At 73.8% G+C, this 113239-nt stretch carries 104 protein-coding genes, 2 tRNA genes and 1 riboswitch (2 of these 107 running past the window's edge); of the genes, 44 read left to right on the top strand and 62 right to left on the bottom strand.

What is annotated here, in order from left to right:
- The 12 genes from ABT026_RS07180 to ABT026_RS07125 form a co-directional block, all read right to left on the bottom strand.
- Positions 1-554: the 5' portion of a TetR/AcrR family transcriptional regulator gene (locus ABT026_RS07180; protein ID WP_351113062.1), read on the bottom strand. Its footprint begins 76 nt before the window's first position; 554 of the gene's 630 nt are visible here — the first part of the coding sequence; the start codon lies at positions 552-554; its stop codon lies off the left edge, out of view.
- The gene (locus ABT026_RS07175) at positions 542-1294 is read right to left on the bottom strand and encodes an enoyl-CoA hydratase family protein (RefSeq protein ID WP_351113061.1); all 753 of its coding nucleotides are present in this window, start codon (positions 1292-1294) and stop codon (positions 542-544) included. Before ABT026_RS07175 ends, ABT026_RS07180 begins: the two co-directional genes overlap by 13 nt.
- A 16-nt stretch (positions 1295-1310) precedes the next feature.
- Positions 1311-2876 (bottom strand): 4-coumarate--CoA ligase family protein, encoded by a 1566-nt coding sequence (locus ABT026_RS07170; protein WP_351113060.1) that lies wholly within the window; start codon positions 2874-2876, stop codon positions 1311-1313.
- Positions 2877-2943: 67 nt separating this feature from the next.
- Positions 2944-4104, bottom strand: coding sequence for an acyl-CoA dehydrogenase family protein (locus ABT026_RS07165; RefSeq protein WP_351113059.1), 1161 nt, complete (start codon positions 4102-4104; stop codon positions 2944-2946).
- Positions 4101-6017: an acetyl/propionyl/methylcrotonyl-CoA carboxylase subunit alpha gene (locus tag ABT026_RS07160; protein WP_351113058.1), complete on the bottom strand. Its 1917-nt coding sequence runs from the start codon at positions 6015-6017 to the stop codon at positions 4101-4103. Before ABT026_RS07160 ends, ABT026_RS07165 begins: the two co-directional genes overlap by 4 nt.
- 19 nt (positions 6018-6036) lie before the next feature.
- The gene (locus ABT026_RS07155; protein ID WP_351113057.1) at positions 6037-7641 is read right to left on the bottom strand and encodes an acyl-CoA carboxylase subunit beta; all 1605 of its coding nucleotides are present in this window, start codon (positions 7639-7641) and stop codon (positions 6037-6039) included.
- Positions 7638-9329 (bottom strand): acyclic terpene utilization AtuA family protein, encoded by a 1692-nt coding sequence (locus ABT026_RS07150; RefSeq protein ID WP_351113132.1) that lies wholly within the window; start codon positions 9327-9329, stop codon positions 7638-7640. The genes ABT026_RS07155 and ABT026_RS07150 overlap by 4 nt, the downstream gene beginning before the upstream one ends.
- Positions 9330-9346: 17 nt before the next feature.
- Positions 9347-10144 carry a TIGR03084 family metal-binding protein gene (locus tag ABT026_RS07145; protein WP_351113055.1) on the bottom strand — a complete coding sequence of 266 codons (798 nt, stop codon included), beginning with the start codon at positions 10142-10144 and terminating at the stop codon, positions 9347-9349.
- Positions 10145-10256: 112 nt separating this feature from the next.
- On the bottom strand, positions 10257-10754 hold the full coding sequence (locus tag ABT026_RS07140; protein WP_351113054.1) for a GNAT family N-acetyltransferase: 498 nt from the start codon (positions 10752-10754) through the stop codon (positions 10257-10259).
- A 107-nt stretch (positions 10755-10861) separates the two neighbouring features.
- Positions 10862-11854, bottom strand: coding sequence for a FliH/SctL family protein (locus ABT026_RS07135; protein ID WP_351113053.1), 993 nt, complete (start codon positions 11852-11854; stop codon positions 10862-10864).
- Between the two features lie 172 nt (positions 11855-12026).
- Complete coding sequence (locus ABT026_RS07130; protein ID WP_502967910.1) at positions 12027-13025, bottom strand: EamA family transporter; 999 nt, start codon at positions 13023-13025, stop codon at positions 12027-12029.
- A gap of 104 nt (positions 13026-13129) precedes the next feature.
- Positions 13130-16171 (bottom strand): FAD-binding and (Fe-S)-binding domain-containing protein, encoded by a 3042-nt coding sequence (locus ABT026_RS07125; RefSeq protein ID WP_351113052.1) that lies wholly within the window; start codon positions 16169-16171, stop codon positions 13130-13132.
- Positions 16172-16267: 96 nt separating this feature from the next.
- On the opposite strand from ABT026_RS07125, the gene serC reads away from it, so the two are divergent.
- Positions 16268-17386, top strand: coding sequence for a phosphoserine transaminase (gene serC, locus ABT026_RS07120; protein ID WP_351113051.1), 1119 nt, complete (start codon positions 16268-16270; stop codon positions 17384-17386).
- Positions 17387-17584: 198 nt separating this feature from the next.
- On the opposite strand, the gene ABT026_RS07115 is transcribed toward serC, so the two are convergent.
- A complete protein-coding gene (locus tag ABT026_RS07115) occupies positions 17585-17848 on the bottom strand; it encodes a DUF2530 domain-containing protein (protein WP_351113050.1) in 264 nt (87 codons plus the stop codon).
- Between the two features lie 205 nt (positions 17849-18053).
- Between ABT026_RS07115 and ABT026_RS07110 the strand changes: the two genes are divergently transcribed.
- On the top strand, positions 18054-19505 hold the full coding sequence (locus tag ABT026_RS07110) for an NCS2 family permease (RefSeq protein WP_351113049.1): 1452 nt from the start codon (positions 18054-18056) through the stop codon (positions 19503-19505).
- Positions 19506-19534: 29 nt separating this feature from the next.
- On the opposite strand, the gene ABT026_RS07105 is transcribed toward ABT026_RS07110, so the two are convergent.
- Positions 19535-19762, bottom strand: coding sequence for a hypothetical protein (locus ABT026_RS07105; protein WP_502967909.1), 228 nt, complete (start codon positions 19760-19762; stop codon positions 19535-19537).
- A 142-nt stretch (positions 19763-19904) separates the two neighbouring features.
- Here ABT026_RS07105 and ABT026_RS07100 point away from each other — a divergent pair, with 142 nt between their 5' ends.
- Positions 19905-20345 carry a MarR family winged helix-turn-helix transcriptional regulator gene (locus ABT026_RS07100; protein WP_351113048.1) on the top strand — a complete coding sequence of 147 codons (441 nt, stop codon included), beginning with the start codon at positions 19905-19907 and terminating at the stop codon, positions 20343-20345.
- A gap of 28 nt (positions 20346-20373) precedes the next feature.
- A complete protein-coding gene (locus tag ABT026_RS07095; protein WP_351113047.1) occupies positions 20374-21741 on the top strand; it encodes an MFS transporter in 1368 nt (455 codons plus the stop codon).
- Positions 21742-21850: 109 nt separating this feature from the next.
- On the opposite strand, the gene ABT026_RS07090 is transcribed toward ABT026_RS07095, so the two are convergent.
- The gene (locus tag ABT026_RS07090; protein WP_351113129.1) at positions 21851-22894 is read right to left on the bottom strand and encodes a WD40 repeat domain-containing protein; all 1044 of its coding nucleotides are present in this window, start codon (positions 22892-22894) and stop codon (positions 21851-21853) included.
- Positions 22895-22955: 61 nt separating this feature from the next.
- On the opposite strand from ABT026_RS07090, the gene ABT026_RS07085 reads away from it, so the two are divergent.
- Positions 22956-23648 carry a GDSL-type esterase/lipase family protein gene (locus ABT026_RS07085; protein WP_351113046.1) on the top strand — a complete coding sequence of 231 codons (693 nt, stop codon included), beginning with the start codon at positions 22956-22958 and terminating at the stop codon, positions 23646-23648.
- Between the two features lie 73 nt (positions 23649-23721).
- On the top strand, positions 23722-24720 hold the full coding sequence (locus ABT026_RS07080; RefSeq protein ID WP_351113045.1) for an aldo/keto reductase: 999 nt from the start codon (positions 23722-23724) through the stop codon (positions 24718-24720).
- Positions 24721-24925: 205 nt separating this feature from the next.
- On the opposite strand, the gene thpR is transcribed toward ABT026_RS07080, so the two are convergent.
- Together thpR and ABT026_RS07070 are read right to left on the bottom strand one after the other, a co-directional pair.
- Positions 24926-25507: an RNA 2',3'-cyclic phosphodiesterase gene (gene thpR / locus ABT026_RS07075; RefSeq protein ID WP_351113044.1), complete on the bottom strand. Its 582-nt coding sequence runs from the start codon at positions 25505-25507 to the stop codon at positions 24926-24928.
- Positions 25508-25621: 114 nt separating this feature from the next.
- A complete protein-coding gene (locus ABT026_RS07070; protein WP_502967908.1) occupies positions 25622-28858 on the bottom strand; it encodes a sacsin N-terminal ATP-binding-like domain-containing protein in 3237 nt (1078 codons plus the stop codon).
- A gap of 6 nt (positions 28859-28864) precedes the next feature.
- Here ABT026_RS07070 and ABT026_RS07065 point away from each other — a divergent pair, with 6 nt between their 5' ends.
- Complete coding sequence (locus ABT026_RS07065; RefSeq protein WP_351113042.1) at positions 28865-29566, top strand: HAD family hydrolase; 702 nt, start codon at positions 28865-28867, stop codon at positions 29564-29566.
- On the opposite strand, the gene ABT026_RS07060 is transcribed toward ABT026_RS07065, so the two are convergent.
- Positions 29527-29826, bottom strand: coding sequence for a hypothetical protein (locus ABT026_RS07060; RefSeq protein ID WP_351113041.1), 300 nt, complete (start codon positions 29824-29826; stop codon positions 29527-29529). The two genes, ABT026_RS07065 and ABT026_RS07060, sit on opposite strands and share 40 nt — an antisense overlap.
- A 136-nt stretch (positions 29827-29962) precedes the next feature.
- Here ABT026_RS07060 and ABT026_RS07055 point away from each other — a divergent pair, with 136 nt between their 5' ends.
- Positions 29963-30346: a cold-shock protein gene (locus ABT026_RS07055; RefSeq protein ID WP_351113040.1), complete on the top strand. Its 384-nt coding sequence runs from the start codon at positions 29963-29965 to the stop codon at positions 30344-30346.
- 49 nt (positions 30347-30395) lie between these two features.
- Here the strand turns inward: ABT026_RS07055 and ABT026_RS07050 are convergent, their stop codons facing one another.
- From ABT026_RS07050 to ABT026_RS07035, 4 genes are all read right to left on the bottom strand, one after another.
- Positions 30396-31346: a 1,4-dihydroxy-6-naphtoate synthase gene (locus ABT026_RS07050; protein ID WP_351113039.1), complete on the bottom strand. Its 951-nt coding sequence runs from the start codon at positions 31344-31346 to the stop codon at positions 30396-30398.
- Entirely contained in the window at positions 31343-32062 is a 720-nt protein-coding gene (locus ABT026_RS07045) for a futalosine hydrolase (RefSeq protein WP_351113038.1), read from the bottom strand. The genes ABT026_RS07050 and ABT026_RS07045 overlap by 4 nt, the downstream gene beginning before the upstream one ends.
- Before the next feature lie 16 nt (positions 32063-32078).
- Entirely contained in the window at positions 32079-32570 is a 492-nt protein-coding gene (locus ABT026_RS07040; protein WP_351113037.1) for a DUF2771 domain-containing protein, read from the bottom strand.
- Between the two features lie 190 nt (positions 32571-32760).
- Complete coding sequence (locus ABT026_RS07035) at positions 32761-33693, bottom strand: DUF3027 domain-containing protein (protein ID WP_351113035.1); 933 nt, start codon at positions 33691-33693, stop codon at positions 32761-32763.
- A 344-nt stretch (positions 33694-34037) separates the two neighbouring features.
- On the opposite strand from ABT026_RS07035, the gene ABT026_RS07030 reads away from it, so the two are divergent.
- Positions 34038-35444, top strand: coding sequence for an MFS transporter (locus ABT026_RS07030; RefSeq protein WP_502967907.1), 1407 nt, complete (start codon positions 34038-34040; stop codon positions 35442-35444).
- A 54-nt stretch (positions 35445-35498) separates the two neighbouring features.
- Here ABT026_RS07030 and ABT026_RS07025 read toward each other — a convergent pair whose 3' ends face one another.
- Entirely contained in the window at positions 35499-36536 is a 1038-nt protein-coding gene (locus ABT026_RS07025; RefSeq protein WP_351113034.1) for a hypothetical protein, read from the bottom strand.
- A 192-nt stretch (positions 36537-36728) separates the two neighbouring features.
- Here ABT026_RS07025 and ABT026_RS07020 point away from each other — a divergent pair, with 192 nt between their 5' ends.
- On the top strand, positions 36729-39419 hold the full coding sequence (locus ABT026_RS07020; RefSeq protein WP_351113033.1) for a helicase-associated domain-containing protein: 2691 nt from the start codon (positions 36729-36731) through the stop codon (positions 39417-39419).
- 133 nt (positions 39420-39552) lie between these two features.
- On the opposite strand, the gene ABT026_RS07015 is transcribed toward ABT026_RS07020, so the two are convergent.
- Positions 39553-41196, bottom strand: coding sequence for a DNA repair helicase XPB (locus ABT026_RS07015; protein WP_351113127.1), 1644 nt, complete (start codon positions 41194-41196; stop codon positions 39553-39555).
- A gap of 302 nt (positions 41197-41498) precedes the next feature.
- Here ABT026_RS07015 and ABT026_RS07010 point away from each other — a divergent pair, with 302 nt between their 5' ends.
- Entirely contained in the window at positions 41499-43589 is a 2091-nt protein-coding gene (locus ABT026_RS07010) for a HelD family protein (RefSeq protein WP_351113031.1), read from the top strand.
- Between the two features lie 56 nt (positions 43590-43645).
- Here the strand turns inward: ABT026_RS07010 and ABT026_RS07005 are convergent, their stop codons facing one another.
- Both ABT026_RS07005 and ABT026_RS07000 read right to left on the bottom strand, forming a co-directional pair.
- A complete protein-coding gene (locus ABT026_RS07005) occupies positions 43646-44365 on the bottom strand; it encodes a copper homeostasis protein CutC (RefSeq protein WP_351113029.1) in 720 nt (239 codons plus the stop codon).
- Positions 44366-44428: 63 nt separating this feature from the next.
- Positions 44429-45106, bottom strand: coding sequence for a maleylpyruvate isomerase family mycothiol-dependent enzyme (locus ABT026_RS07000; protein ID WP_351113028.1), 678 nt, complete (start codon positions 45104-45106; stop codon positions 44429-44431).
- Positions 45107-45220: 114 nt separating this feature from the next.
- On the opposite strand from ABT026_RS07000, the gene ABT026_RS06995 reads away from it, so the two are divergent.
- Both ABT026_RS06995 and ABT026_RS06990 read left to right on the top strand, forming a co-directional pair.
- On the top strand, positions 45221-45709 hold the full coding sequence (locus ABT026_RS06995) for a GNAT family N-acetyltransferase (protein WP_351113027.1): 489 nt from the start codon (positions 45221-45223) through the stop codon (positions 45707-45709).
- Positions 45710-45711: 2 nt separating this feature from the next.
- A complete protein-coding gene (locus tag ABT026_RS06990) occupies positions 45712-46275 on the top strand; it encodes a GNAT family N-acetyltransferase (protein WP_351113026.1) in 564 nt (187 codons plus the stop codon).
- Positions 46276-46284: 9 nt separating this feature from the next.
- Here ABT026_RS06990 and murQ read toward each other — a convergent pair whose 3' ends face one another.
- Positions 46285-47208, bottom strand: coding sequence for an N-acetylmuramic acid 6-phosphate etherase (gene murQ, locus ABT026_RS06985; protein WP_351113025.1), 924 nt, complete (start codon positions 47206-47208; stop codon positions 46285-46287).
- Between the two features lie 92 nt (positions 47209-47300).
- Entirely contained in the window at positions 47301-48260 is a 960-nt protein-coding gene (locus ABT026_RS06980) for a MurR/RpiR family transcriptional regulator (RefSeq protein WP_351113024.1), read from the bottom strand.
- 67 nt (positions 48261-48327) lie between these two features.
- Here ABT026_RS06980 and ABT026_RS06975 point away from each other — a divergent pair, with 67 nt between their 5' ends.
- A complete protein-coding gene (locus ABT026_RS06975; RefSeq protein ID WP_351113023.1) occupies positions 48328-48705 on the top strand; it encodes a DUF8819 family protein in 378 nt (125 codons plus the stop codon).
- Between the two features lie 4 nt (positions 48706-48709).
- Positions 48710-48988, top strand: a complete 279-nt coding sequence (locus tag ABT026_RS06970; RefSeq protein ID WP_351113022.1) for a DUF4031 domain-containing protein — start codon at positions 48710-48712, stop codon at positions 48986-48988.
- A 149-nt stretch (positions 48989-49137) separates the two neighbouring features.
- Here the strand turns inward: ABT026_RS06970 and ABT026_RS06965 are convergent, their stop codons facing one another.
- Complete coding sequence (locus tag ABT026_RS06965) at positions 49138-50250, bottom strand: GNAT family N-acetyltransferase (RefSeq protein ID WP_351113021.1); 1113 nt, start codon at positions 50248-50250, stop codon at positions 49138-49140.
- 20 nt (positions 50251-50270) lie between these two features.
- Entirely contained in the window at positions 50271-50936 is a 666-nt protein-coding gene (locus ABT026_RS06960; RefSeq protein ID WP_351113020.1) for an HD domain-containing protein, read from the bottom strand.
- 203 nt (positions 50937-51139) lie between these two features.
- Here ABT026_RS06960 and ABT026_RS06955 point away from each other — a divergent pair, with 203 nt between their 5' ends.
- Entirely contained in the window at positions 51140-51703 is a 564-nt protein-coding gene (locus tag ABT026_RS06955; RefSeq protein WP_351113019.1) for a hypothetical protein, read from the top strand.
- Between the two features lie 145 nt (positions 51704-51848).
- Here ABT026_RS06955 and ABT026_RS06950 read toward each other — a convergent pair whose 3' ends face one another.
- The 5 genes from ABT026_RS06950 to thrC form a co-directional block, all read right to left on the bottom strand.
- Positions 51849-52985 carry an NADH:flavin oxidoreductase gene (locus tag ABT026_RS06950; protein ID WP_351113018.1) on the bottom strand — a complete coding sequence of 379 codons (1137 nt, stop codon included), beginning with the start codon at positions 52983-52985 and terminating at the stop codon, positions 51849-51851.
- Positions 52986-53294: 309 nt separating this feature from the next.
- Positions 53295-54917, bottom strand: coding sequence for a chaperonin GroEL (gene groL, locus ABT026_RS06945; protein WP_351113017.1), 1623 nt, complete (start codon positions 54915-54917; stop codon positions 53295-53297).
- Positions 54918-55308: 391 nt separating this feature from the next.
- Entirely contained in the window at positions 55309-55515 is a 207-nt protein-coding gene (locus tag ABT026_RS06940) for a cold-shock protein (protein WP_005486335.1), read from the bottom strand.
- Positions 55516-56060: 545 nt separating this feature from the next.
- On the bottom strand, positions 56061-56339 hold the full coding sequence (locus ABT026_RS06935) for a MoaD/ThiS family protein (RefSeq protein ID WP_351113016.1): 279 nt from the start codon (positions 56337-56339) through the stop codon (positions 56061-56063).
- Positions 56340-56416: 77 nt separating this feature from the next.
- Positions 56417-57718 carry a threonine synthase gene (gene thrC, locus ABT026_RS06930; RefSeq protein WP_351113015.1) on the bottom strand — a complete coding sequence of 434 codons (1302 nt, stop codon included), beginning with the start codon at positions 57716-57718 and terminating at the stop codon, positions 56417-56419.
- 18 nt (positions 57719-57736) lie between these two features.
- Positions 57737-57874: riboswitch (SAM riboswitch) on the bottom strand.
- A 221-nt stretch (positions 57875-58095) separates the two neighbouring features.
- On the opposite strand from thrC, the gene ABT026_RS06925 reads away from it, so the two are divergent.
- Both ABT026_RS06925 and ABT026_RS06920 read left to right on the top strand, forming a co-directional pair.
- Positions 58096-59040, top strand: coding sequence for a glucosyl-3-phosphoglycerate synthase (locus ABT026_RS06925; protein WP_351113012.1), 945 nt, complete (start codon positions 58096-58098; stop codon positions 59038-59040).
- A gap of 105 nt (positions 59041-59145) precedes the next feature.
- Complete coding sequence (locus tag ABT026_RS06920) at positions 59146-60558, top strand: alpha,alpha-trehalose-phosphate synthase (UDP-forming) (protein WP_351113010.1); 1413 nt, start codon at positions 59146-59148, stop codon at positions 60556-60558.
- 149 nt (positions 60559-60707) lie between these two features.
- Here ABT026_RS06920 and ABT026_RS06915 read toward each other — a convergent pair whose 3' ends face one another.
- The 4 genes from ABT026_RS06915 to ABT026_RS06900 form a co-directional block, all read right to left on the bottom strand.
- Entirely contained in the window at positions 60708-61205 is a 498-nt protein-coding gene (locus ABT026_RS06915) for a class F sortase (protein WP_351113008.1), read from the bottom strand.
- A 170-nt stretch (positions 61206-61375) separates the two neighbouring features.
- Positions 61376-62062 carry a DUF4142 domain-containing protein gene (locus ABT026_RS06910; protein ID WP_351113006.1) on the bottom strand — a complete coding sequence of 229 codons (687 nt, stop codon included), beginning with the start codon at positions 62060-62062 and terminating at the stop codon, positions 61376-61378.
- A 166-nt stretch (positions 62063-62228) separates the two neighbouring features.
- Positions 62229-63161, bottom strand: a complete 933-nt coding sequence (otsB, locus tag ABT026_RS06905) for a trehalose-phosphatase (RefSeq protein ID WP_351113004.1) — start codon at positions 63159-63161, stop codon at positions 62229-62231.
- Positions 63162-63201: 40 nt separating this feature from the next.
- Positions 63202-63429 (bottom strand): DUF3263 domain-containing protein, encoded by a 228-nt coding sequence (locus ABT026_RS06900; RefSeq protein WP_351113002.1) that lies wholly within the window; start codon positions 63427-63429, stop codon positions 63202-63204.
- Between the two features lie 160 nt (positions 63430-63589).
- On the opposite strand from ABT026_RS06900, the gene ABT026_RS06895 reads away from it, so the two are divergent.
- From ABT026_RS06895 to ABT026_RS06885, 3 genes are all read left to right on the top strand, one after another.
- The gene (locus ABT026_RS06895; protein ID WP_351113000.1) at positions 63590-64570 is read left to right on the top strand and encodes an ROK family protein; all 981 of its coding nucleotides are present in this window, start codon (positions 63590-63592) and stop codon (positions 64568-64570) included.
- Complete coding sequence (nagA, locus tag ABT026_RS06890; RefSeq protein WP_351112998.1) at positions 64567-65826, top strand: N-acetylglucosamine-6-phosphate deacetylase; 1260 nt, start codon at positions 64567-64569, stop codon at positions 65824-65826. Before ABT026_RS06895 ends, nagA begins: the two co-directional genes overlap by 4 nt.
- A 169-nt stretch (positions 65827-65995) precedes the next feature.
- Positions 65996-66928: a 1-phosphofructokinase family hexose kinase gene (locus ABT026_RS06885; RefSeq protein ID WP_351112996.1), complete on the top strand. Its 933-nt coding sequence runs from the start codon at positions 65996-65998 to the stop codon at positions 66926-66928.
- Positions 66929-66944: 16 nt separating this feature from the next.
- Here the strand turns inward: ABT026_RS06885 and ABT026_RS06880 are convergent, their stop codons facing one another.
- Together ABT026_RS06880 and cdgB are read right to left on the bottom strand one after the other, a co-directional pair.
- Positions 66945-67919, bottom strand: a complete 975-nt coding sequence (locus ABT026_RS06880) for a carbohydrate-binding protein (protein ID WP_351112994.1) — start codon at positions 67917-67919, stop codon at positions 66945-66947.
- A 128-nt stretch (positions 67920-68047) separates the two neighbouring features.
- Positions 68048-69868 carry a diguanylate cyclase CdgB gene (cdgB, locus tag ABT026_RS06875; protein WP_351112992.1) on the bottom strand — a complete coding sequence of 607 codons (1821 nt, stop codon included), beginning with the start codon at positions 69866-69868 and terminating at the stop codon, positions 68048-68050.
- Positions 69869-70336: 468 nt separating this feature from the next.
- On the opposite strand from cdgB, the gene ABT026_RS06870 reads away from it, so the two are divergent.
- Positions 70337-70819, top strand: coding sequence for a flavin reductase family protein (locus tag ABT026_RS06870; protein WP_502967918.1), 483 nt, complete (start codon positions 70337-70339; stop codon positions 70817-70819).
- Positions 70820-70948: 129 nt separating this feature from the next.
- Here the strand turns inward: ABT026_RS06870 and arfB are convergent, their stop codons facing one another.
- A complete protein-coding gene (gene arfB / locus ABT026_RS06865) occupies positions 70949-71383 on the bottom strand; it encodes an alternative ribosome rescue aminoacyl-tRNA hydrolase ArfB (RefSeq protein WP_351112990.1) in 435 nt (144 codons plus the stop codon).
- Between the two features lie 187 nt (positions 71384-71570).
- Between arfB and ABT026_RS06860 the strand changes: the two genes are divergently transcribed.
- From ABT026_RS06860 to ABT026_RS06845, 4 genes are all read left to right on the top strand, one after another.
- Positions 71571-72146, top strand: coding sequence for a TerD family protein (locus ABT026_RS06860; protein WP_351112988.1), 576 nt, complete (start codon positions 71571-71573; stop codon positions 72144-72146).
- Between the two features lie 192 nt (positions 72147-72338).
- A complete protein-coding gene (locus ABT026_RS06855; RefSeq protein ID WP_351112986.1) occupies positions 72339-73328 on the top strand; it encodes a bifunctional GNAT family N-acetyltransferase/NUDIX hydrolase in 990 nt (329 codons plus the stop codon).
- A gap of 341 nt (positions 73329-73669) precedes the next feature.
- The gene (locus tag ABT026_RS06850; protein WP_351112983.1) at positions 73670-74170 is read left to right on the top strand and encodes a hypothetical protein; all 501 of its coding nucleotides are present in this window, start codon (positions 73670-73672) and stop codon (positions 74168-74170) included.
- 242 nt (positions 74171-74412) lie between these two features.
- The gene (locus ABT026_RS06845; RefSeq protein ID WP_351112981.1) at positions 74413-75627 is read left to right on the top strand and encodes an FAD-dependent oxidoreductase; all 1215 of its coding nucleotides are present in this window, start codon (positions 74413-74415) and stop codon (positions 75625-75627) included.
- Here ABT026_RS06845 and ABT026_RS06840 read toward each other — a convergent pair.
- The gene (locus ABT026_RS06840; protein ID WP_351112979.1) at positions 75608-76081 is read right to left on the bottom strand and encodes a GNAT family N-acetyltransferase; all 474 of its coding nucleotides are present in this window, start codon (positions 76079-76081) and stop codon (positions 75608-75610) included. The genes ABT026_RS06845 and ABT026_RS06840 overlap by 20 nt on opposite strands.
- A gap of 44 nt (positions 76082-76125) precedes the next feature.
- Complete coding sequence (locus ABT026_RS06835; RefSeq protein ID WP_351112977.1) at positions 76126-76584, bottom strand: GNAT family N-acetyltransferase; 459 nt, start codon at positions 76582-76584, stop codon at positions 76126-76128.
- Between the two features lie 979 nt (positions 76585-77563).
- Between ABT026_RS06835 and ABT026_RS06830 the strand changes: the two genes are divergently transcribed.
- Together ABT026_RS06830 and ABT026_RS06825 are read left to right on the top strand one after the other, a co-directional pair.
- A complete protein-coding gene (locus ABT026_RS06830; RefSeq protein WP_351112975.1) occupies positions 77564-78901 on the top strand; it encodes an alpha/beta hydrolase in 1338 nt (445 codons plus the stop codon).
- An 843-nt stretch (positions 78902-79744) separates the two neighbouring features.
- Positions 79745-80194, top strand: a complete 450-nt coding sequence (locus tag ABT026_RS06825) for a hypothetical protein (protein WP_351112972.1) — start codon at positions 79745-79747, stop codon at positions 80192-80194.
- Positions 80195-80303: 109 nt separating this feature from the next.
- On the opposite strand, the gene ABT026_RS06820 is transcribed toward ABT026_RS06825, so the two are convergent.
- Both ABT026_RS06820 and ABT026_RS06815 read right to left on the bottom strand, forming a co-directional pair.
- Positions 80304-81074 carry a hypothetical protein gene (locus ABT026_RS06820; RefSeq protein WP_351112970.1) on the bottom strand — a complete coding sequence of 257 codons (771 nt, stop codon included), beginning with the start codon at positions 81072-81074 and terminating at the stop codon, positions 80304-80306.
- Positions 81075-81250: 176 nt separating this feature from the next.
- Positions 81251-82090, bottom strand: coding sequence for an aminoglycoside phosphotransferase (locus ABT026_RS06815; RefSeq protein WP_351112967.1), 840 nt, complete (start codon positions 82088-82090; stop codon positions 81251-81253).
- Positions 82091-82231: 141 nt separating this feature from the next.
- Here ABT026_RS06815 and ABT026_RS06810 point away from each other — a divergent pair, with 141 nt between their 5' ends.
- A complete protein-coding gene (locus tag ABT026_RS06810) occupies positions 82232-82564 on the top strand; it encodes a DUF952 domain-containing protein (protein WP_351112965.1) in 333 nt (110 codons plus the stop codon).
- A 367-nt stretch (positions 82565-82931) separates the two neighbouring features.
- Here ABT026_RS06810 and ABT026_RS06805 read toward each other — a convergent pair whose 3' ends face one another.
- From ABT026_RS06805 to ABT026_RS06795, 3 genes are all read right to left on the bottom strand, one after another.
- Positions 82932-84569, bottom strand: a complete 1638-nt coding sequence (locus ABT026_RS06805) for a hypothetical protein (RefSeq protein WP_351112963.1) — start codon at positions 84567-84569, stop codon at positions 82932-82934.
- Between the two features lie 153 nt (positions 84570-84722).
- Positions 84723-84797 (bottom strand) — tRNA-Trp (locus tag ABT026_RS06800).
- 120 nt (positions 84798-84917) lie between these two features.
- A tRNA-Thr gene (locus tag ABT026_RS06795) sits at positions 84918-84991 on the bottom strand.
- 190 nt (positions 84992-85181) lie between these two features.
- Here ABT026_RS06795 and ABT026_RS06790 point away from each other — a divergent pair.
- From ABT026_RS06790 to ABT026_RS06780, 3 genes are all read left to right on the top strand, one after another.
- Positions 85182-86294 (top strand): ABC transporter ATP-binding protein, encoded by a 1113-nt coding sequence (locus ABT026_RS06790; RefSeq protein WP_351112961.1) that lies wholly within the window; start codon positions 85182-85184, stop codon positions 86292-86294.
- A gap of 196 nt (positions 86295-86490) precedes the next feature.
- A complete protein-coding gene (locus ABT026_RS06785) occupies positions 86491-86946 on the top strand; it encodes a hypothetical protein (RefSeq protein WP_351112959.1) in 456 nt (151 codons plus the stop codon).
- 148 nt (positions 86947-87094) lie between these two features.
- On the top strand, positions 87095-87826 hold the full coding sequence (locus ABT026_RS06780; RefSeq protein WP_351112957.1) for a nucleotidyltransferase family protein: 732 nt from the start codon (positions 87095-87097) through the stop codon (positions 87824-87826).
- A gap of 604 nt (positions 87827-88430) precedes the next feature.
- On the opposite strand, the gene ABT026_RS06775 is transcribed toward ABT026_RS06780, so the two are convergent.
- From ABT026_RS06775 to ABT026_RS06750, 6 genes are all read right to left on the bottom strand, one after another.
- Complete coding sequence (locus ABT026_RS06775) at positions 88431-90509, bottom strand: DoxX family membrane protein (RefSeq protein WP_351112955.1); 2079 nt, start codon at positions 90507-90509, stop codon at positions 88431-88433.
- Positions 90510-90677: 168 nt separating this feature from the next.
- On the bottom strand, positions 90678-91619 hold the full coding sequence (gene rlmB, locus ABT026_RS06770; protein ID WP_351112953.1) for a 23S rRNA (guanosine(2251)-2'-O)-methyltransferase RlmB: 942 nt from the start codon (positions 91617-91619) through the stop codon (positions 90678-90680).
- Between the two features lie 102 nt (positions 91620-91721).
- Positions 91722-93122, bottom strand: coding sequence for a cysteine--tRNA ligase (gene cysS / locus ABT026_RS06765; RefSeq protein ID WP_351112951.1), 1401 nt, complete (start codon positions 93120-93122; stop codon positions 91722-91724).
- A gap of 72 nt (positions 93123-93194) precedes the next feature.
- Entirely contained in the window at positions 93195-93728 is a 534-nt protein-coding gene (gene ispF, locus ABT026_RS06760; protein WP_351112949.1) for a 2-C-methyl-D-erythritol 2,4-cyclodiphosphate synthase, read from the bottom strand.
- Entirely contained in the window at positions 93718-94485 is a 768-nt protein-coding gene (ispD, locus tag ABT026_RS06755) for a 2-C-methyl-D-erythritol 4-phosphate cytidylyltransferase (RefSeq protein WP_351112947.1), read from the bottom strand. Before ispD ends, ispF begins: the two co-directional genes overlap by 11 nt.
- 228 nt (positions 94486-94713) lie before the next feature.
- Positions 94714-95196, bottom strand: a complete 483-nt coding sequence (locus tag ABT026_RS06750; protein ID WP_003953493.1) for a CarD family transcriptional regulator — start codon at positions 95194-95196, stop codon at positions 94714-94716.
- 689 nt (positions 95197-95885) lie between these two features.
- On the opposite strand from ABT026_RS06750, the gene ABT026_RS06745 reads away from it, so the two are divergent.
- Positions 95886-96533, top strand: coding sequence for a copper chaperone PCu(A)C domain-containing protein (locus tag ABT026_RS06745; protein ID WP_351112945.1), 648 nt, complete (start codon positions 95886-95888; stop codon positions 96531-96533).
- A gap of 73 nt (positions 96534-96606) precedes the next feature.
- Here ABT026_RS06745 and phoP read toward each other — a convergent pair whose 3' ends face one another.
- Entirely contained in the window at positions 96607-97278 is a 672-nt protein-coding gene (gene phoP / locus ABT026_RS06740) for a two-component system response regulator PhoP (protein ID WP_471997393.1), read from the bottom strand.
- Positions 97279-97283: 5 nt separating this feature from the next.
- Positions 97284-98666, bottom strand: coding sequence for a sensor histidine kinase (locus ABT026_RS06735; protein ID WP_351112943.1), 1383 nt, complete (start codon positions 98664-98666; stop codon positions 97284-97286).
- Between the two features lie 258 nt (positions 98667-98924).
- Here ABT026_RS06735 and phoU point away from each other — a divergent pair, with 258 nt between their 5' ends.
- The 3 genes from phoU to ABT026_RS06720 all read left to right on the top strand — a co-directional run bounded on the left by phoU (position 98925) and on the right by ABT026_RS06720 (position 100385).
- Positions 98925-99593 carry a phosphate signaling complex protein PhoU gene (gene phoU / locus ABT026_RS06730; RefSeq protein ID WP_351112941.1) on the top strand — a complete coding sequence of 223 codons (669 nt, stop codon included), beginning with the start codon at positions 98925-98927 and terminating at the stop codon, positions 99591-99593.
- Between the two features lie 151 nt (positions 99594-99744).
- A complete protein-coding gene (locus ABT026_RS06725; protein ID WP_351112939.1) occupies positions 99745-99900 on the top strand; it encodes a hypothetical protein in 156 nt (51 codons plus the stop codon).
- 236 nt (positions 99901-100136) lie between these two features.
- A complete protein-coding gene (locus ABT026_RS06720; protein WP_351112937.1) occupies positions 100137-100385 on the top strand; it encodes an SCO4226 family nickel-binding protein in 249 nt (82 codons plus the stop codon).
- A gap of 56 nt (positions 100386-100441) precedes the next feature.
- On the opposite strand, the gene ABT026_RS06715 is transcribed toward ABT026_RS06720, so the two are convergent.
- Positions 100442-101260 carry a class I SAM-dependent methyltransferase gene (locus tag ABT026_RS06715; RefSeq protein ID WP_351112935.1) on the bottom strand — a complete coding sequence of 273 codons (819 nt, stop codon included), beginning with the start codon at positions 101258-101260 and terminating at the stop codon, positions 100442-100444.
- A 193-nt stretch (positions 101261-101453) separates the two neighbouring features.
- Between ABT026_RS06715 and mshA the strand changes: the two genes are divergently transcribed.
- Both mshA and ABT026_RS06705 read left to right on the top strand, forming a co-directional pair.
- Positions 101454-102800, top strand: a complete 1347-nt coding sequence (gene mshA, locus ABT026_RS06710; protein WP_351112933.1) for a D-inositol-3-phosphate glycosyltransferase — start codon at positions 101454-101456, stop codon at positions 102798-102800.
- A complete protein-coding gene (locus tag ABT026_RS06705; protein WP_351112931.1) occupies positions 102793-103278 on the top strand; it encodes a type III secretion system chaperone family protein in 486 nt (161 codons plus the stop codon). The genes mshA and ABT026_RS06705 overlap by 8 nt, the downstream gene beginning before the upstream one ends.
- A gap of 114 nt (positions 103279-103392) precedes the next feature.
- Here the strand turns inward: ABT026_RS06705 and ABT026_RS06700 are convergent, their stop codons facing one another.
- A complete protein-coding gene (locus ABT026_RS06700) occupies positions 103393-103935 on the bottom strand; it encodes a GNAT family N-acetyltransferase (protein ID WP_351112928.1) in 543 nt (180 codons plus the stop codon).
- Between the two features lie 212 nt (positions 103936-104147).
- On the opposite strand from ABT026_RS06700, the gene ABT026_RS06695 reads away from it, so the two are divergent.
- On the top strand, positions 104148-104609 hold the full coding sequence (locus ABT026_RS06695) for a DUF2199 domain-containing protein (RefSeq protein ID WP_351113125.1): 462 nt from the start codon (positions 104148-104150) through the stop codon (positions 104607-104609).
- 65 nt (positions 104610-104674) lie between these two features.
- On the opposite strand, the gene ABT026_RS06690 is transcribed toward ABT026_RS06695, so the two are convergent.
- Positions 104675-105949, bottom strand: coding sequence for an MDR family MFS transporter (locus tag ABT026_RS06690; protein WP_351112926.1), 1275 nt, complete (start codon positions 105947-105949; stop codon positions 104675-104677).
- Positions 105950-106078: 129 nt separating this feature from the next.
- Here ABT026_RS06690 and ABT026_RS06685 point away from each other — a divergent pair, with 129 nt between their 5' ends.
- Positions 106079-106840 carry a phosphoglyceromutase gene (locus ABT026_RS06685; protein WP_351112924.1) on the top strand — a complete coding sequence of 254 codons (762 nt, stop codon included), beginning with the start codon at positions 106079-106081 and terminating at the stop codon, positions 106838-106840.
- Positions 106841-106930: 90 nt separating this feature from the next.
- On the opposite strand, the gene ABT026_RS06680 is transcribed toward ABT026_RS06685, so the two are convergent.
- Positions 106931-107227, bottom strand: a complete 297-nt coding sequence (locus ABT026_RS06680) for a ribosomal protein L7/L12 (RefSeq protein WP_351112921.1) — start codon at positions 107225-107227, stop codon at positions 106931-106933.
- 272 nt (positions 107228-107499) lie between these two features.
- On the opposite strand from ABT026_RS06680, the gene ABT026_RS06675 reads away from it, so the two are divergent.
- Complete coding sequence (locus tag ABT026_RS06675; protein WP_351112918.1) at positions 107500-108996, top strand: FG-GAP-like repeat-containing protein; 1497 nt, start codon at positions 107500-107502, stop codon at positions 108994-108996.
- A 190-nt stretch (positions 108997-109186) separates the two neighbouring features.
- On the opposite strand, the gene ABT026_RS06670 is transcribed toward ABT026_RS06675, so the two are convergent.
- Positions 109187-109663 (bottom strand): MarR family winged helix-turn-helix transcriptional regulator, encoded by a 477-nt coding sequence (locus tag ABT026_RS06670; protein ID WP_351112916.1) that lies wholly within the window; start codon positions 109661-109663, stop codon positions 109187-109189.
- Between the two features lie 108 nt (positions 109664-109771).
- Here ABT026_RS06670 and ABT026_RS06665 point away from each other — a divergent pair, with 108 nt between their 5' ends.
- From ABT026_RS06665 to ABT026_RS06655, 3 genes are all read left to right on the top strand, one after another.
- On the top strand, positions 109772-110146 hold the full coding sequence (locus ABT026_RS06665; RefSeq protein ID WP_351112913.1) for a cupin domain-containing protein: 375 nt from the start codon (positions 109772-109774) through the stop codon (positions 110144-110146).
- Positions 110147-110507: 361 nt separating this feature from the next.
- Positions 110508-111707: a C40 family peptidase gene (locus tag ABT026_RS06660; protein WP_351112911.1), complete on the top strand. Its 1200-nt coding sequence runs from the start codon at positions 110508-110510 to the stop codon at positions 111705-111707.
- Between the two features lie 281 nt (positions 111708-111988).
- A protein-coding gene (locus tag ABT026_RS06655) for a PP2C family protein-serine/threonine phosphatase (protein ID WP_351112909.1) crosses the window boundary here: on the top strand, positions 111989-113239 show its 5' portion. 198 nt of this gene lie beyond the right edge of the window; only the first 1251 of its 1449 coding nucleotides appear in the window; the start codon lies at positions 111989-111991; its stop codon lies beyond the right edge, outside the window.

The raw sequence follows: 113239 nt of genomic DNA, 5'->3' as shown, positions 1-113239 counted from the left end.
GTGTCGTCGCTGAGCAGGTTGGCCAGCCCGAGGCCGCGCGCCATGTCGAGGAGACCCTGCACGGTCTCCCGCACGCCCGGCCGGGACTCGTCGGCGGCCAGCAGCTCCACCGCCGTGCGGTGGGTCTCCCGGCCGACCCGGGCCTCCAGCTCGGTGACGCGGCCGCGCAGCTGCTCCTCGTTGGAGGCGGCCACCCACAGGGCGAGGGCGGCCCGGAAGACCGGCCCGGTGAAGAGGGCGACGATCTCCGCGACCACCGCCCCGCGGTCCCCCGCCGCGCCCTGCGGGAACAACTCCCGCAGGGCGGTGGAGCGTTCCTCGGCCACGTGCTCGACGGCCGCGGTGAACAGGTCCTCGCGGGTGGGGAAGTGGTGCTGGGCGGCGCCCCGGGAGACGCCGGCCCGTTCGGCGACCACGGCGACCGTGGAGCCCGCCCAGCCGTGTTCGGCCAGGCAGGCGACGGCGGCCTCCAGCAGCCGCTGCCGGGTGGCCCGGCTGCGGTCCTGCTTGGGGGCGCGCGCCGCGGTGGACGTCGCCTGGTTCACTTCACCCACGCCGGATCCCGTCGTTCGAGGAAGGCGGTCATCCCCTCCCGCGCCTCGTCGGAGGAGAACAACCGGGCCGAGAGCGCGGAGAGGGTCTCCGCGTCCCGGTCGAAGTTCTCCAGCACCTTAGCCGTGACCAGCGGTTTGGTCGCCGCGAGGGCCTGCGGTGAGGCCCGCCGCAGGCCGTCGAGGACCGGCTCGAGCACGGCGTCGACGTCCTCCCCCGCCGCGGTGACCAGCCCGATCCGCGCGGCCTCGGCGGCGTCGAACCGCTCCCCGGTGAGGTAGTACCGGGACAGCGCGCGCGGCTCCACGCGGGGCAGCAGGGTCAGCGAGATGACTGCCGGGGCGACCCCGATCCGTACCTCGGTGAGGGCGAACGTGGACCGCCCCGTGGAGGCGGCGACGACGTCGCACGCCCCCAGCAGCCCGAACCCGCCCGCCCGCACGTGCCCGTCGACGCGCCCGACCACCGGCTTGGGCTGCTCCAGCATCCGCCGGAGCAGCCCGGTCAGCGCCTCCGGCGGCGGAGGGTCGCGCAGGTCCGCGCCGGCGCAGAAGGTGGAGCCGGTGTGGGTGAGCACCACCGCCCGTACCTCGTCGTCCTTCGCGCAGTCCTCGAGCAGCCCGGCCAGCCGCCCGACCAGGGCGGCGGACAGGGCGTTGCGGTTGGCCGGCGAGTCGAGGACGAGCGTGGCGACGCCCCGTTCGTCCGACCGCCGCACCAGGTCCGGGGGTGTGTCCGTCATGTGCGTCCTTTCGTGCTCATGCTCGTTCCCTCAGTTCGCGCCGGAGGATCTTGCCGCTGACCGCGCGCGGCACGGCGTCGACGAAGGTGACCCGCCGCACCCGCTTGTACGGGGCGACGCGTTCGGCCACGTGGGCCGTCACCTCCGCCTCGGTCAGCGCCTCGGCCCCGGCCTGGCGGACCACGAAGGCGGCCGGGACCTCGTTGGTGTCGTCGTCGTACACGCCGATCACCGCCGCGTCGGCGATGCCGGGGTGGGTGAGCAGCAGGGCCTCCAGCTCGGCCGGGGCGACCTGGTAGCCCTTGTACTTGATCAGTTCCTTGACCCGGTCGACGACGAAGAGCCAGCCGGCCTCGTCGACCCGGCCGACGTCGCCGGTGTGCAGCCAGCCGTCGGCGTCGATCATCGCGGCGGTGGCGTCGGGCCGGCCGAGGTAGCCCTTCATCACCTGGGGGCCGCGGATGAGGATCTCGCCCGTCTCCCCGGCGGCGAGGTCCTTGCCGGGGTCGTCCAGCGAGACGATCCGCATCTCGGTGCCCGCGATGAGCTTGCCGACGGTTCCGGGCGGGGCGTCCTGGGAGAAGGGCGGCACCACGTGGGTGCCGGGCGACAGTTCCGTCATGCCGTACGCCTGGCCGACCGACGACACTCCGAGCCGGGCCCGGCAGGCCTCCGCCAGCTCCGCGTCCAGCGGGGCGGCGGCGCTGATGACGTAGCGCACCGAGGACAGGTCGTAGCCGTCCACCGCCGGGTGCTTGGCGAGGGCCAGCACGATCGGCGGGGCGACGTACAGCGCGGTGATGCGGTGCTTCTCGATCGCCGAGAGGAAGCCGTCCAGCTCGAAGCGGGGCAGCACCACCACGGTGCCGCCCTGCTTGAGCGGGGCGTTCATCAGGGCGGTCAGACCGTAGATGTGAAAAAAGGGCAGAACTGCCAGGATCCGCTCGCCCTCCCCGGTGGGCACCGCCGGCTCCAGCTGCGCCAGGTTGGTGGCGATCGACCGGTGGGTGAGCATCACGCCCTTGGGCGTCCCGGTGGTGCCCGAGGAGTAGGGCAGGGCGGCGACGTCCCGCACCGGGTCGATCTCCACCCGCGGTTCGGGGGCGGTGGTGCCGAGGAAGTCCATCAGCGAGCGGTGCCCGGGGGCGGTGTCGCAGACGAAGATCTCCGCGATGCCGCCCGCGAGTTCGGCGGCCGCCCGCGCGGTCTCCAGCAGCGGGGAGACGGTGACGATCCAGCGGGCCGCGGAGTCGGTGAGCTGCTTGGCGAACTCCTCGGCGGTGGCCAGCGGGTGCACGGTGGTGACGGCGGCGCCGGCCCGGGTGGCCGCGTAGAAGGCGATCGGGAAGGCGACCGTGTTGGGGCTGTGCAGGGCGAGCACGTCGCCCTTGACGACGCCCGCCTCCGCCAGGCCGGCCGCCACCTTGCGGTGGAAGGCGCCGACTTGGGCGTAGGTGAGGGTCATGCCGTTCACCCCGTCGATCAGGGCGGGGGTGTCGCCGCGTTCGGCGGCCCGGCCGAGCACCGCGTCGTGGATGGGCTCCTCGACGGCGGGGACATCTGCGTACTCGCTGCGGAACATGAAGGCTCCTTGTCGCACGACGCTGTGCTCGCCTCCCCTTGAGGCGTGGCCGCCAAATATGGTCATGTCAGTACGACTTGGGAAGACCCAGCGTCTGGTGCGAGACGAAGTTGAGGATCATCTCCCGGCTGACCGGGGCGATCCGGGCCACCCGCGAGGCGTTGACCAGCGAGGCGAGGCCGAACTCCTTGGTGAGGCCGTTGCCGCCGAGGGTGTGGACGGCGGTGTCCACCGCCTTCACGCAGGCCTCTCCCGCCGCGTACTTGGCCATGTTCGCCGCCTCGCCCGCGGCGAGGTCGTCGCCGGCGTCGCAGAGGTGGGCGGCCTTCTGCATCATCAGCTTCGCCGTCTCCACCTCGATGTGGGCGACCGCCAGCGGGTGCTGGATGGCCTGGTGGGCGCCGATGGGCGTCTTCCAGACCTGCCGCTCCTTGGCGTAGCCGATCGCCGCGGTGAGCGCGTAGCGGGCCATGCCGACGGCGAAGGCGGCGGTCATCACCCGCTCCGGGTTCAGTCCGGCGAACAGCTGGAGCAGGCCGGCGTCCTCGTCGCCGACCAGCGCGTCGGCGGGCAGCCGCACGTCGTCCAGGACCAGCTCGAACTGCTTCTCGGCGGCGGCCAGATCCATGTCGAGCATGGTGCGGTGGAAGCCGGGGGTGTCGCGCGGGACGATGAACAGGGCGGGCTTGAGCTTGCCGGTGCGGGCGTCCTCGGTGCGGCCCACGATCAGCGTGGCGTCGGAGATGTCCACGCCGGAGATGAAGACCTTCCGCCCGTTGAGCACCCACTCCTCGCCGTCGCGCCGCGCGGTGGTCGTGATGCGGTGGCTGTTGGAGCCGGCGTCGGGCTCGGTGATGCCGAAGGACATGATCCTGCTGCCGTCGGCGAGGCCGGGCAGCCACTCGCGCTTCTGCTCCTCGGTGCCGAAGCGGGCGATGATGGTGCCGCAGATCGCCGGGGAGACCACCAGCAGGAGCAGCGGGCAGCCCGCCGCGCCGAGCTCCTCGAGCACCAGGGACAGCTCGTAGATGCCGCCGCCCCCGCCGCCGTACTCCTCGGGCAGGCTGACGCCGAGGTAGCCGAGCTTGCCCGCCTCGTTCCACAGCTCCTCGGGGCCCTTGCCCTCCTCCAGGGCCTTGGTGACGTACGCGCGGCCGTAGCGGCGGCCCAGCGCGGCGACGGCCTCCCGCAGCGCCTTGTGCTCCTCGGTCTCGATGACGACGCTCACTGGCTCTCCTCGTGGTCGGCGGAACCTTCGGCTTCTGGTGGCGCTTGCTGGACGACGGCGAGCAGGGCGCCGACCTCGACCTGGCGGCCGGGTGCGGCGTGCAGCGCCGTGAGGGTGCCGGAGACGGGGGCGGTGACGCGGTGCTCCATCTTCATCGCCTCCAGCCACAGCAGCGGCTGCCCCTCGGTGACGGCGGAGCCGACGGCCAGGCCGTCGGCGACGCGGACGACGGTGCCGGGCATCGGGGCGAGCAGCGAGCCCGGTTCCCGGCGGGACTCGGGCTCGGGGAAGCGGGGCAGCTCGGTGAGGGCCGTGCCGTTCACGAAGACCCGTCCGTCCGCGTACCGGGCCACCTCGTACCTGCGCCGCACCCCGTCCACCTCGAGGACGACCAGGGAGGCGTCGGCGTGCACCACGACCGCCCCGTCGGCCTCCGGGCCCCGGCGGGTCCAGCGGTAGGCGGCCTCGTGCTCCTTCTCCCCCACCCGGTAGCGGCGGACCTGCGGCTGCGAGGGAACGTTCCGCCAGCCCCCGCCGAAGCGGGCGCCCGCGCCGGACACGGCCGCGGCCGAGGACAGGGCGGCGGCCAGCGGCGCGTGCGGGTCGGTGCTCTCCCGGGTGAGCTCGGCCAGGTGCCGGTCGTAGAAACCGGTGTCCATCCGTCCGGCGGCGAACTCCTCGTGCCGCAGCGAACGCACCAGCAGGTCCCGGTTGGTGACCGGCCCGTGCACGGCGGCCCGCTCCAGCGCCCCGGCCAGCTTGCGGACCGCCTCGGCACGGGTGGGCGCGTGGGCGACCACCTTGGCGAGCATCGGGTCGTAGTGGACGCCGACCGTGTCACCGTCGGCGAAGCCGGTGTCCACCCGCACGCCGGCCGCCCGGGCGGCCTCGTCCAGCCCGATCCGGTGCAGCACCCCGGTCTGCGGGGCCCAGCCGCGCGCCGGGTCCTCGGCGTACAGGCGGGCCTCCACGGCGTGCCCGCGCGGGGCGGGCGGCTCGGCCTCCAGCGCGCCGCCCTCGGCGATCCGCAGCTGGAGGGCGACCAGGTCGATGCCGAACACCTCCTCGGTGACGGGGTGTTCGACCTGGAGCCGGGTGTTCATCTCCAGGAAGTGCGCCCGGCCGTCGGCGACCAGGAACTCCACCGTGCCCGCGCCCACGTAGTCGACGGCCCGCGCCGCCCGGACGGCCAGCTCGTGGAGCTCGTCGACCAGCCCGGGCGGGAGCCCGGGGGCCGGGGCCTCCTCGACCACCTTCTGGTGGCGGCGCTGCAGCGAGCAGTCCCGGGTGCCCAGCGCCCACACCGTGCCGTGGGTGTCGGCCAGCACCTGCACCTCGACATGGCGGCCGCCCTCCACGTAGGGCTCGACGAACACCTCGTCGTCGCCGAACGCGCTCAGCGCCTCGGCCCGGGCGGCGGTCAGCTCGGCCTCCAGGTCGGCCAGCCGGCGCACGATCCGCATGCCGCGGCCGCCGCCGCCGGCCGCCGCCTTCACCAGCACCGGCAGGTCCGCCTCGCCGACCTCGGCGAGCGGCGCCAGCCCCATCAGCTCCTTGGCCCGCGTCTTGGACGCCATCGCCTCGACGGCCTCCGGCGACGGACCGATCCACACCAGCCCGGCGTCCAGCACCTGGCGGGCGAAGTCCGGGTTCTCGGACAGGAAGCCGTACCCCGGGTGCACCGCGTCCGCCCCGGCCGCCAGGGCGGCCTTCACGATCAGGTCGCCGCGCAGGTAGGTGTCCGCGGGCGACGACCCGGGCAGCCGGACCGCCTCGTCGGCGGTGCGGGTGTGCAGCGCCCCGGCGTCGGCGTCGGAGTGCACGGCGACGGTGCGCACGCCCAGCCGGGCGCAGGTGCGGAAGACCCGGCAGGCTATCTCGCCCCGGTTGGCGACCAGTACCTTGGAGATCACGGAGATCACAGGAGTTCCCTCACATCCGGAAGACGCCGAAGCCGCCGCGCACGCCCTCGAAGGGGGCCGTGTGGATCGCGGACAGGCAGATGCCCAGCACGGTCCGGGTGTCGCGCGGGTCGATCACCCCGTCGTCGTAGAGCCGCCCGGACAGGAACATCGGCAGCGACTCGGCCTCGATCTGCTGCACGACCATGGCGCGCAGCGCCTTGTCGCCCTCCTCGTCGTAGGGCTGCCCCTTCGCCGCCGCGGACTGCCGCATGACGATGGAGAGCACGCCGGCCAGCTGCTGCGGGCCCATCACCGCGGACTTGGCGCTCGGCCAGGCGAACAGGAACCGCGGGTCGTACGCCCGGCCGCACATGCCGTAGTGGCCGGCCCCGTAGGAGGCGCCCATCAGCACCGACAGGTGCGGCACCGTCGAGTTCGACACCGCGTTGATCATCATCGCGCCGTGCTTGATGATGCCGCCCTGCTCGTACTCCTTGCCGACCATGTAGCCGGTGGTGTTGTGCAGGAACAGCAGGGGGATGTCGCGCTGGTTGGCGAGCTGGATGAACTGGGCGGCCTTCTGCGACTCGGCGCTGAACAGCACGCCCTGCGCGTTGGCCAGGATGCCGACCGGGTAGCCGTGCAGGGTGGCCCAGCCGGTGGTCAGGCTGGTGCCGTACAGCGGCTTGAACTCGTCGAAGTCGGAGCCGTCGACGATCCGGGCGATCACCTCGCGCGGGTCGAACGGCGTGCGCAGGTCCTCCGGGACGATGCCCAGCAGTTCCTCGGCGTCGTACTTGGGCGGCTCGACGAACGCCGGGTCGGGGTCCGGGTGCGCCTTGCGGTGGTTGAGGCGGGCCACCACCCGCCGGGCCTGCCGGATCGCGTCCAGCTCGTCCACGGCGAAGTAGTCGGCGAGGCCGGATGAGCGGGCGTGCATCTCGGCGCCGCCCAGCGACTCGTCGTCGCTCTCCTCGCCGGTGGCCATCTTCACCAGCGGCGGACCGCCGAGGAAGACCTTCGACTGCTCCTTCACCATGATCACGTGGTCGGACATCCCGGGGATGTACGCGCCGCCCGCGGTCGAGTTGCCGAGGACCACGGCGACGGTGGGGATTCCGGCCGCGGAGAGCCGGGTCAGGTCGCGGAAGACCTGGCCGCCGGGGATGAAGATCTCCTTCTGCGAGGGCAGGTCGGCCCCGCCGGACTCCACCATCGTCACCACCGGCAGCCGGTTGGCCAGCGCGATGTCGTTGGCCCGCAGCGCCTTCCTCAGCCCCCACGGGTTGGTCGCGCCGCCGCGCACCGTCGGGTCGTTGGCGGTGATCAGGCACTCCACGCCCTCGACCACGCCGATCCCGGTGACCATCGAGGCGCCCACCGGGTAGTCACTGCCCCAGGCGGCCAGCGGCGACAGTTCGAGGAACGGGGTGTCCGGGTCGACGAGGAGCTCGATGCGCTCCCGGGCCAGCAGCTTGCCGCGCCTGCGGTGCCGGGCGACGTACTTCTCGCCGCCGCCCGCGAGCGCCTTGGCGTGCTCGGTGTCCAGCGCCGCGAGCTTCTCCAGCAGCGCGGCGCGGTGGGCCGCGTACTCGGGGCTGTCGGTGTCCAGGGCCGTGGGCAGCACGGTCACAGCAGGGCCTCCGGTATGTCCAGGTGGCGGGCGCGCAGCCATTCCCCGAGCGCCTTGGCCTGCGGGTCGAATCGGTGCTGCGCGGCCACGCCCTCGCCGAGGATCCCCTCGACGGTGAAGTTGAGCGCGCGCAGGTTGGGCAGCGGGTGCCGGGTGACGGTGAGCGCCGCGGTCTCGGGCAGCAGTTCCTTGAACCGCTCGACGGTGAGGGTGTGCGCGAGCCACCGCCACGCCTCGTCGCCCCGAACCCACACGCCGACGTTGGCGTCGCCGCCCTTGTCGCCGCTGCGGGCCCCGGCGACCAGGCCCAGCGGGGCCCGGCGCACCGGACCGGGGTCGGGCGGCGCGGGCAGCGGCGGCTCGTCCACCGCGGCGAGCTCCCGCGTCTCGGGGGCCGGCGGCACCTTCTCGCGGGTGCCGTCCGGCAGCACGGCGACGTGCTCGACCTCGCCCTGCGGGACGTACGCGGCCGAGAAGGCGCCGTAGGGGGCGCCCTTGCCCGGCGGGGCGGTGACGTGGAAGCCGGGGTAGCTGGCCAGGGCGAGCTCGACGCCCGCGCTGCTCAGGGTCCGGCCGACGGCCTGCTGGTCGGGGTCGCGGACCACCAGGCGCAGCACGGCGCTCGCGGTCTCCTCGGTGGCCGCGTCGGGCCGGTCGGTGCGCGCCAGCTCCCAGGAGACGTGCGCGGGGCGGGACGCGGCCCGCTCCAGCGCGTCCTCCATCTGCGCCCGCACCAGCGCGGCCTTGCGTTCCACGTCCAGGCCGGTGAGCACGAACTCGAGCTGGTTGCGGAACCCGCCGAAGCGGTTGACGCCCACCTTGAGCGTGGGCGGCGGGACCTCACCGCGCACGCCGCTGATCCGGACCCGGTCGGGACCGTCCTGGGCGAGGGTGACGGTGTCCAGCCGTGCGGTGACGTCCGGCCCGGCGTACCGGGGGCCGCCCGTCTCGTAGAGCAGCTGCGCGGTGACCGTGCCGACGTCGACGACGCCGCCGGTGCCGGGGTGCTTGGTGATCACGGAGCTGCCGTCGGCGTGGATCTCCGCCAGCGGGAAGCCGGGGCGGACCAGGCGGTGAGGGTCGAGGTCGCCGAAGAAGGCGTAGTTGCCGCCGGTGGCCTGCGCGCCGCACTCCAGCACGTGTCCGGCGACGACGGCGCCGGCGAGGGCGTCGTGGTAGGCGGGGGTCCAGCCGAAGTGGGCGGCGGCCGGGCCGGTGACCAGGGCGGCGTCGGTGACCCGGCCGGTGACCACCACGTCGGCGCCGCCCAGCAGGCAGGCCGCGATGCCGAAGCCGCCGAGGTAGGCGTGGGCGGCCAGCGCGCCGGGGTGCGACGCGGTGAGGTCGTCGCCCTCGACGTGGGCGACGCGGACGGCGAGCCCGAGGCGCCCGGCCAGCTCCCGCACGCGGGCCGCCAGCCCGGCGGGGTTGAGCCCGCCCGCGTTGACGACGATCCGCACGCCGCGCTCGTGGGCGAGGCCCAGGCACTCCTCCAGCTGGCGCAGGAAGGTGCGGGCGTAGCCGGCCTCGGGGTCCTTGAGCCGGTCGCGGCCCAGGATCAGCATGGTGAGTTCGGCGAGGTAGTCGCCGGTGAGGACGTCGAGTTCGCCGCCGGTGAGCATCTCGCGCATCGCGTCGAAGCGGTCGCCGTAGAAGCCGGAGGCGTTGCCGATGCGCAGGGGCCGGATGTGCGGGGGTGCGGGGGTCACGCGCGCCCCTCCTTCGGCCCGCGCCCGCCGCCGGGGGGCCCGGCGAAGCACTGGGCGACGTCCAGCCAGCGGTCGGCGTCCGGGCCGTCGGCGCGCAGGTCCAGGTCGGCGCGATGCGCGCGCTGCGTCACCAGGCGGCAGAAGTCCGGCCCCGACCCGGTGACCCGCTGCGCTGCGTCCTCCGGCCCGGAGGTCCACACCTCGCCGTCGGGGAACTCCAGCTCCAGCCGGAACTCCTCCCGGGGCACCGGCAGTCCGTTCATCAGGAACGCGAAGTCGCGGGTGCGCGCGCCCAGCCGGGCGATGTGCCGCATCCGGCGGGTGGGGCGCCGCTCGACGCCGAGGGCGTCGGCGACGTCCTGGCCGTGCGCCCAGGTCTCCATCAGCCGGGCGGTGGCCATGGAGGCGGCGGACATGGGCGGCCCGAACCAGGGGATCTTCGTCCCGCGCGGCACCGCACGCAGCGCCGTCTCCAGCGCGGCACGGCTCTCCCGCCAGGCCGCCAGCACCTGCGCGGGCGGCCTGCTCGCACCCAGCGCGGCCTGCGCGTCCATGTAACCGTCGGTGTCCGCGAGGGCCTGCTGGACCTCGGCGTCGAACGCCTCCTTGTCACCGATCGCGGCCAGCGCGGCCCGATCGGTCCACGCCAGGTGGGCGATCTGGTGCGCGACGCTCCAGCCCGGCGCCGGCGTGGGCGCCGCCCACCGGTCGTCGTCCAACCCGGCCACCAGGGCGTCGAGTTCGGCCGACTCCTCACGCATGTCGTCGATCACCGACGTCGTCGGATCGTCCATCGCGGGGTCCTGCTCCCTCCGGGCACGGCGGTGTGCGGGGTGGTGCGCCTCGGAGCATGGCAGCGGGACGGGAATCAATCAAGCGTGCTTGCTTGATTTTTTCCCCCGGCGGTCACTCGGCCTCGTCGAGGTCCAGCACACCGACGATCTGTCCCCCGGAGATCTCCCCCGTCCTGCGGAAGCCCAGCCGCAGGTAGAACTCCTCCGGCCCGTCCTCCCCCGGCTCCCAGGTCGCGTAGAGCCGCGACCCGCCCCTGCGCCGGATCTCCTCCGCGACCGCCCGCACCGCGAAGGCGCCGTAGCCACGCCGCTGCTCGTCCGCCGCGATGTTCAGCCGCCACAGCCCTGACCGGACGTCGCTGCGGCTGCCGTCGTCGAGCCAGTCGATGTCCAGGAACGCCATCAGGAACCCGACGGCCCGGTCCCCGTCGCGAATCAGCCGCGGCCAGGCGGCCTCCGGGTACACGTACGCCTGCGCCAGCGACTTCACCACCGGCGCGACCAACCTGCGCTGCCCAGGGGCCACTTCGATGCCGATCGCGGTGTCGAAGTTCCCCGGCGTGATCGGCTCCAGCCTCAGCTGCTGCTCACTCGTGCGCTGCTCACTCATGCGCGCACCCTAGCCAGGCGTCCGCCGTCGGCCCCAGGCCTTTCGCCGCTGCCGCGGACGGCGAGTGCCCCGTCGACGGGGACGGGGCACTCGCAGGACCCGGACGGCTACCGGCTGCCGCTCTCCACCCGGGACTGGCCCGGCACGCCTTCCCGAGGAGTCCCCTCGAAGACGGCGTCGACCGTCGGGGCGGTCACGGCCCGCACAAGCCACATACGCAGGACGTCCGGGTCCCCACACTCCTCGACGCGCCTGCGCGTCTCCTCCGACACCTCCAGGTTGCGCTGCTCAAGGACGACCAGGAGGTCTTCGGCCTTCGACCTCACCGACTCTTCGGCCACGCCCTGAGCCACGCCCTGGGCCATGCCCTCGGCCACGCCCTGAGCCATCCCCTGTGCGCGGGCCTCGTCCCGAAGCTCCTCGAAGAGCCACGAGCGGTAGAAACTAGTGTCGACCATAAGAAGCTCCTTCCAGAGCTGCTTCGCCCGGGCGTTCCTGAGGCCTTGGGCTGTGTACTCGACGACCTGGCTGCCTTCGTCCTCCGGAACGTCACGGAGGGCACGGGACAGAGCCTTCAGTATGTCATCAATGTCCGGTTCCGCCGCGTGCGTGATGGCCGAGAGCGTCGCCATGTAGATGTCTTCTCTCGCCTGCCGCGGGTCGGCGATGACAGGTGTGTTGTGCGGCCCGACGACCAGGGGACGCACGGTGAGCGTGGGCATGAACGGGAGCCCGCTGGTCACCGGCTGCTGCGCCCAGGCCGCTGTCCGGCGGTCCTGGCAGACCACCATCAGGTGCGTGGGAATCCGGTACTTGCTCCAGAGGTAGCTGACGTAATAGGCCCAGCTCGACGGCTTGTCCGGGTCAGGCTTGCCCTGCGCTTCGACCGCCAGCAGGAAGGGCCCCTGACTCTCCGTCTCGAAGCGGATGAGCGTGTCGATCCTTCGCTCGATCGCGGCCGTCTCGGTCACGTCGGGGCATTCGACGGTCGCCTTCGTCGGGGGCGGGAGATCGAAGCCCAGCCGGGCCGACAGGCGGTAGAAGAGATCCGGGTGGTCCCGGAAGATGCGGTGCAGCGCCTCGTGCGCCGAACTGACCATGGCATCCCTTGCGGTCGGCCCGCGCCGAAGATTCGGACGGGCTAAGGGTCATGGCCCGGAGCGTAGGACGCCGAAAATAGCTGTGACCTGCACCGTCACCCGGAACGGTGAGCTACCGGCGGTACTGAGGGGACAAGCCGTGCGCCCGGTGTAGCCACGCTTCGAACCCCCGTCAGCCCAGCTCGGATTCCTTCGTGACGCGCACCGCGCCCACCTGGGTGCGGACCGCGCCCATGCTCGCGGCGACGACGAGGCCGATGGCCGCGGCCTGGGCGGCGCCGAGGGTCTGGTGGAGGATCAGGAAGCCGGCCAGGGCGGCCACCGCGGGTTCCAGGCTCATCAGGATGGAGAACGCGGCGGCCGGGAGCGAGCGCAGGGCGATCAGTTCGAGGGTGTACGGGAGGACGGAGGACAGCACCGCGACGCCCGCGCCCAGGCCGACCGTCACCGGGTCGAGGAGTTCGGCGCCCGCCGAGCCGACGCCCAGCGGGAGGATCAGCAGCGCGGCGAGGCCCATCGCGATGGCCAGGCCGTCGGCCTGCGGGAAGCGGCGGCCGGTGCGGGCGCTGAAGACGATGTAACCCGCCCACATCGCGCCCGCGCCTAGGGCGTACGCCACGCCCGCCGGGTCGAGGCCGGAGAAGTCGCCGCCGCCGAGCAGGAAGACGCCGGCCAGGGCCAGGCCCGCCCACAGCAGGCTCACCACGCGCCGCGAGGCGATCACCGACAGGGCCAGCGGGCCCAGCACCTCCAGGGTGACCGCCGGGCCCAGCGGGATCCGGTCGGCGGCCTGGTAGAAGAGGCCGTTCATGCCGGCCAGCGTCCCCGCGAAGGCGATCACCGTGCCCCAGTCGGCGCGGGAGTGGCCCCGCAGCCGGGGACGGCAGAAGACCAGGAGCAGCGCCGCCGCGACCACCAGGCGGATCGCGACCACGCCCAGCGCGCTGGTGCGGTCCATCAGGTTCACGGCCAGCGCGCTGCCGAACTGCACGGAGACGACCCCGCCCATCACCAGGCCGACGGGGCCGAGCGCCCTCCGCGACCCGGCGCCGGAACCTGCGGTGGACCCGACGGCGGAACCGGCGGCGGAACCGGCGGCGGGCACGGGGGCCTCGCCGGCGCCGGAGGCCGTGGCGCCCGCGAGGGGCCGGTCGGTGCGGGGTGCGTTCACGATGCCGTCCTGGTGCGAAAGGTGCGAGGGGTATGAGGGGCGCGAAAGGGTCCTCAGGGACCAGCACGAGGTTACGGGCGGGCCGTCATCCGCGTAAAGCGGGTTCAGTCCTTACCGGGCCGGTCCTCGTCCAGCGCCTCCGCGAGCACCTCCGCCAGGTGACGGGCGCGCCGGCCCGCGAGGTGGTCGAGCTGGGTGCGGCAGGACCAGCCGTCGGCGAGCAGCTCCGCCTCCTCCCCCGCGGCGTGGACGGCGGGCAGCAGCTGCTCCTCCGCGCAGGCGACGGACACCTCGTGGTGGCCGCGCGTGAAGCCGAAGTCGCCGGCCAGGCCGCAGCAGCCGCCGGAGAGGTCGCCGGTGAGACCGGCCGCCTCGCGCAGCCGGCGTTCGGCGGCGTCGCCGAGGACGGCGTGCTGGTGGCAGTGGGTCTGACCGGCCACCGGGCGGTCGAGGCGGGGCGGCGTCCAGTCGGGCGCGTGCCGCTCCAAGGCCTCCGCGAAGGTGACCACCGCGTCCGCAAGCCGAGCGGCGCGCGGGTCGTCGCCCAGCAGCTCGGGCAGGTCGCCGCGCAGCGCCGCCGCGCAGCTCGGCTCCAGGACGACGACCGGCAGGCCCGCGTCGAGCACCGGTTCCACCAGATCCAGCGTGCGGCGCAGCACCGCCCTGGCCCGGTCGAGCTGGCCGGTGGAGACATAGGTGAGGCCGCAGCAGACCCGGCCGCGGCGGCGGACGGCGGAGGCCAGGACGGACAACGCGCCGCGCGCTCCGCCGGTGCGGCCGTCGGCGATCCGCGGACCGCCCGGCCGGAGCACCGGGGGCGGCGTCACCGTCAGCCCGGCGGCCTCCAGCACCCGGACGGCGGACCGGCCGACGGACGGCGACAGGTACTCCGTGAAGGTGTCCGGCCAGAGCACCACCGTCCGCGACTCCAGCGGTTCGACGCCCGCAGGCCCCACCGTCCGCGACTCCCGCGGGTCGACGCCCGCAGGCCCCGCCGCGTGCGACCCCCGCGGGTGAACGCCGGTGCGCGGGCGCCGTTCCCACCACCGGGTGAACGTCTCGCGGGCGAGGCGCGGCAGGGGCCGCTGCGGGGCGACCCCCGCCAGCCGCTTGGCCACCGCGGCGAGCGGCCGCACCGAGGCCAGCGCGTTGACGATGCCGGGCACCCGGGTGCGGGCGAGTGCCCGCAGCCACACCGGCAGCCACCCCATCGCGTAGTGCGCGGCCGGCCGGCGCCGCCCCGCGTAGTGGTGGTGCAGGAACTCCGCCTTGTAGGTGGCCATGTCGACGCCCACCGGACAGTCCGTGCGGCAGCCCTTGCAGGACAGGCAGAGGTCCAGCGCGTCGCGCACCTCCTCCGAGCGCCACCCGTCGGTGATCACCTCGCCGGCCAGCATCTCGTGCAGCAGCCGCGCCCGGCCCCGGGTGGAGTGCGCCTCCTCGCCGGTCGCCCGGAACGACGGGCACATCACCTCTCCCCCGGCCACCGTCGTCGTGCGGCACTTGGCGACGCCCACGCAGCGCCGGACCGCGGCCCGGAAGTCGCCGTTGTCGGCCGGGTAGCCGAACTCCACGTCGACCGGCTCCCGGGGCAGCGCCGCGAACCGCAGGTGGGCGTCGAGCGGTGCGGGCCGGACCAGGACGCCGGGGTTGAGCAGGCCGTCGGGGTCCCAGAGGTCCTTGACCCGCTCGAAGAGGCGCACCGCCTCCGCCCCGTACATCCGCTCCAGCAGCTCCGCCCGCGCCATCCCGTCGCCGTGCTCCCCCGAAAGCGAGCCGCCGTGCGCCACCACCAGGTCGGCCAGCTCCTGCGAGAAGCGGCGGAACCGCGCGATGCCCGGCGCGGTCAGCAGGTCGAAGTCGATGCGGACGTGGACGCACCCGTCGCCGAAGTGCCCGTAGGGGACGCCGCGCAGGCCGTGCTCGGCGGTCAGCCGCCGGAAGTCGCGCAGGTAGGCGCCCAGCCGGGCAGGCGGCACCGCGCAGTCCTCCCAGCCGGGCCAGGCCTCGGTGCCGTCCGGCATCCGGGTCGCCGTGCCACTGGCGTCCTCGCGGACGCGCCACAGCACCCGCTGGGCGGCCGGGTCGGTGACCACCAGCGCGTCCAGCGCGTCGGCCGCCCGCACGATCCGCTCGGCGCGCGCCCGGGCCTCGACGCCGTTGGCCCCGCCGGTCTCCACGAACAGCCAGGCCCCGCCGCGCGGCAGCCCTTCGGCGGACGGCACCAGATCGGTCGCCATGCCTTCCACGGTCAGCGGACGGTGCGGCAGCAGTCCTGGCGCGGCCTGCGCGGCGGCGGACTCGTCGGCGTACCCGAGCACCGCGAGGGCGCGGGCGGGCGGCGACTCCACCAGTCGCACCGTCGCCTCGGTGAGCACCCCGAGGGTGCCCTCGGAGCCGCAGAACGACCGCGCCACGTCCACCCCGCGCTCGGGCAGCAGCGCGTCCAGCGCGTAGCCGGAGATCCGGCGCGGCAGGTCCCGCGCGAACCCGGTCCGCAGCAGCTTCAGTTCGCCGCCGACCAGGTCGCGCAGCCCGTCCGGCGCGCCCCGCCCGCCGCGGCCGAGCACGAGACGCGTGCCGCGCGCGGTCAGCACCTCCAGCGACTCCACGTTGTCCGCGGTGGTCCCCCAGGCCACCGAGTGGGAGCCGCAGGAGTTGTTGCCGATCATCCCGCCGAGCGTGCACCGGCCGTGGGTCGACGGGTCGGGCCCGAACCGCAGGCCGTGCGGCGCGGCCGCCTCCTGGAGCCGGTCCAGCACCAGGCCCGGCTGGACGACGGCGGTACGGGCCTCGGCGTCCAGGGACACCAGGCGGTTCATGGAGCGGGTGAAATCGAGCACGACGCCGGTGCCGGTGGCCTGCCCCGCGATCGAGGTGCCGCCGCCGCGCGGGACCACCGGCACGCCGTGCTCGCGGCAGACCTCCAGCGCCGCCGCCACGTCGTCGGCGTCCCGGGGGGTGACCACGCCCAGCGGCACCCGGCGGTAGTTGGACGCGTCCATGGTGGTCAGCGCGCGGGCGGTCGCGTCGAACGCGACCTCACCGCGCACCGCCCGGCGCAGGGCGGCCTCCAGCGGGGCCGGCGGGGACGGCGGGGACGGCGGGGACGACTCGGACGGCGAGCGCGGCTCGAACTCGTGCATCTCCCGAGGATCCCCGGCGGGAGGCCGCCGGACACGTCGTCTCAGCGGCCGGACCACGTTTCGTACGGGTTTCCCGAAGGGACTACGCTCGCGCTCGTGGCTGAGATCCAGATTCCCGCTGACATCAAGCCCGCCGACGGACGATTCGGCGCTGGCCCCTCCAAGGTGCGGACGGAGGCGCTGGAAGCCCTCGCCGCGACCGGCACGTCTCTGCTCGGCACGTCTCACCGCCAGGCCCCGGTCAAGAACCTGGTCGGCAAGGTGCGGGAGGGCATCCGCGAGCTGTTCTCCCTGCCCGAGGGCTACGAGGTGATCCTCGGCAACGGCGGATCCACCGCCTTCTGGGACATCGCGACGCACGGTCTGATCGAGAACCGCTCCCAGCACCTCACCTTCGGCGAGTTCTCCTCGAAGTTCGCCAAGGCCTCCAAGCTCGCCCCGTGGCTGGGCGACCCGACGCTGGTCTCCGCGGAGCCGGGCGACCACCCCGAGGCCAAGGCCGAGGCGGGCGTCGACGTCTACGCCTTCACCCACAACGAGACCTCCACCGGTGTCGCCATGCCGATCCGCCGGGTGGCCGGCGCGGACGAGGGCGCGCTGGTGCTGGTCGACGCGACCAGCGGCGCGGGCGGTCTGCCGGTGGACGTCTCGGAGACGGACGTCTACTACTTCGCCCCGCAGAAGTCCTTCGCCTCGGACGGCGGTCTGTGGATCGGCGTGTTCTCACCGGCCGCGCTCGAGCGCGCCGCGCGGATCCACGCCTCCGGCCGCCACATCCCCGAGTTCTTCTCGCTGCCGACGGCGATCGACAACTCGCTCAAGAACCAGACGTACAACACGCCCGCGCTGTCGACGCTGTTCCTGCTGAACGAGCAGCTGGAGTGGATCAACGGCCAGGGCGGCCTGGACTGGGCGGTCTCCCGCACGGCGGAGTCCGCGCGGAACCTGTACGGGTGGGCCGAGGCCTCCAAGTACGCGACGCCGTTCGTCGCCGACGCGGCGAAGCGGTCGCAGGTCATCGGCACGATCGACTTCGCCGACGAGATCGACGCGGCGGCGGTGGCGAAGGTGCTGCGGGCGAACGGGATCGTGGACACGGAGCCGTACCGGAAGCTGGGGCGCAACCAGCTGCGGGTCGCGATGTTCCCGGCGATCGACCCCGCGGACGTCGCGGCGCTCACCGCCTGCGTCGACCACGTCATCGACCACCTCTGACCGTCCCCGCACCGCCGAAACGCCGCGTTCCCCGGAACGCGGCGTTTCGCGTTCCCGGGACCGCCCGCAGGGTGACGGCGCGCCGGGCACGCGGACCTCGCGGGCAGCGCCGTTACGCCGGGTGGCGGCAGAGGGACGCCCCCGCGGTTGCGGGGGCGGGGAGCGGGCCGGAGGGTGAGGGAGGTGGCGTGAAACAGGTCACGTGGTGGTGAGGCGGTCGGTGGCGGCCCGCTTGATCGCCGCGTCCCGCTTGCGCACGTACCAGACACCGATCAGCCCGAGCCCCCCGCCGGCCAGGCAGGTCCACACCCACCACGCGTGCCCGTTCTCGTCGAACCAGCCGTAGAAGGGGAGTTGAACGAGGAAGAGGACGAACCACAGGATCGTGCCGCCGGTGATGGTGGCGACAACGGGCCCCTCCAGGGGCTCCGGCGCCTCGTGCTTGGGGGTCCACTTCGCCATGGCCCCAGTCTACGAGGCCCCTCGCAGCCGCCCTCGCCCCCTCTTCCGACCCTCGTCACATCGACCCGCAGAGATTCGCTAACGCGAGGTTTATATGTTCATACTGGTGGAGACACCGCTTGGCTGGATCCATTCGTAGGAATCCACGAGAGTCCGCGAGAGCCGCCGGGCGGGCCCCCCGACCCCCGTACTCCTGAGGTCCCGTATGTCCTCCTCGGCCACCGCCAAGGCTCCCGCGCCCGAGCAGCCGGGCCGCCGGCCCCAGTTCGGCGCTCTCGACCGCTACTTCAAGATCTCCGAGCGCGGCAGCACGCTGCCCCGCGAGGTCCGCGGCGGTTTCGCCACCTTCTTCGCGATGGCGTACATCATCGTGCTGAACCCGATCATCCTGGGCAGCGCGAAGGACATGTACGGGAACCAGCTCGACAACGCCCAGCTGGTTACCGCCACCGCGATCTCCGCCGCCTTCGCGACGCTCCTCATGGGCGTCATCGGCAACGTGCCCATCGCGCTCGCGGCCGGTCTCGGCGTCAACACCGTCGTCGCGCTCCAGCTCGCCCCGCGCATGTCGTGGGCCGACGCGATGGGCATGGTCGTGCTGGCCGGCTTCGTGGTGATGCTGCTGGTCGCCACCGGCCTGCGGGAGCGCGTGATGAACGCGGTGCCGTTCGGCATCCGCAAGGCGATCGCCATCGGCATCGGCCTGTTCGTGCTGCTGATCGGTCTGGTCGACTCCGGCTTCGTCACCCGCATCCCGGACGCCGCCCACACCACCGTCCCGCTCCAGCTGGGCGTCGGCAACCAGCTCCTCGGCTGGCCGGTCCTGGTCTTCGCGCTGGGCGTGCTGCTCACCTTCGCGCTGATGATCCGCAAGGTGCCCGGCGCCATCCTGATCTCGATCGTCGCGATGACCGTCGTCGCCGTGGTGATCAACGCGGTCGCCGACGTGAAGAGCTGGGGCCTGACCACGCCCGAGTGGCCCGGCAACCCCTTCGCGGCCCCCGACTTCGGCCTGATCGGCCAGGTCAGCCTGTTCGGCGGCTTCGAGAAGGTCGGCGTGCTGACCGGCGTGCTGTTCGTCTTCACCGTCCTGCTGTCCTGCTTCTTCGACGCCATGGGCACGATCATGGGCATCAGCGACGAGGCGAAGCTGACCGACGCCCAGGGCCAGATGCCCGGCATGAACAAGGTGCTGTTCATCGACGGCATCGCGGTCGCCGCCGGCGGCGCCAGCTCGTCCTCGGCCACCACCTGCTTCGTGGAGTCCACCGCCGGCGTCGGCGAGGGCGCCCGCACCGGCCTCTCCAACGTCGTCACCGGCCTGCTGTTCACGCTCGCGCTGTTCCTGACCCCGGTCGCCACCATGGTGCCGTCGCAGGCGGCCACCCCGGCGCTGGTCGCGGTCGGCTTCCTGATCCTCGCGGGCAACATCAAGGAGATCGACTGGAACGACTGGTCGATCGCCGTCCCGGCCTTCGTCACCATGCTGACGATGCCGTTCACCTTCTCCATCACCACGGGCATCGGCCTGGGCTTCATCACCTACGCGGTGCTGCGCCTGGTGACCGGCCGCGCCAAGGGCGTCCCGGCGGCGATGTGGGCGGTGGCCGCGGTGTTCGTCTTCTACTACCTGATGCCGGCCCTCGGCCTCGCCTGATCCTCCCGGGGGCTCGCCGCCCCCGTCCGCTACGGCCCCGCGCTCCCGTGCGCGGGGCCGTAGTGCTTCTCCGTCTCCTCGACCGCGGCCCGGAACCGCTGGTCGAAGTCGTCCCTCACCAGCGTCCGGACCACGTAGTCCTGGACGCTCATCCCGCTTCTCGCCGCGTGCCTGCGGAGACGGTCGAGCAGGTCCCCGTCGACGCGCAGGCTGAGCACACCGCTGTCGGTGTGTCCCGTCGTCTGCGTCATCTGCATGGACATGAGGGTCGCGCCGGAGGGTGGAAACAGTCCCGTTTCCTTCGCTCGGACCACTCCTTCGGGTGATCTCGCCCACCCTCCTGCACGCATGAGGCCCCGTCATTGTTCTTTAGAGAGAGTAATGAGTTACGCTAAGGACATGCTGGACCTCCACCACGGCGACGACGCGGACGCCGTGAACGACCTGCGCTCCGCCGTGATGCGCCTGGCCCGCCGCCTCAAGCACCAGCGGGTGGACGAGTCGCTGAGCCCCACCGAGATGTCGGTGCTCGGCACCCTCGCCCGCTGCGGCCGTGCCACCCCTGGTGAGCTGGCCCGCAAGGAGCACGTGCAGCCGCCGTCCATGACCCGCATCGTGGCCCTGCTGGAGGCCAAGGGGCTGGTCCGTCTGGAACCCCATCCGGACGACCGCCGGCAGAAGGTCGTCTCCCAGACCGACGCGGCCGAGGCGATGCTCGAGGAGAGCCGCCGCAGGAGGAACGCGTTCCTCGCCGCGCTGGTCGAAGGGGGACTCGACGAGGAGGAGTGGGCGAAGCTCCGGGCCGCCGCGCCGGTGCTGGAGAAGCTCGCCCACCTGTGAGCTGGACGCCAGAAGGAGGCGAACCTTTTTGAGTTCGGGATCCGGAGCAGACTCCGCCCCCGCACCGTTCGAACCACCGACCCCCCGCACCACCCCCGCTGCCGTCGCCGAGCCTCGCAAGGGCTCGATGTTCAGTTCCCTCAGGATCAGGAACTACCGGCTCTTCTTCACCGGCCAGGTCGTCTCCAACATCGGCACCTGGATGCAGCGGATCGCCCAGGACTGGCTGGTGCTCAGCCTCACCGGCTCGTCCACCGCCGTGGGCGTCACCACGGCGCTGCAGTTCCTGCCCATGCTGCTGCTCGGGCTGTACGGCGGCCTGCTGGTGGACCGGCTGCCCAAGCGGCCCACCCTGCTGGTCACCCAGTCCTCGATGGCCGTCACCGGCCTCGCGCTGGCCGCGCTCGACCTGAGCGGGCACGTCGAGGTGTGGCACGTCTACGTCGCCGCCCTGCTGGTCGGCATGGCCACCGTCGTCGACAACCCGGCGCGCCAGACCTTCGTCTCGGAGATGGTCGGCCGGGGGCAACTGCAGAACGCGGTCGGCCTCAACTCCGCCAACTTCCAGTCGGCCCGCCTGATCGGTCCCGCCGTGGCCGGCGTGCTGATCACCGGCATGGGCACGGGCTGGGCCTTCCTGATCAACGGGCTCTCCTTCGCCGCCCCCCTCGCCTGCCTGATGCTGATGCGCACGTGCGAGCTGCACCCGGTGGAGCGCGCGCCGCGCGCCAAGGGGCAGCTGCGGGAGGGCATCCGCTACGTGTCCGGGCGTCCGCACCTGTACTGGACGATCGTCCTGATCGGCTTCGTCGGGGCCTTCGGCTTCAACTTCCCGGTGGTGCTGTCCGCCTTCGCCTATGACGTCTTCGACACCGGGGCGGCGGGCTACTCGTTCTTCAACATCCTGATCGCCGTCGGCTCGCTGGCCGGCGCGCTGCTGGCCGCCCGGCGCGCCAGGGCGCGGCTGCGGCTGCTGATCGGGGCGGCGCTCGCCTTCGGTCTGCTGGAGGTCGTGGCGGCGCTCAGCCCCGGGCTGTGGCTCTTCGCGGCGCTGCTGGTGCCGCTCGGGGCGTTCAGCATGACGCTCAACGTCACCGCCAACACGAGCGTGCAGATGGCCACCGAGCCCGCGATGCGGGGGCGGGTGATGTCGCTCTACATGATGGTCTTCATGGGCAGCACGCCGATCGGGGCGCCGCTCGCCGGCTGGGCGACGGACGTGTACGGGGCGCGGGCGGGCTTCGTGGCCTGCGGCGCGGTCGCCACGTTGTCCGCCGTCGCGGTGGGGGTGGCGCTGGCCCGGCTGGGCCGCCTGCGCCTCGCCGTCGGCTGGCAGGGCGCGCACCCCACGGTGCGGGTCGTCCCGCGCGAGCGGGAGCTGGTCACCGCGAGCTGACGGGGACAAAGCGTGAGCCAGGAAGGGGGCGGGCGCCGGAGATCTCCGGCGCCCGCCCCCTTCGCCCGTCCCAGCCCGCTCAGGGTGCTCAGGAGCCCGGCACGGGAGGTCAGTCCGCGCGGCGGTGGCGGGCGGCGGCCCACAGGCCGACGATCACGGCGATCAGCGCCACCCCGCCGAGGGTGACGCTCCCCCCGTTGCCGCCGTCGCCCCCGTCGCCCCCGGAGGCCTCCGCGGGCGGGCCCGCCGCCGGGGAGCGGGAGGACGGCGAGGCGCCCCCGGACCGTCCGGACCGCTCCGGCGGCTCCACCGCGGCGCCCTCGGGCGCCGGCTTCGCGACCACCCGGCTGCCCTCGCCCTCGCTGCCGAACAGCAGCAGCCGCCCGTCCGCGCTGTACGTCAGTGACTCCCCCTGCCCCTGGAACGGCGGGGACAGCCGCTGCCGCTCCTTCGGCCGACCGCCGTTCCAGTCCAGCAGCACGCCGTCCAGGTAACCCCGCACCGCCAGCTGGGACCCGTCCGGGGAGAAGGCCGCGTCCGTCGCCCAGACGTCGATGCCGGCCACCGGCCGGAAGATGTTCACCCCGGTCGCCGACAGCCGCTTCGGCCCGGCCAGGACGTGCCCGTCGCCGCCCTTGCGCTTGTCGACGATGTAGACCCGCCCGGTCTTCGGGTGCACGGCCAGCGACTCGGCGTCCCGCGCCCCGCCCTCGTACTGCACCACGTACTGCGTGGCCGGCACGGTGGCGTCCCGCAGCCGCTTCGGCTCGGGGAAGGCGTAGATCCAGACGTGGTCCCAGCCGCCGTCGAAGTTGTCGCCGATGTCCCCGACGTACACCCGCCCGTCCGGCCCCACCGACACGGCCTCGATGTCCCGCGCCTGCCCGACCCCCGACAGGGTCACGGTGGCCACGGTCCGCCCGGTGCGGCCGTCCACGGCGAACACCCGGGAGCCGTCCTCGCTGTCGTTGTGCGTCCAGTAGATCCCCGGGTGCCGGCGCGAGGCGGCGAGACCGCTCGACTCGGTGATCCGCGGGTCCGTCAGCGTGAAGCTCCCGTCCCCCTCCTCGGCGGCGGCGGGGGCGGCGGAGACGGCACAGCCGGCGACGGCCAGGAGCACCGCCCCGGCGAGGGTCGCGAGCGATCGACGCAGCATGCGCCCAGTGTCCCCCCTCACGTCGCGTCGCGGGCCGGGAACGGGGCATCATGATCGGATGCTCAGGTTCATGCCCGTCGGGGACTCCATGACGATCGGCAGCGCGGGGGAACACACCTGGCGCTACCGCCTCTGGCAGCACCTGCGGGCCACCCTCGACGCCCCGTTCGGGATCGTCGGTCCCCGTGAGGCGCTGCACGACCCGGCGACCGACGGCCCCGACGCGTACGCGTACGCCGCCGACGTCGACCCGGCGTTCCCCCGCGCGCACCTGGCCGGCTGGGGCGAGGGCTGGCACCACATGATGCCGCTGATCGGCGAGGAGGCCCGCGCCCACCGCGCCGACGTGCTGCTGATCTCCCTCGGCCTGATCGACCTGGGCTTCTACACCAACGCCCGGCAGACCGCCGACAACGTGCGCCGCTTCGTGATCAACGCGCGCGAGGTCCGGCCCGCGGTGCGGATGGTGATGCTGCCGGTGATCCCCAACGTGCGCGCAGCGAAGGACGAGGACTTCGCCCTGGAGGTGACCCGCTTCAACGAGCTCCTCGCCCAGGAGGTCGAGACCCTGCACACCGAGCACTCCCCCGTCCTCCTCGCCCCCGTGCCGCCCGGCTGGGACATCGACCACGACACCTACGACGGCACCCACCCCAACGCCTCCGGAGAGCACAAGCTGGCGGCGACCTTCGCGGACGTGATGCACGAGGAGTGGGGATACGGGCGGCGGTACGAGCCGTCGCACCCGTAACGGGGTCGCCGTTCACCGTCGTGACGTCGAGTCCCTCTTGCCCGACGCGCCGCCAGGGCGTTGGCTGGGGACCATGAAGTACACACAACTGGGACGCACGGGTCTCAAGGTCAGCCGGCTCGTCCTCGGAACCATGAACTTCGGTCCGCAGACCGACGAGGCCGACAGCCACACAATCATGGACGCCGCCCTCGACGCGGGCCTGAACTTCTTCGACACGGCCAACGTGTACGGGTGGGGCGAGAACAAGGGCCGCACCGAGTCGATCATCGGCAGCTGGTTCGCCAAGGGCGGTGAGCGCCGCGACAAGGTGGTGCTGGCCACCAAGGTGTACGGCAACATGAGCGCCGACGAGAAGCCCTGGCCCAACCACGACCGGCTCTCCGCGCTGAACATCCGGCGCGCGGTGGAGGCCAGCCTCAAGCGGCTGAACACCGACTACATCGACCTGTACCAGTTCCACCACATCGACCGCCGGACCCCGTTCGAGGAGATCTGGCAGGCGGTGGACGTCCTCGTCCAGCAGGGCAAGATCCTCTACGCCGGTTCCTCCAACTTCCCCGGCTTCAAGATCGCCCAGGCGAACGAGGTCGCCACCCGCCGCGGCGGCGGCACCACCATCGGCCTGGTCAGCGAGCAGTGCCTGTACAACCTGGCCGAGCGGCGCGCGGAGATGGAGGTCATCCCGGCGGCCCGCGACTACGGGCTGGGCGTGATCCCCTGGTCGCCGCTGCACGGCGGACTGCTGGGCGGCGTCCTGAAGAAGGAGAACGAGGGCAAGCGGCGGGCCAGCGGGCGGTCCGCGGACGCGCTGGCGAACACCGCGGTGCGCGAGCAGGTGCAGGCCTACGAGGATCTGCTGGACAAGCACGGCATCGAGCCGGGCGAGGCCGCGCTGGCGTGGCTGCTGACCCGGCCGGGCGTGACCGGGCCGATCGTCGGCCCGCGCACCGTCGAGCAGCTCGAGTCCGCGCTGCGGGCGCTCGAGCTGGAGCTGAGCGAGGAGGTGCTGACCGAGCTGGACGAGATCTTCCCCGGTCCCGGCCCGTCGCCGGAGGCGTTCGCCTGGTAGACCCGCCGCGGGAGGCGTTCGCCCGCCGGGCGCGGGCGGGCGCCTCGCGCCGTCGCGTCCGCCGTCGGGCCGTCGCGACGTCGGGCCCTCGCGCCGTCGGCCGGACTACCGGCCGATGGCCGAGGCCAGGGCGACGGCGACGAACATCAGGACGAGCACACCGGCCATGATCCGGTTCCGGGTCTTGGTATCCACGCCTTCGAGGTTAACCGGAGGCGCCGAGCCGCCAGCGGGCGGCCGTCTCGTAGCGGGGCTGCTCGCCGGGGATCCCGGAGCGCGGCAGCAGGCTCTGGACCAGGGCCAGCTCCTCCACCGGCCAGGAGCGCCCGCGGTAGCCGTCCAGGGCCTCCAGGACCGGCCGGACGTCCGGGGGCGGGGCGCCGCGGCCGGAGCGGGCCAGCGAGAGGTGCGGCCGGTAACGGCGGTGCTCCTCCAGGCGCAGCCCGGCCCTGCGGGCGGCGGCCTCGGCGCGTGAGGCGAGGAAGCCCAGGTCCCGCACGTCGCCCTGGATCCCGGCCCACAGCGCGCGCCCCCGGCCGAACTGGCCGGCCCCGGCCAGGCTCAGCGTGAACGGCGCGGTGTGGGCGGCCGCGCGGGCCAGCCGCTCGCGCAGGGCGGGCAGCCGCTCCTCGTCGACCTCGCCGTAGAAGGCGAGGGTCAGGTGCCAGTTCGCGGGCACGGTCCAGCGCAGCCGCTGCCCGGCGGGGAGCCCGCGGAGCGGCGCCACGGCGTCCGCGAGGTCCTGGATCACGTCGTCCGGGGGCAGCACGGCGGCGAAGAGGCGCATGCCCCCAGGGTGACGGCCCCGGGGGCCCCGACGCCATCCGCCTGGCGGAGGACCGGCCGGCGGACAAGGCCCGGCGGCTGCCCTGCGGCTCCCCGGGACGGCGACGCCCCTCGGTCAGTCGAACCAGCGCGCGGTGGCGAGTTCCGCGGTGCGCGAGGGGTCCTCCAGGAGGGCAGCGACCTCGAAGCGGCGGGGCCACTGGCGGGCGGCCCAGGCGAGCCCGGCGGCCACGCCCTCCAGCGTGGCGGCGTGCACCGTGCCGTCCACGGCGAGCCGCCAGTCCAGCTCGGTCCCGTCGACCACCAGTTCCTCGTGCTCCACGTACGTCTCCGGGGCGGCGGGCCCCAGCAGCACCCGCACCGCCTGCGGCACCTCGTGCTCCACGCCCTGCGAGACGACCGTCCCGGGCACCGTCTCGCTGAGGCGGCGGATCTGGAAGAGCTCCGCCAGCTCGGCGGCGAGTTCCGGGCGCACCGGCAGCAGCGGCGTCCCCTCGATGAGCGGCAGCAGGTCGGGGGTGTCCACCACCACGGCGTAGGCGGAGTCGACGATCTCCGCGCGGCCGTCCACCACCGCGCGCACCTCGTCGGGCAGCAGCCCGACCCGCTCGGGGTCCAGCTCGGCGAGCGCGCTGTACAGGCCGTGCAGCTGGGCGGGGGTGACGGTGCGGTCCGGGTCGGCGAGGCGGTCCAGGAGCTCGGCCGGTCCGCCCGGCTCGTCGAGCAGCGCGGCCACCGAGGTGCGCACGCCCAGGGCGCGCAGCACCTGGACGTCGTCGAAGCCGGTGGCGTCCGCCTCGTCGTAGAGGCCGCGCAGCAGGGGGTCGCCGCCGGCCGCGAGCAGTCCGGCCGGGCGGCGGCCGTCCAGCACCGGGTGGCCGCGCAGCCACCAGGCGGTGTACGGGCGGACGGTCTCGTGGGTTCCGTCGGGCATCAGCACCCGTACCGGCTGGACGAGGGCGTCCCGCAGCGGCGGGAGGGAGAGCATCGCCAGCGCCTCGGGCCAGTGGTCGTCGTCGACCAGTTCCAGGTCGCGGACGGCGACCAGTTCGGTGGCGACCGGCGGAACGGGCGTGCCGGGGAAGCGGTCCAAAACGTCCTCGCACCAGACGTCGACCGCGTCCAGCAGCCCGGCGTCGTCGGGCTCGGCGAACTCCGCGTCACGGGGCTCGAGTTCGTCCGGGTCCAGGACGACGTCGGTGGCGCGGACCAGGGTGAAGCCGGCCAGCACGCCGCAGGCGGCGAGGGTCTCCTCGCCCCAGCGCTCGGCGATCTCCTCGTCCACCGCGAGCAGTTCGCCCTCGCGCACGACGCGGGCGAACGCGCTGCCGGGGAAGAGCAGTTCACCGGCGGGCGCGAGTTCGCCCTCCTCGTCGGGCAGGGCCAGCGCCCCCAGCCAGGGCTCGTCGCCCGGCTCCAGGTTCGCGTCGCGCACCAGGCCGAGGACCAGGTCGGCGAGTTCGTCGGCGTCCAGAGCGTTCTCGTCCCAGCCGGCGCCCTCGTCCTCGAGCGAGGCGGCGACGGCGGCGCGGACCTGGCCGGTGGTGAGGACGGCGCGGGCGGTCGCGGGCAGCGCGCCCAGCTTCTCCAGCAGGGGGTGCGCGGCGTCGGGGTGGGCCACCTTGAGGCCGAGGCGGGCGAGGAGCTCCGGGTCGGCCGACGGCCCGTCGGCGGTGGGCAGCAGCACCTGGCGCGGGCCGATGACGGTGCGGCCTCCCCCGGCGAGCGGGACGGGCAGGCCGGTCAGCCGGTCGGGGTCGACGCCCAGCAGGCTGTCGTAGAGCCTGTGCCACCACTCGGCGGACTTCTCCAGCCCGGCCAGCCGGTCGATCGCCTCGGTCAGCGGGAGCCGGGCGACGCCGAGGGAGCGCAGTTCGGTGCGGCGCTCCAGTCCGGCCGGGAGCAGGGTGGGCAGCACCTCGGCGAGGACCTTGACGGTGCCGGCGCCCGCGCCCTCGACGACCTCGGCGTCGCGCGGCCGCAGCGCCTCGGGCAGGTCGCTGTCCGAGCCGTCGCCGCGCGGCGGGAGGGCCGGGGGCAGGAAGGCGGTGCGGGGCAGCCGGTCCAGGACGGCCGCCCGCAGGGCGCCGTCCAGTTCTCCCTTGCCGAGCGGGCCGGGGACCAGGGAGATCAGGCCCTCGCCGACCGGACGCCAGGCGGACAGCAACGCGGTGTAGAGGCCGGCGGCGCGCTCCACCAGGAAGTCGGTGAGCGCTCCGGGCGCGACGTGCCGGCGGGTGGTGTCCAGCGGGAAGGTGGCGATCAGCAGGGCGGGCACACCGACCGGCTCGTCGCTGGGGGTCGGCGCGTGCAGCACGGGGCTGGTGCGGGGGCGGCCGGGCGCTCCGGCGTCGTCGACGGGGACGGCCCAGGTCACCGACCAGTGCGGGCGCAGGCGCTCCTCGACGGGGCGGTCGGCGAGGAGCCGGGCGTCGAGTTCGCCGTGGTCGGCGGCGGTGCGCCAGCAGGTCGTCCCGGTCCGTGAGTCCTCGACCACGACCACGTCGCCCTCGTCGCGGCGGCTCAGCACGCGCTCGGGCCCGTCGTCGCTCTCCACGACGACCTCGGCCAGTCCCGGCAGGGCCAGCAGCAGGGCGTCGTCCACGGCGTCCAGCAGCCGGGCGGCGAGCGCCTCGGCGGCGGTGTCGCGCAGCGGGAGGATGACGGCGGTGTCGTACGGGGCGGGCGCGGTGCCCTCGGCGGGGAAGGGCAGGCGCAGCACCGGGACGTGGCCGTCGCGGCGGCGGATCTCCTCGGCGAGGCCCGCGCTGCCCTTGGCCCCGGCCTCGGCGGCGGCGAGGTCGCGGGACTCGGCGAGGGACCAGCGGACGCCGCCGTGGCGGGAGACGACGGCGGGCTCGTCGGTGACGGCGAGGACGGCGGCGAAGCCGACGCCGAAGCGGCCGACGGCGGTGTCCGTGTCGCGTTTGGCGGAGGCGCGCAGGGTGGACAGCGACTCCACGCCGGCCGCGTCGAGCGGGGCGCCGGTGTTCGCGGCGACCAGGACGCCGTCGCGCAGGGTGAGGCGCAGGCGGCCCGGGACGCCGGCGCGGGCGGCCGCGTCGGCGGCGTTCTGGGCGAGCTCGACGACCAGGCGGTCGCGGTACCCGCCGAGGACGAGGTCCTCCTCGGCGTTGGCGTCCTCGCGGAAGCGGGGCGGGGCTGTGGTCCAGGTGTCCAGGACGGCGCGGCGCAGGGGCGCCGTGCCGAAGAGGTCCGGGGCGGGGTCCGGGGCGCCGGGGTCGGTGCTCGTCACGTTCACGTGAAGGAGGCTAACGCCACGGCGGGCGCGTCCACGATCCGTCCACGAGGTGAGCCCGTTCACCTCACGGTCACCATGAGCAGGCACCATGGCGGGGTGAACACGAGCCAGACGCCCCGGACAGGACCGACGACCCCGACCTCCCGGACGGCCCCGGCGTCCTCGAGGACGCCGACGGTCGGCTTCGACCTCGACATGACCCTGATCGACTCCCGCCCGGGCATCCATGCCTGCTACACGGAGCTCTCGGCGCTGACCGGCACGTTCGTCGACGCCGATCTGGCCGTCACCCGGCTGGGCCCGCCGCTGGAGACGGAGCTGGCGCACTGGTTCCCCGAGGAGCGCGTCGCGGAGATCGCCGACGTGTACCGGGAGCTGTACCCGCGCTTCGCCGTCGCGCCGACGACCGCCATGCCCGGGGCCCGGGAGGCGGTGGACGCGGTGCGCGCGGCGGGCGGCCGGGCGGTCGTGGTGACCGCGAAGTACGAGCCGAACGCGAAGCTGCACCTGGCGCACCTCGGCATCGACGCCGACGCCGTGATCGGTGGCCTGTGGGCGGAGGCCAAGGCGGAGGCGCTGCGGGCCCAGGAGGCGCACGTGTACGTGGGCGACCACGTCGGGGACGTGCTCGGCGCGCGGCGCGCGGGCGCGCTGTCCGTCGGCGTGGCGAGCGGCCCCTGCCCTGCGGAGGAACTCCGCGAGGCGGGCGCCGACGTGGTGCTGGCGGACCTCTCGGAGTTCCCCGGGTGGCTGGCGGGCTACCTCTCGGCGCCCACGCCGGAGCCCGAGGCCGCCTGAGCGGCGGCCGCCGCCCGGGCCTCCTGGGCCTCTCGCGCCTCGCGGCGTCCGGCCGCGGCGGACGTCAGCACGCCCGCGGCGGCGATCAGGAAGCCCACGCCCATCAGCATGCTCAGGCAGAACATGTAGACGGGGAACGGCGTGGTGCCCAGCAGGAGAGGCGCCACGGTGACCAGGGTGGCCACGGCGCCGACGACGAAGACGATCCCTCCGGCACGGACCAGGCGGTCGCCGGTGTTCAACGGTGTTTGTTCACGCACCCGACCAGGGTAGTTCCCAGCCAGGGGAAACGGCCGGGGGACGTCTTGTCGCCCGGTGAGGGCCCATTAGCCTGTAAACCGGCCGATATCGACGGCCGCCATCACCGCAACCAGCACGAGGACGAGGACGACGGACGTGCCTACCGGCCAGGTCAAATGGTTCAACAAGGAGAAGGGCTTCGGCTTCCTCTCCCGCGACGACGGCGGTGACGTCTTCGTCCACTCCTCGGTCCTGCCCGCCGGCGTCGAGGCCCTCAAGCCCGGTCAGCGGGTCGAGTTCGGCGTGGTGGCGGGTCAGCGCGGCGAGCAGGCGCTCGCCGTGACCCTGCTGGAGCCGGCCCCCTCGGTGGCCGCGGCGCAGCGGCGCAAGCCGGCCGAGCTGGCATCCATCGTCCAGGACCTGACCACGCTGCTGGAGGGCATGGTGGCCGGCCTGGACCGGGGCCGCTACCCCGACAAGGCGGTCGGCAAGAAGGTCGCCACCCTGCTGCGGGCGGTCGCCGACGACCTGGACGTCTAGGGCCTGTCCGGGTCGCCGGTGACCGGACGTCCAGGGGGCACAGTCACGGTCACGGGAAGGCGAGCGCGTCCGGCTTGAGCGCCGGGACGAGGCCCTGGTCCGCGGCGCGGTCCAGCAGGCCGCGGATCGCCGCCAGGCCCTCCTCGCCGAGGTCCGCGGTGAACTCGTTGACGTACAGGGCGATGTGCTGGTCGGCGACGGCCGGGTCCATCTCCTGCGCGTGCTCCATCACGTACGGGCGCGTCGCCTCGGGCACCGCCCAGGCGGCGCGCACCGAGGCGCGGGCCGCGTCGGCCAGCCGGTTCAGCGTGTCCTCGCCCAGGGAGCGCTTGGCGATGATCGCGCCGAGCGGGATCGCCAGCCCGGTGGTGGCCTCCCAGTGCTCGCCCATGTCGGCGAGCTTGGTCAGGCCGTAGTCCTGGTAGGTGAAGCGCGCCTCGTGGATGACCAGGCCGGCGTCCACCCTGCCGTCGCGGACCGCGGGCATGATCTCGTGGAACGGCATGACGACGATCTCGCCGACGCCGCCGGGCACCTCGGCCGCCGCCCACAGCCGGAACAGCAGGTAGGCGGTGGAGCGCTCGCTGGGCACGGCGACGGTGCGCCCGGCCAGGTCGCCGGGGGCGACGGCGTCCCGGGTGAGCACCAGCGGGCCGCAGCCGCGGCCCAGCGCGCCGCCGCAGGGCAGCAGCGCGTACTCGTCCAGCACGTACGGCAGCACCGCGTACGACACCTTCAGCACGTCGAACTCGCCGCGCTCGGCCATGCCGTTGGTGATGTCGATGTCGGCGAAGGTGACGTCGAGGAGGGGCGCGCCGGGGATCCGGCCGTGGGCCCACGCCTCGAAGACGAAGGTGTCGTTCGGGCAGGGCGAGTAGGCGATGCGCAGCGCGGCGCCCTCGGCACGGCCTGCGTGCTGGTCCTGCGCGGCGGCGGCGGGGGTGACGGCGGCGGCCGGGGTGACGACGGCGGCGGGGGTGTGCTTCGGCGTGTCGCTCATGGCTCCACTCTCTCGGTGCTGAAGCGCCTCAGGACGGGCGCGAGCCCTTCGAAGGCGGTGGTGAGGGCGGCCAGCGCCTCGGGGATCCGCCAGGCGGCGCGGTCGCGGGGGCCGACCGGGTTGGAGACGGCCCGGATCTCCAGGACGGGGACGCCGTGCGCGGCGGCCGCCTCGGCGACGCCGAAGCCCTCCATCGCCTCGGCGAGCGCGCCGGGGTGACGGGAGAGCAGCAGCGCGGCGCGACCGGCGGTGCCGGTGACGGTGGAGGCGGTGAGCACCGGGCCGGTGGCCGCTCCGGTGGCCTCGGCGGCGGCGCGGACCAGGCCGGCGGGCGGGCGGTGCGTGACGGCGCCGAAGCCGAGCTCGGTGACCGGCAGGAAGCCGTCGGCGGTCTCGGCGCCCAGGTCGGCGGCGGTGATCTCGTCGGCCACCACCAGCGAGCCGACGGGCGCGGCGGGCGCGAAGCCCCCGCCGATGCCGGCCGAGACGACCAGGCGGTACGGCTCGCCGCGCAGGGCGGCGGCGGTGAGCGCGGTGGCGGTGGACGCGGCGGCGAGGGCGGGGCCGACGCCGGCCGCGAGGAGGTCGGGACCGTCCGGGAGACCGCGCACCAGCAGGCCGCCGGGCAGCGCCGACTCACCGGTGACGGGTCCGAACGCGCGGGCCACCGCGTCCCCTTCGGCGGGGACGGCGGTGGCCACCAGTACGCGGGTCATGCCGGGCACGGCGCGGTCAGGCGTCGTCGCCGCGCTTGAGCTTGAACGTCCACAGCCCGGTGGTCTTGGCCTTGTCGTCCTTGTCCAGCGCCTGGATGGCGACGACGGTGGAGTTGCCCTGGGCGCCGTACTGGGAGCTGAAGAAGACGCTGCCGGGGATGGTCCGGTAGGAGCGGCCGCTGTCCTCGACGAGCGGGCGGCCGTTCATCAGGATCACCCAGCGGCTCTCGGCGATCTCCTGGTCGACGCCGAACCGGACGGTCTCGTCCTGGTTCACCTTCAGGGTCGGGACGTCCTTGTCCTGCAGGCAGGAGGTCAGCTCCTCGGAGCCGATCGCCTTGCCGTCGTTCCAGCAGGAGGCCTCCGAGTGGACCGTGTCCGAGTTGACGGTCACGGTGGCGACCGGCGACGGCGCGTCGCAGGCGGAGAGCGCGAGCAGCCCGGCGGAAACGGCGCCGACGGCGGCGACGGCTCGGCGGCGGCGCGCGGCGGAGTGCATCGTGGTCATGGCCGAAGGCTATCTGGCCCCGGCAACGACAAGGTCACGCGGGGGTCGGCGTGCCGTCCCCCGCGGCGCCCATACGGTGCGAACCGCCGTGCGGGGGACGCTTTCGCCTCCTGGGCAGGCCGGGTGAGGGGCCGGGCGGGGCGCTTGCCGAGCCGCACCCCGGCGACGGGCCGCGCGGGCCCGCGACCGGTCAGGAGTGGCCCAGGTCCTCCGTGGAGGAGTCGGCCGTGGCGGGGACAGAGCCCTCGTCGGGGACCGAGACGGGGTGCAGGACCATCGACTCGACCCGGGTCTCGTCGAGGACCGGCGGCGCGGGCCGCGGCGGCTTCGGCATCACGGCGGCCTCCGAGTGGGCGCCGCAGCCGTATCCGAGCGACACCACGCGTCCGTCCGCGGGCGAGAACTCGTTGGCGCACACACCGAACGCCTGGCCCAGCGAGCCGCCCACCCGGGCGAGGAAGCCGCAGCTCACGCAGGTGGCGGGCGCCGCCTGCGCCATCGGGGCCTTCGGGCCGAAGGAGTCCTCCCACCGGTCGGCGGCGGTGTGCAGCCCGTAGCGGGAGAGCACCCGGGCCCGGCGCAGGCCCAGCTCCTCGGCGACGGCCGCGATGGTGCCGCGGGCCGGGGTGACCGGCAGCTCCGCCGGCCCGGCGCCCTCGACCTCGGCGTCCTCCGCCTCGGCCAGCGCGGCCATCTCGTCGGAGACCGCGGAGTTCGGCGCGGGCTCGTCCTCGCCGCTCCAGCCCGGCTCCAGGCGCAGGTCGTCGGCGCCTGTCGGCAGCAGGTCGCCGGGACCGAGGTCGCCCGGCCGCAGCCGCTCGCTCCACGGCACCCACTCGGGAGCGAGCAGCGAGTCGGGGCCTGGCAGCAGCACCGTCTCGTCCAGGGTGACGATCTTGGCGCGGGAGGCCCGGGCCACCGTCACGGCCCAGCGCCAGCCGCGGTAGCCGAGGTCCTTGCACTCGAAGAAGTGGGTGACGACGCGGTCCCCCTCGGAGACCATGCCGACGTGTTCACCGACGACTCCCGGCGCGGCGGCCTCCTCGGCTGCGGCGCGGGCGAGGTCGACGGCCTCGGCGCACAGGCGGTCGGGGGTGCGGCTTCGCGTTGTCGCTGCGCTCACAGGTATCGCTTCTCTCCTACGCCGTCTCACGGGTGCACGCGTACGGCGGCGGGGCGGACGGAGCGGACCGAAGGGCCGCGTCGACGTCCGCGCCCGATCGCGCTCGGGCGCACCTATGTCATCCATTCTGCGGGATGAGGTTCAGGCGCGCAGCCGAGTGCAACCACCACGGCGCGCAACCGAACGCTACCTTCTCCGTGGCCGTCGGCCCACACCGGCGGGCGGTTCCGGCGTTCCCGATCGGCGCGCGAGGGTCTCGCGGGACGTGCCGGCCCTTCCTCCGACAATCCGAACCGCCCGGACGGAACAGCGCATAACCGCCGCGGGCGGGGCACTATGACGGGGTGGCAGCCGTACGGACGTCCCGGGGATCCGGGGGGCGAACCATCGGCGGAGCGGACCGTGACGACGGACCGTTCCGTGCCGTCGGGCGTGCCCTGAGGTCCCCGTTCGGCGCGCTGGGCCGGCTGATCCGCCGGGTCACCCACGCGCACGGGGCGGGCGAGTCGGGGCTGGGCAAGCTGATCGAGCTGCACGCGGTGAACGGGGCGGGCGACGTCCTGATCACCGTGGCACTGGCCTCCACCGTCTTCTTCTCCGTCCCCACCGACGAGGCGCGCGGGCGCGTCGCGCTGTACCTGGCGATCACCATGGCGCCGTTCGCGCTGCTCGCCCCGGTGATCGGGCCGCTGATCGACCGCATCCCGTACGGCCGCCGGGCCGCCATGGCGACCGCGATGGGGGCGCGGGCGGTGCTGGCACTCGTCCTCACCGGGGCGGTGGTCGGCGGCGGCATCCAGCTGTACCCGGCGGCGCTGGCGGTGCTGGTGTGCTCCCGGACGTACGGGGTGGTGCGCAGCGCGGTGGTGCCGCGTCTGCTGCCGCGCAAGTTCTCGCTGGTCAAGGCGAACTCCCGGGTCACTCTCGGCGGGCTGATCGCCACCGGCGTGGCCGCGCCGGTCGGGGCCGCGCTGCACCAGCTCGGGCCGCGGTGGCCGCTGTACGCGGCGTGCGCGGTGTTCGTCGCGGGGACGCTGCTGTCCTTCTCGCTGCCGAAGAAGGTCGACTCCGCGAAGGGGGAGGAGCCGGCTCTGCTGGCGGCCGACCCCGAGCACCTGCACGGCCCGCACCGGCGCAGCCCCGGGGACCGGCCCCGGCTGGCGCTGCGCGCGGTCGGCACGAGCGTGACGCACGGGCTGGCGGTCAACGCCTCGCAGCGGGTGCTCTCCGGGTTCCTGCTCTTCTTCCTGGCCTTCCTGCTGCGGGAGCACCCGATGAGCGGGCAGAGCGTGGCCGTCTCGATGGGCATCGTCGGCGTCTCGGCGGGCACCGGAAACGCGCTGGGCACGGCGGTCGGCGCGTGGGTGCGGGCGCGGGCGCCGGAGCGGATCATCGTGTCGGTGGTCGCGCTGGTGGTGTTCGCGGGGGGCCTGGCGGCGGCGTTCTTCGGGGCGGCGATGGTGGCGGTCCTCGCGGGCGTCGCGGGGTTCGCCCAGGCGCTGTCCAAGCTCTCGCTCGACGCGATGATCCAGCGGGACGTCCCCGAACAGGTGCGGACCTCCGCGTTCGCCCGCTCCGAGACCACGCTCCAGCTCGCCTGGGTGGTCGGCGGCGCGATCGGCATCTCGCTCCCCCTGGTGGGCCCCCTCGGCATGGCCGTCGCCGCGGCCATCGTCGGCGTCGGCTGGGCCACCACGGTCCGCGGCCTCCTGCACAGCGCGACGGCGACGGGCCGCCGCACCCTGGCCTGACACGACCGTCCAGGCCGTCGGGCGGGGCCTCACGCCGTCGGGCGGGGCGGGCCGTCAGACCGGGCGGCGGCGGGTGTGCCAGAGGACGTATACGGCGGTGAGGACGGCGGCGGCGCGCAGGACCCAGGGTCCGGTCTGGGTGAGGGCGGCGGCGAGTTCACCGTCGAGGAGGGGGGCTCCCCAGCGGCCGCGGGCGCGGCCCCAGAGCCAGACGACGCCGCCCGCGACGGCGAGACCCGGCATGATCATGAGTGCCCACCGCGTCCCGCCCGGCCCGAGCCGCCGGGAGCCCCAGACGATCAGCCAGCCCAGGGCCAGCGGCAGCAGCTCGCCCAGCACCGCGCCCGCGACCAGCAGCAGTGCGGCGGCGATCAGGAGGGGACTGCCGAGGCCCGCCCCGCCCCCGGCGCCCTTGCGCCTGCGGGGGAGCCACCCGAACCGCCGGCCCGCCGGGACGACGGCCGGCGCGACCGCTCCCGGGTCCGGCGGCAGGGCGGCGTCCGCCCCGGCCCCGGGGTCCCGGTCGCGTGCGCGCTCCCGCGGGGGCGGCTTGAGCATCTCGGGGATCTCGACGCCCCCGGTGAACCCGGGCACGTCGTCGGGCCCCGCCACCGGGTCCACCCGCCACCAGTCGCCCGCCGCGGTGGCCTCGTCCTCCCGCTGCTTCGGCACGCTCCTGCGCAGCCCCCACAGCCGGGACCCCTGGGGGGCGGACGGCGCGGCCTCGGGCGAGGGCGGCCCCTCCGCCGAGGGCGCCGGGGACGAGGGCGCCGGGGACGCGGCGGTCGGAGCCTGGGCCACGGGGGCCGCGGGGGCCGACGGGGCGGTGGGCGGCGTGTCGGGGGCCGCCCGCTGGACCGGCACCGACCCGCCGGCCGCCGCGACGACCGCGTCCGGCGACCCCAGCCGGTCCAGGATCCGCCGCACCGTCGCGGGACCGTCCCCCATCGCCTTGGCGCGCCGCCGGTCGATCTCGCCGCGCAGCTCCGTCACCAGCCGCATCCGCGTCGCCGACGGCAACTGCCGCTGCTGGGCGACGTCACCGACCCGGCTCAGGTAGTCGTAGACCAGCCGGTCGCTCTCGATCCCCACGTGCTCAACCTCCCGTGCCACCGCCCTGCCGCCGCCCCGCGCACCCCCGGGCCCGCGCCTTCGCACGCTAGCGCAGAGACCCCGCCGCGGCCCCGGAACGCCGACCCTGACACTCCCCGGGACCCGCCGCCCCGCCTGCCCCTCCACAGGCCTGCCCAGGCTGTGACGGTCCCACCCACTACCGTTAGGCGGATGAGCACCGAGGAGAAGCCGGCGGCAACCCCCCGTTCCCTCGCGGAGGCGTTGCGCGCCCGGGACGACGCGTCGTTGTCCGCGCTGCTGCGCGCCCGCCCCGACCTGGTGACCCCCGTCCCCACCGACCTGACGCAGCTGGCCACCCGCGCCGGCACCCGCGCCTCCGTGGCGCGCGCCCTGGAGCGGCTGGACCGCTTCACCCTCCAGACCGCCGAGGCCCTGGCGGTCGCCGCCGACCCGGCGTCCTACGACGAGTTGCTGCGGCTGATGGCGGGCGAGCAGGGGGACGATCCGCACGCCGCCGACTCCCCGGTGGCCCGCGCCCTCCCGCACGCCGTGGCGAAGCTGCGCGAGCAGGCCCTGGTGTGGGGCGACGACGCACGGCTGCGCCTGGTGCGCACGGCCCGCGAGGTGATGGCGCCCACGCCGCGGCACCCCTCGCCGACCGGCCTGGGCCCGACGGTGGCGGAGGCCGCCGTCCCCATGTCGCCCAACCGGGTGCAGGACATCCTGGCCACCGCCGGCCTGTCGTCCACCCACGACGCGGTCTCCGCGGTCACCGCGCTCACCGACCTGTTCACCGACCCGCAGCGGATGTCCGACCTGCTGTCCGACGCGCCCGCCGACTCCCTGGAGATCCTGGACCGCCTGGTGTGGGGCCCGCCCTACGGCCAGGTGACGCACGATCCGGCGCCCAGACTGCGCTGGCTGATGGACCGCGGCCTGCTGCTGCCGATCGCCCCCGGCACCGTCGTGCTGCCCCGCGAGGTGGCGCTGCACCTGCGCGGCGGGCGCGCCCACCGGGTCACCGAGCCGCAGCCGCCCGCGGTGCGGGCCGCCACGCAGCACCCGCCGCAGGTGGTGGACGCCACCGCGGCCGGACAGGCCTACCAGGCGCTGGTGACGGTGGAGGACCTGCTCAAGCTGTGGGACGGCGGCGGCCCGGCCGTGCTGCGGGCCGGCGGGCTCAGCGTGCGCGACCTGAAGCGGACCGCCGTGTCGCTCGGCGTGTCCGAGCCGGAGGCGGCGTTCTGGCTGGAGCTCGCCTTCGCGGCGGGTCTGCTGGCCTCCGACGGCGAGGCCGACGAGCGGTACGCGCCGACCCCCGCCTCCGACGCGTGGCTGGAGGCACCGCCCGCCGAGCGGTGGGCGCGGCTGGCCGAGGCCTGGCTGACGGCCACCCGCACGCCCGGTGTGGTGGGCGGCCGGGACGCCAAGGACCGCGCGCTGTCCGCGCTCGGCCCCGGCCTGGACCGTTCCGCCGCGCCGGAGGTGCGGCACCGGGTGCTGACGCTGGCGGCCTCGCTGCCGTCGGGCGCCGCGCCGGACGAGCGGTCGCTGCTGGAGCGGCTCCAGTGGGAGCGCCCGCTGCGACGGGCGGACGGTTCGGCCGGCTCCTCCGGCGGCCCGGGCGGCGGCGAGGAGGACCTGCGGACCCGGATCGCCCGCTGGACGCTGGAGGAGGCCGAACGCCTCGGCGTCAGCGGGCGCGGCGCGCTGTCCTCGCACGGCCGCGCGCTGCTCCTCGGCGAGGTGCGGGAGCCGGCGGCGGCCGGGGCGCACGACGGGACGCCCGGCGGAGTGCCCGACGGGGCGGAGGCGGTCGGCGGCCACGGCTCCACCGCCGTCGCGGACACCGGGCCGGGCGACAAGCTCCCGGTCCACCGCCACCACGACGTCCACGACCACCCCGGCGGGGCCGCCGGCGGTCCCGAGCCGATCCCCGCTCCGCTGCCGCCCGCCGAGCAGGCCGAGGCCGCGGACCTCGCCGCCCGTGTCCTGACGCCGCTGCTGCCCGCGCCGCTGGACCACGTGCTGCTGCAGGCCGACCTCACCGCGGTCGCGCCGGGGCCGCTGGTGCGGCCGCTGGCCGAGACGCTGGACGTGCTGGCGGAGGTGGAGTCCAAGGGCGGCGCCACGGTCTACCGATTCACGCCCGGTTCGGTGCGGCGCGCGCTGGACTCCGGCCGCACCGCCGCCGACCTGCACGCCTTCCTCGCCGCGCACTCCCGCACGCCGGTGCCGCAGCCGCTGGCCTACCTGATCGACGACGTGGCCCGGCGGCACGGTGTGCTGCGGGTGGGCGCGTCCTCCTCGTACGTGCGGTGCGACGACGAGAAGGTCCTGGAGGAGATCCTGGCCGACGGACGGTCCTCCGGGCTGGGCCTGCGACGGCTGGCGCCGACCGTGCTGGCGGCGCGGACCGACCCGACGACGCTGCTGGAGGGTCTGCGGTCGATGGGGTTCGCCCCCGCCGCGGAGTCGCCGGAGGGCGACGTGCTGATCGCCCGCGCCGCCGCGCACCGGACCCCGCCGCGCGCGGTGCCGCAGCCGGTGCCGGAAGGGCCGCCGACGCCCGACGGACCGGCGCTGTCCGCCGCGGTACGGGCGATCCGCGCGGGGGACGACGCCTCGACCGCGCCGCTGCGGGCGCCGGACGGGGCGGAGGGGGACCTGCCGCGCGGTTCGGCGGCGGACACGCTGGCCACGCTGCAGATGGCGGTCATGACGGGCACCCGCGTGCTGATCGGTCACCTCGACGCGACGGGCATCGCCACCCAGCGGGTGCTGACGCCGCTCAGCGTGGAGGGCGGCTTCGTCACCGCCCACGACCACACGGCCGCGGGCGTCCGCACGTACCCCCTCCACCGCATCACCGGCGCCGCCGAACTCGACGACGAGGGGTGACGGGCGGGAGGGGCACGACGGGCGCGACAGGCTCGGCCGGCGCGACAGGCGCACCGCGGGCGGCCGCGACGGCGACGCGCCCGCCCCGCCGGACCGCGGGCGGTACCTTCCGGACCGCCCGCGCCCCGGTCCGTCAGTCGGCGGCGAGCACGTCGTCGGCGTCGACGATGCGGTAGGCGTACCCCTGCTCGGCCAGGAACCGCTGCCGGTGCGCCGCGAAGTCCTGGTCGACGGTGTCCCGCGCGACCACCGAGTAGAAGTGCGCCTGGTGCCCGTCCGCCTTCGGCCGCAGCACCCGCCCCAGCCGCTGGGCCTCCTCCTGCCGGGACCCGAACGTGCCGGACACCTGGATGGCGACCGTCGCCTCGGGCAGGTCGATCGAGAAGTTGGCGACCTTCGAGACGACCAGCACGTTGATCTCGCCGTTGCGGAACGCGTCGAACAGCTTCTCCCGCTGCGCGTTGCTGGTCTCGCCCTTGATGACCGGGGCGCCCAGGTGCTCGCCCAGTTCGTCGAGCTGGTCGATGTACTGCCCGATGACCAGGATCTGCTGCCCGGCGAACTTCCGGACCAGCGCCTCCGTCACCTTCCGCTTGGTGGCCGTCGTCGCGCAGAAGCGGTACTTCTCCTCCGTCTCGGCGGTCGCGTACGCCAGCCGCTCGGAGTCGGTGAGGTTGACCCGCACCTCGACGCAGTCGGCGGGCGCGATGTACCCCTGCGCCTCGATCTCCTTCCACGGCGCGTCGAACCGCTTGGGCCCGATCAGCGAGAAGACGTCGGACTCCCGGCCGTCCTCGCGCACCAGGGTGGCGGTCAGCCCGAGCCGCCGCCGGGCCTGGAGGTCGGCGGTGAACTTGAAGACCGGCGCGGGCAGCAGGTGCACCTCGTCGTAGAGGATCAGCCCCCAGTCGCGGGAGTCGAACAGCTCCAGGTGCGGGTAGACGCCCTTCCGCCGGGTCGTCAGCACCTGGTAGGTGGCGATCGTGACCGGCCGGATCTCCTTCTTCGTGCCGCTGTACTCGCCGATCTCCTCCTCGGTCAGCGAGGTGCGCCGCACCAGCTCGGACTTCCACTGCCGGGCGGAGACCGTGTTGGTGACCAGGATCAGCGTGGTCGACTTCGCCTCGGCCATGGCGCCCGCGCCGACCAGCGTCTTGCCCGCGCCGCAGGGCAGCACGACGACGCCGCTGCCGCCGTGCCAGAAGTTCTCCACCGCCTGCCTCTGGTACGGCCGCAGCTGCCAGCCGTCCTCGTGCAGGTCGATCGGGTGCGCCTCGCCGTCGATGTACCCGGCGAGGTCCTCGGCGGGCCAGCCCAGCTTGAGCAGCGTCTGCTTGATCTGGCCGCGCTCGGAAGGGTGCACGGCCACCGAGTCGGCGTCGATGCGGACGCCGACCAGCGGGGCGATCCGCTTGGACTTCAGCACCTCCTCCAGCACCGGCCGGTCGGTGGTGGTGAGCACCAGGCCGTGCACGGGGTGCTTGGAGAGCGTCAGCCGGCCGTAGCGGTCCATCGTCTCGGCGATGTCGACCAGCAGCGCGTGCGGCACCGGGTAGCGGCTGTAGGTGACCAGCGCGTCGACGACCTGCTCGGCGTCGTGCCCGGCGGCGCGGGCGTTCCACAGGCCGAGCGGCGTGATCCGGTAGGTGTGGATGTGTTCGGGCGCCCGCTCCAGTTCGGCGAAGGGCGCGATGACCCGACGGCAGTCGTCGGCCTGCTCGTGGTCGACCTCCAGCAGCAGCGTCTTGTCACTCTGCACGATCAGCGGACCGTTCACCCCACGCCACCTCTCCCTCATGGCCGCACCTCGTCGGCCAAACGTCCAGTGTGCATCACCCGGGGCGGGGCGCGGGGTGACCCGGGCCACCAGCCGGCCGGCACGGGTGGAGCTCGGGGCCCATGGCGGCGGGAAACGCGTTGGCGCCGCCCCCGCGCGGGGGCGTAGGATCCCGCGTCTCCCGCCTCCGTGCCCCGGAGTGCCGCCGACCGGACGGAAACCGGCCGGTCCGCCGCCCCCGCGCCTCGCGCCCGGCGGCCCGTCGCCGCACACCATCAGGTACGTACGTCCGGAGGCATGCCGTGTCCAGCACGACCCCGTCCAGCCCGTCCGACGCCCCCGCCGAGGACCCTCACGCCGGTGACCCGCTCGCCCGGGAGCGCGCCCACCTGGCGGCCTCGAGGGCCGCGCTGCGGACCATGCGGGAGGACGTCGAGGCCCTCGACATCAGCGACGTCACCGCCAACTGGGTGAACGCGCAGATCCTGACCCGGCAGATCGACGAACGCATCCGGTCCCTCGCCGACCTCAGCGACACCCCGCTGTTCTTCGGCCGCCTCGACTTCCTGCACGCGCCGGGCGCCGAGCGGGCCGAGGGCGCCGGGGGGGAACAGTTCTATATCGGGCGGCGGCACGTGCACGACGCCGGTGGCGACCCGATGGTCATCGACTGGCGCGCACCGGTCTCCCAGGCCTTCTACCGGGCCTCCCGCAAGGACCCGATGGACATCGGGCTGCGCCGCCGCTTCGGCTACACCGGCGGCGAGCTCACCGCGTACGAGGACGAGCGCCTGACCGACCCGGCGGAGGCGGAGACCACCAGCCGGCTGCTCCAGCAGGAGATCGAGAAGCCGCGCGTCGGCCCGATGCGCGACATCGTGGCGACCATCCAGCCGGAGCAGGACGAGATCGTCCGTGCCGGGCTGGGCGGCACGGTCTGCGTGCAGGGAGGCCCCGGCACCGGGAAGACCGCGGTCGGCCTGCACCGGGTGGCGTTCCTGCTGTACGCCTACCGGGAGCGGCTGGCCCGCACCGGGACGCTGGTGATCGGGCCGAACCGCTCCTTCCTGCACTACATCGAGCAGGTGCTGCCGGCGCTGGGCGAGCTGGAGGTCAAGCAGGCCACCGTGGACGACCTGGTCGCCCAGGTCTCCGGCATCGAGGTGCGCGGCGCCGACGAGCCGGCCACCGCGCTGCTCAAGGGTGACGCGCGGATGGCCGAGGTGGTGCGGCGGGCCGTGCGCTCGCACGTCACGATGCCCACCGAGCCGGTGGTGGTGGTCCGCGGCTCGCGGCGGTGGCGGATCCCGGCGTACGAGCTGGAGGAGATCGTCACCGAGCTGCTGGGCCGCGACATCCGTTACGGCGCGGCCCGGGAGGCGCTGCCGCAGCGGATCGCGCACGCGGTGCTGGTGCGGATGGAGCAGTCCGGGGAGGCGCCGGACGACCGGGTGCAGGACTCGGTGGCCCGCAACGCGGCGGTGAAGGCGGCCGTCAAGGCGGTGTGGCCGCCGGTGGACCCGGCGAAGCTGGTGCTGCGGCTGCTGTCCGACCCGGAGTTCCTCGCCGAGCAGGCGGAGGGCGTGCTCACCGGGGACGAGCAGAAGCTGCTGCTGTGGACGAAACCGGCGCGCTCGGTGCGGTCCGCGAAGTGGTCGGCGGCGGACGCGGTGCTGATCGACGAGGCGGCCGACCTGGTGCAGCGGACGCCGTCGCTCGGGCACGTGGTGCTGGACGAGGCGCAGGACCTCTCCCCGATGCAGTACCGCGCGGTGGGCCGCCGCTGCACCACCGGCTCGGCGACGGTGCTCGGCGACCTCGCGCAGGGCACCACGCCGTGGGCCACGCGCAGCTGGGACGAGGCGCTGCGGCACCTCGGCAAGCCGGACGGGGCGGTGGAGGAGCTCACCGCCGGCTTCCGCGTGCCGACGGACGTGATCACGTACGCCTCGCGGCTGCTGCCGCACATCGCGCCGGGACTCACGCCGGTCACCTCGGTCCGTGAGAACCCCGGGTTCTTCGACGTCCGGCCGGTCGAGGACACCGGGGCCGTCGTCGCGGCCTGCCAGGAACTGCTGCGCAACGAGGGGTCGGTGGGCCTGATCGCCGCGGACGCGCGGGTGCCGGTGCTGGCCGAGGCGCTGGCCACGGCGGGCGTCGAGCACCTCGCGCCGGGCGAGGAGACCACCGCCGCCGTCCGGCTCACCCTGGTGCCGGCCTCGCTGGCCAAGGGCCTGGAGTACGACTACGTGGTGCTCGACGAGCCGCAGGCGGTGGTCGACGGCGAGCCCGACGAACGCACCGGCCTGCGGCGCCTCTACGTCACCCTCACCCGAGCCGTCTCAGGCCTCGTCGTCACCCACGCGACAGCCCTGCCCGCACACCTCGCCTGACGGGGCGGCCGGGCGGCACGGCGGTCACGCGGCGCGGGAGGCACACCGCGCGGCGGTCACGCGGCGGGGACGAGGTCCACCGCGGTGCGCCAGGCGCGCACCGCGGCCGGGGACACCCGGCCCGCCCAGCCGCCCTCGTCGCGGACCGCGCCGCCGACGTGGAAGGCCTGGACGCCGCCCGCCCGCAGCGGCGGCACGTGGTCCAGCCGCAGCCCGCCGCCGACCATCAGCCCGGGGTCCCCGGGGGTCGCGGCGGCGGCCTCGGCCAGCAGCACGGGCAGGCCGGTCCCCACCCCGCCGGCCGCACCGGCGGTCAGGCACAGGTCGAGCCCCGGCAGCCCCGCCAGTGCCTTGCGGACCGCGGCCCGGTCCGCCGCGTGGTCCAGCGCCCGGTGGAACGTCCACGCGCAGCCGTCCAGCGCCGCCACCACCCGCTCCGTCGCCGCGAGGTCGAGCAGCCCGAACCCGTCCAGGAAGCCGAGCACGAACTCCGTCGCGCCCGCCTCCCGCAACTCGCCCGCCCGGCGGACCAGTTCGTCCACCCCGGCGTCGCCTCCGGCGGAGAACCCGTCGGACAGGCGCAGCATCACGCGCACCGGCAGGTCCACCGCCGCCCGCACCGCCGTGAAGACGGCGGCCGACGGGGACAGCCCGTCGGCCGCCATGTCGGTCACCAGCTCCAGGCGGTCCGCCCCGCCCTCCCGCGCCGCGACCGCGTCCTCGGCGTCGAGCGCGATCACCTCCAGCACCGGACGCTCCGCACTCACGAGACTCACGGGCCACCACCACATAGGTCTAGTCCAATTGGACCCCCAGGGTACGCGCCCCGCACCGCCGGGTCAGCCGAAGATGTTCAGCTCGGCCTCGGTCACCCCGGCCAGCTCGTAGGACGCCCCCGCCGTCGACCGCCCCGTGCACAGCCGGACCAGCGTCGCCGCGTCGCCGATGTACCGCGCCGGGGTCCGCGCGGGATCGCCCAGCCGCAGCGGCTCGTCGTAGCCGTCCAGGTCGGCGTGGACGGTGGCCAGGCCGTAGTGCGCGGTCACCCAGGCCAGCAGCCGCAGCGCGTCCGCCTGCCCGGGTCCCGCGTAGGCCCCGGGCAGTCCCCACGCCTCGCGCACGTCCCCCGCGTGCACCCACTCGCCGAACGCGACGCCGTCCCGCGACCCGCGCTCGTTCCGGGCGATCGCGGCGCCGGCCTCGGCCATCCCCCGCTCCAGTTCGTCCACGATCCGCGCCACCGGCCAGTCGGCCCGCTCCGCGATGTCCCGGGCGTTGGCCTCGGGGCCGCCGGTCCCCCGCTCCCACCGGTCCTCCACCAGGCGGGTGAGCACCGCCCCGCAGTGGGACAGCGCGTCCCGCACGCTCCAGCCGGGACAGGCGGGCACCGGCAGGTCGAAGTCGGCGTCGGGCCGGGACCGCAGCAGCGGGACCAGCGCGTCGCGTTCGGCGGTGAGCAGCCGCCCGGGCAGCTCGGGGTCACGGTCAACTCGGCGTACGTCCGCGGGAGTCGTCATGCCGTCACGCTAACGCGGCGACCGCCGCCGGGCAGCGGATCGCGACCGGACGCGGCGGGCGTGGTCCTCGAAAACGGCAGGGCGCGGCCCCGCCGCCACGCGTACCCTCGCGCCATGCCCACCCTCGAACGCCTGCGCGCCGACCACGCGGAGGCCCTGCTGGCCTTCGAGCGGGAGAACCGCGCCTGGTTCGCCCGCACCGTCGCGGACCGGGGCGACGCGTACTTCGCCCACTTCGCGGACCGCCTCGACGCCCTGCTGGCCGAACAGGAGGCGGGCGTCTGCCACTTCCACGTGGTGCGCGGCGACGGCGGGGAGATCGCCGCCCGGGTCAACCTGGTCGACGTGACCGACGGCTCCGCCGAGCTGGGCTACCGGGTCGCCGAGCGGTACGCGGGCCGGGGCCTGGCCACCGCCTCCGTGCGGGAGCTGTGCCGGACCGCCGCCGAGCAGTACGGCCTGCGCGCGCTCACCGCGACGGCCGACGAGGACAACCTGGCCTCCCGCCGCGTCCTGGAACGCTGCGGCTTCACCGTGACCGGCCGCTTCCTCCTCGACGGGCGCCCCGTCGTCGGCCATCACCGCGCGCTGGAAGGGAACTGACCATGCGGCCGCCCGTCACCCGCCTCGTCACGCTCGACGACGCCGAGGAACTCGCCGTCTGCCTCCGCCGCAACCGGACGTTCCTGGACCCCTGGGAACCCGCGCGCCCGGACTCCTGGTTCACCGCCTCCGGGCAGCGCGCGGTGCTCGCCGAATGTTTCGAACTGCACGCCCGCGGCGTGATGGTCCCGCTGGCGGTCCTGGACGAGGACGGTCGCCTGGCCGGCCGCCTGAGCGTCAACAACGTCGTCCGCGGCGCGTTCCTGTCCGCGTCGCTGGGCTACTGGGTGGCCCAGGAGGCCGGCGGCCGGGGCCTGGCCACCGCCGCGGTCGCCGACGCGGTGCGCCTGGCCTTCGGCGAGCTCGGGCTGCACCGCCTGGAGGCCTGCACGCTGTTCCACAACGCCGCCTCGCAGCGCGTCCTGCGCCGCAACGGCTTCACCCCGTTCGGCGTCGCCCCGCGATACCTGCGCATAGCGGGGCGGTGGCAGGACCACCTGCTGTTCCACCTGCTGAACGAGGAGAACGAGGAGACCGAAGCGCCGCCGGACGCCGCCGGCGCCTGAGGTCCGGCGTCAGCGCGCCGCCCCGCCGAGCGCCGCCCTGAGGTGACCGCCGGACTTCTCCAGCAGCCGCGCCGCCGTCTCCGCGTCCACCCCGGCGGCCACCACCAGCACCGCGGGCTTGACCTCGCCGCCGGTGGCCCGCAGCGCCGCGGCCACCTCCTCGTCCGGCGCGCCCGTGGCCAGGGCGACGATCCGGTGGGCGCGCGCCCGCAGCTTCTCGTTGGTGGCCCGGACGTCGACCATCAGGTTCCCGTAGGTCTTGCCGAGGCGGACCATGGTGATGGTCGAGAGCATGTTGAGGACGAGCTTCTGCGCCGTGCCGGCCTTCAGCCGCGTGGAGCCCGCGACGATCTCGGGACCGGGCACCACCTCGACGGGGTGTTCCGCCGCCGCGGCCAGCGGGCTGCCCGGATTGCAGGCCACCCCCACGGTGAGCGCCCCGGCGGCGCGGGCGTGCTCCACCGCGGCCACGGCGTACGGCGTGCGCCCCGAGGCGGAGACGCCGACCACGCAGTCGCCGGCGGTCAGGCCGAGCGCGTCGAGGTCGGCGCGCGCGGCGTCCGCGTCGTCCTCGGCGCCCTCGATCGAGGTCACCAGCGCCTCGGGGCCGCCCGCGATCAGGCCGGTGACCTGCCCGGGGGCGGTGCCGAAGGTGGGCGGGCACTCGGAGGCGTCCAGCACGCCCAGCCGGCCGGCCGTCCCGGCGCCCGCGTAGATCAGACGGCCGCCGCGCGCCATCCGCGCGGCGATCGCGTCCACGGCGGCGGCGATCCGCGGCACCTGTCCGCGGACCGCGGCGGGCACGGCGGCGTCCCCCTCGTTCATCAGCTCGGCGATCCGCTCGGTGGGCAGGCGGTCGAGCTCGGCGAGGTCGGGGCGGGCTGCCTCGGTGGCGAGGCTCTCGAGCTGGACTCTCAGTTCGGCACCGGACATGGCGGCGGGCACTCCCGGGGTCGTGGGGCGGGATCGGCGGACGAAGTCGGTGATGAGGGCGGCGGGTGGGCGCGGCCGGAGGTGCGGCCGGGTCAGCGTCGGTGGCGGTGCGCGAGCGCCTCGTAGGAGGCGGACAGGGCGGGCGCGGCGCGGTCGTAGGTGCGCTGGGCGACGCCCACGAACAGGCAGTCGACGACCAGCAGCTGACCGGTGCGCGAGGACATCGCGGCCGGCCGCAGCTCGCTCTCCCGGGCCGTCGAGGTGGTCAGCACGTGGTCCGCGTACTGGGTGACCGGCGATCCGGGGCGGCCGGTGATGGCCACCGTCGTCGCGCCGTGCTCGAAGGCCACCCGCAGCGGCTCGATCACGTCCCCGGTGGAGCCGGAGTGGGTGATCGCCACCGCCACGTCCCCGCCGCGCAGCTGCACGGCGTTGGTGACGGCCAGGTGCGGGTCGCTGTGCGCGTGCGCGACCATCCCTATCCGCAGCAGCTTCTGCGCGAGGTCCTGGGCGACCAGGCCGGAGGCAGCCACCCCGTACACGTCGATCCGCCGGCCGGCCGCCATCGCCGCGACGGCCGCGCCGAGCTGAGCGGTGTCCAGGGAGGCGGCCGTGTCGGCCAGGGTCTGCCGCTCGTCGTGGGCCAGCTTCGCGACGACCTCGGCGATCGGGTCGTCCACGGATATGTCGGCGGTCACCGACGGCGCGCGGCCCGACTCCTGCTGTGCGGCGAGACCGGCCAGCGCGAGCCGCAGGTCCCGGTAGCCGGGGTAGCCCAGCAGCCGCGCCGTGCGCACCACGGTGGCCTCACTGGTGCCGGTGAGCTGCGCCAGCCCGGTGACGGTGAGCGCCGAGCAGCCCGCCGGATCACCGGCGACGGCCTCGGCGACCCGCTGCATGGACCGCGTCATCGACGGGGCCAGCGTCCGCACCTTCGCCGCCAGGGCGGCCGGAGCGGGCGGGGCGGGCGCCACGGCCCGGTCCGGGGAGCGGGTCGCGGCCCTGCGGGCGGCGGACGGCTGGCTCGCTGCGCTCACGAAAATTTCCTTCATCTCACGAGGTGTACCTGAAAGCTATTTTCATCGCCTGCCGCGGTCAAGGGCGCGTGACAATGGGTGCATGAGCGCCATCACCCCCCTCGAACAGGCCGTGCACGCGGCACGCGCCCTGGTCCTCGCCGACCTGGTAGCTGGAGACGTCGCCCAGGCCGACGTGGTTTCACTGGTCGAGGACTCGGTGGTGCAACGCCGCTGGTGGGTGGAACAGTGGCCGGAGGGCGCCGACTTCCTGCCCGGCCTGGTCGCGCAGGACGTCCAGGACGCGCTGCTCGACAAGTACGGGCGGTGGCCGCTGTGCCCGGTCTGCGCGCACGGCGAGCCGCACGCGCTGGAGATCGAGCCGGAGCTGGGGCCGGACCCGCACTGGGTGTGCCATCAGGCGGGCGTACGGGTGGCGGCGGTCGGCGGGCTCGCCTCCGCCCTGCCGGGGGCTTCCTGATCCGGTGGCCGCCTACATCGACCCGCCCGACTGGCCCGGTCACGGCCGGCTGTGGTCCCACCTGATCAGCGACGTCTCCTTCGAGGAGCTGCACGCCTTCGCGGCCGGACTGGGCGCGCCCGTCCGGGCCTTCGACGGCGACCACTACGACATCCCCGCCGACCTGTACGCCGCCGCGGTCGCGGCCGGTGCCATCCCGGTGCGCAGCCGCGAGATCGTCCGCCGCCTGCACGCCGCCGGCCTGCGCCGCCGCAAGACCCCGGGCCTCGCCGACCTCCCCTGACCTCTCCGCGGGCCCGGCGACCCGGCGACCCGGCAGCTCGGCGGCTCGGCGGCTCGGCAACCCGGCGGCTCGGCGACCCGGCGGCCCGGCAACCCCGCGGCCTGGCCGCCTCCGCGGGGACGGGCCCCGCCTCACCGGCCCGCCGCCGGTCAGTCGGCGCGGCGCTCGAAGACCAGGACGCCGCCGGCCTCGTCCACGTGGCCGGCGCGGGCGAAGCCGCCGCGCTCCAGGACGTGCCGGGAGGCCGTGTTCGCGGGGTCCACGCGGGCCGTCACCACGTCCACCCCGTCGTGGGCCAACGCCCAGGTGCTCAGCGCCCGCAGGGCCTCCGTGGCGTATCCCTTGCCACGGGCCGCGACGGCGAGGTCGTAGCCGATCTCCACCTGGCCGTCCTCGTCCGGCGGCCCGTGGAAGCCCATCGAGCCGACCGCGCGGTCGTCCTCACGGCGCACCAGGACGTAGGAGGTCCACTCGGGCCGGAAGGCACCCTTCTCGTAGGCCGCGGTGATGAGGGAGGCGCCCTCCCGGGTGCCTTCGAACGGCCCGCCGGAGACCCAGTCGAAGCCGCCGTCGCCGCCGAGCGCGAGGTCCGCCGCGGCCGGCACGGTCAGCGCCTCCATCGTCAGCCGCTCCGCCTCGACGAGCGGGTTGTTGTACCAGCGCCACGTCTCCACCGGCTCCTCGCCGGACAGCTCCCCCCGTCCGGTGACCCACAGCAGGGTCCGCCACGGGTCCTCGCCCTGGCGCACGTGGGGGAAGAGCCGCGCGAGCACGTAGCCGCACAGCTCGGCGGACGGCCGGAAATCGACGCCCAGCCCCTGCGCCATGTCGTGGGTGTGGAGCAGGACCTCCGCCATGCCCATCGCGGCGAAGCCCTCCCGGCCCGCGCTGCGGAAGGGGTACGGGTGGAAGCCGCGGGCCGCCCGGGGCGCGGTGCGGCAGGTCAGCGCGAGCATCACGCCGCCCGCCTCGATCGCCTCCAGCGCGTCCTTCGCCACGGCGGCGCCGTCGTGCGGCGGGTCCACCGTGTACTCGACGGGCCGGTACGCGTCCGGCGCGCGCGTCGCCAGCTGCGTGGCGTACGCGAAGAGGTCGCTGACCACGTGCTCGGCGGTGCGCAGGCAGTTCCACTCGGTCCGTCCCGCCCGGACGTCGGACCAGTCGCGTCCCGCGGCCGGCCGCAGTGCCGCCACCGCCTCGGCCACCGTGTCCGTCACTGCCCGCGCCGCCGCGTCGCCCCCGAGGGCCCCCAGATTTGTCATGTACGGAGCCTAGGTGGCGATCAGCCGGTGAGCAGGTCCATTTCGGCCCGCAGGTTGTAGCGGGCGGTCGCCTCCCAGTGCTCCGCGCCGTGGGGGGTGCGGTACAGCCGGGGCAGCTCCAGGAGCTGACGCAGCACCGCGGCCCGGCCCTCGCGGAACAGCTCGGGCGGGACGAAGTGGTACTCCTGCCGGACCGCCGCCGTGTACGCGGCGTACGCCTCGGGCGGCGAGGCGAGGACCGCCAGGTCGGCGTCGCACAGCACCTGGCCGTCGCGGTCGTCGTCGGCCGGGTCGTGGGTGACGGTGAGCCGGACCAGGCGCGCGACCTCGGCCGTCCTCGCCGCGTCGACGCCGGCCTCGGGAAGCGCGGTCTCCGCGATGCGGGCGGACCGCTCCTCGTTCTCGGAACGGTCCGGCCGGTACACGGCGTCGTGGAACCAGGCCGCCAGGCGCACCACGTCCGCGTCGGCCGCGTACCGCTCCAGCTCGTCCACCCGGTCCAGCACCGCGGTCAGGTGGGTGAGCGTGTGGTAGTGCCGCTGCGGCTCCGCCCAGCGGGCCAGCAGGTTCTCCGCGTACGGCGCCGGATCCGGCTCCGCGGCCCCGCCGCGGGCGGCGGTCAGGGTCCGCGTCCAGCGGGCGCGCAGCGCGTCGAGGTCGGCGGTGTCGGCGTGGGATGCGGTCATGCCCGCATTGTGCGCCGCCGCGCCCACCGCACGCGCTCCGGGGGCCGGCACGGCGTGTGCGACGCTGGAAGCCGCACTCCGACGCACTCCGACCCGTGGCCCGCCGCGACGTCACCGCGAAGCGCAGGGCTCCGGCTCCCGGCCGGTCCCGCTCCCGCACCGTCGCGCCGGTCCCGTCACGTCCCGGAAAGGACCGCACCGCCGTGAACCACGCACAGCTCAACGCCCTGGGCCGCGCCCTGCGCGTGCTCGGCGAGCACGGGGAGGCCCTGGGTGCCGACACCCCCGACTCGCGGCTGCACGAGCTGAAGGGCGACCTGCGGCGCGCGATGGAGCTGCTGGAGGACACCGTCACCACGGCCGCCCCGGCCACCCGCTGCCCGGAACACCCCAACGGGCCGGTGGACGCGAGCGCGCCGGACCTGTGCCTGCTCTGCGAGACCCGCCGCCGCTCGGCCCGCAGGGCCCGGCTCAGCGGCGGCCCGGTCCCGGACCGCCCGGTGGACCCGGTGCCGTCGCGGTACGGGATGCACGGCGACCGTCCCCAGCCGCAGCAGCGCTGGCTGCCGGAGGCGTGGAACGGCCGCGCCTGGGAGCTGTGCGGCACGCCGCGCCGGGACCGTCGGGAGGCCGAGCTGTTCCTGGCCGCCGAGCGCCGCTCCCCGCGCCCCGCCATGGCGTACCGGCTGGTGCACGAGTTCACCGACTACGAGGTGCTGCGCGTCTGGGGCGAACCCCGGGTCGTCCCCGTCGAACCGATGGGCTGACCGGGCCGCGCGGCCCGGTCGGACGGCGACGGCGACGGGGACGCACGGCCCCGCCGGACGGCGACGGCGACGGGAAGGGCCCGGGGCGCGGAGACGATCCGCGCCCCGGGCCCGTTCGCGTCCCGGCGGTGGTGTGGGTCGGGGATCAGTGCAGGTTCATCAGCGAGGCGGGGTCGTACGAGGACATCTCGTCCGTGCGCCCGCCGAGCAGCTTGGCGCCCCACTCGGGGTCCTGGAGCAGCGCGCGGCCGACCGCCACCAGGTCGACCTCCTCGCGCTCCACGCTGTCCAGCAGGTCGTCGACGGCGCGCACCGGGGAGCCCTTGCCGGCGAAGGCGTCGGTGAAGTTGCCGTCCAGGCCCACCGAGCCGACGGTGATCACCGGCTTGCCGAGCAGCTTCTTCGTCCAGGCGGCCAGGTTGAGGTCGGAGCCCTCGAACTCGGGCAGCCAGTAGCGGCGGGTGGAGGCGTGGAAGGCGTCCACGCCGGCCTCGGAGATCGGCCGCAGCACCGCCTCCAGCTCCTCCGGGGTGGTCGCCAGCTTGGCGTCGTAGGCCTCGGACTTCCACTGCGAGAAGCGGAAGATGACCGGGAAGTCGGGCGAGACCGCGGCGCGGACCGCCTCGACGATCTCCACCGCGAAGCGGGTGCGGGCCACCGCGTCGCCGCCGTACTTGTCGGTGCGGCGGTTGGTGCGCTCCCACAGGAACTGGTCGATCAGGTAGCCGTGGGCGCCGTGCAGCTCGATGCCGTCGAAGCCGACGCGCTCGGCGTCGGCGGCGGCCCGGGCGAAGGCGGCGACGGTGGCGTCGATGTCCTCCTGGGTCATCGCGCGGCCGTTCGGGGCCGCCTCACCGTTCAGCAGCAGGCCCGACGGGCCCTCGGACGGGGCGTCCGGGGACGGGCCGCGGCCCTCCGGGCGGGTCATGCCGACGTGCCACAGCTGCGGGACGATCTTCCCGCCCTCGGCGTGAACCGCCTCGACGACCTCGCGCCAGCCGGCCAGCGCGTCCTCGCCGTGGAAGCGCGGCACCCGGCGGCTGTCACCGGCGGCCGGACGGTCGACGTACGTTCCCTCGGTCACGATCAGCCCGACCTCGGCCGCGGCGCGCCGCCGGTAGTAGGCGACGACGTCCTCGCCCGGCACGCCGCCCGGGGAGAACTTGCGGGTCATGGGCGGCATCACCAGACGGTTGCGCAGCGTCATGCCGTTGATGGTGAGCGGGCGGGCCAGGACCCGGGAGGCGCGGTCGGCGATCTCGGCACCGGTGGCGACGGTCACGGTGGGGCTCCTAGGGGAGGGGCGGTCAGCGATCGGTCTTGTTCACACTGCGCGGGCGCGTACGCCGTCCGACGGCGTGCGCGTCCGCGTACTTGTGCGAACCAGTCGGTATGCCGGGGCATTCCCCGCCGCCGGTGACGATCGGCACACGGGCCGCACGGCACCGCACCCGCGCCGGAGCCGTTCCGCACCCGCACCGGCACCCGCACCCGCACCCGCACCCGGTACGCGAGAACGCCGAAGGGCGGCACCCGTGGTGGGTGCCGCCCTCCTGCGTGACGCGTGCGTCAGGGCTTCGAGCCGTCAGGCTCAGAAGTCCATGTCACCGCCCGGCATGCCGCCCGGAGCGGCCGCGGCGGCCTTCTCCGGCTTGTCGGCGATGACGGCCTCGGTGGTGAGGAACAGCGCGGCGATGGAGGCGGCGTTCTGCAGCGCGGAACGGGTCACCTTCGCCGGGTCGATGATGCCCTCGGCGATCAGGTCGACGTACTCGCCGGTCGCGGCGTTGAGGCCGTGACCCGGGGTGAGGTTGCGGACCTTCTCCACCACGACGCCGCCCTCGAGGCCGGCGTTGACGGCGATCTGCTTCAGCGGGGCCTCGAGCGCGAGCTTCACGGCCTGAGCGCCGGTCGCCTCGTCACCCTCGAGCTCCAGCTTCTCGAAGACCTGGGAGGCCTGCAGCAGGGCCACGCCACCACCGGCGACGATGCCCTCCTCGACGGCGGCCTTCGCGTTGCGGACGGCGTCCTCGATGCGGTGCTTGCGCTCCTTGAGCTCCACCTCGGTGGCGGCGCCGGCCTTGATGACCGCGACACCGCCGGCGAGCTTCGCCAGGCGCTCCTGCAGCTTCTCGCGGTCGTAGTCCGAGTCGCTGTTCTCGATCTCGGCGCGGATCTGGTTGACCCGGCCCTGGACCTGGTCGGCGGAGCCGGAGCCGTCGACGATGGTGGTCTCGTCCTTGGTGATGACGACCTTGCGGGCGCGGCCCAGGAGGTCCAGGGACGCGTTCTCCAGCTTGAGGCCGACCTCCTCGGAGATGACCTCGCCGCCCGTGAGGATGGCGATGTCGCCGAGCATGGCCTTGCGGCGGTCGCCGAAGCCCGGGGCCTTGACCGCGACGGACTTGAAGGTGCCGCGGATCTTGTTGACCACCAGGGTCGACAGGGCCTCGCCCTCGACGTCCTCGGCGATGATCAGCAGCGGCTTGCCCGACTGCATGACCTTCTCGAGGAGCGGGAGCAGGTCCTTGACCGAGGAGATCTTGGAGTTGGCGATGAGGATGTAGGGGTCCTCGAGCGACGCCTCCATGCGCTCCATGTCGGTCGCGAAGTACGCCGAGATGTAGCCCTTGTCGAAGCGCATGCCCTCGGTGAGCTCGAGCTCCAGACCGAAGGTCTGGGACTCCTCGACCGTGATGACGCCTTCCTTGCCGACCTTGTCCATCGCCTCGGCGATGAGCTCGCCGATCTGGGTGTCGGCGGCGGAGATGGAGGCGGTGGAGGCGATCTGCTCCTTGGTCTCGATCTCCTTGGCCTGCTCGAGCAGGGCGCCGGAGACGGCCTCGACGGCCTTCTCGATACCGCGCTTGAGGGCCATCGGGTTGGCGCCGGCCGCCACGTTGCGCAGGCCCTCACGGACCAGCGCCTGGGCGAGCACGGTCGCGGTGGTCGTACCGTCGCCGGCGACGTCGTCCGTCTTCTTGGCGACTTCCTTGACCAGCTCGGCGCCGATCTTCTCGTACGGGTCCTCGAGCTCGATCTCCTTGGCGATGGAAACACCATCGTTGGTGATCGTGGGGGCGCCCCACTTCTTCTCGAGGACGACGTTGCGGCCCTTGGGGCCGAGCGTCACCTTGACGGCGTCCGCGAGCTGGTTCATGCCGCGCTCGAGGCCGCGCCGCGCCTCCTCGTCGAACGCGATGATCTTGGCCATGTGAAGTGGTCCTCCCAGGACTGGGGGTGATTCCTTCGGACCGCGCCCGCGCCCGCGACGGACGGCCTGCGTGCCGGACGGTTCCTTCCCCGCCAACAGCAACGCGGACCTCACCGACCCGGTCCATCGTTGTCACTCTCACCTTCAGAGTGCTAACGCAATAATTAGCACTCGCCCCCTGCGAGTGCAAGACACTCCCCCGATCCCACCCCCGTTTCCCGCCCCCTGGACACCCTCGCGCGCCCCCGTCGGGGCGCCGGACGGCCCGGGCGCACAAGGGCGGGAGGGGGAGGAGGGGTGGGGCGGGAGGGTCACCGGGAACGCAAGGAGCCCGCGGCCCCCCGAGGGGGCCGCGGGCCCGATGTCACGTCAGGATGTTCGGTCGAGACGTTCAGCCGGCAGCCAGTCGGACCATGTCCGCCTGCGGCCCCTTCTGGCCCTGCGAGATCTCGAACTCGACCCGCTGGCCTTCCTCGAGGGTGCGGTAGCCGTCCATCTGAATCGCGCTGTAGTGCACGAAGACGTCCGCACCACCGTCGACCGCGATGAAGCCGTACCCCTTCTCCGCGTTGAACCACTTGACGGTGCCCTGAGCCATGCCTAACTCCCCTATTACTGGCCCTTGCACAGATCCACACTTCGCGGATCCGGGTCAGACCTCACCCGCCGCCGAGAGCGACGGGCGTGCGCCGGAACGCGTCGACCGCGGCCGAATGTATCTGTCCAACTGCCCTCTGCAACAGGTCATTCCGACGACAATTCTGGAGACGGGCAGCCAGGAATATGCTGAGATTTCGCCGGAATTCAGGGCAAGTCGGGGCGGACAGAAGGAGCGAACCGCGCAAAAGACCCGCGCAGTTTGGCTGCTTCTTGTCGTGCGGGAGGCAGGAACCCGTCGGCGCCCGGCCCGAGTTCGGCGCGGGATACCCCAACTGTACCGCGCCCAATCATGCAGAATCGCCGCTTCCGCTTGTCGATGAAATGTGACGCCGGCATGGAGCCGGTACGACCCGGAGAGGGCGGCGCGTGAAAGCGGCGGTGCGGGAAAACGGCGGTGCCGCCTTTCCGGAGGCGGAAAGGCGGCACGCGGGGGTGGTACCCGAAACGCGGCACCGGAAAGGCGGGCGGGAAAATGCGTGGCCGTCAGGCGCCGCCGGCCACCGCGGGAATGATCGAGACGTTGCCGCCCGCGGGCGTCGCAGTCTCCAGACCCTGCTCGAACCGCACGTCGTCGTCGTTCACGTAGACGTTGACGAAGCGCCGCAGCTTGCCCTGGTCGTCGAGCACGCGCGCGGCGATGCCGGTGTGGTTCTTCTCCAGGTCGGCGATGACCTCGCCCAGGGTGGCGCCCTCGGCGTCCACCTCGGCCTGTCCGCCGGTGTAGGTGCGGAGGATGGTGGGGATGCGGACGGTGACGCTCATGCGGGGTGACCTCCGATGACGGTGAGCGGGTGACGGGACGGACGGACCGCGGCCCGGGGTGGCGACGGCGGCGGCCGTCAGGCGAGGCCGGCCTCGCGGAAGGACTCCAGGCTCGGACGGATGGTCGCGGTGAGGCCCTGGTCGGCCACCGCGTCCAGCGTCTTGAGGCCGTCGCCGGTGTTGAGGACGACCGTGGTGAGCGTGGGGTCCAGCAGACCGTTCTCGATCAGCTTGCGGGTGACGCCGACCGTCACGCCGCCCGCCGTCTCGGCGAAGATGCCCTCGGTGCGGGCCAGCAGCCGGATGCCCGCCACGACCTCCTCGTCCGTGACGTCCTCCACCGCGCCGCCGGTGCGGCGGGCGATGTCCAGGACGTACGGGCCGTCCGCCGGGTTGCCGATGGCCAGCGACTTGGCGATGGTGTCCGGCTTCTGCGGGCGGACCACGTCGTGGCCGGCCTTGTAGGCGACGGAGACCGGCGAGCAGCCGTTCGCCTGGGCGCCGAACAGCCGGTACGGCTTGTCCTCGACCAGACCGAGCGCGATGAGCTCCTTGAGGCCCTTGTCGATCTTGGTGAACTGCGAGCCGGAGGCGATCGGGATCACCAGCTGGTCCGGCAGCCGCCAGCCGAGCTGCTCGCAGATCTCGTACGCCAGCGTCTTGGAGCCCTCGCCGTAGTACGGGCGCAGGTTGACGTTGACGAAGCCCCAGCCCTCGCCGGCCGGGTCGCCGATCAGCTCGGAGCAGAAGCGGTTCACGTCGTCGTAGTTGCCGTCGATGCCGACCAGCTCGCCGCCGTAGACCGCGGCCATGACGACCTTGCCCTGCTCCAGGTCGTGCGGGATGAACACGCACGAGCGGAAGCCGGCCCGGGCGGCGGCGGCGCCGACCGCGCCGGCCAGGTTGCCGGTGGAGGAGCAGGAGAGGGTGGTGAAGCCGAAGGCGCGGGCGGCCTCGAGGGCCTGGGCGACCACGCGGTCCTTGAAGGAGTGCGTCGGGTTGCCGGAGTCGTCCTTGACGTACAGGCCGCCGGTGACGCCGAGCTCGCGGGCCAGGTTGTCGGCCTTGACCAGCTTGGTCCAGCCCGGGTTCAGGTTGGGCTTGTCGGCGACGTCGGCCGGCACGGGCAGCAGCGGGGCGTAGCGCCAGATGTTGGCGGGACCGGCCTCGATGCGACGGCGCAGTTCCCCGGCCTCGTAGGAGGAGAAGTCGTAGGCGATCTCGAGGGGCCCGAAACACTCTTCGCAGGCGAAGACGGGGCCGAGCGGGACGCGGTGGCCGCATTCGCGACAGGAGAGCGCGGTGGCCGGACCGAGATCGACAGAGGCGGCGGAGGTCGTCGTGGACGCGGAATCGGTCGTGACAGTCTGTACAGCCATGAGAGGCGAGGCCCTTTCTCCTCATCTTCCTCAGCGGCGTCTTCGCCGTGAGACGGATTTGGCACCTTCCCTAGCCGGGGCCTCGCGTGAGCGGGCGCGGCTGGAGGGTTGCCGGGGCTTCATCGGGCCGTATCCCTCTGCCCCTCTGGATGAGCGTTCTTCTGTTGTTGTTCGGTTGTTTCGCGTCGCGCGTTTTGAGCCACTCCCGCAAGGGGGACTCGCATCTACCAGTCGAGTGACGCCGACCCCGACATGCGGTGGTCACTGGTGATGTTCAAGACTGTAACCGAAGGCCAGGACAGTTGAGAGGATCGTCCGGAACGCGAGACGGACCGCCCGCCGCAAGGCAGGCGGGGACAGTGAAGGAGCCGGTGACTGTGCTGGAAGAAGTCGAAGGCTGGCTGGGCACACGCTCCTGGCATGTGACCGACCGCCCGCTGCACCAGATACTCGCCGCCAAGCGCCAGAGCGGCTCGACCGTCTCCGTCGTCCTGCCGGCGCTCAACGAGGAGGCGACCGTCGGTGACATCGTCTCCACGATCCGCAGGGACCTGGTGGAGCAGGTCCCGCTCGTCGACGAGCTGGTGGTCGTCGACTCCGCCTCCACCGACCGCACCTCCGAGGTGGCCGCCGCGGCGGGCGCCAAGGTGGTCCACCGCGACAGCATCCTGCCCCGGGTCCCCGCCGTCCGCGGCAAGGGCGAGGTGCTGTGGCGCTCGCTGCTGGCCACCAGCGGCGACATCGTCTGCTTCGTCGACGCCGACCTGCGTGACTTCTCCTCCGACTTCGTGACCGGCACGGTGGGGCCGTTGCTCACCGATCCGGGCATCTCGCTGGTCAAGGCCATGTACGACCGCCCGCTGGGCGCCGAGCCCGGTCAGGGCGGCCGGGTCACCGAGCTGATGGCCCGCCCGCTCATCAACCTGCACTGGCCCCAGCTGGCCGGATTCGTGCAGCCGCTGGGCGGCGAGTACGCGGCCCGCCGGTCGCTGCTCGAGCGGCTGCCGTTCCCCGTGGGCTACGGCATCGAGCTGGCCATGCTGATCGACTCGCTGCACACGGTGGGCCTGGACGCGCTCGCGCAGGTCGACGTGGGCGTCCGCAAGCACCGCAACCAGGACAGCCAGGCCCTGGGCCGGATGGCCGCCACGATCTACCGCACCGCCCAGCTGCGGCTGGCCCGCGGACAGATGGTCCGGCCGCTGATCACGCAGTTCGACCGGACCGACAGGGGCTTCACGCCGCGGACCCACGCGGTGGACACCCTGGAGCGGCCGCCGATGGCGGAGATCGTCGAGTACCGCTCACGCGAAGTGGCCTGATCCCACCCGTTCGGCGCAGCGTCCCGTCCTCGCGCGGGGCGCTGCCGTCGTCGCGGAGTGATCGCCGCACGTTTGGATTTTTCTCCTCCGGGCTAGGTGACGCGTATGGGTTCCGCCGAAAGATCTGCACAGGTATTGGTCGCCTCCAACCGCGGCCCGGTCTCCTACTCGGTCGCCGGGGACGGCTCGCTGGTCTCCCGGCGGGGCGGTGGCGGGATGGTCTCCGGGCTCTCCGCGATCGGCCCCGACGCCGGCGCCCTGTGGGTCTGCTCGGCGCTGGGCGAAGGGGACCGCGAGGCCGTCCGGCGCGGGGTGGGCGAGCCGGGCGTGAAGATGCTCGACATCTCCGCCGAGACCCATCACGCGGCGTACAACGGCATCGCCAACTCGACGCTCTGGTTCGTGCACCACATGCTCTACCAGACCCCTCTCGAACCGGTGTTCGACACCGAGTTCCGGGTGCAGTGGGCCGCCTACCAGGAGTACAACCGGGCGTTCGCCGAGGCGCTGGCCCAGGAGGCCGCCGAGGGCGCGGCGGTGCTGGTGCAGGACTACCACCTGACGCTGGCCCCCGGCATGCTCCGCGAGCTCCGCCCCGACCTGCGCATCGGGCACTTCTCGCACACGCCCTGGGCACCGCCGGAGTACTTCCGGCTGCTGCCCGACGACGTCGCGGAGTCCGTGCTGCGCGGCATGCTGGGCGCCGACCGCCTGGGCTTCCTCACCCAGCGCTGGGCCGACGCCTTCACCGCCTGCTGCGACACCGTCGTCGGCGGCCTCGGCGACACCCGGATCGGCGTGCACGGCCTCGGCGCCGACGCCGACTTCCTGCGCGAGCGGGCCCGTCAGGCCGACGTCGACCAGCGCGTGGCGGAGCTGCGCACCGAGATCGGCCAGGACACCGACGGGAACCCGCGGAGGACGATCGTGCGGGTGGACCGCACCGAGCTCTCCAAGAACATCGTCCGCGGCCTGCACGCCTTCCGGCAGCTGCTCGACGACCACCCCGAGTGGTGCGACCGCGTCGTGCACGTGGCCTTCGCCTACCCCTCGCGGCAGGACCTCGCCGTCTACCGGGACTACACCGCGGAGGTCGCGCGGGTCGCCGAGGAGATCAACGCGGAGTACGGCACGCCGTACTGGACGCCGGTGGTGCTCAACCTCCAGGACGACTTCGCCCGCTCGCTGGCCGCGTACCGGCTGGCCGACGTGGCGCTGGTCAACCCCATCCGCGACGGCATGAACCTGGTCGCCAAGGAGGTGCCGGTGCTCGCCGAGAACGGCTGCGCGCTGGTGCTCTCCCGCGAGGCCGGGGCGCACGAGGAGATGGGCGACGACGCGATCACCGTCCACCCCTACGACGTGAACGCCACCGCGCGGGCGCTGCACGAGGGCCTGACGATGCCCCCGGGCGAGCGCGCCGACCGCACCAAGCGGCTCGTCGCGGCGGCCACCGCCACGCCGCCGGCCAAGTGGTTCCTCGACCAGCTCGACGCGCTGACCACCACGGCACGCTGACCACCACGCCGCGCTGACAGCCGCACCGCGCCGCCCGTACCGGGGCCCCGCTCTCCTGAGGGCGGGGCCCCGTGCCGTGCCCCTCGGGGCGGACGGGCAGCGGGGGTCGCCCTAGCGGGGCAGCGGCCCGGTGACGGCAGGGAGCCCGGTCACGGCAGGGGCCCGGTGACGGCAGGCGGCCCGGTGACGGCAGGGGGCCCGGGAGCGCCCGGGCGGACGGGGACGGCGTAGAGCACCAGGTTCCGGTCGTAGCCGCCCGCCGCCCGGTGGTAGACGCCGGTGCAGGTGACCAGCACCAGCCGGTGGGGACCGTCGCGGCTGAACAGGTCGCGCGGCAGGGCGCGCTGCGGGTAGGTGCGGCGGGCGGTGATCCGGTAGCGGCGGGCCAGGCCGTCCGCCCCGACCACGTCGACCGCCGTGCCGACCCTCAGCCGGTGCAGCGCCGCGAACACGCCCAGGCCGTCGCGGGCCGTGTCGACGTGTCCGGCGACGAGCAGGGTGCCGCGGGCGGCCCCGGCCGACGCCCCCAGCGCCCACCAGCCCCCCAGCCGGGCGTCCCCCGGCAACGCCAGCGAGCCGTCGGCCCGCGCCGCGACCGGGACCAGCGCCGCCCGGAAGCCCGCCGGCCCGCGCACCTCCGTGGGCACGGCCGGACCACGGCCACCAGCCGGGGCCGCGGAGGCGGCAACCGACGGCACCGGGCCCGCCTCCGGGAAGGGAGACGGGCCCACGAGCACGGCCCATCCGGCGGTCGCCGTCGCGGCGCCGAGCGCGCACACGACGGCGGCCACCGCAGGGCGGCGCCGACGCCGCAAGGTCAGCTCCGGTGGGCCGACCGCCGCCGGTTGCGTGCCAGCCAGGCGGCGCCGACGCCGGCGAGGAGTCCGCCGCCCACCAGGCCGGCCGCTCCGGCCGCGGGCAGGCCGCCGCCGTCCTGCTCCGCCAGCTGTCCGCCGCTTCCGGCCTTCACCGTCCCGGCGTCCGTCGCCGCGTGGCAGACACCGCCGCGCACCATGTCGAGGTGCATCGCCACCACCGGCCGCGCGGCCCGCGCCGCCGCCTTGACCTCGGCGTTGCCGCCGGCCTTCAGCTCCTGGTCGATCAGGGCGAGCGTCTTGGTGTGCGCGGCGTCCTGGAGCATCAGCCACGCCTTGTCGTAGGCGCTGCTGCCCGCCTTGGCCTGCACCGCGGCGAGTTCCCGCTTCTGCTCCTCGGTGGGGCCGGCGGGCAGCGCGATGTCGAGCTTGCCCGCCAGGGCCCGCACGTCCGCGTCGAGCTTGGTGTGGTCGCGCACGAGCACCGAGCCGACCTTCTTCACGCACGCGGTCGTGGCGTTCTTCTGCGCGTCCTGTCCGGCGGCGATCTCCGCGAGATTGCCCTGGTGCGCGGCCTTCACGAACATGACGTCCTGGTCGTCGACCGCCGCGGCCGACGACGGCCCCGCCGAGGTCACGGACAGGGCGACCGCCAGGGCCGCCACGTATGCGAGCCGGGTTCGTATCACGAGCTGCTCCTTTCGCGCCCGCCGCGGATCGCGCCGCGACGGACAGAGAAGAAGGCGCTGCTTCAGCACCCGACAGGGATGAATCCCACGCGACACGCCGAAACCGTCACCGGCGGCCGGTATTTCACCCTGACGGCCCACAGACCCGGACGCCGGCGGGCCGGGGTCAGCCCAGGCGGGCGGCGAGGGCCGCGAGGAGGCGGACGACGCCCTCGGGGTCGGGGACCACGACGTCGGCGCGGGAGGCGAGCTCGCGGACCTCGTCGTTCGCGCTGCAGACCAGCACCCCCGGCAGCCCCTCGCCGCGCAGCGCCTCCACCGCGTCGAAGGCGGGGATGTCCCCGAGGTCGTCCCCGGCGTACAGCACCGCCCCGGCGCCGACGTCCCGCAGGTAGGCGCACAGCGCGACCCCCTTGTCCATGCCCGGCGGCCGCAGCTCGAGGACCATCCGCCCCGGCTCGACGATCAGTCCGTGCCGCTCCGCCAGCGCGTACAGCGGCTCCCGCAGGGCCTCGAAGGCCGCCTCGGGGTCCTCGGCCCGCCGCGTGTGCGCGGCCAGCGCGCGGCCCTTGTCCTCGATCCAGGTGCCGCGCGACTGCGGCACCGAGGCCAGCACCTCGGGGAACTCCCGCCGCACCGCCTCCACCCCCGGGTGCGGGTCCGGCGCGGTGACCTTGCCGGTGGCGGCCTCCCACCGCTCCGCCCCGTAGTGCCCGAGCACCACGAGGTGGTCGAGGCCGGCCACCCCTGCGAAGCCGCCGTTGCGCACCGCGACCTCGGCCGGCCGCCCGGTGACCACGGCCACCGCCGCCACCTTCGGCGCCAGCGCGGCCAGCGCGGGCACCGCCTCGGGGTGCGCGCGGGCACGGTCCGGGTCCGGCACGATCGGCGCCAGCGTGCCGTCGAAGTCCAGCGCGATCACGGCCCGCTCGGGCGCCGCGAGGATGGCCTCGAGCCCGTCCCGTCCGGCCGCCGTCACCGGCTCCGGGAGGCCGCCGTCACCGAGGCCGCCGTCACCGAGGTCGCCGTCACCGAGGTCGCCGTCACCGAGGTCGCCGGAGGAAGAGTTCGCAGAGGTCTGGTTCTGGTCGCTGCCCATATCGGGACCATAACCGCGCAGTCGGCCGCCAACCCCCCGATCAGCGTTCCGCGCGGCGGCTGTCCCGGACGCGGCGCAGCCGGTTCACCGTCACCGGGTCGTGCGCCAGCGCCCGCGGGTCGTCCAGCAGCGCGTTGAGCAGCTGGTAGTACCGCACGGGGGCGAGGCCGAGCTCCTCGCGGATGGCCCGCTCCTTGGCGCCGGGCCCCGCGAACCCCCGCCGCTCGAGCGCGAGCACGTCCCGTTCCCTGCCAGTGAGCTCCTCCATCCCTGCACGGTAACCGCTGACGCGGACACCCCGCCGGACCGCACCCGGGGTCACGTCGCGGCACCCAGGCCCCGTCGCGAGCGCCCGAGGACCGTCAAGGCATGACCAAGCCCCGCAAGTGGACTAGACCTTTCGCGGCGCACCCGCCAGACTGATCGACGTGAATCACGTCATCGCCCTCGATGTCGGCGGCACGGGCATGAAGGCCGCCCTGGTCGGCCCCGACGGCACCCTGCTGCACCAGGACCGCCGGGCCACCGGCCGGCACCGGGGCCCCGAGGCCGTCGTGGACGGCATCCTCGGCTTCGCCGCCGACCTGCACGCCGAGGGCGTGACCCGTCTCGGCCGGGGCGCCGCCGCGGTCGGCATCGCCGTCCCCGGCCTGGTCGACGCCGAGCACGGGGTCGCCGTCTACGCGGCGAACCTCGGCTGGAAGGACGTCCCGCTGCGCGCCCTGATCGGGGAGCGGCTGGGCGGCGTCCCGGTCGCGGTGGGCCACGACGTGCGCTCCGGCGGTCTCGCCGAGGGCCGCGCCGGGGCCGGCCGCGGCGCGGACCGGTTCCTCTTCGTGGCCCTGGGCACCGGCATCGCGGGCGCCATCGGCATCGCCGGCCGGGTCGAGGAGGGCGCGCACGGCAACGCGGGCGAGATCGGCCACATCGTCGTGCGGCCCGGCGGCCGGCCCTGCCCCTGCGGGCAGCACGGCTGCCTGGAGCGGTACGCCTCCGCCTCCGCGGTCGGCGACGCCTGGGCCCGCGTCTGCGGCGACCCGGACGCGGACGCCGCGGACTGCGCCGCGGCGGCGGACCGCGGCGACGCGCGGGCGCGGGAGGTCTGGCAGGAGGCGGTGGACGCCCTGGCCGACGGCCTGATCACCGGCCTGACCCTGCTGGACCCGCAGCGTCTGATCGTCGGCGGCGGTCTCGCCGAGGCCGGCGAGACGCTGTTCACCCCGCTGCGTGAGGCGGTGGCTGCCCGGATCACCTTCCAGCGGCCGCCCGAGATCGTCCCCGCCGCCCTCGGCGACACGGCGGGCTGCCTGGGCGCCGGCCTCCTCGCCTGGGACCTGCTCGACGCACCGGCCGGCGCCGCGGCCGGCCCCTCCCCCGACGCCCCCTCCCTGGAGGTCCCCGCTCCATGACGGCCACCGACCCCGGCAGCGTTCCGGCATCCCCCGCCGCCGGCTCCCCCACCGCCGCGTCCCCCGCCGCTGCCGACCCGTCTCCCGCGCGCGCCGCCGACGCCGCACGCACCGTGCTCACCGGAGCCCGGGTGGTCCTGCCGGGCGGCGTCGTCCCCGACGGCCGGGTGGTCGTCGAGGGCGCCCGCCTCGCCGACCCGGCCGCCGTCCCCGCGGACGCCCCCGCCACCGTCGTCGACCTGTCCGGCTGCTGGGTCGTCCCCGGCTTCGTGGACCTCCACAACCACGGCGGCGGCGGCGCCTCGTTCAGCTCCGGGACCGTCGAGGACGTCCTGCGCGGGGTGCGCACCCACCGTCTCCACGGCACCACCACCCTGGTCGCCTCCACCGTCACCGGTGACCTGTCCACCCTGGCCGTACGCGCGGGGATGCTCTCCGAGCTGGCCGAGGACGGCGAGATCGCCGGCGTCCACTTCGAGGGCCCGTTCATCTCCCCCTGCCGCAAGGGCGCGCACTCCGAGGAGCTGCTGCGCGAGCCGGACCCGGCGGAGGTCCGCAAGCTGGTGGAGGCGGCGCGCGGGCAGGCCCGGATGGTCACCCTCGCCGCCGAACTGCCCGGCGGCGTCGAGTCGGTGCGGATGCTGAAGGAGATGGGCGTCATCGCCGCGGTCGGGCACACCGACGCCACCTACGAGCAGACCGTCGAGGCCATCGAGGCGGGCGCCACCGTGGCCACCCACCTGTTCAACGCCATGCCGCCGCTGGCCCACCGCGCCCCCGGACCGGTCACCGCGCTGCTGGAGGACGAGCGGGTCACCGTCGAGCTCATCGACGACGGCGTCCACCTGCACCCGGGGGCCCTGGGGCTGGCGTTCCGTCACGCGGGCGGCGCACGGGTCGCGTTGATCACCGACGCCATGGACGCCGCCGGGTTCGGCGACGGCCGCTACCACCTGGGGCCGCTGGAGGTGGAGGTGCTCGACGGCGTGGCCCGGCTGGCCGGGGACGGCACCATCGCCGGCTCCACCCTGACCCTGGACCGCGCCTTCCGACGGGCCGTCACCCTCGACGGCCTGCCGGTGGAGGACGTGGTCGCGGCGATCTCCGCGACGCCCGCCCGGCTGCTCGGCCTGGACGACCGGATCGGCTCGCTGGAACCCGGCAAGGACGCCGATCTGGTGGTGCTGGACGCGGAGTTCGCCCTGCGCGGGGTGATGCGCAAGGGCGACTGGGTGGTCGACCCCCGAGGCGACTGACCCGCCGCGACCGACCCGCCGCCTCTTTCACCCCTCCCCCCTCCGCCGTCCCCCGGCTCGTCGGGCCTCTGGGCCACCGGGCCTGCTTTTGGCATGATCGAGCCAGAAACAGGCGGCCGCGGACCGGCCGCCCTCGGAGCTGGCGCATCATCGGGGGGAGGCGGACCGGGTGATCCTGACGGTCACGCTGAACGCCGCGCTCGACATCACCTACCGGGTGCGGGCCCTGCGTCCGCAGACCGGTCACCGGGTGTCGGAGGTCGTGGAACGGCCGGGCGGCAAGGGCATCAACGTCGCCCGGGTGCTGGCGGCCCTCGGGCACCGGGTCACGGTGACCGGCTTCGCCGGCGGCGCGACCGGGCGCACCGTGCGGGAGCTGCTGGCAGGCGGGCCGGGGCCGGTGACCGACGCGCTGATACCCGTGGCGGGCTCCACCCGCCGCACCGTCTCGGTGGTCGACCCGGCCGCCGAGGACGCCACCCTCTTCAACGAGCCCGGTCCCACGGTCTCGGCCGCGGAGTGGGACGCGCTGCGCGACGCCTACCGGGGCCTGCTGCCCTCCGCCCGGGCGGTCGCCCTGTGCGGCAGCCTGCCGCCGGGCGTGCCGGTCGGCGCGTACGCGCTGCTGGTCCGCGAGGCCCGGGCGGCGGGGGTCACCGTGCTGCTCGACACCTCGGGCGAGCCGCTGCGCCGCGGCGTCGCCGCCCGCCCCGACCTGCTCAAGCCGAACGCGGAGGAGCTCGCCGAGCTGACCGGCTCGCACGACCCGCTGCAGGCGGCCCGCGACGCCCGGCGGCGCGGGGCGCGGACCGTGGTGGCCTCACTGGGCGCCGGGGGCCTGCTGGCCGCCGGACCGGAGGGGCACTGGCGGGCCGCGCCGCCCCGCCCGCTGCGCGGGAACCCGGCGGGGGCCGGCGACTCGGTGGTCGCCGGTCTGCTGTCCGGGCTGATGGAGGACCTGCCCTGGCCCGAGCGGCTGGCCCGGGCGGCCGCCCTCTCGGCGGCCACCGTGCTCTCGCCCGTCGCCGGGGAGTTCGACCGGGCGCGCTACCAGGAGCTGCTCGGCCGCGTCCGGGTCACCGAGGCGGCGCCCACGGCCTGAGCGGGGCTCCGGCGGATCAGGAGCCGAACTCCTTCGGCGCTTCCTTCACCTCGCCGGCGACCAGACCGAACTGGTCGATGTTGGCGTTGCAGCCACTCGCGCAGGTGAGGGTGATCTTGTTGGTGCCCTTCTTCAGCGGCACGTAGTTGTAGGTGCGGGTCCAGCCCTTGTCCCAGGCGCCCTTCTCGGCATTGGCCCAGTTCTTCATGTCCACCTCGGCTCCCGGACCGCCGTTGACGGTCAGCGTGGCCTTGGTGTCCTCACCGGGGACGCCGTAGTAGGTGAAGAGCGTGTACTGGCCGTCCTCCGGCACACCGTTGACCGTCCACGTCACCGAGGCGCCGGGCGTGTTCAGTCCGGCCACGTAGGAACCGCTCTTCGCCCGGGAACCGGGGACGTCGCTCGCCGGGGTGGCTCCACCGGAGAGGCCTCCGGTGAGCGAGGCCGCCTCGATCGCGAACGGCTCGAAGACGTCCTTGTCCTTGCCCTTGTCCTTGCCGTCCGAACCGGCCGGCTTGTCCATGGCGGTCAGCGTGGGCGACGGGGAGGCCTCGGCCTTGTCGCCCGAGTCGTCGTCGCCGCCGGCCATGGCCACGCCGATGCCGATGACCACGGCGGCCACCACGGCCACCGCGCCGATCAGCAGGCCCTTGGTGTTGGGGCCACGGCCACGGCCGCCGCCCCCGTGGGAGCGGTGGCCGCCGTCCGCGGGACCGCCGGGAACCCCGACGGAGCCCATGGCGACCTCGGGGGCCTGGTAGTGGGGGTTCGGACGGCCGTAGCCCGCACCGGCGGGCGGCGCGGGCTGCTGCGCCGTCTGCTGCGCGCCGTACCGGCGCTCGCCGACGGCCCGCACGCGGTTGACGGAGTTCGGGTAGCCGTAACCGCCGCCACTGGGCGGCTGGGCGCCGTTGGCCTGCCCGTCGGCGTAGAGGTAGCCGAACGGGTCGTCGTCCTCGGGCGTGCTGGCGCCGTTGTTACCGGACGTCATCCCTTGGTACTCCTCAACAGATGCGGGGTCAGGTGCGACAGGTGATGTCTTGCGAGCGTACCCGTTGTTTGTAGCCCGAGTGGGTGACACAGATCCCACGGGCCGGTGACGGCGCTCTGACCTGCGGTCTAACCCGCGCGTCTGTGAGTTTTCGGACGTGATCGTTTCTGAACGTACATGCGCTCGTCGGCAGACTTGAGCACTTCCTCCGCGGTCATCCCGCAGTGCGCCCAGCCGATGCCGAAGCTCGCGCCGACCTTCACTTCCCGGCCCTCCACCACGATCGGCTGAACGATTCGGCTGCGCAGCCGCGCCGCCAGGTCCTCGGCGTCGGAGCGGCAGAGGCCGTCGGCGAGCACCACGAACTCGTCACCGCCCAGCCGGGCCACCGTGTCGCCGTCGCGGACGCACTCGCTGAGGCGGCGGGCCACCTCGATCAGCACCGCGTCGCCGGCGTTGTGACCGAAGCGGTCGTTGATGCCCTTGAAGCCGTCCAGGTCGCAGAAGAGGACCGCGAGTCCCTTGCCGCCGTCGTCCCGCCGCTCGCGCGGCGCCACGGTGTGCACGTGCCGGGGCTCGCGGACGATGCCGCCGTACCTGTCGCCCCCGCCGAACCCGTCGTAGCCGTCCACCGGCACCGGCGCGCGGCTGTGGCCCAGCCCCTCGAACGGGTCCACCTCGTAGCCCCCGCCCTCGCGGAAGGGCTCGGTGGCCAGGTCGTGGTACACCCCGGTGTCGTAGGCGCCCGGCTCGTACAGGCCCAGCTCGGCGGGCTCGTCCCCGTAGGCAGCGTCCAGCGACTCGACGACCCCGGCCAGGCGGTTGTCGGTGGTGTCCGGCGCGTACGGCCGGTCGCAGAGCCGGGCGCTCAGCCGGGCCCGCAGTTCCGCGGAGTTCGGCAGGCCGGTCAGCGAGTCGTGCGAGGCGCGGTGGGCGAGCGCCAGTTCATGCCGCTTGCGCTCCTCGATGTCCTCGACGTGGGTGAGCAGGAACCGCGGCCCGTCGGCGGTGTCCGCCACCACCGAGTTGCGCAGCGACACCCAGACGTAGCTGCCGTCCCGGCGCGCCAGGCGCAGCTCGGCCCGGCCGCCCTCCGCGGAGGTCCGGCGCAGCGTGGAGGCGTCCTCGGGGTGGACCAGCGCCTCGAAGGACTGCTTGCACAGCATGGTGGCCGGGCGGCCCAGCAGCCGGCACAGGGCGTCGTTCGTGCGCAGTATCCGGCCGTGCTGGTCGCCGCCGCCCATGTCCGCGATGGCCATGCCGGACGGGGCGTACTCGAAGGCCTGCCGGAAGCTCTCCTCGCTGGCCCGCAGGGCCTGCTGCTCCCGCTCCAGGCGGACCAGGGCGCGCTGCATGTTGGAGCGCAGCCGGGCGTTGGCTATGGCGATCGAGGCGTGGAAGGCGTACGTCTCCAGCGCCTCGCGCCCCCACGCCCCGGGCCGGCGGCCGTTGCGCGGGCGGTCCACCGATATGACGCCGATCAGCTCCGGCTCGACGTTGCGGTCCAGCGTGCCGGGGGCGTACATCGGCGCGAACAGCCGGTCGTCGGGGTGCCACTCGTCCTCGAAGCGGGGCAGCGGGCCGCCGGTGAGCCAGGTCGGGACGTCGTCCTCGTTGAGCATCCACGCCTCGGTGTGCGGGATGAACCGCAGCGCCCCCCAGGTCTCCCCCATGGTGAGCCGGCGGTCCCAGGACTCGCGGGAGCCGGACCGGCCGGTCAGCAGCGCCTCGGCGGCCGTGTTGCCCGCCATGGCGGCGACGACCAGATCGTTCTTCTCGGGGCGGACCAGGTTGACGGCGGCGAGCTCCCAGCCCAGCCCTTCGACCAGGCCGTCGGCGACCGTCTGCAGGGTGTCGGCCAGGCTGCGGGCGGTGTTCATCCGCGCCATCAGCTGGTGCAACTGCCGCAGAGTCGCAAGGCGGACATACGGTTCCGACTCGGTCTCCATGCTCGCCCTCCCCCCGAGACCTCGCAGCGAATCAAGGGTTGTGTTCGGCGTACTCGTGCAGCTTCAACGTCACTGAATCACAGCGCGCTGCTCCACCGGTACGCAGGGTCAGCAAATTTCTGTCGCTGTGAGTCAAGTCACATGTATCACGGGAAACAGGGACAACGTGGGGACTTTGCAGCGGAGACCGTCGAGAACCCCCGCGCCACGGGGCCAGCGGAGGGGGCGGGCCGGGACGCCGGGCGGGGGACCTAGGTCTCGCAGCGCACCCGGGATGCGGCCCGGGGCCGATGCGGGGCAGGCGTGGCGGCGCCTAGCGTCGTTCATGTGGCGACCCTTTCCTTCCCTCCCGCATCTCACACCTCGGCGGCCTCTCGCACCTCGGCGGCCTCCCTGGCACCTGCCGTCCTCGGCGACCCTGCCCCGGGGCATGCTGAAGGGGTGAACGACGAAGAATTCCGCGCGGCCATGTCCCGGCTGGCCTCGGGTGTGGTCCTGGTGACCGCGCACGATCCCCAGCCCGACCCCGACGGCCCGGCCGGCGAGGACGCCGGGATGACGGCGACGGCCTTCATGTCGGTCTCGCTCGACCCGCCGCTGGCGATGATCAGCCTGCGCACCGGTTCCCGGATGGACGACCTGCTCGCCGAGCAGCCGCTGTGGGCGGTCTCGGTGCTCGCGGAGGACCAGCGGCACGTCGCGGGGCGGTTCGCCATGAAGGGGCGGATCAGCGACCGGCTCCTGTTCGCCGACGTCCCGCACACCCGCGGCGAGGCCAGCGGCGCCCCGCTGGTCACCGGTGCGCTCGCCACCGTGGAGTGCCGCACCGAGCAGCGCGTCGAAGCGGGCGACCACACGCTCCTCGTCGGCCGCGTGCTGACCGCGTCGACGGCGCCGGGCGACGCGGGGCCGCTGCTGCACTTCCGCAGCCGGTACCGGCACCTGGGCTGATCCCGTCCGCCTCCGCCTGCCGGCGGCGCGTGTCTCCCGAGGTCTCCCGGGGTCTCCCGGGGTCTCCCGGGGCGCGGTCCTGCCCCGGCCGCGGTCGGTTCTCCCGGGGCGCGGGCCCGTCCCGGCCGGTCAGTCCCAGTTGCGCGGGCTGCGTCCCCGTTTGGTGTCCGCCCGCTTCTTCTTGTTCTCCAGGCGGCGCTCGTTGATGCCCCGCGGGATGCGGGTGGGCCGCCGGACCTTCGGCGGCGGCGCGACCGCCTCGCCCAGCAGGGCCGTCAGCCGCTCCATCGCCGCCTCGCGGTTGCGCCACTGCGAGCGGTGCTCCGAGGCCCGCACCACCACGACGCCCCCGTCCACCAGCCGCGACCCCAGCCGCTCGAGCGCGCGGGCCTTCCAGACCGGCGGCAGCGCCTCGGTCGCCGCCAGGTCGAACCGCAACTCGACCTGCGTGTCGCTGGTGTTGACGTGCTGTCCGCCCGGCCCGCCGGAACGGGAGAAGCGCCAGCTGAGCTCCGCCTCGGGCAGAGGCACGGAGCCGCGGATGAGAAGAGGGCGACCGGACATGCCCCCATGGTCCCCCGCCCGGGGCGCCGCAGTCATCCCGGTTTTCGCCCGTCCGTTCGGGTGAACCGGTAAAAAAGGTAAAGCGAGGCGGAACCTCTCGGACCTCTCCCGGCGTTCAACGAAGCGACGGTAGGTTCGCCCCCAGTGCGAAGCCCGTCAGTCACACACCGAAGGAAGGACTCCCACCATGGCTGTAAGCCTGTCCAAGGGCGGCAACGTCTCGCTTTCCAAGGAGGCCCCGGGCCTGACCGCCGTCACCGTGGGCCTCGGCTGGGACGTCCGCACCACCACGGGAACGGACTTCGACCTCGACGCGTCCGCCATCGCCGTCACGGCCGCCGGCCGGGTGCACTCGGACGCGTTCTTCGTCTTCTTCAACAACAAGGCGACGCCGGACCAGTCCATCGTCCACACCGGTGACAACCGCACGGGTGAGGGCGCCGGCGACGACGAGGCCATCAACGTCAACCTGGCCGGTCTGCCCGCCGAGGTCGACAAGGTCGTCTTCCCGGTCTCCATCTACGACGCGGAGAACCGCTCGCAGAACTTCGGCCAGGTCCGCAACGCGTACATCCGCGTGGTCAACCAGGCCGGTGGCGCGGAGATCGCCCGCTACGACCTCTCCGAGGACGCCGCGACCGAGACCGCCATGGTCTTCGGCGAGCTCTACCGCCACGGCGCCGAGTGGAAGTTCCGCGCGGTCGGCCAGGGCTATGCCTCCGGCCTCACCGGCATCGCCCAGGACTTCGGCGTCAACGTCTGAGTCCTCCCGGCCATGTCCCGGCCCGCCCCCGTTCGGGGCGGGCCGGGCCCGGTCGCCCCGCCGCGCCGCCCCCGGCCCGACGCGGGGCCCGTCCGGCCGGCAGCCGCGGAACACCGTCCGGCCGCGGCCACGGATTCCTGTCCGAACGGTAAGAGGGATTCCCCGCGCCGCTCGGTCGATTAGCGTGCGCCCATGATCCTGGAGCCGCTCCCCCTCACCCCGGACCGCGACATCCCGGGCCCCGTGCTCACCGAGCTCACCGCCCTCTACGCGTCGAACCGCGAGTTCCACGCGCTCGCGGGGGACGACGAGTTCCCCGACCCGGACGACATCCGGCCCGAGCAGGTCGCCGCCGCCCTCGCGGAGGAGATCGCCGACCCGGACATCGAGATCCTCCTCGCCCGCAGTGCCGGCCGCCTGATCGGCCTGGCCGTCACCCTGGCCCACCACCCGGACCCGGTGGACCCGGACCCGTGGATCGGCCTGCTGATGATCGACGCGACCGTCCACCGCCAGGGCCTCGGCCGCCGGCTCGCCGCCGCCGTGGAGGCCCGTCTCTTCGCCGCCGGCCGCACCGCCGTCCGGCTCGCCGTCCTGGACAGCACCCCCGGCTCGCTCGCCTTCTGGACCTCCCTCGGCTACCAGGTGATCGGCCACCGGCTGGACCGCCAGTACCAGCGCCCCTGCTCCGTGCTGCGCAAGCCGCTGCAGGACCCCACCACCCCGCGCATGCCCCGTGCCGCGGCCCGGGTCGCCGTGGTCGGCCCCGGCCCCGACCGTCCCGTCCTCCTGCTGCGCTACGAGAACCCCGACGACGGCGTGTACTGGGCGCTGCCCGGCGGCGGTCTCGAACCGGGTGAGAGTCCCCTCCAGGGCGCCACCCGCGAGGTCCGCGAGGAGACCGGCTGGAGCGACGTCACCCCCGGGCCGCTGCTGTGCGTCTGGGAGCACGACTTCACCTACCACGGCGTCCCGGTCCGTCAGCACGAGCACGTGTACCTGGCACGGGGCGCGCGCCGCGACCTGTCCGGCGACCTGGGGGACGCCCACGGCGCGGACGGGATCCTCGCCTGGCGCTGGTGGACCCTGGAGGAACTCGCCGCCACCAGGGAGACGATCTGGCCGCCCCGCCTGGCCCCTCTCGTGGCAGCGGCGACCGCCGCCGACGCAGAGACGGCGTGACCGGCCGTCGGGGGGGGCCCGCTCGTCCGGCTGCCTGAGCGTCCGGCTGTCCACGCGAGGGGTCGCGCCGTCCCCCGCCCCCGCCGGTCTGCACGGGCAGCCCAGCGGGGCGACCCCTCCGGAGCCCCCGAGCCCTCGAGTCCCCGCGCCCTCGTCCCGGCACCCTGGCGTCGCACCGGTCCTGGCGCTTGCCCCTGACGCCCTGATCCTGGCGCTCTGCTGCTGGACCCGGTCCTGGGCGCAGGCCCGGAACCAAGACCCCGGGGCTCGATCCAGGGACCGCCCCGGGCCCCCGGTCGCACGCGCCCGGCCGCACCGCCGCGGCATGACACCATCGGCATGTGCTCGACATCGGCTACGCCCTCTCCAACCGCTTCCCGGACCCGCCGCAGACGGACTACCGGCGCGCGGACGTCCGCGCCCTGCGCCACGACCTCTTCTGCGGTGACGTCTACCTCGCCGACACCGAGAAGGACGAGGAGATCTCCACAGCCTGGGGATGGGTGCCGGTGCTCGACTTCGCCTGGGCGCTGTGCGACATCGCCGAGCAGATCGACCGCGACCCGGCCGGCTCCCGCGCCTCCCGCCCGCAGCGCGCGGAACTGGACTTCACCGAGTCCACCGACCGGCTCTACTTCGAGCGGCGCTTCGGCTGGGTCGAGATCGACGCCGACTGGATGACCACCGACGAGCCGCCCCTGCGGTTCTCCCACGCCGAGCTGCGGCGCGAGGCGCGGGACTTCCTGCACGACGTGATCGCCGACCTGGTCGACATGCACGAGGACCTCGGCGAGAACCCGGCCCTCTGGACCCTCCAGGCCCGCTTCCCCCGCCTCCCCTAGCCCTCCCTCCCCTCCCTCCCCCCCCTCGGGCCGAGGCCTGACCGTCTCCCGGCCGCCTCGAAGACCCAGGCCCGCGCCGCCGCGTCGATGTCCCGCGAGCGGGGACTCGTACCACGTACCGGCGGAAGCGAACCGCACCGCACGGCACCGCCGCACCGGACGCACCGGACGCCCCGGCCGGCGGCACCGCACGGCAGCGGATCGCCCCGCCCGCGTCCGAGGGAGAGAACCGGGAGGCAACCATGCCCCGCACCGTCACCGTCGTCGGTGGCGGCCTCGCCGGACTCACCGCCGCCATCGCCGCCGCCGAACGCGGCGCCGACGTCACCCTGCACGAGGCCCACCACGACCTCGGCGGCCGAGCCCGCACCACCGCCGGCCCCTACCGCACCAACGACGGCCCCCACGCCTTCCTGAGCCTGAGCCCTCAGTGGCGGTGGCTGAACGACCGCGGCCTGATCGGACCCGTCGCCCCGACGCCGCTGCGCGAGCTGACCCGGCTCCGCTTCCGCCGGGACGGCGTCCTGCGCCGCACGCCACCGTTCGGCATGGCGCGCCTGCTCCGCTTCGACCCCGAGGACGTGCCCGCCGACGTCGACTTCCTCAGCTGGGCCTCATGGCAGGTCGGCGAGGAGGCCGCCCGCGCCACCGCCTACGCCACCGTCACGATCCTCTTCCACCACGACCCGGGCTCACTGTCCGCACGCTTCGTCCAGGAGCGGCTGCGGCGGATGACCCACGTCCCGCCGGAGGTCCGCTACCCCCGCGGCGGCTGGCAGTCCTTCATCGCCCGGATGGCCGCCCGCGTCCGCAACCTCGGCGTGCGCGTGGAGAGCGGCTCGCGGGTCACCGACCTCGCCGACGCCCGGCCGGACAGGGGTCCCGTGATCGTCGCGACCGCGCTGCCGGCCGCCCGCGCGCTCCTCGACGATCCGTCGCTGACCTGGCCGGGCGGCCGCACCGTCCTGGTCGACCTGGCACTGCGCGAGGACCCGCGCGACGCCTTCGCCCTCGTCGACCTGGACGGCCCCGGGTACATGGAGCGCTTCTCCGGGACGGACCCCACCCTCGCCCCGGAGGGCGAGCAGCTGCTCCAGGCCCAGTTCCCCCTGGCCCCCGGCGAGCCCCGCGAGGACGCGCTCGCCCGCGGCGGGACCCTGCTCGACCTCGGGCTGCCCGACTGGCGGGAGCGGATCACCTACCGTCGCGAGGCACTGGCCGAGGGACGCACCGGCGCGGTCGACCCGCCCGGGACGACCTGGCGCGACCGTCCCGCGGTGGACCGCGGCAGCGGCGTGTTCCTGGCCGGCGACCAGGTCGCCGCACCGGGCGTGCTCTCCGCCGTCGCCTTCAGCAGCGCCCTCACCGCGGTGGGCCTGGCCCTCGGTCCCTACCGGGCGGTCCCCGGCTTCAGGCCGCCGGCCCCGCGGGCGGCCGTCAGCTCCCGAGCGCGGTGAGCGCCTCGTCCGTCAACCGGAACACCGTCCACTCGTCCTGCGGACGGGCGCCCAGCGCCTGGTAGAAGCCGATGGCGGGCTCGTTCCAGTCCAGCACCGACCACTCCAGGCGCTGGTAGCCGCGCTCCACGCAGATGCGCGCCAGCTCGGTGAGCAGCGCCCGCCCGTGCCCGCCGCCGCGCGCCTCGGGCCGCACGTACAGGTCCTCCAGGTAGATCCCGTGCACCCCACGCCAGGTGGAGAAGTTCAGGAACCACATCGCGAACCCGACCGGCTCCCCGGTCGCCTCGTCCACCGCCATGTGCGCGTACACGGCGGGCCGCTCGCCGAACAGCGCCTCTCGCAACTGCTCCTCGGTGGCCACGGCCTCCTCGGGCGCCTTCTCGTACTCGGCGAGCTCACGGATCAGGCCGTGGATGACGGGAACGTCGGCGGGTGCGGCGGGTCGAATCATGCCGCCCATCCTCACACGTCGCTCCAAGGGGCGGACGGCCCGTCTCAGCGCCCGGCAGCCGGCCGCACCAGGCGCAGGTCGACCCACGGAATCGTGTCCCCCTCCAGCAGGTACCGCTCGATCTCCTGGAACCCGTTCCGGTAGGCGAAGCGCAGACCGTTCTTGTTGGACGACAGCACCACCGTCTCGATCGCCTCGGCCCCCAGCTCCCGCGCCCGCCGCAACCCGCGCGCGTACAGCTCCGCGCCGAGCCCTCGCCTGCGGTGCGCGGGCAGCACCCGCGCGATCACCGTGGCCGTCGCCGTCCCTTCCGCCGGCGGCCGCACCGTCGAGCACCCGACCAGCGTGTCCCCGAGGTACGCGACCTCCAGGTGGTTCCGCTTGGCCCGCTCCCGCACGTCCTCCAGGGACAACTGGTGCGTCGGGATGATCGTGTTGTGGACGAACCGCCAGTCCGCCAGGGACGCCTCGTCCTCCGGCCGCTCCATACGTAGGTCGCTCATGACGGCAGCACACCGGATCCCGCGCGTGGACGTCAACGCCTTTCCCCCTGTCCGTCGCGCGTGGGTGCCCGTCGCCGACGTGCCGTTTCGGCCAATGCGCGCACGGTTCGGTTTCGTCGAGTTTCGGAAGCGCTTCTCCCGCGGAAATGCGGAAGAACCGGCGCCTATCTCTCACGTCGCGAGTTCCCGTTTTGCATTTCGTCGATATTTCGCAGCGCCTTCCGCTCAGCTGAAGGGCGCCCCCTTCACATGCCGACTCGGGACCGCGCAAAGGTGTCATCGAGCGACCGAATTCGCTGATTGACACTCCATCAGCGGAAATCTAGTGTCCCTTCATCCGGGCGAACACCGGACGACGCGGCGAGCGATCGGCACCCACCGGCGCCCACCGGCACCGATCGGCACTGCTCGGGACGGTTCGCGACTGCTCGGCACCATCCCGCGGAGGGCCGACGGCACCTCCCGAGGCCGGTCACCCGCCTCGGGCCCCCTGCCGACGGGAGTCGCCCCCGGCACCACCGCACCTCAGACCGTGGTCCACCCCCACAACGGACACCGAAGAGGACATCCCATGCGCAGCCCCACCTGCCCGCCTACGACGTCGCCGCCACCCGCGCCGGGCACGCGACCGCCACGGCATGCCGCGACGCCCCCCACCGCGTCGGCCGTCGGCACCTGAGTCCGTTTCCGCGCCGGCCTCGTCCCCCTGACGACGACGGCTGCCGGTCGCCGGCCCCTGCCTCCTGGCCATCGTCCGAGTCGCGAGGGCGGCGGGAACCGTCTACCGGCCCTCGCCGCCCGGGCCCACCACGACTGTCCTCGCCGGCGGGCCGGCCGTGGAAGCTCCGCGTCCGGTCCGGCGGCCCGCGCTCCGCCGGTGGAGGCCGCCGGCGTCCCCGCCCGTCTTCCCCTTAACCCTCCGTTCCCTCACCCCCCGGTCCCCTCTACCTCACCCTCCGTCCCCGACAAGGAGCACACCATGGCCATGAAGAGACGCACCCTCTTACGACTGGGCGCGGCCGGAGCCGTGGCCGCCGTCCACCTGCACGGCGCCACCACCGCGACCGCCTCCCCGTCCGCCTCGGCAGCCGCGCCGACCCAGCGCTTCGCCATCGGGGTGAGGGAGTACGCCTGGTCACGCGGAAGCCGCCGGCTGACCACCCGGATCTTCTACCCCTCGACGGGAACGCCGGGCGGTAACCCGGTCGTCAACGCCCCGGTAGCCGACGGCGTCTTCCCGGTCGTCGAGTTCAGCCACGGCCTCGGCGGCAACCCCGAGAGCTACGCACCGCTGATCCGCCCCCTGGCCGAGGCCGGGTTCGTCGTCCCGGCCCCCGTCTTCCCGACCACGTCCAGCGGCACCTCGGGCAACATCCAGGACGTCTACAACGGGAACCAGTCCCTGGACGTCTCCCAGGTGATCACCAACACCCTCGCCCTGAACACCACGGCCGGCGATCCGCTCGCCGGGCACCTCGACACCCGGCCCGGCGTCGGTGTCGCGGGTCACTCGCTGGGCGGCATGACCACCCACGGCCTGCTGACCGCCTGGCCGGACAGCCGGATTGCCGCCGCCGTCCCCTTCGCCTGCGTCGACATGGGCAACCCCGGCAGCACGGTCGCCGCCAGGGTCCTGTTCGTCCACGGCGACCAGGACCCCACCTGCCAGTACTCCTCCGCCCGCCAGGCGTACGCGGAACTGCCCGCGCCCAAGGCCTTCCTCACCCACCGCGGCGCGCGCCACGACGAGTACATCTGGAGCGGCTACAACCACGCCCAGACCGTGGCCACCTACGTGGACTGGATGCGCTGGAGTCTCTACGCCGACACCGCCGCCCGCGACCGCCTCTCCACCGACGCCACCTCCGGCACCACCACCACGAGCTGGGAGGCCGTCCTCACTCCGTCGTCACCCCCCACGGGGTCGGTGGTCAGCCTCCGTTCCCGGGCCAACGACCAGTACGTCTGCGCGGAGAACGCGGGAGCCAACCCACTCGTCGCCAACCGCGCCACCGTCGGCGACTGGGAGCGCTTCGACCTGGTCGACCTCGGCGGCGGAGCCGTCGCCCTGCGGGCCCGCGTCAACAGCCGGTACGTCTGCGCCGAGAACGCCGGCAGCGGATCGCTCGTCGCCAACCGCACCAGCGTCGGGCCCTGGGAAACCTTCCAGCGCGTGAACAACTCCGACGGCTCCATCAGCCTGCGGGCGCAGGTCAACAACCTGTACGTCACCGCCGGGAACGGCGGAACGAGCCCGCTCGTCGCAAGCCGTTCCACCATCGGCGTCTCCGAGTCGTTCACCCTCGGCAACGTCTGACCGGACCGGGAAGGGCCCAGCCGCTCCCGCCGGGCGAAGGGCGGCCCACACGACCCGCTCCCCCTCCGGTCCGCAGCCGCGCGCCCCGGTGGGGCATCCGGCTCACAGCGGTGGGCGTCCCTCGGGGACGCTCACCGCCGTCATCGGGAACCTCTGTTCCAAGGTGAGGCGGCTGCTCCACGCTTCACCCGGCCACGGACGACCCTCCTGCCCCCGAACGCCGACACCGGGCGCTCCCCACCGAGGTGGTCGAGGTGGGGAGCGAGGCCGGCCCGGATCCGGCGGACGCCGGAAGAGAAGACGATCATCTTCCCGCGGAACCGCACCCCGCGTTCAGGCACCGTCCCACCGAAAGCCGACGGGCCGACCTCGCCGCCACCCACCATGCTGATGCAACCCACTCGCTCCTGCAAGCAACATGCAACTAAGCGAAAAGGTGTCCCTCCGGCCCCGGCACAGGCAGGCGCCGCTGCTGAGCAGCGCGCTCCGCAGCGGCGTGCCACCACCCGGGCGGCGACGCACCGGTGACGACGGAGCTGGGCTGATCCGGATGCAGCCCCAGCCTCCGCAGGGCATCCCCTTGGGCGTAGACGTCGAAGAAGCCACGCCACCGCCCGTCAGGGCCAGGTCCACAGGCAAGATCGAACCGGATCTCCTCCGGCCCGAACGGCATCCAGTCGATCCCCCGCTCACGCAGTCAAGCGCGGACGGCCGCCATCGGCCGGGGGCGGCCCGGCAGGTTCTCGTAGCCCGCGACGCAGATCCACTCCACACTGGACGTGTCCATGGCGTCCATGATGCCCGCCCGCCGTCACACCGGTCGAGGTATGAGAAGAGAGCACCGTGCCGCTGTCCTTCCCCTTGCTGGGCGTGTTGCTGCTCGTCAGCCTTGCCACAGCGGCGGCGAGCATCGTGACCGCCGCCCTGATGCTGAAGAACCCACCCGTCCCCCCATCCAGACTCTCCGCACTCCTCGCCCTGCTCTTCGCCTCGTCCGCGACGGCTGTGTACTGCTACGGCTGGATGGCCGTCGCCCTGGGAGGGCCGTTTCCCGAGCTGTGCGGGGAGCGGAACGCCTCCGGCGCCGAACTCGGCGGCGTGGTGCAGGAGTACTGGCCTCCTCGCAGCGCCTGCGTCTACTCCGACGGCACGACGGTGGAGCACGTCTCCCCGTCGATCAACGTGCTCCTCACCCTCCTGGCAGGGCTCGCCGTCGTCCTGGCCTGCGCCGGCGCGCTCCTGGCCCGTCGGTCCTCTCCGGCCCCCGAGGGCTCGCTCGGCACCTCGCACTAGTCCCCGTCGATCCACGGGACCACCCCCACACGGGCCGCAGCACGTCGGGTCCCGTGCCCGTCACCGGCAACCCGGCCCCCACCGGGCCGGGCCGCCGGCGCCGCGGACATCACTGCACCACGACGTTGTCCCCGGAGGACGTCGACGGCCCGGTGGTGGTGTTGCCGTAGTACACCCAGCGCCAGGTACCGGTCGTGGATGCCTTCACGGTCGTCCGGAGATCGCCGGAGCTGTTCGCGTACACCTTCTTCACCGTGGTGTACGAGGTGCTGCCGGAAGGCTTGAACTGCAGGCTCACCAGACGTCCTCCGTAGGAGGCGTACTTCCTGGTCTCCCAGTTGGCCCGCGTTACCTTTCCGGTCACGGTGATGGTCTTGTCCTTGGCCACCGGTTCGGGCGAGGCGTTGACGGTCAGGCGGGAGTTGCGCTTGACGTACGTCGTCTGCCCCTCGTCGTCCGCGTCGCCGCCGTCGCCCTTGAAGAACACCTCGGCACCGACCTTCCAGGCCCCGGCCTCGCTGTTGCGCATGTCGTATTCGCTCGGGTCGAAATAGATCGTCTCGTTGAAGTCGCAGACGCCCGCGCTCACCTTGATGCAGTCGCTCCCGTCGATGACGTGCCACAGCTGGTCACCACCGTTCACGGCACCGCGGTACAGGAACACCCTGGGGTACTCCCACGCCTCCGTGGTCGCCATCCGGAAGGAGGCGGGCACCGCGACCTCCTTCGACACCCCGATCACGATCGGCTTGCCGCTGTTCACCTGGACCCGGGTGAACGAGACCCCACCCTCGGCCGCCCCGGCCGGCACCGCGGCCAAAGCCGTGAACACCACCGCCGCACCACCGGCCACGGCGACTCTCCAGACCTGCTTCCCCACCTGAACCCCAATCTCCGTACGGAACCGCTCCCGAAGGCGCGTTCCTTCAGCGCCCTACAGACAGCCGGCACCCCGCCGAGGTTGTACGCCCACGCAGCACAAACGGGCATCAGCCCCTCCCGCCTCCCACGAAGCGGGGAGGTCGAACCAGCCTCGACCGCGTCCCTCCCGTCCCTCTAACGCGCCGCCAACCTCCGCACCACGATGTCGGTCGCCCTGCCGTACCGCTCCCGCTCACCACACTGAGCCCGCCCCGAGGAACCCACGCTCTCGCTGTGCGCGACGAGCCTGAACAGCAGTGCCCGGATCAGCATCTGCTGCCAGTCAGGATGATCGCTGCCACCCGTCAGCAGGTCGGACGGGGGATCGAACCACAGCAGACCATCCGCGACCACGATCGCGTCGGCGAACACCGGAGGCCTCCAGTACGGCGAGAAGTCGATCACAGCGGGCGCTTCGTCCGCGGCGAACAGGACGTTGCCGGTGAGGTCGCCGTGGATGAGCTGAGCCCCCTCCTGCTTCACGGGGCGCCTCAGCTCCAGCAACGCCGAGTAAGGCGCGTGGAGGTCCTCGACCACGTCGACGTCCTGCTCACCCCACGCGACCCGGTCGGCCACAGCCCACGGATGGGTACGCCGGTCAAGAAAACCGGGCCGGGGCACCTGCCGCAGAGCCCTGTGGAAGGCACGGCCGGCGCCGAGCACGCCGGCCCAGTGTCCCTGCGAACCCGGCTCACCGGTCAGGAACGCGCCGGCAGCCCAGCCGTCCACGACGCTCCGCCCGTCGGTGGCCCGGAGCGGCAACGGGACACGGAAGTCACTGCTCGGTGGCAACCGCTCGAACAGGGAGGCAGCCCACTCGACCTCGTCCTCAGCCCCCTTGACGGCCTTGAACACCGCCCCACCGACGAGCACGCTTCGCCCTTGCCCGCCGGCCAGCAGGACAGGAGTGCCGCTCACACCGAAGGCATCGCGCACGGCGGGGGACGGGACGGCGTTGCTCGGCAGCTCGGTCACGCCCCGCATCCTGCCCGCACGGCATCGCCCGGGGCACTTCCTTTCGCTCAGCCCCAGCCGCGTTGCGCGGTCGGGACGTGGACAGAAGCGACGTCGGCCCCTCAGGTGCGCTCGGCGGAGCCGGCCCCGTAGCGTGCCCGCATGCCGAAACCTCAGCACATCGTGCACATCACCGAGCGCTCTCTCTGGGAGACGGCCCGTGCGTCCGGCACCTACGAGATGTCCACCCGTGGCCGCACGCTCCAGCAGGAGGGCTTCGTCCACTTCTCCACCCGCGACCAGCTCCCGCGCATCGCCGCTCTCCTCTACGGCGACTACGAGGGCCCCGACGACTTGGTGGTGCTGGTCGTGGACCCGGACCGGCTCGATGTCCCGCTGAGATACGAGGCCATGCCGCCGAACGGCGAGGAGTTCCCCCACGTGTACGGCGCGGTGCCGATCGAGGCCGTGGTGGCGGTCGAGCCCTGGCAATGAGCGGGCTACGGTGCCCCGACGCCTTCTGACGGTAATGACCGAGGCAGCCAGCAGGGGGAGCAGGTCCGCTGAAGCGCCGGCCCGGAGGAGATGCAGGACCTCTCCGCGCCCGACATGGTGCGTTCCGTTTTCCACCGATCTCGTCCCGGCTCCCCTGGGGAGGCCCGAGCTCCAGCGGGCAATGCTGCCCGAAGCACCTAGGGATGCTCGCGGTCGCGGGGCTGCTGCCCCTGCCGCCCGACCTGATGGCCCTTCGATCCATCCGCTGCCTGTCGAGTTCCACCCGTGCACACTCGGGCCGTTCACGACTGCTGAACGTAAGGCCGCCCCGGCTATGACCGGGGCGGCCTTACGCATGTGCTCGTGCTCAAATGACGTCGACGTAGTCCTCGCGCCCCGAGCTCACCAGGTGGGTGCTGTTCGGGTACAGGAGAACCGCGACCCACGTGCCGTCCTTCGAGGCCGTGAAGCCCTTGCTGAAGGTGCCGTCCGAGCGGGTGTAGGTGTTGCCCATGTCGTACCAGGTGCTGGAGCCCTTGGGGCGGAAGAGGATCTTCACCTTCTGGTCGGCGTAAGCCTTCCAGGCGCCCGAGGTGTACCGCTGGAGCTTGCCCTTGTAGGTGATCGTGCGGCCCTTGCGGACCGGCTCGGGCGAGGCATTGCCGTCGGTGATCCGGGTCGGGGTGCGCTTGGCGTACACGACCGCGCTGTAGGACTCCTGGAAGTCGCGGCTGCCCTTGAAGTGCGCCCGGAAGTAGCCCTTGTAGGGCGCGTCAAACGTGCCCTTGAACGGTGCGCCGGATTCGGGGTCGCCGCTGCCCGGCGTGACCGTCTTCATGGTCCGCCAGCCGGTCCTGCCGTCGGCCGAGTACTGGAGTTCGACCTTGTTGACCGCGTCCGAGGGAATCCGCTGTCCGGTGTTCAGCCGGCCCTTGGCGGTGACTTCGGAGTACTTGTTCAAGGTCGCCGTGAAGCCGGTGATGGACGTCTTGTTCGCGACGTACACGTGGACCGTCTGAGAGCCGCTGTACCCGAGGTACGTCCCGGTGCGCACCTGCACCTCGACCCGTCCCGACCTCGGTACGGTCAGGTTTCCGGTGAAGCGGCCGTGGGCGTCCGTGACGGGCCGGGAGGCGACGCCGGGTCCTCCACTGCCGTCGTCCCACACCTCGTCGACGACGGCTCCGGCCAGTGGCTTCCACGCCCCGCCGACGTACACCTCGGCCGTGCCGGAGACCGTGGCCGGCTGACCGGCCTTCACGTACACGTCGCCGGCGTCCAGGGTCACGCGCGTCTGCGACTGCACGGCCCTGACTTCGACGCTCTGGTTGGCCCTGGACTGGTACCAGGGCTCGCCCAGCCGCAGCCAGGCGTTGACGTAGGCGACGGACGGGTCGTCCACGGTGTAGGTGGAGGTGAAACGGCCGTCGGCGCCGGTCGTGGTCGTCTTGTCGGCCTCGTTGGTTATCTCGAGGTCCACCAGCTTGCCCGCTGCCGGTGTCGTCTCGCCGGTGCGCGGGTCGGTGACCGTGAAGCCGCCCGTGACGGTGACGTTCTGGTGCTCGTAGTCAGGGTTCTGCGGTGTGGCCTGAAGGTCGGTCAGGTTCGCCTCGAGTTCGTACTCGAAGGTGCCCTGAGCCGTGGTGGTGTCCCCGTCGGCGTCGGTCAGATCGACCATGACGCGGTAGGCGCCGAGGTCGGCGAGGCGCAGCGGGGTGCTGGTCCGCCATGAGCCCTGCTGGTCGGTGCCCGAGGCACGGGTGAAGTCGCTGACCTCGGCGACCTCCGGGTCGCCGGCGGCGGAGTCCGGCGCGTACAGGTGCGCCGTGATGGAGGTGATGGCGCTGTCGGACGAGGCGTTCACCGAGACCAGGCCGGAGGCCGGCCCGTCACTGCCCACGCCGTACAGCACGGGTGCCACCGCAGCGTGCGCGGCCGGCACCGGGCCCAGCAGGACGCCTGCCGCCACAAAGGCACAGGCGAGTGCCAGGGATCGTTTTCTCACGTGAAGTCCCCCCACGAGACTGTGAAGAGCGCGGAGCGCTCTGAAGCGAAGCGCATACTACGTCGCGGCAACCGGGACAGGCCGTGGGTCGCCGGCCGTTCTGGAACACATCTGCACGGTCGCTCTTCGTCCTGGACGCACAGCTGGGGCAGGCCAAGCCGACCGGATTCGAACCGGCGGCCTCGCGATTCTGGAGACGGCGCGCGACCACCCTGCGCTACGGCATCGCGGGACGAGCCTGCGGGAGCTGATGACGCGCATGGGTCACAGAACGCGTGTGGCACGGCTGCCGTCACGCCGAAGGGCCAGTTCGAGAGGTTCACGCCTCTGAACTGGCCCTTCGTTCTGAGCCCCCTGTCGGGTTCGAACCGACGACCCCCGCTTTACAAGAGCGGTGCTCTGGCCAGCTGAGCTAAGGAGGCGCTGCCCGAGCAGTGTACCCACCGGGCCGGGTGGCCCCGTCGGCAATTGTTGTGAAGTTCTCCTCCGGCAACTGCTGACTTTCGGCGGTCCCGCGGGTTAACGTCCCTGCAGTCCGGTCCGCCGGACTCGACATCCACCTTCCACTACGGATCGTCCGGCACGTTCCTGCCGGTGAAGGGGGCCCTCACCATGGCCACTGTTACGTTCGACAAGGCGACCCGGATCTACCCGGGCGGCACCAAGCCCGCCGTCGACGCGCTCGACATCGAGATCCAGGACGGCGAGTTCCTGGTTCTGGTCGGCCCGTCCGGCTGTGGCAAGTCCACCTCCCTGCGCATGCTCGCGGGTCTCGAGGACGTCAACGGCGGCGCGATCCGCATCGGTGACCGTGACGTCACGCACCTGCCGCCGAAGGACCGGGACATCGCCATGGTGTTCCAGAACTACGCGCTGTACCCGCACATGACGGTCGCCGCGAACATGGGCTTCGCGCTCAAGATCGCCGGTGTGCCGAAGGACGTCATCCGCCAGAAGGTGGAGGAGGCCGCGCGCATCCTCGACCTCACCGAGTACCTGGACCGCAAGCCCAAGGCGCTCTCCGGTGGTCAGCGTCAGCGTGTGGCGATGGGCCGCGCCATCGTGCGTGAGCCGCAGGTCTTCCTCATGGACGAGCCGCTGTCCAACCTGGACGCCAAGCTCCGTGTCTCCACCCGTACGCAGATCGCGTCGCTCCAGCGCCGTCTCGGCATCACCACCGTCTACGTCACCCACGACCAGGTCGAGGCCATGACGATGGGCGACCGGGTGGCCGTGCTGAAGGACGGTCTGCTGCAGCAGATCGACACCCCGCGCAACATGTACGACCGTCCCGCCAACCTCTTCGTGGCCGGCTTCATCGGCTCGCCCGCGATGAACCTGGTCGAGGTTCCGATCACCGACGGCGGCGTGATGTTCGGCAACACCGTGGTGCCGGTCAGCCGTGAGGCCATCACCGCCGCCAGCAGCCGCGGCGACTCCACGGTGACCGTGGGCGTCCGCCCCGAGCACTTCGACGTGGTGCCGGTCGGCGCCGGCGGTCTCTCCAAGGAGAGCGGCCTCGAGGTCTCGGTCAACGTGGTCGAGGAGCTCGGCGCCGACGGTTACGTCTACGGCACCGCGCGGGTCGGCGGCGAGGACAAGGACCTGGTCGTCCGCGTCAACGGCCGTCAGGTCCCGGAGAAGGGCTCCAAGCTGAGCATCGTCCCGAAGGCCGGCGAGACCCACGTGTTCTCGACCTCCACGGGCGAGCGTCTCTCCGACTGATCTCGGCGAAGTGGTACGCAGGGCCCCGCGGCGTTCGCGCCGCGGGGCCCTCGCGCGTTCCGGACCCTGTGCGCCGGTGAGAAAGAGGGCATGCCGGGCACGGCGTCAACACGGTGACTCGAATGCTCCACCGAAACGTCACCCATCAGGGTTACCAAATGTCGCCAAATAACTACCGCCCGCTACCCTCACTCGCGTGAAGCACACCACGAACCAGCAGACGCGCACCGGCCGCGGTCCCGCCCGCGGGATCGGCCGCACGCTCGCCCTCGTCCTCCCCGTCGTCCTGGTCCTCTCCGGCACGCTCGCGGTCACCCGGGTGAACTGGTCGGGCGAGCCCGCCGACCCGGTGCTCGCCGCTGCGAACGCCGAGGCCCCGGCGGGCGTGTCCGGCCGGCACCGTCCCGCCCCGCAGGACGTGCTGCGCGACCGGCTCCTGACCGAGATGCGGGAGAAGGACCCGGGCGTCGCCCTCACCCACCTCCAGAAGGCGGTCGACGAGCGGCCGTCGCTGGCCCGTCACTGCGCCTCGATCGCCCGTGCGCTCGGGAAGGCGGCGGTCCGCACCTACGGGCCGGTGAAGGCGCAGTCCTTCTCGCGGCCGGTGTGCGACACCGCTTTCGCCACGGGGGTGGCCGCGGCGGGGCTCTGACCGCCGGCCGGGCCATGACCGCCGACCGGCCCATGACCGACCTCACGCCCCGCCGCTGCCCGTCGGAGGGCCGGGCGGGGCGTGGGGCCGGCTCCCATTTCCACCCTCCTCGTCCTGTGGCGCGCGGGGCGCACGTACAGTGCGGTCCATGACCGATCCGAACGCCGCCGCGCGCCCCGTCCAGGCCGTCATCCTGGCCGGTGGCCAGGGCTCCCGCCTGCGCCCGTACACCGACGACCGGCCCAAGCCGATGGTGGAGATCCCCGGCACCGGTACGCCGATCATCGGCCACCAGATCGCCTGGCTCGCCCAGGAGGGCGTGACCGACGTGGTCGTCAGCTGCGGGCACCTCGCCGAGGTGCTGGAGAAGTGGCTGGAGGGCGCCGACCTGCCGGCGCGGGTCACCACCGTCGTGGAGCCGGAGCCACTGGGGCGGGGCGGCGGTCTCAAGTACGCGGCGGCGCACCTGCCGCACCCCGACCGGTCCTGGTACGCCACCAACGGCGACATCTGGACGCGGTTCTCCCTGCGGGACATGGCGGACTTCCACACCGGGCGCGGCGCCACGGCGACGCTGGCGCTGGCGCGGCCGCGGCTGCCGTGGGGGGCGGTGCGGACCGACGGGTTCGGGTACATCAGCGACTTCATCGAGGCGCCGCCGTCGACGTTCGAGATCAACGCGGGTGTCTACGTGTTCTCGCCGGAGTTCGCCGAGCAGCTCCCGGAGCGGGGGGACCACGAGCGCAGCACGTTCCCGCAGCTCGCGCGGGAGCGGCGGCTGGCGGGGTACTCCATCCCGCAGGGGGCGTACTGGCGGGCCATCGACACGGCGAAGGACCTCACGGAGGCGGCGAAGGAACTGGCCGCGCTCAACGGCTGACGGGGGGTGTCCGGGGCGCGGCGTGTATCTCTCCGTCCGCCCCTGGCCGCCGTGTGCTGCCGAGGGCCCGGGCTCTCCTGGCCGGCCTCGCCGTCTTCGCTCCCCTCCGGCGGACAGCCGTGCCACGCCCCCGCTGTCCCTGCCGTGCCTGCCGCTCGGGCCGTGCCCGCCGCCGTGCGGTCTCCTGCACCGCCTGCGGAAGGCTGAGGGCCCCCAGGGGGCGGCGGCACGGCACGGGCGGCGCAGCCCCTGGCCTCCGCCGCGGCGAGCGGCTTCCCACCGTGCCCAAGCCGACAGCAGCGCGAGCAGGCGTGACCCGCACGGCAGCGCGGCACAGGGTCGGGCCCCCGGGGACAGCACCGTTTGATCCTCTGCCCCGCCCCCTTCCCGGAGGGCTTACGCGGCGCGGAGCGAGCCGGTCCCGTGAGGACGTGAGGCCCTGCGCCCACCCGTGCCGCCCCAGCGGCACGATTGCCCGCAGGTACGCAGCACCAGCCACCGCACGGCACTCCCCGCCCCAGGGCACCACGAAGACCCCCGGCTCACCGGAAGGCCCCCGCCGCACCAGGGCGCGGCGGGGGCCAGGGGCCGGGCGGTCGGGCGGTCAGCCGAGGAGGCCGCCGACGAGGCCCGGTTTGCGAGGGGTTTCGGCGGGGGAGCCGCCGCCGGTGGAGGGGGAGCCGCCGGAGGGGGCGTCGACGGAGGAGCCGGAGCCGCCCGGCGCCTCCTCGGGGGCCGGCTCGACCGGCGGGGCCTGACCGGACTCGCTCGGCCGCCCGCCCGTGACGTCACCGGTCGCTCCGGTGTCCGTCCCGGCGACGTCCGCCTCGGGCTCCGCGCCCGCGTTCCGTTCCTCGGACCCGGCCGTGCCGGCCGTCTCCTCCGCGCCCGCGGTGCCCTCGGAGCCCGCCGTGGGGCCGTCCGAGGCCGACTCGGACGGGGACTCGCTCCCCGGCGCCGTGTCGCCCGGCAGCGGCGTGCCCGGCAGCGCGTTGCGCGGGGCCTCGCCGGGGCGCGGCACGACCACCCGGTCCGCGTCCCGCACCGCCGCGCCCAGCAGGGAGCCGACCAGCAGGGTGAGGCCGGCGACGACGCCCGTCGCCAGCGCGCCCCGCTTGAGCACGTAGCGCCGCAGGTCCCAGATCGCGGCCCGCGGACCCAGCCGCCGCCAGGCCCGCCCGGCCAGCGCCCCGTCCGCCGAGTAGACCGGCGCGCCCGCGACCAGCAGCGGCGTCCAGGCCGCCAGGTAGACCACGTCCGCCATCTCGTACACCGGCACGGCCTGCCAGCTCGCGCCGAGCAGCAGCGCGGACGCCAGCAGCACGCCCAGCCCGGCGGCGACCCGCTGCCACAGGCCCAGGACCGTCAGCACGCCGACGATCACCTGGAGGAAGGCCACGGTGAGGCCGGAGCCCACCGGGTGCTGGAGCGCGAAGCCGTGCAGCGGCTCGCCGACGCCGCCCGGCTCGAGGGAGTGCAGCAGCCGCGTCATGGAGCCGCGCTCGCCGCCGTCGAAGTAGACGGGGTCGCAGAGCTTGCCCATGCCGTCGTAGACCGAGACGAAGCCCAGGAAGACCCGCAGCGGCAGCAGCACCACGCCGAGGTTCATCCGGCGGCCGGGGTAGTAGGCGTGCTTCTCCGACGCCCGCCGCCCGCCGCGGCCCTCCTCGGTCTCCTCCGCCGCGCGCCCGTCGGCGGCGTACCCGTCCGGGCCGTACCCGTCGGGCCCGTAGCCGTCGGCGGTGTACGCGTCCGTCCCGTAGCCGGCCGCGCCGTAGCCGTCGTAGCCCTCGTGGCCGGGGCCCGCGTCCGTGTAGGCGCCGGTCCGGCCGTAGCCGCCGGAACCGTACCTGTCGCCCTCGCCGTAGCCCTCGTAGGCGCCGGGCGCCAGGTAGCCGGGCTCCTCGAAGGCGCTGCCCACCGACCGCATCGGCGGGAGCAGCCGGGTGCCCTCGCCGATCACGGGGTTCTCCAGGGTGCGCTCGGCCGCGCTCTCCTCGCGGACGCCCGCGTACCCGGCGGCTCCGTCGCCGTAGCGGCCCCCGTGGCCCCCGGTGCCGCCGTCGTAGCCCTCGCCGAACCCGCCGCCGAAGGCGGAGCCGGAGTCGCCGAAGCTGGACCCGGAGCCGCGGACGGAGCCCGCACGGTCGAAGCCGGACCCCGACCCGGAGCCGGGAACGTCGAAGCCGGAGCCCGCACCCGGGCCCGTGCCGACGCCCGGGCCGACGCCCGCGACGGAGTCGGGCGGCCGCGGGATGGTCCGGGTCGCCCCCGGACCGGCGGCCGGGGTGCTCGCGGGCCGGCCGGAGGCGGCGGGAGCCGGGGCGAGGCCCCCGAGCTGCGCGCCCCGCACGGCCTGCAACAGCCGGTGCGCCCCGGTGTCGTCCGGGGCGGTGTGCCCGCTCCAGACGACCGGCCGGCGCCTCTTCCCGGCGGCGGCCGGACCCGGCTGCGCGACGACGGGGATCGGCGTCGTGTCGTCGGTGGCTCTCACGTGCCCGGCGATCCGCGTCGACCTGGCCCGCCGCGCCGAGGAGCCCAACTGCACGCGGAAGCTCACGTGGTTGACGATGACCTGCGCGGGATCGCAGGGCACCTTCACCATGCTCAGCGCGGGGGTGTCGTCGAAGCCCGACGGACCGTCCCCCAAAGGTGTGCGGGGTGTTCTGGTGTCCACACTCATCTAACCGAGTGACGACACGTAAGGACACTGCCGCGTGCGCCCCGATCTGTCCGAAGCACGTCAAGCTTGGGTGTCGCCCGCAAAACACCCCGCCCGGGCGAATTTCTGCACACCTGTGCGAGGCCCGCTGAGGGCCCCGCACCGAGCCGCACCGAGCCGCACCGCGGATCAGCTGCGCCGGCGGGCCGCCTCGTAGAGCACGATGCCCGCCGCGACACCGGCGTTGAGCGACTCGGCGCCGCCCGGCATCGGGATGCGGACCCGGTAGTCGCAGGTCTCGCCGACCAGCCGGGACAGGCCCTTGCCCTCGCTGCCGACCACGATCACGACCGGGCCGCCCAGCGCCTCGAGGTCGCCGATCTCGTGCTCGCCGTCGGCCGCCAGGCCCACCACGACCACTCCGGCCTTCTTGTACTGCTCCAGCGCGCGGGTCAGGTTGGTGGCCCGGGCGACCGGCGTGCGGGCCGCGGTGCCGGCCGAGGTCTTCCAGGCGCCGGCCGTCATGCCCGCCGCGCGGCGCTCCGGCACGACCACGCCGTGACCGCCGAAGGCGGAGACGGAGCGGACCACGGCGCCGAGGTTGCGCGGGTCGGTGACGCCGTCCAGCGCCACGATCAGCGGGTCCTCGTCGCTGTCGGCGGCGTCGGCGACCAGGTCCTCGGGGTGCGCGTACTCGTACGGCGGCACCTGAAGGACCAGGCCCTGGTGGTTGAGCCCGTTGGTCATCCGGTCGAGCTCGGGGCGCGGCGCCTCCATGAGGTTGATGCCGCCGCGCTCGGCGGCGAGCTGCAGCGCCTCGCGCACCCGCTCGTCGTTGTCGATGAACTGCTGCACGTAGAGGGTCTTGGCGGGCACGCCCTCGCGCAGCGCCTCGACGACCGGGTTGCGGCCGACGACCAGCTCGGAGGTGGAGCGGCCGCCGCCACGGCGGGCGGTGGCCGGCCTGCCCTGGGCGCGGCGGGCCTTCGCGTTGGCGGCACGCTGCTTGGCGTGGCCCTTGCGCATCTCGGCGGGCGGGGTCGGTCCCTTGCCCTCGAGGCCCCGGCGTCGCTGGCCGCCACTGCCGACCTGCGCGCCCTTCTTACTCGATGCGCGGCGGTCCTTGGACATGAGCTGATCGTCTCCGTGAAGCTGGGGGGATGTGGGTCTGGAAGTGCAAGTGTGCCGCCCGGAGGCCCGGGCGGCACATTCGCGCAGGTCACGCAGGTGGGGTCAGCGGCCGCCGAGGGACCAGCGGGGTCCGTGCGGGCTGTCCTCGATGACCAGGCCGGACGCGCCGAGCTGGTCGCGGATGGCGTCGGCGGTCGCCCAGTCCTTGCGGGCGCGGGCTGCCTCACGCTGCTCCAGCACCAGCCGGACCAGGCCGTCGACGACGCCCTCGAGCTCCTCGCCCCGGCCGTCGGCGCCGCCGGACCACTGCTCGTCCAGCGGGTCGAGGCCGAGCACGCCGAGCATGGCGCGGACCTCCGCCAGACGGGCGACGGCGGCCTCCTTGTCGTCGGCCGAGAGCGCGCTGTTGCCCTGCCGGACCGTGGTGTGCACGACGGCGAGCGCCTGCGGGGTGCCCAGGTCGTCGTCCATCGCCTCGGCGAAGGCCGGCGGGACCTCGGCGGCCGGCTCGACGGGGCCGCCGGCGAGCTCGACGGCACGCTGGACGAAGCCCTCGATCCGCGCGAACGCGGACTCGGCCTCGCGCAGGGCCTCCTCGCTGTACTCGATCATCGACCGGTAGTGCGGGGTGCCCAGGTAGTAGCGCAGGACGATGGGCCGCCACCGCCCGACCATCTCGGAGACCAGCACCGAGTTGCCCAGCGACTTGGACATCTTCTCGCCGCTCATCGTCACCCAGGCGTTGTGCATCCAGTAGCGGGCGAACTCGTCGCCGAACGCCTTGGACTGGGCGATCTCGTTCTCGTGGTGCGGGAAGATCAGGTCCAGGCCGCCGCCGTGGATGTCGAAGGCGGGGCCCAGGTACTTGTGGGCCATCGCCGAGCACTCCAGGTGCCAGCCGGGGCGGCCGGGCCCGAAGGGCGTCTCCCAGCTGGGCTCGCCGGGCTTCGCCGCCTTCCACATGGCGAAGTCCCGCGGGTCGCGCTTGCCGGCCACGCCCTCGTCGGGCTGGCGGAGGTCGTCGACGTCCTGGTTGGACAGCGACAGGTACTCGGGGAAAGAGCGCACGTCGAAGTAGACGCTGCCGTCCGCCTCGTAGGCGTGGCCGCGCTCGATCAGGCCGCGCATCATCTCGACCATCTCGGTGACGTGGCCGGTGGCCCGCGGCTCGTAGGTCGGGGGCAGGCAGCCGAGCGCGTCGTAGGCGGCCGTGAAGGCCCGCTCGTTCTCGTAGCCGATGGACCACCAGGGGCGGCCGTACTCGGCCGACTTGGTGATGATCTTGTCGTCGATGTCGGTGACGTTCCGCACGAACGTCACCTCGTAGCCGCGGTGGGCGAACCAGCGGCGCAGCACGTCGAAGTTGAGGCCCGAGCGGATGTGCCCGATGTGCGGAGCGGCCTGCACGGTGGCACCGCACAGGTAGATCGAGACACAGCCCTGCGTGAGCGGGACGAAGTCACGGATCTGCCGGGCGCTGGTGTCGTACAGGCGAATAGTCACGCCTCAAGAGTAGTGGGCGTGCGGCACTGCCTCACGCCCACTGCGAAACAACCGGCCGACAGCTGCGCGCCCCTACGCGGGCCGCGCCGCGGGGGCCTCCACGACCAGGGCGGTGGCCACCGCCAGCAGGCCCTCGTCCCTGCCGGGGAAGCCGAGTCCGTCGGTGGTCGCGCCGGAGACGGAGACCGGCGCGCCCGCCGCCGCGGAGAGGATCTTCTGCGCCTCCTCGCGCCGCTTGCCGATCTTGGGGCGGGGGCCGACGACCTGCACGGCGACGTTGCCGATCACGAAGCCCGCCTCGCGCACGATCCGGGCCGCCTCGGTGAGCAGCGTGACGCCGGAGGCGCCCGACCACTCGGGGCGGGAGGTGCCGAAGTGCTGCCCGAGGTCACCGAGCCCGGCGGCGGAGAAGAGCGCGTTGCAGGCGGCGTGCGCGACCACGTCGGCGTCGGAGTGCCCGGCGAGCCCGGGGCCCTCGCCCTCCCAGAGCAGGCCCGCGCACCACAGCTCGCGGCCCTCCTCGAAGGCGTGGATGTCGGTGCCGATGCCCACCCGGGGCAGCGGGTACGGCAGGTCCTGCCGGGGAACGGCCTGGTCAGAAGCCATCGTTGCGCCTCCTGCGGGCCAGGACCGCCTCGGCCAGGACCAGGTCCAGCGGGCGGGTCACCTTGAACGCCTCCTCGTGCCCGGGCACCGTGACGACGCCGAGGCCGAGCCGCTCGACCATGCTCGCGTCGTCGGTCACCTCGCCCTCGACCTCCTGGTGCGCACGGGTCAGCACGGCGCGGTCGAAGCCCTGCGGCGTCTGCACGGCGCGCAGCCGGGCCCGCACCGGGGTGGCGACCACCGGCTCGGGCGCCCCGGTCACCTCCGCCGGCTCGACCTCCTTGACGGTGTCGGCGAGCGGCAGCGCGGGCACCACGGCGACGGCGCCGTCGCGGACCGCCTCGATCACCGCGTCCACGGTCTCCACCGGCACCAGCGGCCGGGCCGCGTCGTGGACCAGCACCACCTCGGAGCCGGCGGGCAGGGCCTGGAGGCCGAGCCGCACGGACTCCTGCCGGGTGGCCCCGCCGGGGACGACCAGGAAGTCGGTGCGCTCGGGCAGGGAGTGGGAGTCGAGCAGCGACCGCACCTCGGCGACGCCCTCGGGCGGCGCCACCAGCACGACCAGGGAGACATGACGGGACGCCGCCATCGCGCGCACCGCGTGGATCAGCATCGGGGTGCCCCCGAGCGTGCGCAGCGCCTTGGGGGCGCCGGGGCCCAGGCGTACGCCGCGGCCGGCGGCCGGGATCACGACGGCGGCATGGGCCGCGGAAGGAGAGGGGCGCTCTTCTCGGGGGAAAGCTGCGTCGGACATCGGTTCCTGTCAGGTTTGTGTGCTCCACCCGGATGGGTATGGGCTTGGCGAACCGGATGCTCCGCCACCGACCGGGCCCTTCCGTGACACCCGGCCGGTACGGACCACTTCCGGGTACGGACATGCCGCGGCGCCCGGCAATGCTTTCGCATCATCGGGCACCACGGCAGCAAGTGTCCTACGTCCGGTCGCGCACGGCGTCACCGCTCGGGCACGACCGGGGGAACATCAGGAGGCGAGCACCTCGTCGAGCAGGGCCTCGGCCTTGTCCTCGTTGGTGTTCTCCGCGAGAGCCAGTTCGCTCACCAGGATCTGGCGGGCCTTGGCGAGCATGCGCTTCTCACCGGCGGACAGGCCGCGCTCACGCTCGCGACGCCACAGGTCGCGGACGACCTCGGCGACCTTGATGACATCGCCGGAGGCCAGCTTCTCCAGGTTTGCCTTGTAACGGCGCGACCAGTTCGTGGGCTCCTCGGCGTACGGCGCGCGCAGCACCTCGAAGACCCGGTCCAGCCCATCCTGACCGACCACGTCGCGCACGCCTACGAACTCCGCATTGTCCGCGGGCACACGCACCGTCAGATCGCCCTGGGCGACCTTCAGCACCAAGTAGGTCTTGTCCACGCCTTTGATCTGGCGAGTTTCGATGGCCTCGATCAGCGCGGCCCCGTGATGGGGATAGACCACGGTGTCGCCAACCTTGAACGTCATGTGACAGGTACCCCTTCCGTGGCTATCCAGGGTAACACGGATTGGGCGTGTTCTGAATGGCGTTTTCGCAGGTCAGGGCATATCTCGGGGCTTGACAACTCCTGCGGGTACATGCTTCGGAAGGGGAACGGAAGGGGGTATTCGCAGGTCGGAGGGGGGTTCACGGCCGTGCGAAACGCGGACGTTACGCCCCTTCGCGGCCTCGCGACAACGACGTTACGCCCCAGAATGTCCGATTCCAAGTGAACGATCTCCGCTACTCCGTTCGAGCGGACCGGGTGCCTCCCGCCGAGCTCCCCGGGGCTATCCGAAATTGATCACCGGCCGGCCGAGTGACCACCTGATCGATTTTCACGGACGCCATTTGGGCCTGCGGAAATAACGCCCCGCAGTTATGCGAATGCTGAACCGGGGAGCGGTGATTCCGGGACGTGCGGCGGGGGTTCGCACCGCTTCCGCGACCTGAAGAACGTCGCGTTGTGATGAACGTCAAGCGGACCGGTGAAGTTCCTGTGTGTGCGAAGATGCGCGAAGAGCCGGATCACGCCGTGTGCATGTGCTGTTCGCACAGGGTGGGTCGGGTGCGGCGGGGAACAACGGGCTCGGTAATCTTGGTGCGCTACACAGACCCAAGGGAGCCGGCGTCCGCGCCGTCCCGCTCCGCCCACGTTCAAGGAGTTGCCGCCGCCGTGAGCAGCAGCCTTCGACGCGGCGCCCTCGCCGCCGCCGCCATCGCGTTCTCGATCGCCTCGCTCGCCGCCTGCGGCGCCGGCAACCACGCCGAGACCCTTCAGATCAAGCCGGACCTCGCGGACGTCACCGTCGGCCACATCAAGGTCCAGAACGTCGCCGTCCTCACCCAGGAGGACCCTGAGGCCACCGGCCCGGCCGCCGTGATGGCGACCGTCTTCAACGACGGGCAGACCGACCAGACCCTCGACTCCATCACCCTGCCCGGTGGTCCGACCGTGGACCTCAAGGCCGACAAGGGCAGCCAGGTGAAGGTCCCGGCCGGCGGCCGGGTGGTGATCGGCGGCAAGGACGCCGCCGCCGTCGCCACGATCCCCGGCGGCCGTGAGGCGGTCCGCGACGGCGACGTCCAGCGGGTGACCTTCGCCTTCAGCGAGACCGGGAACGTCTCCCTGGACGCCCTGGTCCTCCCGGCCGAGAACCAGTTCGCGGACTGGGGCCCCTCGGCCGTGCCGAGCGCGGCCGGTCCGTCGGGCGAGCCGTCCTCCTCCGCGTCCGCCTCGGCCTCCGAGCCCGGGGACCTCGACGCGTCCCAGGGCGAGGCCGAGCCGTCCGCCGAGCAGTCGGCGTCCGGCGCCGGTCACTGACACCCGCACCGCACGCGAAAGGGGCGGCTCCCCCGGGGGAGCCGCCCCTTTCCGCTGTCCGGGCCGGGCCGGTCTACGGCTCGAACTTGTAGCCGAGACCGCGGACCGTGACCAGGTACCGGGGCGCACCCGGGTCCGGCTCGATCTTGGCGCGCAGCCGCTTGACGTGGACGTCCAGGGTCTTGGTGTCGCCCACGTAGTCGGCGCCCCAGACCCGGTCGATCAGCTGCATGCGGGTCAGCACCCGGCCCGCGTTGCGCAGCAGCATCTCCAGCAGGTCGAACTCCTTGAGCGGGAGGTCCACCTTCGCGCCGTCCACGGTCACCACGTGACGGTCGACGTCCATGCGGACCGGGCCCGCCTCCAGCGCGGCGGGGGTGGCCTCCTCGGGCTCCCCGCGTCTGCGCAGCACGGCGCGGATGCGGGCGACCAGCTCGCGCGAGGAGAACGGCTTGGTGACGTAGTCGTCCGCGCCTATCTCCAGGCCGACGACCTTGTCGATCTCGCTGTCCTTGGCGGTGACCATGATCACCGGGACGTTGGAGCGGTTGCGCAGCTGACGGCAGACCTCGGTGCCCGGCAGCCCGGGCAGCATCAGGTCCAGCAGGACCAGATCCGCTCCGTTGCGCTCGAACTCGTCGAGGCCGTCGGGGCCGGTCGCCGCGACGGCGACCTCGAAGCCCTCCTTGCGGAGCATGTACGACAGGACGTCGGAGAAGGACTCCTCGTCCTCGACGACGAGCACACGGGTCACGGGCGGACCTCCGGAGCGGGAGCGGGAAGCGGATCGGGCGAAGCGGCGGGCACGGCGGTGGACCCGGTGGCGATGGGGGCGGCCGGCACGACACCGGCCTGCGGACCTGCGGTGAACTGGTCGGTGCCCTGCGCGCCGGTGGCGGGCGCGCCGGTGGCGGGCGGGGTGGCGACGGGTGGGACGGGGGCGAGCCGGCCGGGGGTGGAGCCGTCGCGGCGGCCGCGGTCGCGTGCTGCGGCGGCCTCGGGCAGCCGGACGGTGAAGGTGGAGCCCTGGCCCTCGGTGCTCCAGACGGTGACCTCGCCACCGTGCGAGGCGACCACGTGCTTGACGATCGCCAGGCCCAGGCCCGTGCCGCCGGTGGCCCGGGAGCGGGCCGGGTCGACCCGGTAGAAGCGCTCGAAGATGCGGTCCCGGTCCCGGTCGGAGATCCCGATGCCCTGGTCGGTGACAGCGATCTCGACCATGTCGCCGCTCGCGTCGGCGACCCGGCGGACCGCGATGCCGACCTTGGTCTGCGCCGGGGAGTAGTTGACGGCGTTCTCCACGAGGTTGCCCAGGGCGCCGACCAGCTGGCCGCGGTTGCCCCAGACGTACAGTCCCTCGGCGCCGGCCGCGGCCATGGTGATGTGCTTGGAGCCGGCCTGCTGGCGGCAGCGGTCCATCGCCTCGTCGACCAGCACCTCGACCTTGACCGGCTCGGCGTACTCCAGCGGGTCGTCGTTCTGGATGCGGGAGAGGTCGATGAGCTCCTGCACCAGGTTGGTCAGGCGGGTGGCCTCGATCTGCATCCGGCCGGCGAACCGCTCGACCGCCTCCGGGTCGTCGGAGGCGTCCATCACGGCCTCCGACAGCAGGGAGAGCGCTCCCACGGGGGTCTTCAGCTCGTGCGACACGTTGGCGACGAAGTCACGCCGCACCGCCTCGATCCGGCGGGCCTCGGTGAGGTCCTCCACCAGCAGCATGACCAGGCGCGACCCCAGCGGGGCCACCCGGGCGGACACCGCCAGCGGTTCGGCCCGGCCGGCGCGCCGGGGGAGTTCCAGTTCGACCTGGCGTATCTCGCCGTCCCGGCGGGTGTCCCGGGCCATCTGGAGCATCGGCTCGACGGCGAGCCGGCCGCCGCGGACCAGACCCAGCGCGTAGGCGGCGGAGCTGGCCTTCACCACGGCGTCGGCCTCGTCGAGCACCACCGCCGAGGAGCGGAGCACCGACAGCACGGTGTCCACCCCGCGGGGCAGCGCGGCCTCGGCCCGGTCGGCGGCGCGGGAGGGGCGTTCCAGGTCGCTCTCGCTCCAGCGGAACGCCAGCATGGCGACCACGCCGGTGAGCACACCGGCTATCGCCGCCGCTGCGGCGACCGCCGCGTCTACGTCCATGCCTCCAGGTTAGGCGGGGGCGGGGGGTGCTCCGCAGCCTCCGGAGGGAGACCTGGCGCACTGGTCGCCCAGAGTTCACCTTCCGGTCCGTGTCGGTTCACCGGAGGGGACCGGTACGGCAGGGGCGGCGGGCGACAGTGGCTTCACCGGACGCCGGGCGGGAAGGACGGACGGCACCTGGCACCACCTTCGTGTTCGGCCCGCCCGGGGCACCCCGGGATCCGCCCGGGACCGTTCGTCATCGGAAAGGAAGCACGGATGCGTGACGCGTACCACGAGGAACTCGACTCGATCGGCGAGGACCTGGCGGAGATGGCCCGTACGGTCGGCTCGGCGATGGGGCGGGCGACCGCGGCGATACTGGACGCCGATCTGTCACTCGCGGAGCGGGTGATCGAGTCGGACCGCGCGGTCGACGAGACCCAGCACGACCTGGAGGCCCGGGCCATCGCCCTGCTGGCCCGCCAGCAGCCGGTGGCCACCGACCTGCGGAGGGTGGTGACCTCGCTGCGGATCTCCGCCGACCTGGAGCGGTCCGGCGACCTGGCCAAGCACGTGGCCAAGCTGGCGCGGCTGCGCTACCCGCAGAAGGCGGTCCCCTCCGACCTGCACGCCACCGTCCTGGAGATGGGACAGCTCGCCCAGCGGCTGATGGCGAAGACCGCCCAGGTGCTGGCCACCGAGGACGTCCGGCTGGCGCTCCAGCTGGAGCAGGACGACGACGCCATGGACACCCTGCACCGCGCCCTGTTCCAGCACCTGATGGACGACAAGTGGCAGCACGGCATCGAGACGGCGGTCGACGTGACCCTGCTGGGCCGCTACTACGAGCGGTTCGCGGACCACGCGGTGTCCGCGGCGCGGCGGGTGGTGTTCCTGGTGACCGGTGAGCACCCGGGGGACCTTCCGGCCGAGGGCGGCGCGTAACGGGGGCGGCGCGTAACGGGGCGGAGGCGCGGGCCGGCCCCGGCCCGCCCCGGCGCATCCGTGCGCCGTTGATGCGCCGTGCGCCACGGCGGTGCAATGGGGCGACACCGTTGGACGGTCCTGCTGGACGCCACTGGAGGGATGGACCGAGATGCCCGAGGCCCCCCGTACGGACGACGACCCGACCCGCGCCGCCGACACCGAGGAGGCGCCCGCCCCGCGCGCACTGCCACTGCTCGCGGCCTGCGGCTGCGGCTCCGGCTGCGGCTGCGGCTGCCAGTCCGGCGGCCCCTGTCAGTGCGGCTGACGCCACGAGACACCCGGACGCCGGGCCCGCACACCTCCGTGCGGGCCCGGCGTCCGTCCGTGCCCCCGCCGGCGCGCCGCCTGTCCGCGGAGCGCCGCCTGCCCGCGGGTGCCCCGCCGTCCCACGGCGCGCCGTGCCCTCCGGGGGCGCGTCCCGCCGTTTGTCGTGACCTCGGCGGAGGCGGACGATGGGGAGAGGGGAACCGGACGCACTCGACAGGAAGAAGGTGCGCAGCCATGGCCCGCTTCATGGATGTCCACCGGAACATGAACGGCATCACCGGCCCCGAACTCGAGGAGGCCCACGCGGCCGACCAGGCGCTGGAGAAGGCCGAGGACGTGCACTTCGAGGGAGCCTGGGCCGACCCGGAGTCCGGCACCGTGTACTGCCTGTCCAGCGGCCCCTCGGCCGAGGCCGTGCAGCGCGTGCACGAGCGCGCGGGACACAAGGCGGACGAGATCCACGCGGTCCCGCTGTCCGTCTGACGCCCGGGTCCCCGCGGCACCGCGGTCCGCCCCACGCCCGGACCGGCGCCCGGAGCTCAGGCGCCGCGCGGGGCGAGCGCCTCCCAGGCCACCGTGACCTCGCCCTGGCGCCACCGCGCGGGCCCGTCCGTCACGGGCCAGTCCGCGGTCAGGTCCCGCACCGCGCGGATCCACCGCTGGCGCGCCCCGTAGGAGGCGTACGGCGCCGCGGCCGCCCAGGCGCGGTCGAAGTCGCGCAGGAACGCGTGCACCGGCTCGCCCGGCACGTTCCGGTGGATCAGCGCCTTCGGGAGGCGTTCCGCCAGGTCCGACGGGCGGTCCAGGGAGGCCAGCCGGGCGGCGAAGGTGACCGTCCGCGGGCCCTCGGGGCCGAGGGCGACCCACACGTGGCGGCGTCCGATCTCGTCGCAGGTGCCCTCCACCAGCAGCCCGCCCCGCGAGCCGTGCGGGCCCGCCGGGGCGAGGCGGGCGCACAGCCGTGACCAGACCTCGGCGACCTGGTCCTCGTCGTACTGGCGCAGCACGTTGGCCGCCCTGATCAGCTGCGGCGGCGCGGGCAGCGGCACCTCGAAGCCGCCGTGCCGGAACTCCAGCCCCTCCCGCTCGTACGGGCGGGCCGCGGCGACCCGGGCCGGGTCGATCTCGATGCCGACCACCCGGGTGCGGGGCGCGGCGGTCCGCAGCCGGCCGAGCAGTTCGACCGCGGTCCACGGCGCCGCGCCGTAGCCCAGGTCGACGGCGACCGGGCCCTGTGCGCGCCGCAGTTCGGCGCCGTGCACGGCCGCGATCCAGCGGTCCATGCGGCGGAGCCGGTTGGGGTTGGTCGTCCCGCGCGTCACCGTTCCCACGGGGCGGGTCGTCGCGCGGGGAGTCATGCCTACGAGGGTACGAAAGCGCTGGTGGGGCCGGAACACGCCGTTCATCTCCCGGCCACACGGCGTAACGTTTTGGCAAAGCCGAAATGGCTGGCGTCCCGCCGGTGTTCTCGCCTCCGGAGGGTTCGAGGCCGCGTACCCACCCGGCCCATCCACCCGACACTCCTGCCCGACACACCTGGAGGACTGCCACGTGAGCCAGTACGTCACCAGGCTCGGGCGTCTCTCCCCGGCGTCGCCGCCGCGGCTGAGGCTGCCGGGTGTACCGCGCCGTGCGCGCCGCGTCGCCATGCTCTCCGTCCACACCTCCCCGCTGCACCAGCCCGGCACGGGCGACGCGGGCGGGATGAACGTGTACATCGTCGAGCTCGCCCGCCGCCTCGCCGCGCAGGGCGTCGAGGTGGAGGTCTTCACCCGCGCCACCTCCGCCTCCCTGCCGCCGGCCGTCGAGCTGGCCCCCGGCGTGCTGGTGCGGCACGTGGACGCGGGCCCGTACGAGGGCCTGGCCAAGGAGGACCTGCCGGCCCAGCTGTGCGCCTTCACCCACGGCGTGATGCAGGCCTGGGCGGGCCACCGTCCCGGCCACTACGACCTGGTCCACTCCCACTACTGGCTCTCCGGGCACGTCGGCTGGCTGGCCGCCCAGCGCTGGGGCGTGCCGCTGGTGCACGCCATGCACACCATGGCCAAGGTGAAGAACGCCTCGCTCGCCCAGGGCGACACGCCCGAGCCGCCGGCCCGCGTGATCGGCGAGACGCAGATCGTGGACGCCGCCGACCGGCTGATCGCCAACACCGCCGACGAGGCCGCCGACCTGGTCCGCCACTACGAGGCCGACCCCGCGAAGGTCGAGATCGTGCACCCCGGCGTCAACCTGGACCGCTTCCGCCCGGCCGACGGCCGGGCCGCCGCCCGCGCCCGCCTGGGTCTGCCGCAGGACGCCCTGATCCCCCTCTTCGCCGGGCGGATACAGCCGCTGAAGGCGCCCGACGTGCTGCTGCGCGCGGTGGCGGTGCTGCTGGAGCAGCGCCCCGACCTGCGCTCGCGGCTGGTGGTGCCGGTGGTCGGCGGCCCCAGCGGCAGCGGCCTCGCCAAGCCGGAGCGGCTCCAGAAGCTGTCGTCGCGCCTCGGCCTGAACGACGTGGTGCGCTTCCACCCGCCGGTCGGGCAGGACCGGCTCGCGGACTGGTTCCGGGCGGCGTCGGTGCTGGTGATGCCCTCCTACAGCGAGTCGTTCGGCCTGGTCGCCATCGAGGCGCAGGCCACCGGCACGCCGGTGCTGGCCGCCGCGGTGGGCGGCCTTCCGGTCGCGGTGCGCGACGGCGAGACCGGCTTCCTGGTCCGCGGCCACGACCCCGCCGACTACGCGGCCGTGCTGCGGCGGTTCGCCGACGAGCCGGCGCTGACCGCCCGCCTCGGTGAGCGTGCCGCTCGGCACGCCCAGGAGTTCGGCTGGGACCGGGCCGCCGCGGCGACCACCGAGGTGTACTCGGCCGCCCTGCACGCCCACCGCCGTCGCGTACGCTCGGCCCATGGCTGACGCACGCGAGGTGATCGAGGCGTTCCTGCGGGACGCCGAGCTGGAGTGGGAGTCCCCGGAACCCGGCAACTACGTCGTGAAGCTGCCCGGGACGCGGAAGCTCTCCACCACGGTCTCGCTGATCGCCGGCCGGCACTCCCTGTCGCTGAACGCCTTCGTCATCCGTCACCCGGACGAGAACGAGGCAGGCGTCCACCGCTGGCTGCTGGAGCGCAACCTCAAGCTGTACGGCGTCTCCTACGCGGTCGACCCGCACGGCGACGTGTACGTCACGGCCCGCCTGCCGCTGGCCTCGGTCACCGCGGACGGCATCGACCGCCTCCTCGGCCAGGTCCTGGAGGCCGCCGACGGCGCCTTCAACACGCTGCTGGAGATGGGGTTCGCGTCCTCCATCCGCAAGGAGTACGCCTGGCGGGTCTCCCGCGGCGAGTCCACCCGCAACCTGGACGCCTTCGCGCACCTGCTCGACAAGGAGTGACCGGGGGCGCCGATCGACGGCCGCCCTCTGGACTTCCCCGTCGGCCGCCGATCGCGGTGAGCCGGTCGTCGAGGTCGCCGAACCCCTCCCGCTCCGCCCGGAGGCCGGCGGCGTTCACCCCGGCAGGGAGCCCACGGGGGCGGCGGGCGTGACGGACGCGTGAGGCGCCTCGTCGCGCGGGACGTCCGCCTCCATCAGGGGCAGCACCCGGCCCGCCACCGACCCCGACGGAACCGTGCCGACGACGCGGGCGCCCATCGCCCGGTAGAACGGCTCGGCGTTCGGGTCCGCGTCGATGGCCAGGCTGCGCATCCCGAGGCGGCGGGCGGTGGCCAGCCCTTCCTCGTACAGCCGTCGGCCGACGCCCGATCCGATGGCGGTCGGGTCGACGAAGAGCATGTCGAGCCGGCCCCGGGGCGGCGCCCCGTCGATCAGCACGAAGCCCAGCACCCGCCCCGTCCCGTCCTCCGCGACGGTCGCGTTGCCCGGCGTCAGGTCCTCGGGCTTCAGCGTCAGTTCGTCACGGCAGGCGGTGAGGAAGGCGGCGTCGTACCCCCAGTGCCCCTTGGAGCGCAGCGCCAGCTCGCTCAGCGCGGGCGCCTCGTCGGCACGGGCGGGACGGACACGGAGACGGTCACCGGACGACGTGAGGGACATGCGGACCTCCTGGACTCGCTGACAGGGTGCCACGGCGGGCGGAACGAGCGGAACGGAACGTCACGGGTGGCGGGCGGGAGCGGACGCCGGGGCGCGGCGGGTCCGGCGGTTCGGCCGTGGCCGTCCGAGGGGGCCATTACTCTCGGGTCATGACACACGAGGAACCCGGCTTCGTCTGCTCGCAGTGCGGCGAGCACCACGCAGGCCTCCCCATGGGTTACTCCACCGAGGCGCCCGACGTCTGGGATCAGCGCTACGCCGAGCGCGAGGACAGTGTGCTCTCCCCCGACCAGTGCGTGATCAAGGGCGAGCACTTCTTCGTGAAGGGCCTGATCGAGATCCCCGTGCGCGACAGCGCGGTGCCCGGGGGCGAGGTCTTCGAGTGGGGTGTCTGGGTCTCGCTCAGCGCCCAGAACTTCCGGCGCTCGGACGAGTTGTGGGAGACCCCCGGGCGGGAGGCGGAGCCGCCGTACTTCGGCTGGCTGAACACCTCGCTGCCCCTCTACTCCCCCACCACCCTCAACCTCCGCACCAACGTCCACACCCGTGAGGTGGGCCGCCGGCCGTACGTCGAACTGGAGCCGACGGACCATCCGCTGGCGGTGGAGCAGCGCGAGGGCATCACCCTCGCGCGGGTCCGCGAGATCGCCGAGGCCATGCTGCACGGGACCTGAGCGGGCGGCCGCGGGGACCGCCCTCGGGCGGCTCCGGTACGTCCGCCCCGGGCAGGCGGCGCGGGTCAGGCCGCCTCGGTCACCGGCTTCGGCAGGCCGCCGGCCGGAACGGTGACCTCCGCCTCCGGCGGCAGGTTCCGCGTCAGCAGCACGTACCCGGCCGCCGCCACCGTGCCCAGCACCGCGCAGCCGCCCCACAGCCAGTTCGCGCCGTACCCGTCGATCACCACGCCCGCGACCAGCGGGGCGACGAGGGCCGCCAGCGACCAGGACATCGTGTAGATCCCCTGGTAGCGCCCGCGCCCCTCCACCGGCGAGAGCCGGACCACCAGGCTGGACTGCGTCGGCGCGTTCAGCATCTCGGCGAAGGTCCACACGCACACGGTGAGCACCAGCGTCCCCAGCGTCCCGGCGAAGGCGGTCAGCGCGAACCCGTAGCCCGCCAGCAGCGCGGCGACGGCCAGCAGCCGGCGCGGGTCGCGGTGCTGGATGAGCCGGGTGACCGGCAGCTGCAGGGCGACGATCAGCACGCCGTTGACCGCGATGGCCAGGCCGTACTCCGCCGGGCTGAACCCCTGCTTGCCCATCGCGACGGGCAGGCCCACGTACCCCTGCTGGAAGATCAGCGCGACCACGAACGACAGCCCGACGAGCGACATGAACCTCCCGTCGCGCAGCACCGTGCCGAGCCCCACCCGCGGTCCGCCGACCTTGCCGTCGGCCGCCGGCGCGTCGAGGGAGGGATCGGGCCGCGACTCGGGCAGCTTCACGAACACCACCACGGCGCAGGCCAGCGTCATCACCGCCTCGACGAGGAAGCCCGCCCGGTAGCTGACCTGCGCGACGAACCCGGCCCCCGCCGCGGAGACGGCGAAACCGAGGTTGATGGCCCAGTAGTTGAGCGAGTAGGCCCGCACCCGGTCCTCGGGCCGCACGATGTCCGCCATCATCGCCTGCACCGCCGGCCGCGAGGCGTTCGACGCCATGCCGACCAGGAACGCGACGGCCGCGATGCTCACCGGGTCACTGACGAAGCCGAGCAGCGCCACCGACGCCGCCGTGGACAGCTGCGCGATCAGCATGGTGGACCGGCGGCCGAGGCGGTCGGTCATCACCCCCGCGCCGACCGAGGAGATCACTCCGCCGAGCCCGTGCAGCGCGGCCACCAGACCGGTGTAGGAGGCGGAGTAGCCGCGCTCCAGCGTCAGGTAGAGCGCCAGGAAGGTGGCCACGAAGGCGCCCAGGCGGTTGACCAGGGTGCTGACCCACAGCCACCAGAAGGCCGACGGGAGACCGGAGACGGTCTCCCTCAGGGCACGTCTCGGCGAGACGACGGACAAGGCGGCCTCCACAGGACTGCCGTAAGCGGCGCAGACGGACGGTGCATGTTACTTCCGCACGTCGGGCGGGAGCCACCGAATACTGGACGCCCGCGCGACCCCCGCCGCCCTCCGATTACGCTGGGTGCCATGGCCGACGCACCGTACAAGCTGATCCTCCTCCGCCACGGCGAGAGCGAGTGGAACGCCAAGAACCTGTTCACCGGCTGGGTGGACGTGGACCTGACCGACAAGGGCGAGAAGGAGGCGATCCGCGGCGGCGAGCTGATGAAGGACGCCGGGCTCCTCCCCGACGTCGTGCACACGTCCCTCCAGAAGCGTGCCATCCGCACCGCCCAGCTCTCCCTGACCTCCGCCGACCGGCACTGGATCCCCGTCCACCGCAGCTGGCGCCTCAACGAGCGCCACTACGGCGCCCTGCAGGGCAAGAACAAGGCGGAGATCCTCGAGCAGTTCGGCGAGGAGCAGTTCATGCAGTGGCGCCGCTCCTACGACACCCCGCCGCCGGTCCTCGAGGCCGACGCCGAGTGGTCGCAGTACAACGACGCCCGCTACGCGACGATCCCGCCGGAGCTGCGCCCGCAGACCGAGTGCCTGAAGGACGTCGTCCACCGGATGATGCCGTACTGGTACGACAGCATCGTCCCCGACCTGCTGACCGGCCGGACCGTCCTGGTCGCCGCCCACGGCAACTCGCTGCGTGCGCTGGTCAAGCACCTCGACGGCATCTCCGACGCCGACATCGCCGGCCTCAACATCCCCACCGGCATCCCCCTCGCCTACGAACTCGACGCCGAGTTCAAGCCCGTCGTCCCGCGCGGCACCTACCTCGACCCGGAGGCCGCCAAGGCCGCCATCGAGGCCGTGAAGAACCAGGGCAAGAAGAAGTAACCCGCTCGCGTAAGCCCCCTGCCTGCGGCTTTCCCGCAGACAGGGGGCTTTCCGCTGCCCCCGGGCCGTCTCCGGGCCGTCTCCGGGCCGTCAAGGCGATGGAGCGTTGCGCTCTCCGGGCTCCGACTCCTGTCTCCACTCCGCCCCGGCGCCGGCCCTCCGGAGCACGGCGACGGCGGACCGGGCCCTGTGCGCGGACACCCCCTCAAGGAGGGTGACGGGCACTCGGCGTGCCAGCAGCCGGCTGTGCCACAAACTCAGCCCGGTCACCTCTCGCACAGCTCGGATCACCTCCATCTCGCGGGGCCCGCAGTCGACGAGCACCACCTCGTGGGCCGGGTCGTCACAGACCAACGTGTAGTGCTCGGTGGACTCCCCGCCGGACATCTCACCCTCCTGATCACGGTGGACGGAAGACGGAAGCGCATGCGCCGCTCCCGACGCCGGGCCGGCACGGGCCAGTTGTCGGGGTCCGGATTGCTTCTCGGGGCGGGGCTCCCCCAGGGCCGAGTCCCGGGAGCCACCGCCCGGGGCGGTTGCGGCTCGGGGACATTACCGTGACATTCAGGCGTACAACCGGGCGGGGCCCACCGGAGTCGGACTGGTTGAACGCGCGGCGCGTCTCGCGCCCCGCGTCGACCGACCCGAAAGGCATCTCCATGTCTCGAGCACGAGGCGGCGCCCGTTCCACGCGACTGGGCGCTCCCCTTGCCGCCGCGGCGCTGCTGGCCGGCGGCCTGGGCGCCTGGTCGCTGACCACGGCGACGGCCCACGCCGCCCCCGCCCCCTCCGTGGGGGTCCAGGACGACTTCAACCGTGATGGCTACGCCGACCTCGTCGTCGGGGCGCCGAACGCGACCGTCTCCGGCGCGGCCCGCGCCGGCTACGTCGCGGTGATGTACGGGTCGTCCGCCGGCGTCGACACCGCGAAGAAGAAGATCGTGAGCCGCTCCACCAGCGGCGTCCCCGGCGCGGCCACCGCCGGCCAGCGCTTCGGCTCCACCTTCGCCAAGGGCGACCTGGACGGCGACGGCTACGGCGACCTGATCATCGGCGGCGGCACCGCAGGCTCGGTGATCCTGTGGGGCTCGGCCTCCGGGCTCACCGGCGGCACGGCGGTCGCCGGGTACGGGGCCGCCCCGCAGATCGGCGACTTCGACGGCGACAACAAGGCCGACCTGGCGCTGTTCTCCCAGCAGGAGGTCAGGGGCGACGACCCCGCGGGCGCCCCGGCGACCCTGTGGAAGGGCCCGGTCACCCGGGCCGGCGCCCCTGCGGCCGTGCTGCCGCTCCTCGACAAGTCGCTGTGGTGGGGGTACGGGGAGGAGGACATGTCCTGCAACCCCGCCGGCACCTGCGAGGACGGTCCCGCCTCGATCACCGGTCCGGTCAGGGCCGGCCAGGTCGGCGACGTCAACGGCGACGGCCGCGACGACATCGTCCAGTGGCGCTACACCGGTGACGGCACCTGGGGCAGCCGCCTGCTGCTGGGCGGCGGCGCCACCGGCTTCAAGCGCGGCTGGGTGCCCGGCGACTCCGCCCATAGCACCCCGGCCGGCACCGGCATCGGCGACATCAACGGCGACGGCTACGACGACGTCGTGGTCGGCGCCGAGGACTGGTCCGACAAGGTGCGGATCTCCTACGGCTCGGCCTCCGGCCTCTCCGAGGCGAACACCGTGCTCCTCGACCAGGACTCGCCCGGCATCCCCGGCGCCCAGGAGGAGGGGGACCTCTTCGGTTCCTCCGTCTCGGTCGCCGACATGACCGGTGACGGTTACGCCGACATCGCGCTCGGCGTCGCGGGCGAGGACATCGGCACGATCGAGGACGCGGGCGCCGTCGTCCTGGTGCCCGGCAGCGCCGCGGGCGTCACCGGCGCGGGCGCCAAGGCCGTCAACCAGGACACCGCCGGGATCCCCGGCGTCGGCGAGGCCGGCGACATGTTCGGCGTCTCCACCGCGCTCCTGGACATGAACGGCAACGGCTACCGCGACCTCGCCGTCGGCACGACCGCCGAGAACAGCGAGAACGGCGCGGTCTGGCTGCTGCGCGGCGGCTCGGCCGGCCTGTCCACGAAGAACGCGTACGCGTTCGGCGCCAAGGACATCGGCGCTGCCTACACCGACGCCTGGTTCGGCTTCTCCGTGCGCTAGCGGCGGACGGGCGGCCGTCCCGTCCCGGACGTCTCCCTGCCCGCCGTTCCGCAACCTGCCCCCGTCCGCCGACCCGGCGGGCGGGGGCTTTCCGTCGTCCCGCGGGCGGAGGGTGCCGGTCCCGGTCCCTCCCGCTGTCCCGCAGGCGCCGGTCCAGGTCCCCTGTTGCCGGCCCCGGGCAGGGATCAGGTCACCACAGGGGGCGCAGCGGCGGCGGGGAGTCGCCCGCCATGACGCGCACCAGGGCGGCGAGTTCGGCGCGCGGGAGCCGCAGGCCCGACTCCTGGAGCCGCGCGGCCAGTTCGGCCTCGAGTCCGTGCAGGGTCCGGCCCGCCACCGCGAGGTGCTCCTGGGCCCGGGCGGTGAGGACGACCAGCTTGCGGCGGCCGCCCGCGGGGTGCGGGCGGCGTTCGACGTAGCCGCGCTTCTCCAGGTCGTCGACGATCTGCCCGGCGGCCTGCTTGGTGACCCCGAGCGTCTCGGCGAGCTCGCTGCTGGTCGCGCCGGCTCCGCGCAGCGCCTGGAAGACCAGGCCGTGCATCGGGCGCAGGTCGTCGTAGCCCGCGGCGTCGAGGCGGTTCACGAACTCGGTGAGGACCAGCTGGAACGCCATGCCGAGCAGGAAGGTGAGCTCGGTCCGCTCCAGCGGGTCGTGCGTGGTCTCCATCGATTCATCTTGACACAGGTATGTAAAGCCTCTTTACTCAGTGGTGTGAGTAAAGAGGCTTTACATACGACCGTGTCCGCCGGACGCGGATACACGAGGGGGTTCTCCATGACGGTGATCGACGAGACCGAGCAGCGGACGACCAGGACGGGCGCGGGGGCGATGTTCGCACTGGCGGCTCCGAGCCAGGGGAGCAAGGAGCTCAGCACCTGGCGGGTGGAGCTGGGCGAGGGGGCGGCGACGCCGGTGCACCTCATCGACCGCGAGCAGGTCTGGATGCCGCTGTCGGGCGAGTTCCAGGTGGAGGTCGAGGGCGCCGTGGAGCGGGCGAAGGCCGGTCAGGCCGTACTGCTGCCCGCGGGCGCGGTGCGGCAGGTCACGGCGGTGGGCGGACCGGCCCAGGCACTGGTCGCCATGCCGGCCGGCGGCCGGGCGATGCTGCCCGGCGGCGAGGACAAAATCGCCCTGCCCTGGGCGGAGTGACGCCGCTTCACGCCCGGCCGGACACCGTGCCGCCACAGGGCCGGGGCCGCCGTCGCGGCGGTCCCGGCCGGCGCCGACGCCCCTCGCCGCCCCCCTGACCGAACGTCACCCGAACGGACTCGCGCCCCGGGAACGATCGCTTCGCACTGTTCGTCACACCACCTGAGGGATCGTCACGCACGCCCGCCAGGAGGAGAAAGGCGGTCGTGAGCGAGGGCGGCCGAGAGCCGGCCGAGGCGGCGGACGGCATGTCCGACTCCGGTCGGCTCGGCACGACCTCTGTCGCTTTGCCCGTGCGGCATGGCAGCATCCCCCAGGGACGTGTGATGTTACCGACGGTAAGACAGGTGGGAGGCGACCCATGGCAGCAGGCAGAGGAAGAGGCGGACGCGGCCCGAGCCGCCGCGGGCTGATCGTCGCGGCCGTGGCGCTGGTCTGCGCGATCACCGCGGTGGGCGCGCCGGGCGTGGCATACGCGGGCACCCATGTGCCGGCCGCCGCGAGCGCGGCGAACGACCCCGCGCCCGTTCCCGCCAGCACCGCGCAACTCGAGGCGGTCCGCGAGCAGCTCGACGCCCTCTACCGCGAGGCGGCCCGCGCCACCGACGCGTACAACGCGGCCGAGGAGAAGGCGAAGGAGCAGTCCCGGGAGATCGCCGGGCTCACCGACCAGATCTACGACGTCCAGCAGCGGCTGGACGACCTGCGTCAGCGGGCCGGGGCCGCCGCCCGCGCCCAGTACCGGGGAGCCGGGCTGCCCCCGGAGGCCCGGCTCTGGCTGAGCGACGACCCCGAGGACTTCCTCGACGGCGCCCGGCGCGTGCGGGAGGGCGAGAAGGCCGCCAAGGGCGTGCTCGCGGACCTCAACGAGTCCAAGGAAGACCTCAAGAAGCTGGAGCGGGAAGCCTCCACGCGGTACGAGAAGCTCGAGAAGCAGCGCAAGGCCAAGGACAAGGCCCGCGAGAAGATCGAGAAGCAGGTGAAGCAGGCGGAGGAGCTCGAGTCCCGCCTGGAGAAGGAGGAGCGGGAGCGGCTCGCCGAGCTGGAGGCCGAGGCCGACCGCCGGTCCCAGGCCGACTGGGTGGGCTCCGGCATCCTCGCCGGTCTCGACGACGCCACCTCCGACTCCGCCCGCCGCGCCATCGCGTACGCCTCCGGCCAGTTGGGCAAGCCGTACGTGTGGGGCGCCGAGGGCCCCGACTCCTTCGACTGCTCGGGCCTGACCTCGCAGGCGTGGGCCGCGGCCGGTTACGGCATCCCGCGGACCTCGCAGGAACAGTGGCGGCGGCTGCACCGGGTGCCCGTCCAGCAGATGCGCCCGGGCGACCTGATCATCTACAACAGCGACGCCACCCACGTGGCCATGTACGTGGGCGACGGCCTGATGATCCACGCCCCGCGCCCCGGCCGTTCGGTGACCGTGGCCGGCGCGGGCACCATGCCGATCCTGGGCGTGGTGCGGCCCGACCCGAAGCAGCCGAGCACAGCGGCCGCACAGGCCGGAGGACAGCGGAGCGGCGGGCAGAAGGGCGAAGGACAGAAGGACGGAAAGAAGGACTGACACACCGGAACACCCCCTTCCGGTGCGGGAGTAGCGGAGTGACGCATTCCACCTCTTCCCGCCTGCCGGCCGGCCTCGGCGCGTGACGTTCGTCATCCCCGCCGAGGCCGCCGTCTCGTCCGAAAGCGCTCCTGAACGCGGCATTTGACGCTGCCGGACCCGGCTTCCCGCGGGCGGTCCGGCATTCCGTTGTGCCCTGGTGAGCCGCTAAGGTCCCCACTCGGCGGGCGTCGAACCCTCTCGGTCCCGCCACTTCGGGGGGAGGGAAGGAAACCGAACCCATGTCGATGCACATACCGCGTCCCCGGGCGGTCCCGCCCGTGGAGAGCGATCCGGCGCCGGACGCAGGCGCCTGGGCGGACGGCGCTCCCGCCCCGGAGGCCCCGCGCCCCCTGGGGCCGGCCGGCGCCGCCCCGTCCGCGGCATCGGCGAACCCGTCGGCGGACCACCCGCACCCCACCGCCCCGAACCACGAGGAGCACACCTCGCCGGACAATCCCGCGTCCAGCGCCCCGGCGGCCGAGAAGGCCCCCGCCCCGGCGCAGCTGACGCTGCTGCTGATCGAGGCCGACCCGGGCGGCTCCGCCGTCGTGACCGAACTCCTCGGCTCCGACGGCAGGCCCGTGCGGGTCCGTACCGCCCGCAACCTCACCGAGGCGGAGCGGCTGCTGACCGACGACGTGAACTGCATCCTGCTCGACCTCGACCTCCCCGCCCCCGGCCGGACCGCCCCGTCGCAGGACGGCGCGGCCGAGGACGAGCTGGCCGTGCTCAAGCACGTGCTGCGGATCGCGCCCCGGCACGCGGTGCTGGCCCTCACCAGCTCGGGGGACGCCGAGCGGCGCGGGCCCGAGGCGGTCCGCGTCGGCGCCCAGGACTACCTGGTCCGTGACGAGCTGGACGGGCGGCTGCTGCGGCGCGCGATCCGTTACGCGGTGGAGCGCAAGCGTTCCGACACGGCGGAGCGGCGGCTGACCGAGTCCCGGCTGCGGGCCCAGGAGAACGCCCGGCTGGAGCGGGGACTGCTGCCCACGCCCATCCTGGACGGCTCCCTGCTGCGGTTCGCGGCCCGCTACCGGCCGGGCCGCTCGCGCGCCCTGCTGGGCGGCGACTTCTACGACACGGTGCGCACCCCGGACGGGGCGGTGCACGTGATGATCGGCGACGTGGCCGGTCACGGCCCCGACGAGGCGGCGCTCGGAGTGGAGCTGCGCATCGCCTGGCGCGCCCTGACGCTGGCCGGGCTGAGCGGCGACGACCTGCTGGCCACCCTGCAGAAGGTGCTGGAGCACGAGCGGCACAGCGAGGAGACCTTCGCGACCCTCTGCCAGGTGGACATCGCGCCGGACGGACGCAGCGCCGGGGTGTGCCTGGCGGGTCACCCGCCGCCGCTGATCGCCCGCCCGGGCGAGGGCGCCCATCTGCTGCCCTACGAGGAGAACGGCCCGGCGCTCGGTCTGCTGACGGACGCGCGCTGGCCGCGCACCGAGATGTGGCTGGGCGACGCGTGGAGCCTGATGCTGTACACGGAC

This window comes from Streptomyces sp. NPDC002734 (genome assembly GCF_040295685.1).
GTDB lineage: Bacteria > Actinomycetota > Actinomycetes > Streptomycetales > Streptomycetaceae > Streptomyces.
This window is presented reverse-complemented; position numbering and strand designations above follow the sequence as displayed.

Coding starts and splice junctions, on each gene's coding strand:
- ABT026_RS07175 (WP_351113061.1), bottom strand. CDS start 1,294: ATGACGGACACACCCCCGGACCTGGTGCGGCGGTCGGACGAACGGGGC.
- ABT026_RS07170 (WP_351113060.1), bottom strand. CDS start 2,876: ATGTTCCGCAGCGAGTACGCAGATGTCCCCGCCGTCGAGGAGCCCATC.
- ABT026_RS07145 (WP_351113055.1), bottom strand. CDS start 10,144: ATGGACGATCCGACGACGTCGGTGATCGACGACATGCGTGAGGAGTCG.
- ABT026_RS07140 (WP_351113054.1), bottom strand. CDS start 10,754: ATGAGTGAGCAGCGCACGAGTGAGCAGCAGCTGAGGCTGGAGCCGATC.
- ABT026_RS07135 (WP_351113053.1), bottom strand. CDS start 11,854: ATGGTCAGTTCGGCGCACGAGGCGCTGCACCGCATCTTCCGGGACCAC.
- ABT026_RS07125 (WP_351113052.1), bottom strand. CDS start 16,171: ATGCACGAGTTCGAGCCGCGCTCGCCGTCCGAGTCGTCCCCGCCGTCC.
- ABT026_RS07115 (WP_351113050.1), bottom strand. CDS start 17,848: ATGGCGAAGTGGACCCCCAAGCACGAGGCGCCGGAGCCCCTGGAGGGG.
- ABT026_RS07110 (WP_351113049.1), top strand. CDS start 18,054: ATGTCCTCCTCGGCCACCGCCAAGGCTCCCGCGCCCGAGCAGCCGGGC.
- ABT026_RS07105 (WP_502967909.1), bottom strand. CDS start 19,762: ATGCAGATGACGCAGACGACGGGACACACCGACAGCGGTGTGCTCAGC.
- ABT026_RS07100 (WP_351113048.1), top strand. CDS start 19,905: ATGCTGGACCTCCACCACGGCGACGACGCGGACGCCGTGAACGACCTG.
- ABT026_RS07085 (WP_351113046.1), top strand. CDS start 22,956: ATGCTCAGGTTCATGCCCGTCGGGGACTCCATGACGATCGGCAGCGCG.
- ABT026_RS07080 (WP_351113045.1), top strand. CDS start 23,722: ATGAAGTACACACAACTGGGACGCACGGGTCTCAAGGTCAGCCGGCTC.
- thpR (WP_351113044.1), bottom strand. CDS start 25,507: ATGCGCCTCTTCGCCGCCGTGCTGCCCCCGGACGACGTGATCCAGGAC.
- ABT026_RS07070 (WP_502967908.1), bottom strand. CDS start 28,858: ATGGTGCCTGCTCATGGTGACCGTGAGGTGAACGGGCTCACCTCGTGG.
- ABT026_RS07050 (WP_351113039.1), bottom strand. CDS start 31,346: ATGAGCGACACGCCGAAGCACACCCCCGCCGCCGTCGTCACCCCGGCC.
- ABT026_RS07045 (WP_351113038.1), bottom strand. CDS start 32,062: ATGACCCGCGTACTGGTGGCCACCGCCGTCCCCGCCGAAGGGGACGCG.
- ABT026_RS07040 (WP_351113037.1), bottom strand. CDS start 32,570: ATGACCACGATGCACTCCGCCGCGCGCCGCCGCCGAGCCGTCGCCGCC.
- ABT026_RS07020 (WP_351113033.1), top strand. CDS start 36,729: ATGAGCACCGAGGAGAAGCCGGCGGCAACCCCCCGTTCCCTCGCGGAG.
- ABT026_RS07000 (WP_351113028.1), bottom strand. CDS start 45,106: ATGACGACTCCCGCGGACGTACGCCGAGTTGACCGTGACCCCGAGCTG.
- ABT026_RS06995 (WP_351113027.1), top strand. CDS start 45,221: ATGCCCACCCTCGAACGCCTGCGCGCCGACCACGCGGAGGCCCTGCTG.
- ABT026_RS06990 (WP_351113026.1), top strand. CDS start 45,712: ATGCGGCCGCCCGTCACCCGCCTCGTCACGCTCGACGACGCCGAGGAA.
- murQ (WP_351113025.1), bottom strand. CDS start 47,208: ATGTCCGGTGCCGAACTGAGAGTCCAGCTCGAGAGCCTCGCCACCGAG.
- ABT026_RS06980 (WP_351113024.1), bottom strand. CDS start 48,260: ATGAAGGAAATTTTCGTGAGCGCAGCGAGCCAGCCGTCCGCCGCCCGC.
- ABT026_RS06975 (WP_351113023.1), top strand. CDS start 48,328: ATGAGCGCCATCACCCCCCTCGAACAGGCCGTGCACGCGGCACGCGCC.
- ABT026_RS06965 (WP_351113021.1), bottom strand. CDS start 50,250: ATGACAAATCTGGGGGCCCTCGGGGGCGACGCGGCGGCGCGGGCAGTG.
- ABT026_RS06960 (WP_351113020.1), bottom strand. CDS start 50,936: ATGACCGCATCCCACGCCGACACCGCCGACCTCGACGCGCTGCGCGCC.
- groL (WP_351113017.1), bottom strand. CDS start 54,917: ATGGCCAAGATCATCGCGTTCGACGAGGAGGCGCGGCGCGGCCTCGAG.
- ABT026_RS06940 (WP_005486335.1), bottom strand. CDS start 55,515: ATGGCTCAGGGCACCGTCAAGTGGTTCAACGCGGAGAAGGGGTACGGC.
- ABT026_RS06935 (WP_351113016.1), bottom strand. CDS start 56,339: ATGAGCGTCACCGTCCGCATCCCCACCATCCTCCGCACCTACACCGGC.
- thrC (WP_351113015.1), bottom strand. CDS start 57,718: ATGGCTGTACAGACTGTCACGACCGATTCCGCGTCCACGACGACCTCC.
- ABT026_RS06920 (WP_351113010.1), top strand. CDS start 59,146: ATGGGTTCCGCCGAAAGATCTGCACAGGTATTGGTCGCCTCCAACCGC.
- otsB (WP_351113004.1), bottom strand. CDS start 63,161: ATGGGCAGCGACCAGAACCAGACCTCTGCGAACTCTTCCTCCGGCGAC.
- ABT026_RS06900 (WP_351113002.1), bottom strand. CDS start 63,429: ATGGAGGAGCTCACTGGCAGGGAACGGGACGTGCTCGCGCTCGAGCGG.
- nagA (WP_351112998.1), top strand. CDS start 64,567: ATGACGGCCACCGACCCCGGCAGCGTTCCGGCATCCCCCGCCGCCGGC.
- ABT026_RS06880 (WP_351112994.1), bottom strand. CDS start 67,919: ATGACGTCCGGTAACAACGGCGCCAGCACGCCCGAGGACGACGACCCG.
- cdgB (WP_351112992.1), bottom strand. CDS start 69,868: ATGGAGACCGAGTCGGAACCGTATGTCCGCCTTGCGACTCTGCGGCAG.
- ABT026_RS06870 (WP_502967918.1), top strand. CDS start 70,337: ATGTCCCGGCTGGCCTCGGGTGTGGTCCTGGTGACCGCGCACGATCCC.
- arfB (WP_351112990.1), bottom strand. CDS start 71,383: ATGTCCGGTCGCCCTCTTCTCATCCGCGGCTCCGTGCCTCTGCCCGAG.
- ABT026_RS06860 (WP_351112988.1), top strand. CDS start 71,571: ATGGCTGTAAGCCTGTCCAAGGGCGGCAACGTCTCGCTTTCCAAGGAG.
- ABT026_RS06855 (WP_351112986.1), top strand. CDS start 72,339: ATGATCCTGGAGCCGCTCCCCCTCACCCCGGACCGCGACATCCCGGGC.
- ABT026_RS06845 (WP_351112981.1), top strand. CDS start 74,413: ATGCCCCGCACCGTCACCGTCGTCGGTGGCGGCCTCGCCGGACTCACC.
- ABT026_RS06840 (WP_351112979.1), bottom strand. CDS start 76,081: ATGATTCGACCCGCCGCACCCGCCGACGTTCCCGTCATCCACGGCCTG.
- ABT026_RS06835 (WP_351112977.1), bottom strand. CDS start 76,584: ATGAGCGACCTACGTATGGAGCGGCCGGAGGACGAGGCGTCCCTGGCG.
- ABT026_RS06830 (WP_351112975.1), top strand. CDS start 77,564: ATGGCCATGAAGAGACGCACCCTCTTACGACTGGGCGCGGCCGGAGCC.
- ABT026_RS06810 (WP_351112965.1), top strand. CDS start 82,232: ATGCCGAAACCTCAGCACATCGTGCACATCACCGAGCGCTCTCTCTGG.
- ABT026_RS06790 (WP_351112961.1), top strand. CDS start 85,182: ATGGCCACTGTTACGTTCGACAAGGCGACCCGGATCTACCCGGGCGGC.
- ABT026_RS06780 (WP_351112957.1), top strand. CDS start 87,095: ATGACCGATCCGAACGCCGCCGCGCGCCCCGTCCAGGCCGTCATCCTG.
- ABT026_RS06775 (WP_351112955.1), bottom strand. CDS start 90,509: ATGAGTGTGGACACCAGAACACCCCGCACACCTTTGGGGGACGGTCCG.
- rlmB (WP_351112953.1), bottom strand. CDS start 91,619: ATGTCCAAGGACCGCCGCGCATCGAGTAAGAAGGGCGCGCAGGTCGGC.
- ispF (WP_351112949.1), bottom strand. CDS start 93,728: ATGGCTTCTGACCAGGCCGTTCCCCGGCAGGACCTGCCGTACCCGCTG.
- ispD (WP_351112947.1), bottom strand. CDS start 94,485: ATGTCCGACGCAGCTTTCCCCCGAGAAGAGCGCCCCTCTCCTTCCGCG.
- ABT026_RS06750 (WP_003953493.1), bottom strand. CDS start 95,196: ATGACGTTCAAGGTTGGCGACACCGTGGTCTATCCCCATCACGGGGCC.
- ABT026_RS06735 (WP_351112943.1), bottom strand. CDS start 98,666: ATGGACGTAGACGCGGCGGTCGCCGCAGCGGCGGCGATAGCCGGTGTG.
- phoU (WP_351112941.1), top strand. CDS start 98,925: ATGCGTGACGCGTACCACGAGGAACTCGACTCGATCGGCGAGGACCTG.
- ABT026_RS06725 (WP_351112939.1), top strand. CDS start 99,745: ATGCCCGAGGCCCCCCGTACGGACGACGACCCGACCCGCGCCGCCGAC.
- ABT026_RS06720 (WP_351112937.1), top strand. CDS start 100,137: ATGGCCCGCTTCATGGATGTCCACCGGAACATGAACGGCATCACCGGC.
- ABT026_RS06715 (WP_351112935.1), bottom strand. CDS start 101,260: ATGACTCCCCGCGCGACGACCCGCCCCGTGGGAACGGTGACGCGCGGG.
- ABT026_RS06705 (WP_351112931.1), top strand. CDS start 102,793: ATGGCTGACGCACGCGAGGTGATCGAGGCGTTCCTGCGGGACGCCGAG.
- ABT026_RS06700 (WP_351112928.1), bottom strand. CDS start 103,935: ATGTCCCTCACGTCGTCCGGTGACCGTCTCCGTGTCCGTCCCGCCCGT.
- ABT026_RS06695 (WP_351113125.1), top strand. CDS start 104,148: ATGGGTTACTCCACCGAGGCGCCCGACGTCTGGGATCAGCGCTACGCC.
- ABT026_RS06685 (WP_351112924.1), top strand. CDS start 106,079: ATGGCCGACGCACCGTACAAGCTGATCCTCCTCCGCCACGGCGAGAGC.
- ABT026_RS06680 (WP_351112921.1), bottom strand. CDS start 107,227: ATGTCCGGCGGGGAGTCCACCGAGCACTACACGTTGGTCTGTGACGAC.
- ABT026_RS06675 (WP_351112918.1), top strand. CDS start 107,500: ATGTCTCGAGCACGAGGCGGCGCCCGTTCCACGCGACTGGGCGCTCCC.
- ABT026_RS06670 (WP_351112916.1), bottom strand. CDS start 109,663: ATGGAGACCACGCACGACCCGCTGGAGCGGACCGAGCTCACCTTCCTG.
- ABT026_RS06665 (WP_351112913.1), top strand. CDS start 109,772: ATGACGGTGATCGACGAGACCGAGCAGCGGACGACCAGGACGGGCGCG.
- ABT026_RS06660 (WP_351112911.1), top strand. CDS start 110,508: ATGGCAGCAGGCAGAGGAAGAGGCGGACGCGGCCCGAGCCGCCGCGGG.